Raw genomic sequence first — 82095 nt, 5'->3', positions numbered from 1 at the left:
ATTTACCAATGTATCGAATCTGCCAAGGATTGTCAACCCTTTCAGGAAAGTTTTTTTTCGAGGGAGTGAAAAGCTCTCCACGTATGGCTTTCAAGCTTTTAAGGGCGGTCGTGGCGGGGGATTTCCCGAAAAAATTTTGGAAAAAGTTTTTTTCGATCGATGGAAACGCTCTCTCTGTAAGGATTTTAGAGATCGATCTTTTTTTAGCCCGTTTGGAAATACTCTCGGACTCGATCGAGCGCCCGACCGGAGCGATCGAACGTCAGGGACGAGGAATCGGTCAGCACCCGATCGAACGGTACGATCTCGACAACGCTGTTACTGTAGGCGAGGACGGATAATCCCGCGATGAAGTCGGGAGTCCAGAGGTTTTCGCGTACCGGGATCGAGTGTTCGTGTAACCGGTGGAGGAGTTTGGCGCGGGCGATTCCGGGGAGAATCCCGGACTCTAGGGCCGGAGTGTACCAACAATCTTCTTTCCATCCCCAGAGATTGCCAGTGGCGGTTTCTAGCCAGTTCCCAGAGCGATCGACGAGAATGGCTTCTCGCGCGCCTTTTTGTCGAGCTTCCTGTCCAGCTAACCAAGCGGGGAGATAATTCCCGGTTTTGTTATCGGCGATCGCGCGGGTGTACCGGGGACTATCGGCTACCCAGCCGAGGATTCCTTGCTGTTGGATCTGTTGTAAATCGGCGGGTAAAGATCGCCCGACGATCCATTCTCTCGCATCGGGAAATAGGGTGATTCTGAGGACGGGGAAGGAAAGCGCGAGGGTTTCCGCTCCGTTTCGGAGTCTCTTCCAGTCGGGAAGGGGCCAATCGAAGGCTTGTAAGCTCGATCGCAGGCGTTCTAGGTGATCTTGCCAATGGGTTAGGGGGTGATCGAGCGAGCGAGCGTAGACGCGGACGGTAGTGAACACGGTTGCCCCGTAGAGTAAACCGGGGTCGTGAATGTCTAGGAAAATTCGGTTATCTCCGATGAGCGCGCCGTTATACCAGTACATAAGACCTGTTGCGGAATTCAAAAATTTTCGTGTGGTTAGGGAGATAGGAGTCAGGAGTCAGGAGTCAGGAGTCAAAAGCCACAAGGAATAATAAAGAACTTTACGGATAAAATCGCAATAAATACCTATTTATCTTGTAAAATTCCAGTTTTTGAAGTTTCTATACCCCCGAGAACGAATTGTGCAAGAGGTCTATAAAGTGCGGAATAAAAAAAGAAGAGGCTAGTTTTCAATCGGATTTCGAGAAATAAACGGGGAGAAATCGGAACAGAAGGAGTTTTCCAGTTATACGATGAGGTTGGCGTGACGGGAGAGACGATCGCGAACGCGTTCGATGAGGGTTAAGACCGATCGATAATTTTCCCGATGTCCTTGGTGATGGAAATAATCGGCGCCCCGATGTAAATCTTCTAAAGCCGAGCGTGGATAACCGAGTCGATCGAGGAGTAAACCGCGTTGGATGTACGCGTCGGCCAGTCGCGGATCGAGGGCTAACGCGCGGTTGAAGTCGTCGATCGCTTCGGGAAAACGGTGTAACCGCCGGGATAAACAGGCGCGATGGTAATAGGTGGGAGGATAGTTTTTATCGAGATGTAGGGACCGATCGAGATCGGCGCGAGCGGCGTTAAGATTGCCGAGGGCGAGATAGGAGGCGGCCCGATCGGTGTAGATAGAGGCGAGGGAAACGGGATCGGGCGCGGTCATCTGTCGTAGGGATTGATTGAAATCGGTGATGGCGAGGGAATGATTTTTTCGGGCGGAGTGGACGAGTCCGCGATTGTAATACGCGGGGTAGTAGGTGGGTTGGAGGGCGATCGAGCGATTATAGTCGTCGAGGGCCCGATCGTGTTCTCCGAGACGATAGAAGGCTAAACCGCGGTGGAAATAGACGGTGGCGCTCGATCGATGTTGGAGGGAACGGGTGCAATCTTGCCAGGCGTTGATGTAATCCTGGAGATGAATTCGGGTGAGACAGCGATTTCCGTAGGCGGCGCCGGGATTGATCCCGCGTTCGATCGCCCCGGTAAAGTGTTCTAGCGCTTCGGAATAGTTGCCCTGTTGGAGTTGAACGATCCCGGCGTTGAATCGATCGGGGAGGTTCGTTGTCGCGAGAGATCGATCGGGAAAGGCGAGGAGGAGAGAAAACCCGAGAATGCAAGTGGCTAGGTAGGGAAGGGAGCGAGAGAGAAATTGAATCCGCACGGTTGACAATAGAGGATAGATGTGCATTTACCTCTATTGTAAAAAACTATCCCGATCCGTCAAAAGACGGGCTGTAAAACTCGCGCGGGTTAATTCGCCGACGATTCGGGAGGGGGGATGACTTCTAGGGGAACGCTTTCGGGGGAGGGGGAGACTTCTGGGGAAGGTTCGAGGGGAGGGGTTTTTTCGATCGCTTTGGTTTCGACGGTATTTTCCAGAGGGGTGTCCGGCGGGGTGGTATTTTCGGGAGGGGTTTCTTGGGGTTCCGCGGGGGGATCTACGGGGGATTTAGCGGGTTTCGGTTCTTCGGTTCGCTTGGTTTCCGGGACGGGGGAGGAGTTCTTTACCTCTCGTACTTCTCGCGGGGATTCGGTTGCGGGGGAGGGGTTGTTAGAAGATTCGATCGATTCGGGTTTCGTTTCGGGGGTGGTGGCTTTCGGACAGGCCGCGGATTCTAGACCGATGTAGCATCTCACTTCCTCTCGTCCCAAGGATACGGCGATTCCCGACACCGAGATTAACAAGGCGAAGATCGGTAGGATATTTTTCATGGTTACGGTTTTTTTTCACTCCTGACACACGCTATCGATCTTATCAAATCGATATTCGACCTTTCCGCGAAAACAAGAGTTCTCGGGGAGATAGGAACTGGTAAATTGTCGAGATCGCATTTTTTCTTGATCGAGAGGAAGCGTTCAAGAAATTAACTCGATTAGTTTCTGTTTGAGGGTTTCCAATCCCACGCGACCTGCCGCGGAGATGAAGACCGCATTCGGGTATTTCTCTTTGGCGATCGCTAAAGTTTCACTCTCGACCCGATCGAGTTTATTGAATACCATGAGCGCGGGGCCGGTCTCGATCGGCATTTCCGAGAGAATTTTCAGTACCGATCGAATTTGTCCCTCCCAAGCGGGATGAGAGAGATCGACGACGTGTAATAACGCGTCCGCTTCCGTAACTTCCTCTAACGTTGCCCGGAAAGCGTCCACCAGAGACGGGGGTAATTCGTGAATGAAACCCACCGTATCGGTTAATAGGAGCGCGCGCGAATCTCCGGTCTCGGGATCGGCCACGATCAATCGTCGCGTCGTCGGATCGAGGGTGGCGAATAGTTGATCCGCGGTGTACACTTCCGCGTCGGTGAGCGCGTTAATTAGGGTCGATTTGCCCGCGTTGGTGTAGCCGACGATCGCCACGCTGGGGACTTCCTGTTTCTGTCGTTGTTTGCGGAGTCTCGATCGATGGGCTTGTAGTTGATCGACTTCCTGCTGTAACCGTGAAAGCCTTTTCTGGATCGTGCGTCGTTCTGTTTCTAATTTCGTTTCCCCCGGCCCTCTGGTGCCGATTCCACCGCCTAATCTCGACATGGCTTGTCCGCGACCGGTCAGACGGGGTAGGGTGTATTCTAACTGCGCCAATTCTACCTGTAATTTTCCGGCTCTCGATCGAGCGCGTTGGGCGAAAATATCGAGGATCACCTCGGTTCGATCGACCACTCTCACCCCGATCTGATTCTCCAGGTTGCGAATCTGCGCGGGGGAGAGATCGCGATTGAAAACCACCAGATTCGCGCCGGATGTTTGTACCTGTAGGGCGATTTCCTCCACTTTTCCCGAACCGATCACCGTTTGCGGGTGGGGGTGCGATCGCTTCTGTCGCGTTACCTGTAACACGTCTCCCCCCGCGGTATCGACCAATCGCTCCAACTCGCTTAATCCGTCCTCGAAGCCGCGATCGTCCATGTCGTCGGTCATCAAGCCGACCAAAAGCACTCGATCGTGGTCGATATCTACCTGTTTGGCGGTGAATTCCCGCTGAAATTCCGCCTCTAAACCTTCTACAAGGGCGATAAAGTCCTGTTTACTCAGCGCGTCGAGACTGAGGGGCGGCGAGACCGTCCAGGGAGTTTCGCCATTGACATTTTCTCCCGTTTGTGGTAAGAGATGGGCGAGATAGACGGACTCGATATAACCGGTCGCGCCTCCCCCTTTGCGGATCATCCCCGATCCGGTCAGGGTCAACAGCACCAGCGCGTCCAATCTCTGCAAGGCCATCGCCGTCAGGCTGGATTCTTTGGGGGGGGCCGATTTCAGTTCCGTGGCGATGCACCGGATGCCGCAGAGACGTTCGGAACCGTAGCGGGGTAGTTCGAGAAGGGGGATCTGGGTTTGTCGGGGGGTTCCGATGCCCACCCGGATGATCTGGCCGCGACGGTTGAGGTAGGTGCAGACGGGTTGATGGATCTCGGTACTGATCGCCGCTAACCGTTGGGCGAATTCGGGAGTCGTCAGGGTATCGATCGGCAGGCGCTCGTGATACAGCCTCTGTAGCTGTTTCATCTGGCTCGCTTTCAGACCTTGGGTATTGCCGAAGATGGTATCGATAGGCTTTCCTCGCGGTAACGATATTTTCTCATTTTAGCGGGAGCGATCGGGGAAATGGGAGGTGGGGAGCGGAAATCCTCCCGGTAAGTCCAGATTTAATGGCCGGTAGAGGAATCTGCCGTAGGGATCGATTCTTTTTCAAAAGTAACGGGAATGTCCTGTAAGGTGCCGCTAATCTTTTTATCCCGCGCGATCGCTTCCATTACAATCTCGTCACCGCAGGATTTTCCTGGAGAGGAACGACCTTGTAGCCGAAAATTCTCCCCCCGAAAACGGCCGTCGAGGGGAACTTGTTGTCCCTCGATCGATAGAGTCCCGAGTAGATAGATTCCCGACTGCTCGATCGCTAACCGAGGGTTGTTCCCGAGGCAGGGAGAGTTTTTCGAGGGGAGGAGACGGTAGGTTCCGGCGATCGGGGGGGCGGCGGAAAGACGCGTTTCCCCGTAAACCGTGACCGCTTTAAAAATCAGCAGGACGAAACCGATCGTCGTCCCGTAAAAGATCAGGGATTTAAGCTTGAAGTGATTCATAGTTATCTCGCGATACCGAGGTCTCCCGTAAATCGATCAGGGATTGAAGGTGGCTACTGACGGGGGAGTAACGACGGGTGATCAATAAAGAAGAGTGACAATCTTGGGCGAGTTTATCGGTATAGGAACCGAGGGTCTGGCGCTCGATCCCCCAGGTTCGACTCGTGCCGGCGATCGTCAGATCTACCGTTTTCGAGGCTTCGATCACCCGATCGATCGGGCGATCGTTTTCCAGATAAACCGTATTCACCCGCTCTTGAACTTCCGGCGGTAAGAGATTCAGTAAATTTTTCACCTCGAAACCGATCTCGTGTTCGTCGAGATCTTCGTGGGGAAAACGTAGGAGGGTTAGGGTTCGATCGGGATCGTTCATCAGTAAACGGAGGGCGATCGAGAGGGCGAGATCGTCGTGGATATTCTCCGCGTGGGCGACCAAGAGAGAGGAAATTCGATCGATCCCTTTATTGACGAATACGGCCACGTCCACCGGCGAACTATTGAGGATTTTTCCCACCCGACCCCCGAGACGGTTATCGCTAAACGCGGGCCGATGCCAACCGACGAGAACCAGATTCGCGTGATAGGTGGCCGCGAGCTCGGTCGTGGCTTTGGGGACATCGTTGGAGATCCGCGCGAGGGGACGGACGATCGATCGCAATCGCGCGGGTTCGAGGGTATCGATAATTTTATAGAGATAGTTTTCCTGTCTCTCTAGTAAACGCTCCGCCTCTTGCGGGGTACTTTCAAAGAGATAATCTTCCTCTAACTCGATAATTCGCAGGGGATACACGATCGAGTCCAGATTTCCCGCCACGGCCAGCGCTAGATTTAACAATCCCTCCCGGCTGTTGGGGTTGGCCACGGGAACGAGAACGCGATAGTTCACCGTTTCGGGAATCGTTTCGGTCGCTCTCGGGGCGATCGTGTCCTCGCGGATCGCCTCTTTCGGGTACGTCCATTCCAGTAAAGGCGAGGTCATGATTGTCGTCACCAGCGCCATGATCACCAACATCGTGAAGAGTAACGGCGAGATCACCCCGAAACTTAAACCGATATTTAAAACGATCAACTCGGTTAGACCGCGGGTGTTCATCAACCATCCCAGCGCCGAGGCTTCCCGGTTGCCGATACCGCTCACCCGCGCCGCGACGTAGGTTCCCACGTACTTGCCGGCGATCGCCACGAACACCACCAGCGCGCACAACAGCCAGAGTTCGGGTTTATTTAAAAGACCGATCTGGGTTTTCAGACCGCTGTAGGCGAAGAAAACGGGAAGGAGAAAAATTAAGACGAAATCCTCGGTTTTTTCCGCCAGTTCCCGCACTAATCCGGGATGTTTCGGCATGGCCGCGCCCAACAGGAACGCGCCGAAGATCAGATGGATACCGATCGCTTCGGTGATGAGCGAGGAAACAACCACGGCTATATAGATGACGGCCAGTAAGAATTGGTTTAAGCGATTACTGCGTTGGTAGTGAAGGGCTAGTTTTTGCAGGAACCAACGCCCCACCGTCATCATGAAAACGATGTAGAGAATCGACTCGATAATCGTCGGGAAAGCGCCGGTGATGCTATTGGTACGGGTCACGGCGATCGCCAGTGCCAATAAGCACCAGGCGGTCACGTCATCCACCGCGGCGCAGGTGAGGGCGAGGGTTCCCAGTTTCGTGCGTTGTAGGTTATTCTCGGTGATAATCCGGGCGAGAACGGGAAAGGCGGTAATCGAGAGCGCCGCCCCTAAAAATAACGCGAAAGCGGTAAAGGAAACCGCGTTATTAGAAACGAGGGGATAGAGAAGTAACGCCAGGATACTGCCCAGCGAGAAGGGGACTAAAATACTAACGTGAGAGGTTAAAATCGCGACATTTAAATTTCCTTTTAAATAACCGGGATTGAGTTCCAATCCGATTAAAAACATAAAGAAAATCAGACCGATTTGAGAGAGAAGATTTAAATAGGGTAGGGTTTCCGCGGGGAATAAAACGCTAGAAAACTCGGGAGCGATCGAGCCGAGCAGGGATGGGCCGAGCATAATCCCCGCGATAATCTCTCCGATCACGAGGGGTTGTTTGATGGATCGGCAGGCCAAACCCATCACCCGCGATAAGCCGATTACGATTAAAACTTGAATTAAAACGAGAACGATCGTGTGCATGAGGGGAGCGCGAATAAAGCCATAGGTACGAATGACTCGATCGTTAGTGTACCCGCTCTTTTTCCCGAGCGCGATTTTTCTAGGGATTTTTTTTAGATTTCTTTAAGATTTACAGGGCGATCGTTCGGTATATCGAGATACGAAAATAGATTCGCGGGGGAGGGCGCTCCGTTCTCGAAGTCGGGGTACAGTATGCCTACTCGAAAAATTCACGATTTCCCGCTCGTCGATCGGGGGTCGGGAGACGTAGAGACGTTACATTTAGCGATTCTACGGGAGTTTGGAGAAAGAATCAAGAATACGATACCGAAAAATTCCATAAAAAATCGAAATCATTGGATAAATCTTGATTTTTTTGATTTTTTATAGAACTGAAAATGAATTCTACCAAAAATCAACTATCTAAAAAAAGACAATAAAATTCACCCGCGCGGGGGAAGACGCGCGGGGGATCGTGAAACATCCACGAGAAGTCCACGGCTTAGAAGAAAGAAAATGAATTTAACTCGCGCGGGGGGTGACTCGCGGGGGAAAGTGAAATAGGTGATTTTCCCGATCTTGGCTGGTCTCGATCAGGTAATCGAGGAAGGTTCGGGCGATCACCGAGAGTTTTTTGCTCGATGGATAGGTGGCGTACCACTGTCGTCGGATCGGGAAGTGTCGCACGTCGAGGATAGTGAATTCCCCGTCGCTTCTCTCCAGATTGAGAACGTGTCGCGAGAGAACGGATATTCCCAATCCCCCGGCGATCGCCTGTTTGATCGCCTCGTTATTGCCGATCTCCAGGCGAACCGGAACCGAGATCCCGTGTTGGTGAAAGAATTGTTGGATCGTCTCGCGCGTTCCCGATCCCGGCTCGCGCATGATAAACGGTTCGTTCTCGATCGCCTCGATCGGGATGTTTTTCTGTCCCGCTAACAGATGATCCCGCCGGGCGATGACCACGAGCGGATTTTCGAGAAACGGCTCGACTTCTAGGGGAATATCCGTCGGCACGTCGCTCAAAATATAGAGATCGTCCTCGTTATCGAGCATTCGCTCTTCTATCTCTTGATGGTTGGTGATCTCTAGGGCGATCTCCACGTCCGGATAGGACTCGCAGAAACGACCGAGAATCTTCGGGATAAAATACTGGGCCGTGGTGACGGTAGCCAGTCGCAGTTTACCGCGCTTCATGCCCTGTAATTCGGCCACGGCCATCTCGAACACGTCCAATCGCTCGAAAACCTGTTGACAGACCGTTAATAACTCTCTCCCGGCTTCCGTGAGATAGATCCGTTTCCCGATCTGCTCGAATAGCGGCAGACCGACGGCTTTCGTCAACTGTTTGATCTGGGTGGAGACGGTGGGTTGGGTAATGTCCAGTTCCGCGGCCGCGTGGGTAAAACTGCCGTGACGCGCGGTGGCCTCGAAGACGACTAATTGATGTAACGTTGCTGACAACACGATCGAATCCTCGCTTTTCTCGCTCTAGTTATCGTTTTCCAGCGTTCGTCGCTTGACTTGGCAACGGATGTAACGAGTTGTTTCTATAATAGATTATAATCTATGATTTTAAAAATACCATAGATTTTTATTATAGATACTACCGAAAACTCTGATGGATTCTAGGGCGGGAAACGCGGCGATCGAGAGATTTCTCTAGGCAGATTATCGCTTTCTGTCTATGGAGGGGAGCGATCGGTTCGGGCCGTGCCTAAAGCGATCGCGCCGGAAAGAGCGATCGAATTCCCGTCTCCGCGGAAGCCGATCGGGAGCGATCGTCTTTCCGGTGAAAAGAATTCCCTCAATTTTAATTCTCTAGTCACTGTAGGGGTTTTACGGCTTACAAGCCGTAAAACCAAACGATTAGCGTCGGGGTGAGAATGGTTAGGATTAAATTTAAGGGCGCGCCGACTCGCGTGAAATCGAGGAATTTATAACCTCCCGGCGCGTAGACCATTGTATTCGTCTGATAACCGATCGGGGTTAAATAACTATTCGACGCGGCGAACGTTACCGCGTACATGAAAGCGAGGGGATTTAACCCTAATGTTTTCGCCACTTCTACGGCCACGGGAATCATTAAAACCGCGGCCGCGTTATTCGAGAGAATTTCCGTCAGAACGGAAGTGATCAGGTAGAAAAAGACCAGAATCCAGAATCCCGATAGATGACCGCCGATCGCCACCAGATTATCCGCTAACCATTCCGTGGTTCCCGAATTATCCATCGCCGTCCCCAAGGGGATCAATCCCGCGAGGAGAAAGATAATATCCCACCGGATCGACCCGTACACTTCCCCCGGTTTCAGACAGCCGGTGATCACCATCAAAACCACCCCGACTAAAGCGGTCACGAGAATGGGCAAAACATTGAAAGCGGCGACGATAATGACCGCTAGAGTGATCCCTAGGGCGATCCATCCTTTATTTTGTCGTAGGGTCTCGATATTTTTCTCCTCTAACACCAACAGTTCCCGCGTGGTCTGAAGACCGACGAAACTTTGTCGGGGGCCTTGGACGAGCAGGAGATCGCCGAATTTTAACGGGATTTTACCCAAACGTCCCTGGAGTAGTTCCGAACCGCGACGGATGGCGAGGACGGTAACGTTATAGCGTTGGCGGAATTTTAAATCTTTGAGGGTCGTGCCGATGAGACGGGAATTAGAGAGGATCAGCACCTCGGCGACTTTTTCCTCCCCGGTGGTCAGGGTTTCCTCGATCGATTCGCCCTGGAATTTCACGTCGGCGAGAATTTCTAAACCCCGTTCGTCTTTAATTTTTAACAATTCCTCGCGACTACTGCGAACGATGAGAATATCACCCGCGTTGAGAATTTTATCGGCGAGAGGTTGGGGGAGATGGACTTTATCGCGGATCAGTTCGAGAACGTCGAAATCGAATTTTCGCTGGAGTCCGCTTTGAGAGAGAGTCTGACCGATCAGGTTCGATCGAACGCCGATGACCACCTCGCTCAAGTACACCCGCGATCCGTAGCCGTCATCGAGGAAATCGCCATTCGGAGAAACTCGATCGGGTAATAACCGCGGCGCGGCGATCGCCAGATACGCCAACCCCACGAAAAACGTCACCAAACCTAACGCGGTGAACTGAAACAGACTAAACTCGCCGTAGCCCAATTTTTTCGAGATACCGCTGGCGAGAATGTTCGTCGAAGTTCCCACCACCGTGATCATCCCGGCGAGTACCGTGGAGTAGGATAAGGGAATCAACAATCTAGAGGGAGATATTTTCTGTTTTTTACACCAATCCTCGACGATCGGCAGAAATATGGCCACCACCGCCGTGTTATTGATAAAAGCGCTGATCGGCCCGATCAAGGCTCCCAAGACAAACACCTGACGGCTCGGTTTCCTTCCCCCCCACCGGATCAGCAGATCCCGCATCGCCTGGATCACGCCGGTTTTCGTGATGCCCGCGCTGAGAACGAACATGGCCATCACCGTCACCGTGGCCGAGTTACTGAACCCGGCGATTCCCTCCTCTGGAGTGACTAAACCGAATAAAATCAGGACGATCGCCACCGAGAGCGCGGTCAGATCCACCGGTAGCCACTCGGCCACGAAAGCGACGAGCGCGACAACCAAGACAACGAGCATTAAGGCGATCTTCGGCATTCTGGGAACCTCTCGCGATAATTGGGGGGCCGAAACGAGATTCTTTCGGGGTAAAGCGAATTCAGGATTTAGAAGGTAAAATCTAACATCTCGATCAATTTACAGGAATTTAGGATCGATCGCTCGATCGATCGATCAAAACGGAAAAAGTCAGGAGACCGTAACCCGTTCGAGATCAATTCCCCCGTACCGAGTTTTGACTCCTGACTCCCGACTCCCGAAAAATTATTTTTTCGTTAGGAACCAGCGAATGAATAATTTTTCTAACTCGATCCAGAGGAACATTAAAGCGCTAAACCCGACACAGACGAGCAATTCCTGTCCGCTCAGGATATGAGTCCCGAAGAAGTTTCGCAGGTGCGGCACGTAGATCAGCATTAGCTGGAGAATGGTGGTGAGAATGACCGCCCCGAGAATATAGGGGTTGGAAAAAGGATTCATTTGAACGGTTAACTGTGTGTGGGAGCGCACCGCGAGCGCGTGACCCATCTGGGCGAGACAGAGGGTGGTGAAAACCATCGTTTTCCAGCGTTCCCGTACCAGATCCCCCCCTTGAACCGCCTCGGTATGGAAATAAGCCCACTCCATGAGGATAATCGTCAAAATCGCGAAGACCACGCCGATACGGATCATGTACCATCCCAGACCGCGGGCGAAAATGCTCTCTCTCGGACTGAAGGGGGGACGTTTCATCACGTTCGGTTCCGCGGGTTCCATCGCCAGCGCCAACGCGGGTAAACCGTCGGTGACGAGGTTCATCCAGAGGATCTGGAGGGGAGAGAGGGGAACCCCTCCCAAACCGAGTAACGGCGCGGCGGCGATCGTCAGTACCTCGCCGATGTTACTGCCGAGAATGTATTTGATAAAGCGGCGGATATTACTGTACACCACCCGTCCCTCCTCGGTGGCGGCGACGATCGTGGCGAAGTTGTCATCGAGGAGGATCATGTCGCTGGCTTCTTTGCTCACGTCGGTTCCCGTGATGCCCATCGCGATCCCGATATCCGCCTGTTTCAGCGCGGGCGCGTCGTTCACCCCGTCCCCGGTCATGGCAACGAATTTCCCTCTTTTCTGGAGTGCTTGGACGATTCTCAGCTTATGTTCGGGGGAAACGCGGGCGTACACGCTCACGTCATCGACCTCGTTCTCTAGGTCTTCCTGGCTCATTTTTTCCAGTTCCCGACCCGTGACCGCCCGATCGCCCGCGTCGGCGATCCCCAATTCGGCGGCGATCGCTCGCGCCGTTAACTGGTGATCCCCGGTGATCATGATCGGTCGGATACCGGCTTCCCGACAGCGCGCCACGGCTCCTTTGACCTCTTTTCGGGGCGCGTCCAGCATTCCCACCAATCCCAACCAGGTTAGCCCCTGTTCCTCGCTATCCTCGGTTTCCGCGGGCGGTATTTCCATCAGTGGTTTATAGGCGAAACCGAGTACCCGTAAACCGTTTCCCGCCATTTCGTCATTTTTGGCCAAGATCCGGCCTCTCTGTTCGCCGGTCAGCGGTTGATTGTCCGCCCCGATCCGAACCCGCGAGCAACGTTCGAGGATCAATTCCGGCGATCCCTTGGTAAACATCAGATAGGGAGCGTCGCCCAGTTCTAAAGCCTCGTTATTCTCGCAGATGACCGACATCCTCTTCCGTTCCGAGGAAAAGGGAAATTCGCCCATCCGGGGACTTTTCGGGTCTAGCGCTTCCCGGTAGAGTCCCCCTTTGCCCGCGAGCGTCAGTAACGCGCCCTCGGTGGGATCGCCTAAAATGACCCATTCTCCCGATTTTTCCTGTAAGAGCGCGTCGTTACAGAGAACGCAGGCGGTCAGTACCCCCTGGAGTTCGGGATCGCTTTCCGGCGCGCCGTCGAACTCGCCGATCGGGGCGTAGCCCTCTCCCGTGACGGCGATCGAGCGATCGGCCGTGTTCACTTTCTGCACGACCATTTTATTCTGGGTCAGCGTTCCCGTTTTATCGGAACAGATCGTCGTCACGCTCCCCAGGGTTTCTACCGCCGGGAGTTTGCGGATTAAAGCCTGGCGGCGTACCATGCGCTGGGTTCCGATCGCCAGCGTCACCGTCACCACCGCGGGTAAACCTTCCGGAACCACCGCCACCGCCATACTCAGGGAAACTTCTAACAATTCCTCGAAATACTGCCAGCCCGATCGGATCACGCCGCCGAGTACCACCAGCGCCACCAGACCGAGGGAACTCATCACCAACACGTTCCCCAGTTGGGACATCCGTTGTTGCAGGGGGGTGGGTTCCGTTTCCACCGACTGTAACATCGCGGCGATCTTGCCGATCTCGGTGTCCATACCGGTTTTGGTGATCGCGACCTTGCCCCGTCCCTGAACCACTTCCGTTCCCTGATAGACGAGGTTAACGCGATCGCCCAACGAGGCATCTTCCGGTAAGGTGGCCCCGGCCTGTTTAATCACCGCCTCCGCTTCTCCCGTCAGCGCGGCCTCTCGGATCTGGAGGTTTTGCGCTTCCAGTAAACGACCGTCGGCGGCGATCTGTACCCCGGCTTCTAATAGGGCAATATCCCCCGGAACCAGTTCTTTCGCGTCCACCTCGAACGTTGTCCCGTTGCGAATGACTCTAACTTTCGGCGAGGAGAGCTTTTTCAGGGCGGCGAGGGCTTGTTCGGCCCGACTTTCCTGTAAATAGCCTAAAATCCCGTTGAGAATGACGATCGTGAAGATAGCGATCGCGTCTTTGGGAAAATCACCTTTCTTGAGATCCAGAACGGCGGAAACGATCGCCACGGCGATCAGCATCACCAGCATGATGTTGGTGAACTGTTCCCATAAAATCACGAGCGGGCTACGTCCCCCCATCTCTTTGAGTTCGTTCGGCCCGAAAACTTCCTGCCTCCGGCGGATCTCCGCCTCCGATAATCCTCTATCCTCGTCGGTTCCCAGGGATTCGAGGGTTTGTGTTACCGTCAGATGATGCCAGGGAAGATCGTTCTTTATATCGGGAACTGGGTTAGAAGTCGTGGGGAAGGTCATAGCTGTCGAGTCAGGTTATAATTAGGAAAGTCTACAGACGGACGGGAGGTTTGGATAATTACCTTCACGATACGAGGATCGCGCCCCTTTCGTCCAGAACCCGCGGGGCGAGAAAGCCATCGGCGATCGGGAACGTTTCCTATTGTCCGATAAATCTGAAAACAATATAACGAATCGGCGAGATCGATCGCGAGAGTGGTAGAGGAGGGAAGCGGAAAAATTTTGGTTAGGAACAAGAGACCTCGCTCGTTACCCGATCGCTCCCGCGAAGTGGCTCGGTTTCCCCGTTATCGCGCCGCGAGGTCGGGTGAAAACAATTCCGAGAGCGGGAAACCGACTCACGGCTTACTTTTGCCGATCGCCTTCCGTCTAGCGCGTGGCACCAGATCGCGAAGAAGCCGATCGGGTACAGGTCTCCCGTTTCAGAGGGAAAAATGGGGGGCGGGAGTCCGAATCTTCCCTCCTGTCTCCCGCTTCTTGCCTCCCGCCTTGTCCGATCGCTAAAAGCTCTCCCGTGAAAATTTCCCCACTTCCGCGAAACCTAAAAAAAATGTAACGAATTGCAAAGTATAATAACGGGAAGTGATAGAGACCAGACTTTAGTAAGTGGATAGGAAACGATGCGAGTCGCGATCGCTGGTGCTGGACTAGCCGGATTATCCTGCGCGAAATACCTCGTCGATGCGGGACACACCCCGATCGTCCTGGAACGTCGGGACGTGCTGGGCGGTAAAATCGCCGCCTGGAAAGACGAGGACGGAGATTGGTACGAGACCGGGTTACATATTTTCTTCGGCGCGTACCCGAATATGCTTCAACTGTTCAAGGAACTCGGCATTGAAGATCGCCTTCAGTGGAAGGAACACTCCATGATCTTCAATCAGCCGGACGCTCCCGGAACCTATTCCCGGTTCGATTTTCCCGATATTCCCGCTCCCGTGAACGGTGTGGTGGCGATTCTCCGCAATAACGATATGTTGACGTGGGAGGAGAAAATCAAGTTCGGGATCGGACTGATTCCCGCCATGCTCCGGGGACAGAGTTACGTCGAGGAGATGGATAAATATTCCTGGTCGGAGTGGCTGAAAAAGCAGAATATCCCTCCGCGGGTAGAGAAGGAAGTATTTATCGCTATGTCCAAAGCGTTAAATTTTATCGATCCCGATGAAATTTCCGCTACAATCCTCCTGACCGCGTTAAATCGCTTCCTACAGGAGAAAAACGGCTCGAAAATGGCTTTTCTCGACGGTTCACCCACGGAACGCCTCTGCCAGCCCCTCGTGGATTACATCACGGAAAGAGGCGGCGAGGTTCGTCTAAACGCGCCGTTAAAAGAGATTTTGCTGAACGAGGACGGAACGGTGAAGGGTTTCCTCCTGCGGGGACTCGATGGCGCGGAGGATTACCTGTTTAACGCGGATCTCTACGTGTCCGCCATGCCGGTCGATCCCCTGAAGGTGATGTTACCCGCTCCCTGGCGCGAGAATCCGTTTTTCCAGAAATTAGACGGATTGGAAGGCGTTCCGGTGATTAACCTGCATCTGTGGTTCGATCGCAAACTCACGGACATCGATCATCTGTTGTTCTCCCGCTCTCCCCTGCTCAGTGTCTACGCCGACATGAGCAACACCTGTAAGGAGTACGCCGATCCCGATCGATCGATGCTGGAACTCGTCCTCGCGCCGGCGAAAGATTGGATCACCAAATCCGACGAGGAAATTATCGCCGCCACGATGGCCGAGATAGAAAAACTCTTCCCCGACCACTTTACCGGGGAAAATCCCGCCAAATTGCTCAAATATCATGTGGTGAAAACCCCCCGATCGGTGTATAAAGCGACACCGGGCCGACAGGCTTACCGTCCCTCGCAAAAAACGCCGATCGAGAATTTCTATCTCGCGGGGTGCTATACCATGCAAAGATATTTAGGCAGTATGGAAGGAGCGGTCTTATCGGGCAAATTGGCCGCGCGGGCGATCGCCGAAGATCATCCCGTCACCGTCGAATCCTCCCCGACGACGGTATCCGAACCCGTCTCCCTCGGCCGTTAATCTTTCGGCTTTAGGTTAATGACGAAAATGGCCTTGAATGAGACAATGCTATATCATTAACCGCGATTCTCCCCCGCACTCAGTAAATCATTCCGCTCCCGCAGAATGCTCCAATTGCCTAAACCGACCACCCACCCCAAACCCCTCGTCTCCCTCGCGGAGTCTTACGAACTCTGTCGCCAGATTACAGAGAAGTATTCCAAGACGTTTTACCTCGGCACCCTCCTGATGCCGCGGGCGAAGCGTCAAGCGATCTGGGCGATCTACCTCTGGTGTCGCCGTACCGATGAACTGGTAGACGGCCCCCAGGCCCGATCGACCACTCCCGAAACCCTCGACAACTGGGAAAGACAGCTAGAATCGGTCTTCGCGGGAAACCCGATCGAGCCGGCCGATGTCGCGCTCGTCGATACCCTCGAAAAATTCCCGATGGATATCCAGCCTTTCCGGGACATGATCGCCGGCCAGCGGATGGATCTCTATCGCAGTCGCTACGAGACGTTTGAAGACCTGAAACTCTACTGTTATCGGGTCGCGGGAACGGTGGGGCTAATGTCGAGCGCGGTGTTAGGCTACGATCGGGGCGATCGATCGGCCCCCTGGTGTAAAAATCAGAGCGTTTATATTCCCCGCGAGGAGGCGATCGATCTCGGTATCGCCAACCAATTAACCAATATTCTGCGGGATGTGGGGGAAGATACCCATCGAGGCCGGATTTACCTACCGATCGAGGATTTAGAACGGTTTAACTACACGACCGACGATCTCTTTAAAGGGGTTAACGACGATCGCTGGAAAGCTTTAATGAAATTCCAGATCGATCGGGCCCGGGAATACTACGAATCCGCCGAACGCGGTATCCGCGCCCTCAATCCCGATTCTCGCTGGCCGGTCTGGTCCGCGCTACTCCTCTATCAAGGCATTCTCGACGTGATCGAGGCCAACGATTACGACGTTTTCGGTCGCCGCGCCTACGTCCCCCTCCCGCGGAAGTTACTCTATCTCCCGGTGGCGTGGTTGCGATCGCAAGCTTTGTAGGAGTCAGGAGTCAGGAGTCAGGAGGCAGGAGGCAGGAGGCAGGAGGCAGGAGTCAGGAGTCAGAATTATAATTGGTTCTCTCCCGATCTCCCTCACCTCCCCATCTCCCCACGCCCCCTCTACCTACGCGAGATCGAACAGGAGAATTTCCGCGTCGTCCAGGGATTCGATCGCCACTTTCCCCTCCTCGCTAATCGCGGCGCCGTCCCCCGCGCGTAACGTCTCTCCATTGACCGTTATCGCGCCTCTAGCGACCTGTATCCAGGCGTGACGACCGGTAGCGAGTTCCTGAACCAGAGACGTTCTAGAGGGCAAAATTCCCGCGTATAGGTTCACGTCCTGATGGATTTTTACCGCGTTGCCTTCCCCGGTCGGTGAGACGATTAACTGGAGAGTACCGGGATTTTTTTCCAGACCGATCGATTTCTGTTCGTAACTCGGTTCGATGCCGGTTCGATCGGGGACGATCCAGATCTGGAGGAGATGGATGGGATTTTGGGGAGAATGGTTAAACTCGCTGTGAAAAATGCCCGTTCCCGCGCTCATGCGTTGAATTTCCCCGTGTCGGATAATCGAACCCGTCCCGAGACTATCTTTATGTTCTAGCTCTCCGTCGAGGACATAGGTTACAATCTCCATGTCCCGGTGTCCGTGGGTATCGAATCCCGCGCCACCCGCGATGCGATCCTCGTTGATCACCCGGAGGCTTCTAAAGTTCATGTGTTGGCGATCGAAGTAACCCGCGAAGGAGAAGGTATGATAACTATCTAACCAGCCGTGATTCGCGTGGCCTCGATCGTTCGATTTCCGAAGGGTAATCATCTTTTTTTCCTCGTTCTCGATTCCTATATTTATAGTCTATAAAATCTTTTTAAAATTGATAAGTACGCACTTCAAAGTAAGATAGTTACTTATCGGTAAGTGAGGAACCATGTTACCGGAATTTGAAACTCCCGATCCCTCTACCTGTCCCGCGGAATTCGCCTTGAAAGCGATCGGCGGCCGCTGGAAACTGTTGATCCTGCGGTTATTATTCGAGGGGGTGAAACGGTTCGGGGAATTGCAAAAAGAATTACCCGGCATCAGTCAGAAAGTTTTAACCCAGCAGTTACGGGAACTGGAGATCGACGGCATCATCCATCGGGAAGTGTACCCGCAGATCCCGCCGAAAGTCGAGTATTCCCTCACCCAGATCGGGGAATCCTTACAACCGATTATCTGGCAGTTACACCGGTGGGGACAAGAGCGCGAAACTCCCCGCGAGACGGTATGATGAAAGACTGTCCGAGGTTAGGCGAAGCGATCGGTAAACACCCGTAAAACTCTCGATCGACGCGCGGGGATTTTCTTTTCCCATCCCTCTCCTGACTCCTGTATTCGGACTCCTGAATTCTTTCCGAACTAAAGATTTATGCCGAAAATTCACTTTTTAATTCCCGCGGCCGGGATGGGGAAACGGATGGGGAGCGATCGTAATAAACTTTTACTCACCCTCCACGGTAAACCCTTACTCGCGTGGACATTGCTGGCCGCGGAGGCATCGGGATCGATCGATTGGATCGGGATCATGGGACAGCCGGAGGACTTCGAGGCGATCGAGGAAATTATCGCCTCGGTAAACCCCGCTAAACCCGTCCGATTGATTCAAGGGGGCAAAACACGCCAAGAATCGGTTTACAACGGCTTACAAGCCCTTCCCGACAACGCGGAGAGGGTATTAATTCACGATGGGGCGCGCTGTCTCGCCACTCCCGCGCTGTTCGATCGCTGTGCCGACGCTTTAGCGAACTGTACCGGATTGATCGCCGCCATTCCCGTCAAGGACACGATTAAAATTGTCGATGACGGGGGTTGGATTCGCGATACGCCCGATCGAGCTTATCTATGGGCGGCGCAAACCCCCCAGGGTTTCCACGTCCCTACCCTCAAAGAATGCCACGAGAAAGGCCGTCTCTCCGGCTGGGAAGTGACCGACGATGCCGCGCTGTTCGAGAAATGCGGTTTTCCGGTGAAAATCGTCGAGGGAGAGGAAACGAACCTAAAAATTACCACTCCCGTCGATCTAGCGATCGCCGAATACATTATCGCGCGACGTTCCGAGGAGGGGATTGTCAAAATCGGGGATTAACGGTATTAAATGAGGTGTCGATTCTCCCGGAACCCCGATGGATTTTCCCCCGATTTCGGTTATCGTCCCGATCTATAACGGCGAGACGGATCTGCCCGATTTACTCGAATGTTTAGAAAAACAGACCTACCCGCGCGATCGGGTGGAATATTTGCTCGTCAATAATAACAGTAGCGATCGAACCGCGGAACTTTTAGAAAAGGCGGCGATCGATCTCGCGGCGCGAGGTTTTCCCCTCATTCCCCTCGCGGAAAATCAGATTCAGAGTTCCTACGCCGCACGGAATACGGGTATTAGAAAAGCCCGTCACGATCTGTTAATTTTTACCGACGCGGATTGTCGTCCCGATCCCGGTTGGCTGGAAGAAATGGTTAAACCTTTTGAAGATCCGGATGTCGGTCTGGTCGCGGGAGAAATTATCGCGCTCACCGGCGATTCTCTGGTGGAAAAATATACCGCCCGTCGGGAAATTCTCTCGCAGAAGTTTTTATTACAACATCCTTTCTGTCCCTACGGACAAACGGCGAATCTCGGCATTAGAAAAAGCGCGCTGGAAAAAGTCGGGTTATTCCGTCCCTATTTAACGACCGGCGGCGACGCGGATATCTGTTGGCGTATTCAAAAACAGACGGGGTGGAAATTGGCGAGCGCGCCGAAAGCGATCGTATCGCACCGACATCGATCGACCATTCAAGATTTTCAAAAACAATTCCGGCGATACGGTCGATCGAATCGCTACCTTCACGAACTTCACGGTTGTGATTTACAGAGAAATTTTACCACTTCGGAAATGTTTTATCGGCTCGGTCGCTGGATTTTTAAAGAAGTGCCGAAAAATAGTTTAAAAATTCTCCTCGGAAAAGCGGACACCGTAGATCTTTTCGGAACCCCACTCGATTTAATCGGTTTTCACGCTCGAAGTCAGGGACAGGCAACCGCGCAACTATCGGATAACGCGCGCGAGATCGAGTGGTTGTAAGCGGTTTCGCGTCGATCGGGAGACGGAAAGTGAATCGGTAGTGTAAACGCGTGACAGTTTATAGAAATCACGAGGGGGTTATGCGTAATAAACGGCTATCCAAGTCTCGAAAAACCGCCAAAACTTCTAGAGCGAAAACCCGTCTTTACGACTATCACTATAACGCGCCCGGTACGATGCCGGGGCTGATCGAGATCGATCAGAACGCTCACCCGACGGAAATTTTCTTAATTAACTACAACTCTCAACAGGCCGCGAGAGTCAATAACATTTTACCGCCAGATTGTCAGCAATATTTATCGCCCGATTCGGTTACTTGGATCGATATCGTCGGGTTGGGGAACGAGGATAAATTACAATCTCTCGCCGAAATCTTCCATCTACACCCGCTCTCGATCGAGGATATTATCAATATTCCCCAACGACCGAAAATCGAAGAATACGATGACTATCTTCTCCTGATTATTCAAATGGCCGTGTTAACCGACAATGACGGCTTTCTCTTGGAGCAAGTCAGTGTGGTTATCGGAAAAAATTACGTGATCACGGTGCAGGAAGAGGGTCAATACGATTCTCTAGAAGCGGTTCGAGAGCGGATTCGATTAAACAAAGGCTCGATCCGCAAACAGAAAGCTGGATATCTCGCTTACGCGATCTGGGACGCGATTATCGACGGTTATTTCCCCGTGCTAGAAGCCTACGGGGAAAAAATCGAGCATTTAGAAAATGAAATTATCCTCCATCCCACCGAACAAACCCTCGCCAGAATTTACGAGGTACGTCAAGAGTTACTATCGCTCCGACGCGCCATCTGGCCGCAGAGAGACACGATTAACGCGCTCCTACGGGATGAATATATTCTCATCGATAAAAGTATTAAACCCTACCTCCGCGATTGTTACGATCATGTCGTGCAGATTATCGACGTGATCGAGAACTATCGGGAGTTCGCGAACGGGTTGATGGATTTCTATCTCTCGTCGGTGAGTAATAAAATGAACGAGATCATGAAAACTCTCACCGTGATCTCGACGATTTTTATCCCGCTCACCTTTATCGCGGGGATTTACGGGATGAACTTTAAAACGGAAAAGTCCCCGTTTAATATGCCGGAATTAAACTGGTATTGGGGATATTTTTACTGTTTGGGGTTAATGTTAGTCATCGCCCTAGGACTGATCTATTTCTTCTGGCGCCGGGGATGGTTTAACAATACGAGTCGTTAGGCCCGATCGACCCTGGAGAAAGCGTTACTATAAATGAGAGAGAAATATTAAGAGATGTTACGAATATGGTACGGGCGATCGTTATCGGCGCGGGGATCGGTGGATTGACGGCCGGGGCGTTGTTGGCGCGCCGGGGGTATGATGTTACGGTGTTCGATCGGGCGATCGTTCCCGGTGGATGCGCGTCCACTTTCACCAGACGAGGCTTTATCTTCGATGTCGGCGCGACACAGGTAGCGGGATTAGAGGAAGGAGGCATTCACAAACGGATTTTCGACGAGTTGGAAATCGAACTTCCCCCCGCGACTCCCTGCGATCCCGCTTGCGCTGTATTCCTGCCGGGAGAAACCACCCCCGTTAACGTCTGGCGAGATCCCGACAAGTGGCGCGCCGAGAGACAGAGACAATTTCCCGGTAGTGAACCTTTTTGGCGGTTAATCGGCAAACTCTTTGAATCGGGTTGGCGTTTTCAAAGTCGCGATCCGGTTTTACCCCCGCGGAATCTTCGCGATCTCGGACATTTACTCGCCGCGTTCCGTCCGGATACCCTGCTGACGGTTCCCTTTACCCTGATGACGGTGGGGGACGCGTTACGGTTATACGGCTTAGACGGCGATAAACGATTGAAAACTTTCCTCGATATGCAGTTAAAGCTGTATTCTCAGGTTGGCGCCGATGAAACCGCGCTTCTCTACGCCGCGACCGCGTTATCCGTCTCTCAAGCGCCGCGGGGATTGTCCCATCTACAGGGTAGTATGCAGGGGTTGAGCGATCGACTGGTGGAGGCTTTAGAAAAATACGGCGGTTCCCTACAGACGCGCCACACCGTCGAAAAAATCCTCACCGAAAACGGGAAAGCGATCGGGGTAATCGTGAAAAATCAAAAAACGGGTGAAATCCGGACGGAAACCGCCGATCACATCGTCGCTAACGTCCCGATCCAGAATCTTCCCGGATTACTCGATAAAATGCCGCCTCTCTATCGCTACCGTATCGATAAACTGCCCCCCGCGTCCGGCGCTTTCGTGGTGTACCTGGGAGTCGATCGAGCCGCGATTCCCCCGGATTGTCCCCCCCATCTCCAATTTCTCTACGATTACGACGGCGTTATCGGCGAAAATAACTCCCTCTTCGTCTCCGTGAGTAAAGAGGGAGACGGCCGCGCTCCAGCCGGAAAAGCGACGATTATCGCCTCGTCTTTCACCGAACCGGCTCTCTGGTGGCGAGGAAACGGGGAAAGTTACCGACAGTTAAAGGAACGTTATACCGAGGAAGCGATCGCCCACCTGGGAAATTATTTTCATCTATCGCGGGGTAGAATTCTCCATAGTGAATCGGCAACCCCGCGCACTTTCGAGCGTTTCACCGGACGCGACCGGGGCATTGTCGGGGGAGTGGGACAGAGGGTTTCCACTTTCGGCCCTTTCGGGGTGGCGACGCGTACCCCGATTCCCCGTCTCTGGTTGGTGGGAGACTCTACCCATCCCGGAGAGGGAACCGCGGGGGTTAGTTATTCGGCGCGGACGGTGGTACAACAGATCGAGGAGGGATGAGCGATCGTGACGGATTATTCGGGGCTGGACAATTTACTCCCGCTCGCCCTGCCACAGTTATTCCTGCGTCTGGTTATGGCGTTATTCGTCGGCGCGGGGGTGGGTTTGGAACGGGAGATCCACCAGAAAGCGGCGGGGTTAAAAACGCACATGATCGTCAGTTTAGGGGCGGCTTTGTTCGTTTTGGTTCCCGTTCAGCTAGGATTGTTAGAAAATCAGCCCGACGCGCTCAGTCGCATCCTCCAGGGGGTTATTACCGGTATCGGTTTCGTCGGTGGGGGGGCGATCCTGCACGACTTACAACGGCCGCGAGGGGCGAAAATCCGGGGACTGACAACGGCCGCGACGATCTGGCTGTCCTGCGGGTTGGGAATCGCTATCGCCTGCGGACTGTGGGATCTGGCGATTCTCACCGCGTTTCTCGCGATTTTCACGCTGGGGGTGGTGAAATTTTTCGAGGAACGGTTTTTTCGCTGAGAGAAATGCGGAGGCAGGAGGCAGGAGACGTGAGGAAGAATCTTATAGAAAAGAATTGCAACAAATACCTAGTTTATCTTGTTAAAATCCAGTTTTGGAAGTTTTTAGACCTCCAAAAACGAATTGTGCGGGAGACGAGCATGAACTAGCGTTCACAACCGAGGATGAAAATAAATTTTCATGACAGGTCTCTGGACGTTTTAACCCGATCGACGTGTCCCGGTAAGATTTGATTAACGTCAGTTCGGTATAAGTCAGAATCGAGATCCTCTCATTCAAGTCATCCCGAAATCTTGTCAACTCGCAGTGATGTCGCGCGTGGCCTTGTGCAGGGGGTCCGGGGGAGGCACCCCTCCCCCGGTGGGGGGTTCGGGGGGCTAGTCCCCCGAATAAGACTCGGCTTCTCACCGAAAAATCGTCAACTTCCGATCCCCAACTGACGTTGATTAGCTCGCGACAGTAGAAGCATGAATATTTTAGGATTCGATCCGGGACGGGATAAGTGCGGGGTGGCGGTTCGATCGAAAGACGGGAAACTGTATCTTCACGAGGTCGTTCCTTCGGGGGAAGCGATCGAGCGTCTAGCCGATCTCTGCTTGAAATACTCGATCGAATTGCTGGTGATGGGCGATCAAACCACGGCGAAAACGTGGAAAGATAAATTAGAGGCGAGTTTATCCGTTCCTATCGAGATGGTAGACGAACGCAACAGTACCGTAGAGGCCGAGGAACGCTACCGCGATATGTATCCTCCCAAGGGACTCCAGAAATTGATCCCGAGGGGAATGCGCCTTCCCGACCGACCGATCGATGATATCGTTGCCATTCTACTGATCGAACGGTATTTACAACGGGAAGGTCGATCGACCTCGCCCGATTAATGGCACACTGACAGATAGGAAACAGCGAGGGGATTACCATGCTCTTAAGCAAGGGCTTTGAAGTCGAGATGTACACGGGAACCCGCGAGGGCGAGATTATCGGGCTATCCGATCGCATCGTTCAGGATCTCGATGGCTTCGTCCGCGAACCGGATAGCCGGAATGTCGAGTACACCACCGCGCCCATGTGTAATTACGATCGCCTCCTGTGCGCGACGCTGAAACCCCGTCGGAACCTGCGTCAGTACCTGCGACGCTCGGGAGATTACACCCTCATCCCCGGAAGTACCCTATCTCTCGGGGATAGTAGCCATTTCTATCGGAGCGACCCCGGCAATCCCTATCACGACTATATCGAGAAAACCTACGGCACGAATGTCGTGACCGCTAGTATTCACATGAATGTCGGGATCGGCGATCGGGATGAATTAATACGAGCCTGTCGCTTAATCCGTCTAGAAGCGCCGTTATTCCTCGCTTTAAGCGCGTCTTCCCCTTTTCTCGACGGGAAGATAACGGGATCGCACTCGCGACGCTGGCAGGTATTCCCGCAAACCCCCGCGCGCGTCCCGCTCTTCGAGAGCCATAAACATTTCGTCCGCTGGACGGAGGAACAGTTAAAACTGGGGACGATGCAGAATGTCCGTCATCTCTGGGTGTCGGTGCGTCCCAACGGTTCCAACCGTCCCTACAATCTGAATCGGCTAGAATTGCGAGTTTGTGACCTGATCGGCAACCCGATCGCTTTATTAGCGGTGATGGCTCTTTTAGAAGCGCGTTTAACGCAACTGTTAGCCGATCCGAGTCTCGATCCCCTCACGCTGAGTCAGTTACCGAGTAGCACCCGACACGAGGATTTACTCGCCATTACCGCGGAAAACGAACAGGCCGCCGCTCGTTTTAGCCTCGACGCGACGTTACGGCACTGGATGGACGGACGGGAAATTCTGGCGAGGGATTGGGTTAAAGATCTCTACGCGGAAGTACACCCGATTGCCAAGGAAAAAGGTTTCGCCTGTTTCCTCTCCCCGGTACAGAAAATTCTCCGCGAGGGCAATACCGCGCAACAGTGGTTAAAGCAGTACGAGAGCGGGATGGACGTGAAAAGTATTATTCAAGGAGCGATCGGAACCCTCGAACAACAGGAGCTAGAGTTAGAGGATAAATTGTGTCAGCATATCCTCGTGGCTTAGATTTTTTTCGTCGGGAGGATGATCGATCGATTTTCTTCCCGTATTGTTTTTAATTCGGATTTCATAATTCATCGAATCCCATCGCTCGGGTTTTACCATTAGCCGAATCCGATAGAGCTTTGGCGGCCAACTCCTCTAATTTCGCACTTTGGGGACGGGATAAAGTCTCTTGCCATTGCAGTTCGTTTTCGATATCGTCCATTAGTTGTTGTGCGAGTAATTCCTGTATTTCTGCTGGCAGATCTCGCGCTTTTTCAAAAGCGGTGGTTAATAAATCCGTCATAACTTTTTTCAATTTTTAGGTACTACTGTCTATTATACAACTCCTTTCACTACGGCACCGGATGGATAGCTGATTGACTGACAGGCCTTTTCGCGATTGTTAGGTTTCACTTCATTCAATCCGTGTTGGGTTTCGTTGCCCCGACCCGACCTACCAATTTTCTTCTTTTAGGGCTTCTCGCCGTTAGGATTATCATGACACAAAACCCGATCGTGTCCGGGGAAACTTTCGAGGAAATCGAGATCGAATAATCGCCTTTTCGATCGCTCGCTTTTCTAAATTCCGTTCAATATAAAATCAAGGCGGATTTAATCGGTCGTTTTACCGGCGCGCCATCTTTGTCGATCTGTCCGTACTCGCTAATTCCTTGATAGTAGAAAGACGAGGAACTTCCGCCGTCTAAATTTAACGCCTCGATCGCTCCCATTCCCTTGACAAAATTCGCTAATTCTGGTAGGGTAAAACCACCGTTGATCGATTTTTTCTCCACCATTACCCAGAGTAAATCGCCGTCTTTGGTAATACCGATCGCCGATCGAGCGTTCCGTTGATTTACCCCGATCGAGTCCCGGATTAATTTCCCCTTTTCATAGACGGTAAACGCTTCCTCCCGCGCGGTTAATTTCGGCAGAAGTACCGGACCCGCGCCGACGGAATTCAGGATCTCGCAACCGGACGGGATCGGGCTATTCCGCGAATCGATCGAGTATTGAAATTTATTACCACAACGGTACTGTCGCCATTCCCCGCGATTTAAAATCCGCGAGAGATAGGGCTGTAAATCGGGGTTTTTCATCAGGCGATCGTTCTTTCTCGGATCGGCTACCAATCGGCCGTTTCGGATAATAAACGAGGTGGTTTGTCCGTTTTTCGGGTCGAAATAACCCGCGTTCATCGCGGCGATCGCTTTATTCTTTTCCGCGATATTTTTGAGGGGTTCTAAATTTTCCGAAACCGCGATTCCCACGCGATAGCCACTATTCGCGGGGATGAGTAAGGTATGAATCCGCGTACCGGGTCGATCGAACGTTTTATATTCCAGGGAAGGATTGGCGCGGATCGATAGCGTTAACAAAACCAACCCCGTTAGCGAGGCGAAAAAGAGAAGGAACCAGCGAGAAAATCGATTCACGGTCAAAATCGAGGGTATCCATCGGGTTAGAGTATTCTTACTATATCAAAGTTCGCGCGGGAGACCCGTATCGACCCGACGCGAACCCCTCGATTACCATCGATCGAGCATCAATAGCGATCGGGTTTGAAAACCGAGTTTTTCGTAGAGAGAGAGAGCGTTTTGATTGGCGAGAAAAACCTGTAGGCCGATCTGTTTCTGCCCCCGACTTTTCGCGAGTTCCCGCGCTCGATCGATCAACGCGGTGGCGATTCCCTGTCGTCGGTGAGCGGGATCGACGTAGATTAAAAAAATATGCCCGTAACGTTCCCCGCTACTCTGATCGACCGCCGTTCCCATCCACAGACAGGCGATCGATCTCCCCTCTCTCTCGACGATCCAGAGACTCGTATCGGCGGAAAAATACTGTTTTACCGTGTCCGCGAGATGGGAGAGATCGGCTTGTTCGGGGAAGATTTCCCGATAGGTACGATCGAGAAAATCGCCCAGAAGATAGCGATCTCCGCCGGTTCCGAGACGGAGACGATAGCCGGACGGGAGATTACCCATAGAAAACGGGAAGTTCGATCGAGCCGATCGGTTCTTCGATCGGGGCGGGCGCGGCCAGATCCGAGGGCAGAAAGATACGGGCGCTAGTGGCGAAGAGGGCGACGAAAAACACGAGAATGGTGAGGAGAGGGATGATATATTGACGGAAAAATGCCATAGAAATTTCTAGATCTCGATCGTGGGTACATCTAGCATAAGATCGAAAGGTGTATTCTTATCCCTCTCGATCGGGAGAAGGACCGAATTCATGTTCGTCAAAAATTTGCTCGACTGTGAAGAATTTATCGCCGGCGATCGCACGCGACTGAGGGAATTACTCCATCCCGCCAAACAACCGCTAGATCTACGTTACAGCCTCGCGCACGCGATCGTCGAGGTCGGCGAAACCTCCACCCCTCACGCGCTGAAAACCTCGGAGGTGTACTATATCCTCCAGGGAACGGGGGAGATGCACATCGACGGGGAGACGCGAATTGTCACCGAGGGGGACGCTATTTATATTCCCCCGAACGCGCGGCAATATATCCACAATTGTGGCGATAAACCGTTGATTTTCCTGTGTATTGTCGATCCCGCGTGGCGGGTGGAAGACGAGATCGTTTTCGAGTGAAATCTATGAATATCGGGATCGTGGGGTTGGGATTAATCGGCGGATCGTTGGGTTTGGACGCTCGATCGCTCGGTTTTCGGGTTTTGGGGGTGTCGCGTCAGGAGAGTACCTGTCGGATCGCGCGCGAACGGGGAGCGGTGGACGAGGCCGGTACGGGGTTAGAAATCCTCGCGGACGCGGATCTGGTGTTTCTCTGTCCCCCGATCGATCTGATCGTTCCCACCCTCGAAAGGCTCGTCCCGTATTTGAAACCGAGCGCGATCGTGACGGATGTGGGTTCGGTAAAAAGCGCGATCGTCGCCCCCTGTTCCCGATTATGGCCGAATTTCGTCGGTAGTCACCCGATGGCGGGAACGGCGGAACAGGGCATCGCCTCAGCACAATTTAATCTATTTGTCAATGCACCGTATGTAATTACCTCGATCGAGTCTACCCCGGCATTCGCGGTGGAGATTCTGACGGAATTCGTTAAAAAATTGGGCTGTAGGGTCTATCATTGCACCCCGGAGGCGCACGATCGAGCGGTAGCCTGGATCTCCCATCTGCCGGTGATGGTGAGCGCGGGACTAATTAAAGCTTGCGCGGGGGAAAAGGAGGCGGATATTCTAGAATTGGCGAAAAATCTGGCGAGTTCTGGCTTTCGCGATACGAGTCGCGTCGGTGGGGGCAATCCCGAGTTAGGGTTAATGATGGCGCATCACAATCGGACGGCTTTACTCGCGTCTTTGCGGGAGTATCGGGAGAATTTAGACGGGATTATCTCCGCTATCGAGGGGGAAAATTGGACGGAATTAGAGGCGATCTTACAGTTTACCCGACAGGCTAGACCGGATTTTGTTAGGGCGATCGAGAGCTAAAGCTGTCCCGCGTTTTTCGTTCTCACCCGTTGATAGATTTCTTCCATGATCTCGATAAACGATCCGTCTTTATTCCAGAAAGCGGGATAATCCGTTCCTTTTTTGACGACGATCGCGGAAATTGTCGCTTCTTTCGCGGGTTCGAGATTTTGCGGGAAACGATGGGTAGCGTGCCAGAAATCTTTGGCATTCGGGGGATTTCCAGCCTCGATTTTTTCCGGTTCGCTATAGTAGGAAGTGACGGGAGCGAGGGGAATCTCTTCTTTTTCTAGGGAGGAAGAAAGGATCGATCCTAGCGGGGTTTTGGCTAATTTTTCCCGCAGTTTGTCGCGGGTTATCCCTCGTAGTTCAAAGAGTAATAGGGGATCTCGATCGAGTTCCGACGCGACGAGGTAATACACTCCCGCGATGTGTTTACAGGGATTTTCCCAATCGGGACAGGAACAATCCGTCTCGAAATCTTTCTGGCTACTCGGCAGTAAATGGAGGTTACATTCCGCGAAAGCCTCGTCGATATTATCGGGAACTTCATCGAGTAGCAGTTTAGAAACCATACTCGCGCGCGATCCGAGATAGGATAACGCTTTCGTCCAGTCTTTTTCCGAAATCGGTTCGATGTCGATACTGACGCGATAGGTAGGTTCTTTATAGACTCCGAAATAGGGATTGACGGAACCGCGAACTTTGGCGGTAATATGACCTTGATGGATCTTGTATTCTTTGACTCTCCCGTTTTTCGCGTAGGAACGTCCCCGACTCAATCGACTAGAATCGGTAAATCGTTCTAACGCTTCGATGAATCGCTGTCCCCACCATGTTTTACTGAATTTGACCATATTTTCACCTCAATAGTTTATAGAATGGTTTGTCGGTTGAGGGAGATTAACTTTTTGAAACTTTCGTTATCGAGTTCCGTTAACCAGGATTCATCGCTACCGACGATCGCTTCGGTTAACTTTTTCTTTTCCTCGATCATTTCATCGATCCGTTCCTCTAAGGTTCCCAAGGTGACGAATTTATGAACGAAGACGTTTTTCTGTTGGCCGATACGGAACGCTCGATCGGTGGCTTGGTTTTCTACCGCGGGATTCCACCAGCGATCGAAGTGAAAAACGTGATTCGCTTTAGTTAACGTAATCCCCACACCCCCCGCTTTTAACGAGAGGATAAACGCGGAAGGTTCCGTATCGGGATTTTGGAACTCATCGATCATCTGTTCCCGTTTCTGTCGCGCGGTTCCCCCGTGTAGGTAATAGGTATTGTAGTGTAACTCCCGTTTTAAATACTGCTGTAACGCTTCCCCGATCTCGGTGAACTGGGTGAAAATTAATAGACTCTCTCCCTCGGAAATCACTTCCTCGATCATCTCTCCCAGTCGCTCTAATTTATGCGATCGATCCGCGTTAAACTCGCTACTATCCTGTAAAAACTGACGGGGATGGTTACAGATCTGTTTCAGCTTCATTAGGGTAGAGAGGATCAATCCCTTCCGTTGAATCCCGTCCGCTTCTTCTAACTGCTTCTCGACATCTTTCACCACCGCTTCGTAGAGAGAAGCTTGCTCTTTAGTAAGATTACAATATTGTTTATGTTCGACTTTATCGGGCAGATCTTTGATAATATTTTTATCGGTTTTCACCCGACGGAGGATAAAGGGTTCGACTAGGTTTTTTAGGATCGTGGATTTGACTCGATCGCTCTCTTTCTGGATCGGCAGTTCAAACGCTTTACGGAATTGCGTTTCTTTCCCTAGATAACCAGGATTGAGGAAGTTCAAAATCGACCAGAGATCGAGGAGTCGGTTTTCGACGGGAGTTCCCGTTAACGCGAGACGGTGATTCGCTTCTAAACTGAGAATCGCTTTCGTGCGCGCGGCTTTGGGGTTCTTAATATTTTGGGCTTCATCGATGACGATTCTCCGCCATTGTTGCCCCTTAAATAGTTTAACATCCTTCTGGATTAATGTAAAAGAAGTGATAACGATATCCTGTCCCTGACAAGCGGGAGTAAATGCCTCTAGCTCTTGCGATCGGCCCGCGCCGTGATGGATAATAACGGTTAAATGGGGGGCGAATTTTTGAATCTCTTTGTACCAGTTGCCGATGACGGAAGTGGGGACGATTAATAAGGTCGGTAAATTTTCCTCGATCGCTTCCTTCTCCAATAATAAATGAGTGATCACCTGTAGGGTTTTTCCCAATCCCATATCATCGGCCAGACAACCATTTAAGCCCAACTTTTCCAGATATTGAATCCACGCTACCCCCCGCTTTTGGTACTCGCGCAAAGTTCCCTGGAGTCGCGGGGGATTCTCGATCGGAGCGAGTTGGCTAGGGTTCTGTAATTTCTCCATCATTTCGCCGAGAATTCCATCGGTTTCCACGATGATTTCTTCGGGGGATTCGCCCGCGGTTCTCAGCAGTTCCAAGAGAGTCATATCGGGGTTCTCTTGTTGTTGTTTCCGCCAGAAATCTAGCATCTGTTGCATTTTCGCGGGATCTAACTCCACCCACTGCCCGCGGAATCTCACGAGAGGAGTTTTCGCGTTAACTAACTGTTCCCATTCCCGAAGATCGATCGCCTCATTCCCGATCGCGATCTCGTATTGATAGTCAACGATTTTTTCGAGAGAGAAAAAGCCCTTACTTATATTGGAAACTTTCGCCGATTTAGCGCTCGCTTTCAGCCGAACCTTGGCGCGCTGTCTTCCTTGCGGTGTCCACCACGCGGGAATAATCACTTTATACCCCGCATCTTCGAGAATCCAGGCATTTTCTTTTAGAAACGCGAAAGCTTCCGCGAGAGTGAGGGAAAAACCGATCGGTCTCTCGCTTTCCAATCCCTTCCAGATTAACGGATATACCCGCGCCGCGGTTCCGAGATCGAGCAGTAAATTTTTCTCGAAATCCGCACCGAAATGGTTTAGAATTGTCTTTTTAGTTTTGCCGTCGAGAAACCAATAATCATCGAGTTCCAAGCGTAAAGAGGGGTCATTTTTAGCGGTGACGAGGAATTTTACCCGCCAATTATCCAGATCTTGTTCCGATGCTTCAATCAGTTTAAAACAGAGGTAGAAAGGCGAACCGTCTCCCGTACCGATTAGTTTCTGTTGCCAATCTTGCCACTGACGGTATTGTTCGATCGCTCGGGGAGAGGTTAACGGTTCTTTTTTCGACTGTAAACAGAGATTGAGAAAAGTATCGTGAATTTTTTTCTCGAAAGTGGCGGGAATTTGAGTCCGCGTGACGATCGAATCCAGCATACAATCGTCGAAATGCTGGAGAAGTCCGCGCGCGTCGTATAGCGTCGGGGAGGGATGGGGAATGTCGGAACCGGCGGTACAAATCGGCGGCATATAATCGAGATAGCGATCGATCTCCTGCCGATGGGTTTCCGAAAGAATGTCCCACCCCGGATAGATTTCAAACTTAGAATCTTTCTTCCCTGTTGCGGGGATTTCTCGGTATTTCAGAGCGGGAATGTAGCGATCCTTACGGATAATCTCGCTCAACAGACGGCTGTACTGATACCAGAATAATAAATCCGCCCCGAGTTGAATGTCCGCCGGGTTGTAGAGACAGAGAAAATGAATGTCGTTGAGGGCTTTTAAAACGGAATTAACGGGATAACAGTCAATTTCCCACGATTTCCACCCCGTAGGTTCCGGGATGTCTATTTCTAAATATCGCGCGAGTTCGATCGAGGGGTTCGGTCGATCTTCGGCTGTCGGTAGGAGAAAATAGGCCGGAACGACCATTCGATCAGGATAGGGCGATTCCGTAATCCCGAGGTCGGAAGAAACTATTTTCCCGAGTTCGAGGCGGGAGAGTTGAAAGGGATGACGATTTCCCGATGATTTCCCGCTTTTTTGCGGTTCGGTCGTTTCCGCCCAGAGATAAAACGTTCCCGTCCGGATAAAATCGTCGCTAGATTTCGGAATCCAAGTCCCGTGAAGGATTTTCATAGGTTTTTTAGCTATCGGCTATCGGCATTTTATTGTCAGACGACCGGAGCTAATCGGAAGACTTCCCGGCAGTCCTGGCGTTCCTCCTGCCTCCTGCCTCCTGCCTCCTGCCTTCTCTTCCTTGCATTTTACCTATCCGCACGGGGATCGATCGCTACATCTTACAAAATCGGCGCTCTTTATCGAGTTCGGGTTCCTGCCAGGAAAACGCGAAATGGCTGATACTGGAAACTTGCGGGATACCCACCCGAATCGCTTCCATCTGCGCTTCGAGCGAGGGGCGATTGTTGTAAGATTGTCCCCATAACCCCGCGAGGGCGGGAATCACGCGGGTTTGACCCCCGGAACTTTCTATCACTCGTTTAATCTGCTTCACGACACAGTTCGCGTCGTTACAGACCGCGTAGGACATGGGATGCCATTCCAGCGAGGGAGGAAAACTATCCCAAGCTTGCAGACGGGAATCGAAGCCACTCGCACCGACGAGTTGGTTTCCGTCCGGGAAAAATACCGCCCCCGCGGGGATGCCCTGACGCTCGACGATCGAGGAAAAATAAGCTAGATAATCGATCACCCCCTGCGCGGCGTGAGCGACCGCGAGAAACCAAAGTTCCTGTTGTAAACGCGCCAGACGGGTCTGGAAGGGAATTTTTATCTCGTTTTCGGGGGGAAAGCGACCTTGCCAGAGGGGGGAACCCTCGTCGGGAAAGAGTTTGTCCGCTTCCGCGAGATCGTTGGCACTGAAGAATCCGCGGGTAATATAGCGATCGATGATAAATTTTCCCTTATTATTCGTTCCCCGGTTAACCAACGCCTGACGGGAAGCCGGGCTAAAAATCCAGAGATCTTTTACCTTCGTCACCGCGGATTCGGTTCCCGTCCCGCGCGGGTAACGGATATAGTCGAATAACACCCCGTCGGGACGGCGTTTCAAAATCGCTTGCAGAAGGGTGTAATAATCCCCGCGCGCGGTTTCATTGTAGGGATCGACGAAAGCCTGAGACTGATCGTGAACGAAGGTGGTACTGTCCTGTCCCCTGCCGTTACGGGCTAACACGTCCTGTCGATCGCTTTTCTGGGCGTAAACGTAGCCGTAATTGAGGCTAAACAGCCACGCGTAAACTTTTAAACCCCGTTTATGTCCTTCTTGAATAACTTTCGCCAACAAATCGACATTTTCCGCCCCTCTAGCTTTAATCACGCTATCCCAAACCGTCGGGTTATCGTTGGGAGGGAGTAACACCTGTCCATCGCCGAACACGTCCACGTAGATCGTGTTATACCCTTTCGCTACAATTCGATCGAGCGCGGATTCGATCGATCCCGGACGGACATCGCAGGAGTAGAGACGCAACCAGATCCCCTGTTCCTGTAACCAGTGTCGGGAGCGACAATCGCGTAAACGGGCCGCGTTTTCCGCGACGAGGGTTTCGTAAGCTTTCCGCGCTTGTAAGTTCCCTTTGAGGGAATCCTGCCGTAGATTATCCTTGCGCGCGATCTCGTCGGGAGTTAGTTGACAGTATTCGTTAAGGGATTTCGCCTGCCCCCCGTTGAGGCTAGTAGCGAAAATCGAGGCGGCGAGAAAACCGGAAAGGAGTCGGGGATAACGGAGCGGGTGTGACATACGCGGGGAGTCTCGATCGTCTGAGGGTAAGCTTTCCGTCGGTAGCCGGGGAATGTCGATCCTTACTATACTCGATCCCGGTTTTCCGTCCGGGAAGCGCGTGGCCGGTTGATTACGTCGGCATTCGGCGCGAGGTCTCCCGCGGAAATCGCCGACGATGCCGGAGAGCGCGAGGATTCTATCTGGCCTTTTCCCTCTTCACCGAGTTTTCTAACCCGCTCGCGGGGTATTTTGTCGGGTATTCTGTTAAGATTGTTACGAAAATCTAAACTATATTTCTATCGGTAGCCATGACACAGAACGGAAGCCAGAAGTCGATCGTCGTCTCCCCGTCGATCCTCTCGGCGGATTTTAGCAGATTGGGCGCGGATATCGAGGCCGTGGATAAAGCCGGCGCGGATTGGATTCACGTTGACGTGATGGATGGTCGTTTCGTGCCGAATATCACCATCGGCCCGCTGATCGTTTCGGCAATCCGTCCCTATACCAAAAAACCTTTAGACGTGCATTTAATGATCGTCGAACCGGAAAAATACGTCGCCGATTTCGCCAAAGCCGGCGCGGATATCATCTCGGTTCACGCGGAACATAACGCCTCCCCCCACCTTCACCGCACCCTCGGCCAGATCCGCGAACTCGGGAAACAGGCCGGCGTGGTGTTAAATCCTTCCACCCCGCTCGATTTTATCGAGTACGTTTTGCACCTATGCGATCTCGTGCTGATCATGAGCGTTAACCCCGGTTTCGGCGGCCAGAGCTTTATTCCCGAAGTGGTACCGAAAATCCGTAAATTACGCCAGATGTGCGACGAAAAAGGCTTAGATCCCTGGATCGAGGTCGATGGCGGCTTGAAACCCTCGAATACCTGGCAGGTTCTCGAAGCGGGAGCCAACGCGATCGTCGCCGGTTCCGCGGTCTTCAACGCTCCCGACTACGCGGAAGCGATCGAGGGAATCCGCAACAGCAAACGCCCCCAACCCCAATTAGCGACCGTCTAGTTCGGATTTTTTAGGCGATATTTACGGAATTTACACCGTTTAAAGTTCATTTTTGTCAAATATCCTAAAGATGGGGACGCGATCTCGCGATCGCGTCCCTATTTTACCGACCCGATCGCCCGGATCACCCGATCGTGTAATCCCCGATTAGAAGAGGCCAGCACCTCGGTAGAAGTCGAGACGAGGGGATTTCCCGACCAATCGGTAATAATCGCGCCCGAACCCTCGATAATGGGAATTAACGCGCAGAAATCATAGAATTTCATATCTGACTCCAGGACGATCAGCGGCATCGCGCTCGTGCCGGTCGCCAGCATCATATAGTTATAACAATCGCCCCCGAAAGCGGTTCGCCGACAGAGATGTTGTAAATGAGCGGCGATCGAGCGTTGTCTCTCGGTAACGAACATTAACGGGGTGGTAGAGACTAAACAGGCGTTTTCTAGCTCGCTATCGCTATCTCTCGCGTGGGGGTTGTCGATCGCTTTCCCGTTATAGTAGCCCGGCCCCCCGGAAACGGCCCACCAGCGATCGCCGAGAATCGGTTGATCGACGACTCCCAAGACCGGGCGATCGTCCTCCACCAGACCGATCAACGTCCCGAAAATCGGCAGACCGCGAGCGAACGAGGAAGTACCGTCGATGGGATCGAGTACCCAGTATCGACCGTTACGCGAGGGAATATTTTCCCCTTCCTCGCGGATTATGCCGTCTTCCGGTGATTTTCGGCGGATAATGTCTACCATCGCCTCTTCCGCCACCCGATCGGCGATCGTCACGATCGAGGAAACTTCCCCGATTTTTGTTTCCGTAGATAGACGCGGTTGTCGGAAATAGCGACGGATCGCTTCCGCCGACGTGTCCGCGAGTTCATGGGCTAGTTGAAGATTTCGATCGAGATCCATAAAACGGCAGAAGACAGCGGAAGATTGATTTCTTTATTCTTGACTATCATATCTCTTTTCTCTCCCTTCTTTTTCACTGTTTTCCCGTTCGGGTAAGGAGGGATCGAATTAACCTGGCCAAATTCGGGGGAGGAGAGAAAAAAGTGAACTAGAAAAAAGAATTTTTTAGGAAAATTTGAATGAGTAAAATCGTGGCGATCGGACAATTGGCTTTACTTTGGGCGATCGGTGGCGTGTTTTCTCCCGCTCTCGCTCAATCGCCAACTCCATCGGGGCAACAACAACCGACCTCCGGACAGTATCAGATATCCGACGCGATGTTACAGGACTACGTGAGCGATCAGAATCAAAAATTACCGTCGGTAATCGATAATCAGATTCGCTGGGACTCGATCGCTCTCGGTACGGGAAGAACGTTAATTTACAACTATACTTTCCTCGATCCCTCCATCGCGGGCATTAACCCGAGCGAGACGGATCAGATTAAAGGCTCGATCGTGCAAACCGTGTGCGGGAACGATCAGATTCGCGCCTTGCTCGATGACGCGGTAAACTTCAATTTCAAGTATCACGGCTCGCGGGGGAATTTTCTAACCGAAATTCGGGTCAATCGGAACGATTGTCGGTGAAGCTAGAAAGGGGGGACAGATCGCGCTCTCTTTCGCGTTTTCAAGCTTGAGTGTCGAACCGCGAAACGGGAGAGCGCTAGAATCTCTCCCGCTCGATCGATGGATTACCCTCTCAACTTACGTCCGGCTACTCCCAGCGCGCCTAACCCCAGTAACGCCACCACGCTACCCGGTTCCGGGAGCGCGGCGGGATCGGTAAAGGTAGTCACCCCGGACGAGTTCCACGCGATCCCGTTAACGGAGTCCGCTAAACTAGGAGAAACATTCCCCCCGTCATTCCCGAAATTTAGGGTTTCCGTGCCACCGTTTCGGGTATAAACCGCGTCGAAAAGGGCGATCGTTTCTCCCGTCACGAAAAACCCGGCACCGCCAGAGAACGTCCAACCGCTACCGGTTAGTTCCCCGGTGGGGGTCGAGAGTACGGTGACGATTAAGGTATCACCCGGATTATCCCCCTCTTGTAAACCGTCGATCGTGCCGCTAATAGTTTGACCGCCACCTCCCGATGAAAGCCCACCGTCAATGACAAATGACCAGTTAAACTTTAGGGCGTTCGCGGGGGCCGCGCCGGAGAGGGCTAAAGCCGTACCCGCCACCGCGAGAGCGGAGGCGAAAATCGTATTTTTGTTCATAAATTCTGGGTAGAAGTCAGTAGAATCATCAATAAACTACTACAAACCTTTGATTTTGTCAAGAAAAAACCGAATTTCAGTGTATTTTCTGATTTTTTTGACTTCCCGCTCCTGTCTACTTAAGTGGTTCGATCGAGACGCTCCCGATCGAACCCTCCTTCCCCCGAATATTCCCGCGTTCCCCCCCTCTATCCCTCGCGCGCGAGAAGACTTGCCTTTGTCCGTAAAGTTTTGCCCGAGTTTTGCCGCGGTTCGATCGGGGTAGAATCCTCGTGGCGATTGTTTCGAGAAGTATCATAAGTCCAGTAGAGCGATCGATCCTCGAAGTGAAAACCGACAGTATTTTCTACCGACTATTTCAAACCTTTCCCCGTTGTTTCTTCGATCTGTTGGGTCTGGCCTCGGAGACCGCGGATCACTATCAGTTCACGTCGGTAGAGAGGGGAAACCTACCCGATTGTTTCGATGGAGTGTTTCTGAGTAGCGATCGGAACCGGCCGATTTATTTCCTGAAGGTACAATTGCAGATCGATCCGAAATTCTATACCGGTTTCTTAGCCGAAGTATTCCTATATCTACAGCGAACCCCCCTAAACAACGATTGGCGAGGGGTCGTCATTTATCCGAGATATTCCCTAGATACCGGCGGTAGTGTTCACGATGTCGAGTTCTTACAATCGGGAAGAATCTCCCGTTTCTATCTCGATGAGTTGGGCGATACGGGATCGGTAGGTATCGAGACACTAAAATGGATTATCCACTCGGAAGCGATCGATATAAAACGGGTAAAAGCCTTAATTCAACAAATACGGCGAGAATTCCCCGACCCGATTCTTCCGCGAGAGATTTTACAATTCCTAGAGACGATCTCGATCTACAAGTTACCGAACAGCAACCGTAGGGAGATAGAAGCGATGTTTAGTCTCGGCGATCTCAAGGAAACGAGAGTTTATCAAGAAGCTTTGGAAGAAGGCAGAGAGGAAGGACGGAGAGAAGAAAAGATCGATACGGTTCGCCGTTTGTCAGCTTTGGGATTGAGTGCGGAACAGATCGCTTTAGGGACGGGATTGAGTATAGAACGGGTTAGACAGATTCTATCGGTCTCGTGAAGGAATCAGCGATGTTCACTGACCGAGACGAGTACAATAGCCCCCGCGACGGGAAAGGGAGACAAAATCGCCCCCCTCCGTCCCGCGCGCGAGAATTATTTCCTCAACTTGCGGCCGGCGAGCGAGAGCGCGCCTAACCCCAGTAACGCCACCACGCTACCCGGTTCGGGAGTTCCCGTCGGGGTAGTGGCCGGGGTGAAAGTATTTGACAGGGAAGTAGTCCAGAAAGGCTGAGAATCGAACAAATCGTTTAATGTGGGAAAATACCCCCCGAAACCTCCGAACAATACTCTTTCATTGTCATTATTTCTGGTAAAGGCCGCGTCCGCAAAGGTGATAACCCCTCCCGTGACGGTAAAAGCGGGGCCACCGATGCTACTAGAGAGAAAAGACCAACCGCCGCCAATTAGTTCATTGGTAGGGGTCGAGTCCACGGTAACGGTTAATCCCGTACCCGGATTATTGCCCTCGACTAAACCGCTAATCGTACCGCTAACAGTTTCGCCTATGTTTCCCGTCGATCCGGGAGCGATCTCGAAAGACCAGTTAAAAGTCAGGGCGTTTGCGGGTATCGCGTTGGAGAGGGCTAAAACCGTACCCGTTAGTGTGAGCCTAGAAGCGAAAATGGGATTTGCAATCATTGATTTTTGTAAAAAATGGCAAAAACACTAAATTTAAGGGCTATCCTAAGCTCATCATAGGGATGTTGTCAAGTTAAGTTCGGAAAGCCATTATTTTTGTCACCTTTCGCTTTTTTTGTATTTTTGTACGCTCGATCGAAAGGATAGTTACTGAACTCGTCCGATCGAGAACGAACCGAACCCCCGCTACATCCGAACATTTCCTTAAGATCCACGATCGATCACCCCGCGACGTACCAAAATTTATATACCTAGTACGATGGCTTCTCGCTCTCTAGGACTATTCCCTACACGACCTCTTCAGCGCATAGTAAACATGGATAATCATCAACTGCCACGGAAACAGGGACTATACGATCCGCGATTCGAGCATGACGCTTGCGGTGTCGGCTTTATCGTTCACAAAACCGGGAAGAAGTCCCACGAGATCGTCGAGCAAGCGTTAACGATACTATTAAATCTCGATCACCGCGGCGCGTGCGGTGCGGAGAAAAATACCGGCGATGGCGCCGGGATTCTCTGCCAGATTCCCGATCGATTTTTACGGAAAGTGACCGCGCCTTTAGGTATCAGCTTACCTGCCGCGGGGCGATACGGCGTAGGGATGATCTATACCTCACCCGACCCCGAAATTCGCGCCAGAAGCCGTCAGGAACTCGAAAAAATCGTCAGCGAGGAAGGGCAACGGGTAATCGGTTGGCGCGATGTGCCGACGGATAATTCCAGTCTGGGCAATTCCGCGAAATCCACCGAACCCTCTTTCGATCAGGTTTTCATCGAGAGAAACGCGGATATCACCGACGATCTCGCGTTCGAGCGGAAATTATACGTCATCCGCAAGCGATCGCACGTTATCCGACAGACTTTCAACTCCCACTGGTATCCTTGCAGTCTATCGGGCCGCACGATCGTCTATAAAGGTCAATTAATGCCGGTGCAAGTGGGCGAATATTTCGCGGATCTGCGCGATCCGGACTTCGAGAGCGCGTTAGGATTGGTACACTCGCGCTTTAGTACCAATACCTTTCCCAGTTGGGAACGCGCGCACCCCTACCGCTTCATCGCGCACAACGGCGAGATCAACACCCTCCGCGGCAATATTAACTGGATGCACGCGCGACAATCCCTCTTCGAGTCGCCGTTTTTCGGGGAAGATATCAAAAAAATCAAACCCGTCATCAATATCGAGGGAAGTGACTCGTTAATTTTCGATAACGCGCTCGAATTGCTGGTTTTCGCGGGCTATTCTTTGCCCCACGCCGTCATGATGATGATTCCGGAACCCTGGGCCGCGCACGAGTCGATGAGTGACGAGAAAAAAGCCTTTTACGAGTACCATTCCTGTCTGATGGAACCCTGGGACGGCCCCGCCTCGATCGCCTTCACCGATGGTACGATGATGGGCGCGGTACTCGATCGCAACGGTTTACGTCCCTCGCGCTACTACGTCACGAAAGATGACCTTGTAATTATGGCATCGGAAGCGGGCGTTTTACCGATCGAACCGGAACGCGTCGCCTATAAAGGTCGTTTACAACCCGGCCGGATGTTCCTCGTCGATATGCAGGAGGGACGCATCATCGCGGACGAGGAGATTAAAAACGCCATCGCTACAGCGCGTCCATATCGCGAGTGGCTGAATGAATATCTCGTCAATATCGACGCGTTACCGACTCCCGAAACCGGTTCCGAATCGGTGACTTCGAGCGATTTCATCCCGTTAATCCAGCGTCAGACCGCGTTCGGTTACACCTTCGAGGAATTGCGCCTATTATTAACCCCGATGGCCCGCGATGGCGTGGAAGCCGTGGGTTCGATGGGTTCCGATACTCCCCTCGCGGTCTTGTCCGATCGCCCGAAACTGTTGTATGAATACTTCCAGCAGTTATTCGCGCAAGTCACCAACCCCCCGATCGATTCTATCCGCGAAGAGTTAGTAACGTCCCCGATCACTACCATCGGCGCGGAACACAACCTTCTCGAACCGACACCCGAAAGCTGTCATCTCATCAAGTTAAATACCCCCGTTTTAACCGACGCGGAACTCGCCAAATTACAGGCCAGTACCGAATTCCCCTCGCGGACGATTCCCATTCTGTTCGATCCGTCTCTCGGACTCGATGGACTCTATAGCAGAATCGAGGCGATTTGTCAAGAGGTAGACGGGGCGATTTCCGAGGGAACGAGTATTATTATTCTGAGCGATCGGGGAATTAATAAAGAAAACGCCCCGATACCCGCGCTTCTCGCCGTCGCGGGACTGCATCACCACCTGATCCGGCAGGGAACGCGTACCCGCGTCGGTATCGTTCTAGAGTCCGGCGAACCCCGCGAGGTGCATCATTACGCCGTCCTGCTCGGTTACGGTTGCGGCGCGATCAATCCCTATCTCGCGTTTGAAACCCTCGGCGATATGATCGAACAGGGTTTACTCGTCGGCGTGGATCACAAAACCGCGTGTAAGAACTACATTAAAGCGGCCACGAAAGGTGTGATTAAAGTCGCTTCTAAAATCGGCATCTCCACCCTACAAAGTTACCGCGGCGCGCAGATTTTCGAGGCGATCGGCTTAAATCGCTCCGTTATCGATCGATACTTCACCTGGACGGCCTCCCGGATCGAGGGCGCGGATCTGGAAGTGATCGCCAAGGAAACCCTATTACGTCACGCGCACGCGTTCCCGGATCGCGAGGTCAACGGTCACACCCTCGACATCGGTGGCGAGTATCAGTGGCGCAAGGACGGGGAAGCGCATTTATTCAGCCCGGAAACGATCCACACCCTGCAACAAGCGGTAAAAGTCGGCAATTACGACCTGTTTAAGAAATATTCCGCGCTGGTGAACGATCAGAATCAGAAATTCTTCACCCTGCGGGGATTATTGACCTTTAAAGAGCGCGAACCGGTTCCCATCGAGGAAGTCGAACCCGTGGAAGCGATCATGAAACGCTTTAAAACCGGGGCGATGAGTTACGGATCGATCTCTAAGGAGGCTCATGAGTCGTTAGCGATCGCCATGAACCGCATCGGTGGCAAATCCAACACCGGCGAGGGTGGCGAAGATCCGGAACGCTATACCTGGACGAACGAGCGCGGCGATTCTAAAAACAGCGCGATTAAACAGGTCGCGTCCGGTCGTTTCGGGGTGACGAGTCTGTATCTCTCCCAGGCGCGGGAATTGCAGATTAAAATGGCGCAGGGCGCGAAACCCGGCGAAGGCGGTCAATTACCGGGGAAAAAGGTCTATCCCTGGATCGCGAAAGTGCGTCACTCGACTCCGGGGGTGGGGTTAATTTCTCCCCCACCGCACCACGATATCTATTCCATTGAAGACCTCGCCGAGTTGATCCACGATCTGAAAAACGCCAACCGTCACGCGCGCGTTAGCGTGAAACTGGTTTCGGAAGTGGGAGTCGGAACGATCGCCGCCGGGGTCGCCAAGGCCCACGCGGATGTGGTTTTAATCTCCGGTTTCGACGGGGGAACCGGCGCTTCTCCCCAAACCTCGATTAAACACGCGGGTTTACCGTGGGAGTTGGGATTGGCGGAAACCCATCAAACACTGGTTTTAAATAACCTCCGCAGTCGGATCGCGGTGGAAACCGACGGACAGATGAAAACCGGTCGCGACGTTGCGATCGCCGCCTTACTCGGTGCGGAAGAGTTCGGCTTCTCCACGGCCCCGTTAGTGACCCTGGGATGTATTATGATGCGCGTTTGCCATCTGAATACCTGTCCCGCGGGAATCGCGACCCAAGATCCCCTATTACGGAAGAATTTCATCGGCGATCCCGAATATGCCGCGAATTTCATGAAGTTCATCGCCCAAGAAGTGCGGGAAATCATGGCACAATTGGGCTTCCGTACCCTTAACGAGATGGTCGGGCGGACGGATGTACTGGAGCCGAAACAAGCTGTAGAACATTGGAAGGCTAAAGGGATCGATCTCTCGCCGATTCTCTACCAGCCGGAAGTCAGTCCCGAAGTCGGTCGCTACTGTCAGATCCCGCAGGATCACGGGTTGGAAACCTCCCTCGATATGACGGTTTTACTGGATCTGTGTAAGGGTGCGATCGAAAACGGCGAGAAAGTCCAAGCGACGCTACCGATTAAAAACACCAACCGCGTCGTCGGGACGATTCTCGGCTACGAGATCAGCAAACGCCACTGGGAAGGACTCCCGGAAGATACGGTACATCTCCACTTCCAGGGAAGCGCGGGCCAAAGTTTCGGCGCGTTCGTTCCCAAGGGGGTGACGTTGGAACTCGAAGGCGACGCGAACGATTACGTCGGCAAGGGCCTAAGCGGTGGCAAGATCATCGTGTATCCTCCCGCGGGTTCCAGTTTCGTGGCCGAGGAAAATATCATCATCGGTAACGTGGCGTTATACGGCGCGACCGGTGGCGAGGTGTATATTTCCGGGGTCGCCGGGGAACGTTTCGGGGTACGAAACTCCGGAGTGACCGCGGTTGTCGAAGCCGTCGGGGATCACGCGTGCGAGTACATGACCGGCGGTAAAGTGGTCGTATTGGGTTCCACCGGTCGCAATTTCGCGGCGGGAATGAGTGGCGGTGTGGCCTACGTCCTCGACGAGTCGGCAGATTTCGCCACCCGTTGTAATCCCCAGATGGTCGCGTTAGAAACCCTAACCGGCGAGGAAGTAGAAGATCTCCGCGAGGTAATCGGGCGCCACGCCACCTACACCGGCAGTCAAAAAGCGGCGCGGGTATTAGAAAACTGGTCGGAAATGTCCGCGAAATTCGTCAAGGTAATGCCGAAGGATTACAAGCGGATGCTGGAATGTATCAAGCAAGCGCTCGATTCCGGTTTAACCGGCGATGACGCGCTTTCCGCGGCATTTGAAGCCAACGCGCGAGATGTCGCGAGAATCGGCGGAAGTTAGAAATGGATAAGGGGGCAGTGATGCCCCCTTTCTGAATAGACAAGCTACAATAGAGGAGAAATGCTGTCTATTGCCTTAACTTCTCTAACTCCAATGGATACACAAGACAATCTTCTCGTCTTTGAAATCTTCGCATTTGACACTTCTAATCAATCTCATTTCAAAACTCCTCATGAGTTACTCCATCTTCTCGCCTCGAATAATTCACTTTGGAAGGGAACGCCACAAATAGACGATAACAATCGCCAGATCAAAGATGATTGTATAGAAATTGGAATCAATCCAATTAAATTTGATCAAGACAGCGAAAATAAAGATATTAAAAGTTTTTCAATTGTTGTAAAAGGAAAATATGAATTTTTAGAATCTAAACGAATTTTGATTTTAAAATTTCTTAACGACCAAAAACTAAAAACACAGTATATCGTAAAAGACGAAATTTCCAAAGAGATTGCCATTCAAATTTATCCTTATATTTTTCGTGCGGAAAACTCTCTAAGAGCCTACATAACGAAATTCATGACAACCAAAATAGGAGTGAAGCGGTGGACTGAAGAAGCTGGCAAAGTTAACGGTAATAAAACAGCCTATAAAAATAATGGAAAAGAGTTCGCAACATATATTGACGATACACTGTATGAACGTAACTATGATGAATTGGATAAGTATATATACGGAATTTCATCTGGTTGTATGACCACAAAAGATTTGATAGAAAAAATCAATGAACTAGATGAAGAAAATCCCGAAGAAATTCGTAAATTAAAAGAAGCAATAAAAAGCAACTATTATAAGTTTTTTAAGGAATCATTTAAAGACAAAAAATTCCAACAGAATTGGGAAGATTCCTATAAAATTAGAAATAAAGTGGCTCACAATAAGCTCTTTACTCAAAAGGACTTGGAGGAAGCTAAAAAAATATACCAAGACTTAATTCAAACAATCGAGGGTGCGGAGCAGGAACTCGATCAACTTATACTAACTCCTGAAGAAGTAATATCGATACAAAAAGAAGTAAACTCTATAGAAGAAGTGATCGATAATAATCGAGCTCTAGAAGAATCGATCAATAATCAGCGAGAGAATTCTTTTAAATATTCTCGGTCAAAAGAGATACAATTTCTAGAAGACATATACGACACGGATCGAGCCTCGCCAAGAGATATGGGCTTGAAAGAGCCGCTACTATCCTCTCTTCGTTTTCAAGATGAGATAGATAAAATGGATAAAATCGCCGGCGACGATACCGAAAACCCTCTCCATTAGTCGATCGTGTTAAACTGAGTGATCATGCTAGTGTCTAGAAGCGACCTATGCCGAACTTAACCTTAAGCAACGAACAAGTTATCGAATTAGTCAAACAACTCCCCGAATCACAACAGCAGGAATTATTTAGATTCCTAATCCAACGTCAGTGGGGAAACATGGAATCGATAACCGACTACGGAAGCCAACAGGCAAAAATCGTAGTGGCAGAACGCGGCTATGATTGGGATACCATGAGCGAAGAGGAAAGAGAAGTCTTTATCGATGAACTCATCCACGAATCGTAATCCTATGACTCAAATCTCGATCGAAGTCAGTCCCGAAGCGGCCGAAATCTATCAATCCGCATCGATCGAAGAAAAAGAACGTATCGGTATTCTCGTCGATCTGTTGATTAGAAAGCCAGTGAACAACGATCTCGATTTCCTCGGTAAACTGATGGATGTAATCAGCGATCGGGCCGAAGCCAGAGGATTAACCCCCGAAATTTTAGAATATTTACTGAATGAGTCTTGAATATTATTTTGTGTTCGATCGAGAAATAAACTATGCCGAACATAAACTTAACCACCGAACAAGTTATCGACTTATTCAACCAACTCCCCGAAGACCAACAACGGGAGGTATATAAAATTCTAATTCTCCGTCAGTCGGAGCGATGGGAATCCCTGTCTAATTACGCGATCGATAAGGCACGAATCGTGGCTAAAGAACGCGGCTATGATTGGGATACTATGACCGAAGAGGAAAAAGAAACCTTTATCGATGAAATCGTTCACGAACCGTAATATAATGAGCAAAATTCCACAGGAGTATATTTTACCATGAATATTACCTTATCTCCCGAATTAGAACAATTAATTAATACTCAATTAGCGACGGGAAAATATAACAGCGTTGAAGATTTATTGAAAGACGCTTTAATAAATTTGGAGAAAAATCCAGACCGTCAATCTTTAAGCCAAAAAGTTAAAGAACTTTTCGATAAAACTCAATCCTTATCTGGCGTTCAGGATATTACAGAGGAAGAGATCGTCGAAGAAATTGAAGCGTATCGGAGAGAGGACATAAAAGAAAAATGGACTAAATGGTTTAAAGAAGTTGAAGAAATGGAACTTCCTACCTCTGAAATTAGCGAGAATGACTATGAAAATCTTCTAGTGGATAAATATAGACAACAGGGATTAATCTTATGATCCTGTGCGATACCGCCCCTTTATTTTGTTCGGTAGATAAATCTCAACCACGGCATCAATCGGTTAAAAGCTTTATCGAGAACGAGCCTTCTTCTCTAATAACAACTTGGGCTTGTTTTACCGAAGCCATGTATCTATGTTTGAGACGCGGCGGGTGGTCTATGCAGGCTAAACTCGGTCAATTACTGTTACAGAAAATAGTACGGATAGGATCGATCGAAGAAAAAGACTATCCTCGATTACTGGCACTCATGGAGAAATATAAAGATCGTCCGATGGACTTAGCCGACGCGACTTTAGTGGTTACGGCTGAAAACTTGAAAATCAAGCGAATTTTAACTTTTGATTCGGATTTTTTCTTTTATCGAATTAACGATTCCGAAGTTTTTGAAGTGATCGACCTCTATAATCCCTAATTTAAATCGATCGGGTTGATCCCGCGATACTCGATCGAACACCGAACCGGCGATCCCAGCCGAAGCGAACGTCGCTAGATACATAAACGATCCAGACTTTAAGCAGATCCCGATACAAATGTATACCCGATCGCCCAATTCTTAAGAAAGAGACAAGAAAAAAAACATTCCCCGAAAGCGATCGCCATAATGAAATGATTTGCCTCACCCGCGTCTACCGTGAACCCGCGAACCCACGTTAAACCCCTTTCCCCTGCCGAGCGGCCTCTCCTAGAAAAACCTCGACCGTTACCCCTCGCGGACGGAGGGAAATCGGACATCAATCACGGCAATTATTACCCCAACGCCGCCAGTCTCAACCTACCTTACGGGATCACCGTTGTTAACGATCGATTACCAGTCGCGGATACGGCCAATTCGCGCCTGTTAGGATGGCGGTATCGGGAGAATCTACCCGGTCAACCGGCGGACGGACTGGCCGGACAGATGGACTTTCCGAGTCAAGGGAAAAATCGTGACTACGGTTTGGCGGCGAGCGATAGTCTCTGCCAGCCCTATAGCGTGACGGCGACAGGAAACCCGATCGCTATCGCCGATTCCAGTAACAATCGCGTTCTCCTTTGGAAATAGCAAGAATCGTAAACTTCGGGACGGAAAAAATTATGTGTTTAGGAATCCCCGGACAGATTACCGAGATCGTCGATGAAACCAAAAAACTCGCCCTCGTGGACGTGGGAGGGGTGAAACGGGAGGTAAATATCGCCTGTATCGTCGATGAGGATCACCCCGCTCGATCGTGCGTCGGCGATTGGGTGCTAGTTCACGTCGGTTTCGCCATGAATCGCGTAGACGAGGAGGAAGCGGCGGAAACCCTACGATTATTAACGGAAATGGCGGAAATCGAGGAAGAATTAAGTTATAACTAGGGGGCGACACTTATGAAATACGTGGACGAATTTCGAGATCCAACGAAAGCCGAGGCGTTATTACAGAAAATCCGTCAATTAGCGACCCGAATTTCCGAACGTCGCGACAAAATCATCAAAATCATGGAAGTTTGCGGGGGACACACCCACGCGATTTTTAAATACGGCATCGAGTCCCTACTTCCGGACAGCATCGAACTGATCCACGGGCCGGGCTGTCCCGTCTGCGTGATGCCTAGAGGCCGCTTAGACGACGCGATCGCCCTAGCCGAAAACCCGAAAGTTATCCTCACCACTTTCGGCGATACGATGCGCGTACCGGGTTCGCGTACCAGCCTCCTGCAAGCGCGGGCTCGCGGGTGCGATATCCGGATGGTGTATTCTCCCCGCGACTCCCTAAAAATTGCCCGAGAGAATCCCGATAAAGAAATTATTTTCTTAGCCCTCGGCTTTGAAACGACGGTTCCGAGTACCGCTTTAACCGTTATCGAGGCGGAAAGCGATAATATCCCCAATTTCAGCCTATTTTCTAACCATGTCGTCATTATTCCCGCGCTCGAAGCGTTATTAAATAACCCCGATTTACAGTTAGAGGGATTCGTCGGGCCGGGTCATGTCAGCATGGTCATCGGTTCGGAACCCTATCAGATTATCGTCGATCGCTATCGTAAACCGGTCGTCGTCTCCGGTTTCGAGCCGTTGGACATTCTCCAATCGATTTGGATGGTGTTAAAACAGCTAGACGAGGGGCGTTGCGCGGTAGAAAATCAATACGATCGCCTCGTACAACCGTCGGGCAATAAAATCGCCCTAACCGCCATGAATCGGGTATTTGAACTCCGGGAGAAATTCGAGTGGCGCGGTTTGGGAGACATCCCGCGCGGGGGATTGAAACTCCGCGAGGAATACGCGGCCTTCGATGCCGAGAAAAAATTCCCCCTACCGAATAACCGCGTGAGCGACCATAAAGCCTGTCAATGCGGCGAAATCCTCAAAGGAGTCCTAAAACCGTGGCAATGTAAGGTATTCGGCACCGCTTGCACCCCCGAACACCCGATCGGAACCTGTATGGTTTCCAGCGAGGGCGCGTGCGCGGCCTATTACAAATACGGCAGACGGCAGGAAGAGATCGGCAAAAAACCGGAAACGATCGCCACGGGCCAAAAACCCTAGGGGCGCAAGGCTTGCGCCCTCTTAAGCCCCCACGCGCTCGAAAATCACGAATCAAAAGCTAAATTTAACAAACCATGACTATAACGCCATCCCGTCCCGTAAAAGCGAGAAAATCGCGAATAACCGACACCGAGATCACCCTATCCCACGGAAGCGGCGGCGCGGCCACGCGGGATCTCATCGACGAGATTTTCGTGGGGAATTTCGAGAATCCCTTTCTTTCCCCGCTAGAGGATCAGGCCCGTTTTAATCTAGCGGATCTCGCGAGAATGGGCGATCGATTAGCCTTTACCACCGATTCCTATGTAGTTTCGCCGTTATTCTTCGCGGGGGGCGATATCGGGTCGCTGGCGGTTAACGGGACGGTGAACGATCTCGCGGTGGGGGGCGCGATCCCGCTCTATCTCAGTTGTGGTTTTATTCTAGAGGAAGGTCTGGCGATCGATACCCTCCGGCAAGTGGTCGCCAGTATGAAAAAAGCGGCGGACTCGGCGGGAGTTCGTATCGTCACCGGCGATACCAAGGTCGTCCATCGCGGTTCGGCGGACAAACTGTTTATCAATACCGCGGGCGTGGGAATCATTCGATCGAACGTCAATCCCGCCGCCAATCGTCTCCAAACCGGCGATAAAGTCCTAATTAACGGCTTTTTGGGCGATCACGGGACAGCGATCCTGATCGCGAGGGGCGAACTCGATCTGCTATGCACGATCGAGAGTGATTGTCAACCTCTAAATTCATTAATTAATGAGATTCTCGAAGTCTGTCCGGAAGTTCGGGCGATGCGGGACGCGACACGGGGCGGATTGGCGACCGTTTTGAACGAATTCGCCGAAAGTTCCGGGGTGGGGATACGGGTCGAGGAAACCGCGATCCCGGTGCGCGAGGAAGTGCGGGGAACCTGCGAATTATTGGGCTTAGACCCGCTTTATCTCGCGAACGAGGGAAAACTGGTTCTCGTCGTACCACCGGAGGCGGAAAAGCGGGTTTTAGGGGTAATGCGCTCCCATCCCTTCGGCGAGAACAGCACCTGTATCGGGGAAGTGGTCGGGTCTCCGAGCGGGGTCGTCTTTTTACAAACCGCGTTCGGTGCCGGGAGAATTCTCGATCGATTAGTCGGGGAACAGTTACCGCGTATTTGTTAAAAATTTTACCGCCATGCACGAATTAGGAATCACGCAAAATATTGTCGCGATCGCGTTGGAACACTCGCGGGGAATGAAGGTTCGGCGCGTGGTTTTGGAAATCGGGAAACTTTCGGCGATACTGCCGGACTCGATCGCTTTCTGTTTCGATAGTTGTTGTCAGGGGACGGCGCTAGAGGGAGCGGAGTTAGAGATTATCGAGATCGAGGGGATCGGCGCGTGTCGCGATTGCGGCAATACGATCGAGTTAGAATATCCTTTCGGGATCTGCGATCGATGCGGTAGTCGAAATATCACCGTTCTACAAGGTCAAGAATTAAACCTTAAATCGTTGGAGACAGAATCGATATGTGTGTAACTTGCGGCTGTTCCGATGGCGCGGAAATCACGGTAACGAATTTACAGACAGGGAAGGTAGAAAGTATGGCTCACGAACACGTTTTACCCGATGGAACGGTGATCCTTCACGCTCACGACGCTCACGAACATCCCGATCGCGAACATCACCACATTCACGATTATCACCATCATTCGACCGCGGAAGTTCACGCGCGGGTTCACCATACAACGGTATCGGTCGAACAGAATTTACTAGCGAAAAATGACCTACTCGCGGCGGGAAATCGCGGCTGGTTACGGGGACGGAAATCGATCGCCCTCAATCTCGTCTCTTCCCCCGGTTCTGGAAAAACCACTTTACTTACCCGCACCATTCAAGACTTAAAAGATCGCCTTCCTATCAGTGTTATCGAGGGAGATCAAGCCACCGCGAACGACGCGAAACGTATCGAGGAAACCGGCTGTAAAGTTGTGCAGATTAACACGGGAACCGGTTGTCACCTAGAGGCGGCGATGGTGGAAAAAGGTTTACAAGAACTCGATCCGCCGATGAATTCGATTATTATGATCGAGAACGTGGGAAATTTAGTTTGCCCCGCGTTATTCGACCTCGGAGAAAATGCCAAAGTGGTTATTCTCTCGGTCACGGAAGGGGAAGATAAACCGATAAAATATCCCCATATGTTCCGCGCTTCAACGGTGATGATCCTGACGAAAACCGATTTACTTCCTTACGTGAATTTTTCGGTCGATCGATGTATCGAGTACGCGCGTCAGGTTAACCCCGATATCGAGATTTTCCAAGTCTCCGCCACCACGGGAGAGAGGTTAGAAAATTGGTACGATTGGTTGATGAACTCTGTATAAAGTCAATGAAAAGAAACTGGAAATAATAAAAGGGAGAGCGAAAACTCTCCCTTTATCTAGCTTAATTGATGGCTAGTTTATTTCTGGTTCTCGGCCTTCTTTCTATAGGAACTAGAAACGGTACCGAGTAAACCGACGGTTAATAAACCGAGAACCGTCGCGGGTTCGGGAGTAGGAACGACGGGAGCGGTATTGATCGCGAAGTTATTAAACAGGACACTATCCTCGAAAAAGGGATTTCCTAACTCACTAAAGAGATAGCGATCGAAAGTAGCCAGACCCGTGGGAGTAACATTGCTTAAAGAGTCTCTCAGCCAGTTGAACGCGCCGGCATCCGCCGCTACAATTAGGGTGTATTGGGTGTTAGGAAGGAAGGTATAAGACGCGGGGGAAAAAGCCGTGTACTCGTAAACGGTATTGACACCAGCTTGCGGGTCGGTATTCGGTAACGGTGCGGGGTTGGGAGGAGCGAGCAAGGTGACGGTGGTTCCCGCCACGGAAGCGTTAGCGGTTCCTTGGAAAATAGTGATAACGGGAGTATCGGCCGTATCGTAACCAGCCAGATACAGTTGAACGGAGGTGAGCGTTTGAGCGGTTCCCCCGGTGGTAAATTCAACGGCTTTTCTCTGATCGTTGTTACCCGAACCGGCCGCGGTAATCGAGGTGGTAGAAAAATTTAACGAGCTAGGAACACCGGCGATATTACCGATGAGAAGGGCGGCTTGAGCGGAACCGGCGACAACCGATAACAATCCGGTCGCCAGAGAGACGGAGGTAAGAACGGACAAAATTTTAGGCATCTTAAAAATCCCTATCAAAAAAAACAGATGTATTAAATGATTGCCGAAATTATAGAAAACCTATATTCGGTGAGGCATTTAATTACATTTCTTCTAAAATAGCGCGACTTGTAATTTTTTGGTACTTTTTGTTACACAAAAAAACGGGCTAACCTTCAAGCCATTGATTGACAAGAGTTCTACGGCTCGGGCATCCGCAAGCGCCCGATTTCCCCCCGTTCCAAGCGACCTACGAGAAGAGCGTTTATCGATCGATCGACTTACCAATCTTCATCATCGTTATCGATATTCTGTAAACTTTGATTCTCGTAACGCTCTCGCGCTTGATGTTGTCCCCGACGGGAATGGCGACGATATTTTTTACTTTCTAACTTCGGTTCGTAGGTCGCCACACCCGCGCCGCGGATTTTTAGTTTCAGACTCGATTCTTCTTCCGGGGTTCTCTGACGGGTACTCTCGCGCTCGATCGATTCTTCGAGAAATTCTAAATAATGCTCGTACCGTTCCCAATCGCCCCGAACGACACAATTCGGCTCGTTCCGATGGGTGCAGTCGTTAAATTGACAGTTTCCCCCCTCCAGACGCTCCCTCGCTTCGGGAAAATACCACGCCAATCGATCGGGCCCGTCATCGAGATCCGGCTGGTTAAAACCGGGAGTATCCGCGAGAAATCCAGAATCTTCCGCTAGGGCGAATAATTCGACGTGACGGGTGGTGTGGCGGCCTTTTTGCAGTTTTCCGGAAACCTCGCCCACTCTTTGACTGACATCCGGGATCAGACGATTGATCAGACTCGATTTTCCCACCCCGGAAGGGCCGGCGAGTAGGGTAATTTTGGCATTTAAGCGAGCTAATAATTCCGAAATTCCCCGATCTTCGGCGACACTAACGAAAAACGGCTCGTATCCCCAATCCCGTAACCGTTTCCGCCACTCCTCGATCGCCTCTGAACTGACGAGATCGATTTTATTCAAAGCGAGAATAATATCGAGACCGGTGGATTCCGCTTTGACGAGAAAACGACTTAACTGCCACGCGTCGAGACTCGGTTCCTCGATGGCGAACACCAGTAATACCTGTTCCGCGTTGGCTACCGGGGGTCGATCGATCTCCGTTTTCCGCGGGCAAACCTCGACGATCGCCCCCTGTTTATCGACAAAATCGGCCTCTTCCACCCGCACCCGATCGCCCACCATCACCGTTTGACCGATCTTTTTCAAGCGGGCGCGACGGGTACAGAGCAGGATCTCCCGATCGGAACCGAGATCGATCCCCACCCGGTAGAAATTCGCCTGTACGGCCAGAACCGTTCCGTACAAGTCGGCAGAATCAGAATACATATTCAATCATTTTTGTCAAGTAATTTTCTATAATTTTAATCGATCGAGTAACCAATTTGTCACGCGAGAAATTCATTCTATCTCCTGCCGACCGTCTCTTGCCGAAAAGCGATCGGCGAACGCCACCGGGCGCGCTTCTCCCCCCTCGAAACCTATCTCTTTCCCGAAAGACATTCTCTCTCTAGAGCGATCGCCACCGTGAATAATACCGAATTTTCAAAAATCGGACAGACTTGCCACTTAATCGGGAAATGGTGAAAGCAAAAAGATCGATCGAAAAAAAGAGCGAGGAATCGATCCTCGCCCTGTCAGCTTATCGTAACCGGATGACCAACCTGCGATCGGGTTCCTGTCCCCGGCTTTCCGTCGCCAAGTCCGTTTCTCCCTGAAAAAAGGTATGAACCTGACGGCGTTCCGCGGAAGATAACTCGCGCATTTCCACCTCTTGACCGGTTTGCCGCACCTGTTCGGCTACCCGATTCGCCCAGCCAAATAATTCCTCCTGACGTTTGAGACGGTAATTATCCAGTTCCACGGTGTAGGATTGCTGATCCTCCGCTTCCCGACCGATATTCAGGATGGTGTTGGCGAGGTACTGGATCGCGTCGATTCCCTCCCCCCCGCGACCGATTAACCGTTCCACCTGTTCGCGAGAGAGGGTCGAGTCATCGATCGTCAACCAACAAGAGGAGTCCGCTTCACTTACGGCGATCTGAACTTTCGCCGGAACCCCCATCAATTGCAATAACGTTTCTAACCATTCGCGGGCGCTCTCGCCCAATTGTTCCCGGGTGGTCATTAGGATGTTTTTTCCTTTTTCTTATTAGAACGCTTTTCAAACGGCAGGGCATCGCGATTGGCCGCCTCTTCCACTTTTTCCTGTTGCGCTACCAGCTTTTGCAGGTTTTCCGGCAGGGGTTCGCGCATGAGGATCACCGTTTGAATGGTTTGGAAAATATTCGCCACGAGGATATACATCAACACCCCCGCGGGTAAGGGGAAAAACAGGAACATCATGCTGAAAATAATCGGCGTGAGTTTGTTCACCGTCTGCTGTTGTTGGGCCGCTCCCGAGGCCGGCGCGCCCGCTCCCGAAAGCTCCTGGTTAATATAGATACTGATGCCGAAGAAAATCACCATCGCCAGGATATCCCAGTGAATCTCTCCGTTCGGGCCGGTGGCTCCGATCCGTCCCAGCGCCTCGATAAACAGGAACCCGGTATTGGCCGCGATCCCCGGTACGGTAACTTTCACACTCGCGTCACCGGGAGCGATCGCCTCGATCGAACCGTCCTCGTTCACTTTTAGCCGTTCCTGCCCTTTTACCACCTCGAAAGTCGGTTGCAGACTATTTTCGGGGGCTTCCGTCGCCATCAAATTCTCTAACGATTTCCCGTCCGCGGTCTGTAAATCGACCTTGATTTTCTGTCCCTCGGCGATTTTATTGCCCCCGGGAAGGAAAGCGGTGATCGGGTGGTGATGGGCCTCGTCGATGTAGACGTTTTGGGGTTTGGTGGCGTAGGGTTGCGGTTGTACTAGGGCGATCTGGTCTTTGGGGAGAATCTGTAGATCTACCGTGTAGTTAATATCCGAGAAAGGAGATCCCCGCAGGGTAGCGAAGAGAGCCAGCAGGATAGGCATCTGTAACAGCAGGGGCAAACAACCGGCTAACGGGTTGCCGAACTCCTGCATCAGTTTGGCCATTTCTTCCTGCTGTTTTTGCGGGTCGTTCTTGTATTTTTTTTGAATTTCTTCCTGACGCTCTTTCATTAACGGCTGGGTGATCCGCATCTTCCGCATATTGCGGATCTGTCCGGCGCTCAGGGGGAAAACGGCCAGTCTTACCACCAGCGTCAGCGCGATGATGGCGAAACCGTAACTATGCACGATCCGGAAGAAAAAATCCAGGATCGGCAACATGATATTCGTGGAAATAAATCCGACTCCAAAGTCCATGAGTTTCTCTTTTACCTTGCCGCTTGTAAGGGTCTACATCTAACAGGAACCATTCGGGGAAACCGCGCCCTCGATCGCCTATCGGTTCACGATCGACTCTAACGGACGACCCGTTTTTTCGGCGACCCGATCGGCGATATAGTCGTGTATTTCTCGGAATTTGGGCAGGGAGCGCATTTCTAGACGGCTTTTATCCTTGAGGATCACGACCACATCCCCCCAGAGGCCGATCCCGCGGGGCATTTTCGCCACTTTAACGATCTCGGAATAGATAATGTCGGTGCGATCGCGGCCCATCCATCCCCCCGTCACCGAGATGCGGCGATCGGTAATTTTAAACCGGAGCCAGATCGCCCGTACTACCGCCCCGATGGTCAGGGGTAAACAGATCACGGTAAAGCCTAGCAAGATATTTATAATTAAATCCCCGATATGGGGGCCACCCTCGTAGAAAGTGTTTTCTTTAATGCCCATGAATTATATTGGCCTTGACTAACAACTGCTCTAATTCTCGCAAAAAATGTTCGGAATTGCACCCGACCGCGCTCGGACGAACGACGACGATCGCCCGCCATCCCGCCGTGATTTCCGGCAATAACTCGCGGATAACCGCTCTAAGCTGTCGTTTGAGGCGATTGCGAACGACGGCTTTCTTACTAACTTTCACACTGACGGACAGGCCGAAACGAGAGGGAAGGGGGGGATCGATCGGGGGGTCTTGTCGGGCGATCACGGTGAGGTCGGAACCGTGATAGCGTTTCCCTCCCTCGTAAACCGCTTGAAAGTCGCGTCGGTGTCGTAATCGGTGAACCCGCGGTAATCCCACTCGCGGTTACACGCTCAAACGATAGCGACCTCTTTTCCGTCTCGCCTGAATAACCTTGCGACCGTTGACCGTCCGCATTCTCGCTCTAAACCCGGACGTGCGTTTCTGCTTGCGATTCGTTCCTTCTAAAGTACGTCGAGACACGATCGATTTCCTCCTTTCCTTGATTTCTTATAAAGACACAATTTATTATCATAACAAAATTTTTTAGAAATCGGAACCTCCATGATGATGATTCGCTACGGCCGGGATCTCTGCAACCATCTCCCCACCGCTGAACGACGAGAATGGTTAGTGACCAACGGGATCGGCGGTTTCGCGTCGGGGACTGTGGCGGGATTGTTGAGCCGATGTTACCACGGGCTATTGATCGCCGCCCTCGCCCCGCCGGCCAAGCGAACGCTACTCGTCACGAAACTCGATGAAACGGTGCAATATGGCGAGAAAATCTATCCCCTCGCCACGAATCGCTGGATCGGGCAGGGAAAAGACCCCCTCGTCATCGAACCGCGGGGGTATATTCAGATCGAGAGTTTCCATCTCGAAGGCACGATTCCCGTCTGGCGGTACACCTGCGCGGATGCCCTGCTGGAAAAGCGGATCTGGATGCGACAGGGGGAAAATACGACCTATACCCGTTATACCTACCGCCGGGGAACGTCGCCGCTCACCCTGAATTTGACCGCGTTCGTCAACTATCGCGATTTTCACGGGAGTACGCAAAGTTTAAACTGGCAGATGGATATCCGGGAGATCGATCGGGGAATCAAAGTTACCGCCTACCCGAACGCGGTTCCTTTTTATTTAACAATTAGTTCCGGACAGGTGCTTCCCGCTCATATCTGGTACTATCGTTTCGATCTGTCGATCGAGCGCTATCGGGGATTGATCGAGCGCGAGAATCATCTCCACGCCGCTAGTTTTTCCGTCACGCTTAACCCCGGAGAATCGGTAACATTCGCCGCCAGTACCGATCGGGATGTCAGTTTAGACGGGGATACGCTATTAGAGGAACGCTATCGTTACGAGAGAGAGTTAATCGACCCCGATCGCCCGGAATGGATACAACAACTCACCCTAGCCGCCGATCAGTTTATCGTCGATCGCCCTCTGGGATCGGAACCGGACGGCAAGACCATTATCGCGGGTTATCCCTGGTTCGGGGATTGGGGACGGGATACGATGATCGCCCTGCCGGGGTTGACCCTGGTGACGGGGCGGCCGGCGATCGCGCGTCAGATTTTACTCACGTTTTCCCGTTACCTCGATCGGGGTATGCTCCCGAATATGTTCACCAACGCGGGAGAAACGCCCGAATATAACACGGTAGATGCGATTTTATGGTATTTCGAGGCGATCCGGGCGTACTTCGAGAAAACGGGCGATCGGGAATTTCTGGAAACGATTTTTCCCGCACTAGAAGAGGTGATCGCCTGGCACCGAAGGGGAACCCGCTACAATATCCATATCGATCGCTCGGACGGATTGCTCTACGCGGGGGAAGCCGGGGTACAGTTAACCTGGATGGACGCGAAGGTGAACGATCTCGTCATCACTCCACGGATAGGGAAACCCGTGGAGATTAACGCCCTCTGGTTCAACGCCCTGAAGATAACCGGGGAATTCGCGCGCTATCTCGGTAAATCCGGGACCGAATACGAGCGGATGGCCGGCCATACCCGGTCAGGGTTCGCCCGTTTCTGGAACCCGGCGCGCGGCTATTGTTACGACGTGCTAGATACTCCCGACGGGAACGATGATAGTTTGCGTCCCAACCAGATTTTCGCTGTTTCCCTGCCGATCGAGGAATTATTAACCCCTAGTCAGAGAAAAGCGATCGTGGACACCTGCGCCACGAGATTACTAACTAGCTACGGATTGCGATCGCTCGATCGAGATCACCCGGACTATCGGGGAACCCACGGGGGCGATCGACTCCAACGCGATTCGGCCTACCATCAGGGTACGGCGTGGGGATGGCTGATCGGTGCTTTCGTACAGGCTCATCTACGAGTGTACGGCGATCGATCGATCGCCCGCGGTTTCCTAGAACCGATGGAAAATCACCTTACCGAAGCCTGCGCGGGCAGTTTAAGCGAAATTTTCGACGGCGACCCTCCTTTCACCCCCCGCGGCGCGTTCGCGCAAGCCTGGACAGTCGCGGAAGTCCTGCGCGCCTGGTCATTAGTGGAAGAGTAGGGAGTGGGGGGATGGGGGGATGGGGATGGAAAAGTTTTTCGGGAAAAGACTACTTTTAATTTTTTCACCTTTACCCTTTACCCTTTACCCTATTCTCCTCCTCCTGCCTCCTGCCTCCTGCCTCCTGACTCCTGCCTCCTGCCTCCTGCCTCCTGCCTCCTGCCTCCTGACTCCTGCCTCCTGACTCCTGCCTCCTGCCTCCTGCCTCCTGACTCCTAACTCCTGACTCCTGCCTCCTAATCCCTACCTCAACGGTGTCCCCTCAAGCGCTATGATCGACTCGTAAAGTTATGTAACAGCAGTATCCTTCTTTGGAAAGCTGAATACTGCCGCGAAGTCATTCACACTGAGTTACACAAGCCATTCCTAGAGGATAGAACACCTATGGCATACGAACTTCCCCCTTTACCCTACGGTTACACGGATCTAGAGCCTTCCATTAGCAAAAGCACCCTAGAGTTCCATCACGACAAGCACCACGCCGCCTACGTTAATAACTTTAACGCGGCCGTCAAGGATACCGAGCTCGACGCGTTACCGATCGAAGAAGTGATCGTCAAAGTCGCGGGCGATGCTTCCAAAACGGGGATCTTCAACAATGCCGCCCAAGCTTGGAATCATAGCTTTTACTGGAACTGCATGAAACCCGGCGGTGGCGGCACTCCCACGGGCGCGTTAGCCGAGAAAATCAACGCCGATTTCGGTAGCTTCGAGAAGTTTGTCGAAGCTTTCAAAACCGCGGGCGCGACCCAGTTCGGTAGCGGTTGGGCGTGGCTGGTTCTCGACAACGGAACCCTGAAAGTGACCAAAACCGGTAACGCCGACAACCCGATGACCGCGGGACAGACTCCCCTGTTAACGATGGATGTCTGGGAACACGCTTACTATCTCGATTACCAAAATCGCCGTCCCGATTACATCAATGACTTTTTAACCAAATTGGTGAATTGGGACTTCGTGGCGGCGAATCTAGCCAAAGCCTAGGGAGTTTTTAGAAAGGGGTGGAGCCATCTCCGCCCCTTTTTCGATCGCCAGCGCTCTCCGGGTATCGATTTTTCTCCAATCGAATCGAAACCAAGATCCGTCTCTCCCGTCGAAGAAAGTAGCGATCGGGCGACCGGGAAAAGGAACCGTGAAAAATCGGATGTCTGAAACCGTTTTTCCGGTTATCTTAGTAAAACAAGAACGGTTAATCTCCCCGAGGCGATCCGTCCTCAAAGATTTCATCAACGTGTGAGGGAATTCGTGATCAGTAAGCGCCCATCGAAGTCTAAATCGGAACGCTCGCCTATAGCACCATCTAAATCCGGCAAAAATAACCGAAGTCCCGTTCGCTCTTTAGTGATAGGTTTTGGATTAACGGCGATCGCCCTAGTCTCGGCATCGGTGGGCGCGCTTCTCGCGGTTTCCCTCTCCTCGGCCCCCCTGCGGCAAAGTAACCTCAGCCCGGAAGAAGCCAAGGTTTTCGATACCCGACAGACGATCGCTTACCGAAACCTACAATTTCCCGCCCTCAGTCGTCCGGTCAATATTTTAGTCGTCGGCACGAAGGTTTTAACTTCCGATGTTCCCGAGGCGAAAACGGAAGATGTAGGCTATCACGCTCTCGTCGATTCTTTTGACGGGTTGACGGATACCATGTTGTTACTCCGCTTCGATCCCGCGAGTAAAAAACTGACGATGCTCTCGATCCCGCGGGACACGCGTACCAACATCGAGGGTTACGGGGAAAGAAAGATTAACGAGGCGAATTCCCTCGGCGGCCCGGCGCTAACCGCGGAAACGGTGAGCGAACTGCTGGGAGGGGTAGCGATCGATCGCTACGTCCGCGTCAACGTGCAGGGATTGGAGAAGTTGATCGACGCGCTGGGTGGCGTGACGATCGATGTTCCCAAGGACATGAAATACAACGATTTCAGCCAGCATTTCTACATCGACCTCAAAAAAGGCAAACAGCACCTCGACGGTGCGAAAGCGGTACAATTCTCGCGATTCCGTCACGATGCCTACGGCGATATCGGCCGGGTACAACGGCAACAGCAACTCATGCGCGCCGTGATGGAACAGGCTCTACAACCCGGCGCGCTCCTGAAAATTCCCGATATTTTAAAAGTAATTCAAACCCATATCGATACGAATCTGACGCTCGAAGAACTGCTGGCGCTGGCCGGGTTCGCCACCGAGGTCGATCGATCGAACCTACAGATGGTTCTCCTCCCCGGCGATTTTAGCGGGGACGGACATAAATCCGTTAGTTACTGGCTACCGAACGAGGAGAAAATTCAAGATATCGCGGCGCGCTATTTCGATCACGGACAGGTGAATATTTCCGACAACGCGACGGAAAATCTCCGGATTACGGTACAGGATAGTCTCGACGATCCCGACGCGGTTCGATCGATGGTACGGTCCCTGGAAACCGCCGGCTATCACAATATCATCGTCGCCCGTAGCAAGGTAGATCCGCCCGAAACCACCAAGATTATCGCCCAGAACGGGGACGATCGGGCGGCGGCCACCCTCCGCGGTTCGATCGGGATCGGCGAGGTTCTCGTCGAGAGTACCGGGAATCTCGCCTCCGACGTGACGATTCAACTCGGTCGCGACTGGCAGAATCAATCCGGTAGGAGTCCGGATTCGGGAACCGCGAGCGATCGCTAAAACGGCGCTATCGTATAGCTTGGAGATTTTCCCACTCACTTTTTCCAACGAAAAAAACGCTGTAATAATTTCTAGATACTACCGATCGAGATGAAAAAACGGCATTCTTATTTACTTCCCCTACTTTTGCTTGTATTAACGGCTTGCGAGGGGGAAAAACCCAACGCGTCCACTTCACCGGCCGCGACGGGGGGCGGTCGTCTAGAAACGGTCAAAAGTCGCGGGAAGGTGATCTGCGGGATTAACGGGGAAGTCCCCGGATTTAGTTTCGTGACAGAAAAGGGCGAGTATTCGGGGATAGACGTGGATATCTGTCGCGCGATCGCCGCCGCGCTCTTCGACGATCCAAGTAAGGTAGAATATCGCAAACTGAGCGCGCAGGAACGTTTTACCGCTGTGCAGACGGGAGAGGTGGATATTCTCAGCCGTAATACCACGTTAACCGCCGGCCGGGATACCTCGATCGGGATTCAGTTTATCGAGCCGATCTTCTACGACGGACAGGGAATCATGGTTTCCAAAGCCAGCGGGATTAATAAACTCGCCGATTTACAGGGAAAATCGATCTGCGTCCTCTCCGGAACCACCACCGAACAGAACTTGACCGACGCGATGCGAAAAATCGGCGTGAGAAATTATAACCCGATCGTCTCCGATGACGTGGACGCGCTCTATACCGCCTATCAAGCGGGCCGGTGCGCGGCCGTCACGTCCGATCGATCGCAACTGGTCGCCCGACGTTCCGTTTTCCCCAAACCGGGCGATCATCGGGTGCTAGACGAGGTATTTTCTAAAGAACCCCTCGCGCCGGCCGTGGCGAAGGGAGAACCTGCCTGGACGGACGCGGTGCGCTGGATCGTCTACAGTCTCGTGCAGGGGGAAGAATTCGGCATTACCTCGAAAAATATCGCCACTTTCGCCAATTCCACCGATCCGAGTATCCGACGCTTTCTCGGAACCGAGGAGAAAATCGGCGAGGGAATGGGCCTACCGAACGATTTCGCAACGAGAGCGCTAAAACACGTCGGTAATTACGGCGAGATCTACGATCGCAATATCGCCAAACCCCTCGGCCTCGATCGCGGCCTGAACAATCTCTGGACGAAGGGCGGTTTACTCTATTCCCCCCCCTTCCGATAGATCGCGAGAATTACCGATTGACCTCTAATAACCGCGATTTCACGAAGCGATTCATCCAGCCTTCCAGATAAACGCGGTTAGCTTCGATCTCTTCGGGTTTTTCGCTGGTTAAGGGATAGGGCGCAAGTCCCTGAATCGCCGCCGAGGTGACGCAGAACATCGATTTTTGAAAACTCTCGCAGATCTGCACGAGAAGATCTTCCTCTTGGCGGAAGTTTTTCTTATAGATATCGTGTAAATAATTCGGGAGGAAATGCCGCATATCCTGCATCAACAGCGTCGGCGGAATGCCCGCACCGCCGATCGGGAGCGGGTCGGCGTACAATGCCCCGTAGGTGAACTGTCCCTGATCGTAGGGAATCTGATAGGCCTGCGCGTTATAGGAAACCGTGCCGGGGAAGGGAGTCCCGCGGAAGAAAACCGCCTCGACGTAAGGAATCGCGGTATCGACTAAAAAAGTCAGTCCCGCCGATTTCGGGATGAGATCGTAAACTTGTCCCTTGACTTTGACGGAATAGGTGATCGGTTTGGTGGCGTTATCGACGAGATAGCCCTTAATATGGGCTACTACCTCGGGAATCGAGCGGATTTCTCCGTTATCGTAGAGATCGGACAAACTTAAAAACGTATCCGCCATCACCCGCCAGAACTGACCCAATCCACTGTAATAGGCCATCATCCGCATTTGTTCGGGTAGAAATTCGGGAAAGGCTTTATGAACGGTGAGAATAAACGGATTTGTTTTAAATTTCGCCCGTATCACCTTTTCGGTCACGTCGCGGAACGCGGGACTATCCACGTAAGCGTCCAGTCCCCCCCCACCATGCCAGAACATGGCTTTCATACAGTATTCCGCGTACTCGAAGTTAATGCGATCGTGCCACCAGTGCTTGAAGAGTCCGCCGATCGACACCTCGCCGTTAAAGTATTTAAAGAACGGGAAGAAGACGAAGAATTGATTATCGGCGATATAAATTAAATTTTTAGAATAAGCGTCCAAAACCACGCCGTAGCTTTTCAGGATGCCCACGACCTCCACCAAATTCTGGGGCGTGTCCTGTAAGAGAGCGTCCCCCTGGAGGAGTCGATCGAAAAACGGGGCGAGGGGATGATTCGGGGTGGGTGTCCGGGTCGTGACCATGCTGGGGCTAGGGTATCGGGATCTTGTGAGGATATCTTACTCGATCGCGTCTCTCTCCCCGATCCCCGTCGGTGATTGTAACGAAATATTACAATAGTGCCATCATAACGGCTTACCGTCTTGACAGTCGCCGGGGGAGTCGTTACAGTAAGGGAACATACCCGGGTACATTCTTTTAGTGATATGCAAGACAAGCAAAAAGTCACAATCTATCTTCCCCCTGGAATCCATCGCCAACTAAAAATCCGCGCCGCTATCGATGAAGAATCGATGTCCGCCTTAGTGGAGAGAGCGATCGGCTTTTACTTGAAGTACCCTGAAAAGGTAGAAGAGATTGAAGCCGCCGCCTACGGCAAAACCTATCAGGTTCATGTCTGTCCCGAGTGCGACGCGGCCCTGGTCATGAAAAACGACCGGATGATCTCGATCGAACGCCAACCGGGTATCGTCGCCGACGAGTTCCCGATCGAGGTTCCCGAAACGACCCGTTCCGCGGGAAGTCAGGAGGGAGAGACGGAATTAGTCCCCTGTTAGAGCGAACATTTTCTAGCTCGATCGGGCGATAAAAATCAAAGATAAATAAACTGTGGATAAACCGTTATTCAAAGGGTCGATGTCATGAGAGAAGAGCTAGAAATTTTAGTCAAAGCTCAATATCCCTTGATCTACCTCGTCACTTCCGAGGAAGAGAGAGCGGAACAAGCGATTTCTAAAATCGCCCAACTGAATACCCAACATCGACGAGTGTATGTCTGGACGGTCACCCACGGGATAGTCGAATACGGTCAACCCCGGCAAGCCAACCAACACAATACAGTATCCCCCGAAGCGGCGATCGAGTGGGTCGTCCGGCAACGGGAAGCGGGAATTTATATCTTTAAAGATCTCCATCCCTTTATCACGTCGGCCCCGGTCACGCGCTGGCTGAGAGACGCGATCGCCTCCTTCAAAGGAACGGAAAAGATTATTGTCTTAATGTCCCCGGTACAGGACATCCCGATCGAGCTAGAAAAGGATGTCGTTCTCCTAGATTTTCCCTTACCCGACATGGGAGAACTGGATCTCGTTCTCTCGCAACATCTCGACAGAATTAAAAGCCGTCGCACCACGACCGAAGTTCGCGAGAAACTCCTCAAAGCCGCTCTCGGTTTAACCAAGGATGAAGCGGATAAAGTTTACCGGAAAGCGTATGTCAAAACGAATCGACTGACCGAAGAGGAAGTAGAGATCGTTCTCTCGGAGAAAAAACAATTAATTCGCCGCAACGGAATTTTAGAATTTATCGAAGAAGACGAGACGATCAACTCGGTCGGCGGTCTCGAAGAATTGAAAAAATGGTTGAAACAGCGTTCTAACGCCTTCACCGAACGGGCGCGAGCTTACGGACTACCCCAACCGAAAGGGATGTTAATCCTCGGGGTTCCGGGATGCGGAAAATCCCTCATCGCCAAAACGACCGCCCGGTTATGGAGTCTTCCCCTCCTACGCTTGGACATGGGACGGGTGTACGACGGTTCGATGGTGGGACGTTCCGAGGCTAATCTCCGCAACGCCTTGAAAACCGCGGAATCGATTTCCCCTGCCATCCTCTTCATCGACGAATTAGATAAAGCCTTCGCCGGAGGAACGGGTTCGGCCGACTCCGATGGTGGAACCTCTAGCCGGATTTTCGGTTCCTTCCTGACCTGGATGCAGGAAAAAACCTCGCCGGTGTTCGTGATGGCGACCGCCAACCGAATCGAGAGACTTCCGGGGGAATTCCTCCGCAAAGGGCGCTTCGATGAAATCTTCTTCGTGGACTTACCCACCTCGGAAGAACGACAAGATATTTTCAATATTCACCTGACCAAACGACGCTCGGACACGACCCGCTTCGATTTAGAGCAGTTGGCCAAGGTATCCGATGGATTTTCCGGTGCGGAAATCGAACAGGCGTTAATCGCCGCCATGTACGAGGCTTTCGCGCAAGATCGCGAGTTCACCCAGTTGGACATCATCGCCGCGATCAAAGCGACCCTGCCGCTTTCCCGCACCATGACCGAGCAGGTCACGGCTCTCCGTGACTGGGCCAGACAACGGGCCCGACCCGCCTCGGCCTCCGTCGCTGAATATCAGCGATTGGAGTTCTAACAGACTTTCTCCCGCTCCCAACGGGCTGAAAGGCTAGTTCACCGAACTAGCGCGACTCGCAAAAAGCCGCTTTACAGACGGCGCACGTTAACTCTCAGTTTGTTGTTGTTGATTCTGAAATCTACTGGAGGAAATCCCAATGTCTCATTTCAGCACCTTACGGACCAAAATCACCGATGCCGAAATCCTCAAAGCTTCCCTTCGCGATCTCGGTATCAGCGTGAAAACCGAAGCTGATGTTCGTGGCTACAACGGTCAACGCGTTCGCTCCGATATCGTTGCCGTTCTCGATGGCGAATACGATCTCGGCTGGTCTCGTAATAGTGACGGTACTTTCGATTTGATCGCCGACCTCTGGGGTGTTGCGAAAAAACACAACCAAACCGAGCTGATCAACTCGATCAATCAAAAATACGCGGTTAACAAAACCCTATCCGAAGTGAAACAGCGCGGTCTGCAAAACGCGAACGTGAAACTTGTCGTTCAAAGCTAAGATTTACAGCGCGTTCCCAAGCCTAGGGGTTGACCGGTTCGGTTGACCCTTTTTTCCGCGCGGATCTGTTATGTTAAAAATGATGAATTTTACTTGACAGAAATGCTCCGACCCGAAGAGAGAACCAAACTCGATCCGACCCGAGATAGCGATTTTTACGCGTTTCCCCGCTTCGTGACCCATGTGGACGGGGGGTTTCTCGATCGCCTCACCGAGTTATACCGCGAACGCTTGACCCCGAACACGCGGGTTCTCGATCTGATGAGTAGCTGGGTGTCCCACTTGCCGGACGATGTGGAATTCGCGCACGTCGAGGGCCACGGGATGAACGAGGAAGAACTCGCGAAAAATCCCCGATTGAATCACTATTTTATCCAAGATCTCAACGCGAATCCTAAATTGCCGTTAGAAGACGAGGATTTCGACGCGGTGTTAATTACGGTGTCGGTGCAGTATTTACAGTATCCGGAGGCGGTATTTTCCGAGTTGTGTCGGATTTTAAAACCGAACGGGATCGTTATCGTCAGTTTTTCCAATCGGATGTTTTACCAGAAAGCGATCGCAACGTGGCGCGATAATACCGATCTCGGACGGTTGGAGTTAGTGAAATCTTATTTTCGTTCCGTACCGGGATTCGGGGAACCGGAAGCGATCGTCCATACTTCTACTATTCCGAGTTTTCTAGCCATGTTAGGCATCGCGGGGGCCGATCCTTTTTACGTTGCGATCGGGCGGAAAAATGCCTCGTAAGATGGATGACGCTTGAATTATCGGCTTTTGGGGTGGGTCGATCCGTCCGGAATGATGCGGATGGAAAAAGCATCGAGGAAGTTAGGTCGCGATAACTTGGTGAATACTTTCAGCAAGTTGTTCGATAAAATCTACCGCGTCGTTAACCAGATTTTCATCGAGCTCCCAGCGCTCCCCGATGCCGAAAGTGGGGTCTATATCCGCTTCGTGAGCGATCTTGTTCCTGCGATCGACGAGATCGGTCAATTGTTGTTTAACCTCTCTCGCTGGCTTTTCTAGCTTGATACCTACTTCCTCCCACAGCCTTTTATCGGAAATCGATCGGATCGCCTCCGCTATTTTATCGGGTTGTTGAAAACTTTTATAACTCAGGTTCTCTCGAATTTCATCTTCTAACCAAGCGGTATCATTGAATCGATCGATCATTCCTCTCTCGATCGCGGGAAGTAACTCGGAAAGTAAACGGGGCTGTTCTAGAAAGGAAAAACCTTCATTATTTTGAATCTCGGTTTCTAGCCAATCAGCGATCGTTAAGGCGATCGCTCGTTCTTGTCGCGCGCCCCCTAATGATACCGGAAAACGAGCGAACGCAGAGCGAGAAGTATTCGCGGAAGGAGCGGGTTCGGGACGTTGACCCCGATAAATTTCCAACATTCCTAACGTTACTACCTCGTGAATATAGTAATCTAAGGCACTAACGCTCAGAACTAAAGTTGCTCTCAAAATATCGGATAAGTCTAATTCAGGAGTAGCTTGGGCTTTAACCGAAGTATGAATCGCTATCAGATCCCGAACTCGACTGATACTAATTCGGAATTGATCAAGTGCTGACTGCATACGCGGTGGAGGTTAATCCGATTACTTTATCGGCTAAATCAGAAAAAATTAGTTGAAATTCTTTTTGTTTTTCTTGCATTATTGCTAGATTATTACCTGCCAAGCTCATAGAAGATAATTGTTCAGGGGCTAGGGCGAAGATAGGCGTTTTTTTAATTTGAGAAATCATTACTAGATCATTAGAATCTGGTATGCGTGCCAAGGTATAAGAACTGGTAATTTGATTTTCAAAATAAAAATTTTTAGTAAACATCATATTATTTTTTTCTAAAGCGGCAACTAGCTTTTCCGTAACTATTGACTCGATCCGTTGAACCCATTTATCAAAATTTTCGAGCTGTATCATCCGTCGATCTTGCACGATAGTCCCTAAAAAATGTAATCTAACATCAGGGAATGGATAGTTCGCTTCTTTAAGAATTGTTAGTGAATTAGCTTTTTTTGCCCATTGATACCATTTCGGCAAAATTCTAGCTAGAGATTCAATCGCTAGGATAGAGAGAAAATCGGCCGTGGTAGGAACGATGAAAAAATCGCTGGTCATTAAAATATTTTGATTGAGTGATCCTAAACTTGAGCTTGTATCGATCAAGATATAATCCACGTTTAATTTTCGAGCCGTTTTCTCGAAAAAATCCGGGATAGCACCGGGTAAATTTCTAAGCGATCGAATCGATCCACTTAGCTCTTGAGCGATTCCTAAAGTTACTTCATATTCGGCTAACCCGACATGACCCGGTAATAAAAATAAGCCATCTCGTCCCTTGATCGGAATACAATCTACAGCCTCGATCGATCTAGGTTGTACTTCAAAAGCGGGTGCTAAACCAGTTTTAATATTAGAACGAGTCTTGTAAATTTCCTCTAGTCTCGCCTCATCCGCTTCGGTTTCTTCTCCTAATGTCATCCCCGTTAGGTTACATTGAGGATCGGCATCGACCAGGATAACCCGTTTTCCTTTTTCGGCGAGCATCCATCCTAGATTAAAAGTCGTGGTAGTTTTGCTCACCCCACCTTTGGGATTGAAAAAAGCGATTTTCTGTACCATCGCGTCCCACCTTAGTAAAACTCTAACGGGTCTCTGGATTGATTATAGTATAAGAATTACAACCGATACAGCAAAAAGCCAGATAGGTAAACCCATCTGGCTTGGAAAGGATCGATCGAACGATTAACTAACCGGAATTTCCGGGCCGCCGGCGAGAACGATCGGGAAATTATGGGTATTGGGAGAGTGCATGGCGCGCAAACCCAAATTCGCCCGATTTAAAATATCGGCATCGGTGGGAATGGGATGACCGTAACTATCGAGGATCGATTGATTGAAATTAAACCCGTTTAAATTAAAAGCCATCACACCGATCGCCAGCGTCGCGCACCACACTCCGACCACGGGAACCGCAACGATTAGAAAATGCAACGATCGACTATTTTCCACACCCAAACCGGGGATCAATAAACGGCCTAAATACCCCTGATGTCCCGCCAATAGATTATAGGTGGTTTCCTGTTGGCCGAACTTGTAACCCGCGTTAATCGACTCGTCTAGAGTGGTTTCTCGAACTAGGGAAGAAGTCACGAGAGAACCGTGGAGGGAAGCCAACAACGCACCGCCGAAAATTCCCGTCACCCCTAACATATGTAGGGGGTTCATGAGGATATTATGGGTCGCTTGGAAACCGAGCATGAAGTGAAATGTACCGCTAATTCCCAACGGCATCCCCTCGGAAAAACTGCCCTGACCGATCGGGTAAATTAAAAAGATAGCGGTCGCGGCACCGGCGGGAGCGGAAAAAGCGACGGAGATCCACGGACGCATCCCCAGACGGTAACTCAATTCCCAGAGACGGCCGAGATAGCACCAGACCCCGATTAAAAAGTGCAGGATGATGAATTGATAGGGGCCACCATTGTAGAGCCATTCATCGATCGAAGCCGCGTCCCATATCGGGTAAAAATGTAAACCGATCGCGGCCGATGTCGGGATTACCGCCGCGGTTAATAGATTATTCCCGTCGAGAAGCGCGCCGATAACGGGTTCGCGAATTCCCTCCATATCCACGGGAGGCGCGACGAGAAAAGCGATGAGAAAACAGGTAGCGGCAGAAAGAATCGTGGGAATCATCAAAACGCCGAACCAGCCGATATAAATGCGATTATCGGTGCTGGTTATCCAATCACAAAAATTCTCCCACTGATTCCCGAGATCTACTTCGCCACGACGTTGCAGAGTGTTAGTCATGGTCGATCGCTCCTAGATGAGAACTTCCCTTCCATCCTATCGATCGAGCCACGCTACCATCAATCAATTTTTTAATAAGTTTTATAATCGAATCTCTCAGAATTCTTAATCGCCGATCTCGCTTGTATCGGGGCGATCGAGCTTATCGGCTAATAGATAAAAGATTATTACTATTTTAGAATAACTATGTCCCAAACGAAAAGATCGCTTACAAAAATTCATCCGAACTCGGATGTAGTCAGTCTTACGGTGCATTAAGAAAAAATAACGAATCGCCAGAAAGCTAGAAATCTGGATAATGATCGAGATAGAGATAGGGAAAAAAACTCAAATGGGTGCTATCTCTCGCCGGTCACATCCACCGCTCTAGATAGTCAACAATTCTCGATCGATCCCCCAAAAAACGCGCGCGCTACCCTTAGTTTATGGCTAGACATTCTAACAGAATCTAACGATCCGATCCCGACACCGTAAACAAACTTTATATCCCTACAGATACCGTAAAAATTGAGGGAAAAATATGACCAGTAAAACCTACGCGACCATAGACGGGAACGAGGCCGTCGCCCGTGTCGCCTACCGTCTCAGTGAAGTGATCGCCATCTATCCCATCACTCCCTCGTCACCGATGGGGGAATGGTCGGACAGTTGGGCCGGAGAACGAAAAGCCAATCTGTGGGGAACTATCCCGTCGGTGATCGAATTGCAGAGCGAGGGAGGCGCGGCCGGAACCCTACACGGGGCCTTGCAAACGGGGTCTTTAACCACCACCTTCACCGCGTCGCAGGGCTTACTCTTAATGCTCCCGAACTTCTACAAGATCGCGGGGGAACTGACCTCGGCCGTGGTTCACGTCGCGGCGCGGTCGCTCGCGGCCCAGGGACTCTCCATCTTCGGCGATCATAGCGATGTAATGTCCGCGAGAAGTACCGGCTGGGCGATGCTGGCGGCCGATTCCGTACAGGAAGCCCAAGATATGGCGGCGATCGCCACGGCGGCCACCCTACGCGCGCGGATTCCCTTCCTCCATTTCTTCGACGGTTTCCGCACCTCCCACGAAGTCCAGAAGGTCGAGTTAATCGACGATGAAATCCTGCGGCAGTTGATCGACGAGGATCTGATTATCGCGCACCGTCAGCGCGCCATGACCCCCGATCGACCGGTTCTCCGCGGAACCGCCCAGAATCCCGATGTTTACTTCCAGGCGCGGGAAACGGTGAATCCTTTCTACGCCGAATGTCCCGACATCACCCAACAGGTCATGGATCGGTTCGCCGAACTGACCGGACGACAGTATTATCTCTACGAGTACCGCGGCGCGCCGGACGCGGAAAGAGTTCTCATCGCGATGGGTTCCGGCTGTGAGACCATCCAGGAAACCGTCGATGCTCTCAACGCGCGCGGGGAAAAAGTGGGATTGCTGAAAGTGCGTCTCTACCGTCCTTTCGACGCGGAACGACTGATCGCGGCCCTGCCGGAAACGGTGAAGAAAATCGCCGTTTTAGACCGTTGCAAAGAACCGGGCGCGGGCGGTGATCCTCTCTATCTCGACGTGGCGACGGCTTTTCTGGAACACGGCGCGGGAACCCTACCGAAGATCGTCGCGGGCCGCTACGGTCTCTCCTCGAAAGAATTCACCCCGGCGATGGTCAAGGGTATTTTCGAGAATTTAAGCCTGGATAAGCCGAAAAATCACTTCACGATCGGCATTAAAGACGATCTAAGTTTTACCAGCCTCGACTACGATCCCTTCTTCTCCACCGAACCGGACAACGTGGTGCGCGCCGTGTTCTACGGGTTGGGATCGGATGGAACCGTCGGCGCGAATAAAAACTCGATCAAGATTATCGGCGAGGATACCGATAACTACGCGCAGGGCTATTTTGTCTACGATTCCAAGAAATCCGGGTCGGTTACGGTGTCTCACCTGCGTTTCGGGCCGAATCCCATTCGATCGACCTATTTAATCACGCGGGCTAACTTTATCGCCTGTCATCAGTGGGAATTCGTCGATCAGTTCGACCTTCTCGAAACCGCGATGGACGGGGCGACTTTCCTCCTGAGCAGTCCCTACGAAGTCGGGGAAGTTTTCCACCACCTACCGCGAAACCTGCAACAGACCATCATCGACAAACACCTGAAAGTCTACACGATCAACGCCTTGCGGGTGGCGAAAGAGGCCGGGATGGGCGGACGGATCAATACCGTCATGCAGGTATGTTTCTTCGCGTTAGCCGGCGTGTTACCGCGGGACGCGGCGATCGAACAGATCAAGAAGAGTATCCGCAAGACCTACGGCAAGAAAGGCGAAGAGATCGTGCGGATGAACATTCAAGCCGTCGATTCCGCGCTCGAACACCTGTACGAAGTGCCGATTCCCGCAACGGTCGAGGAAAACGCCCCCGATCTGAGACCGGCGATCCCCGATACCGCCCCGGCTTTCGTGCGGGAGGTACTGGGCAAAATGAGCGAGCGCAAGGGGGATCAACTGCCCGTGAGCGCGTTACCCAACGACGGAACCTACCCGACGGGAACGACGAAATGGGAGAAACGCAATATCGCCCAAGAAGTCCCCGTTTGGGACCCGGACGTGTGCGTGCAGTGCGGGAAGTGCGTGTTAGTCTGTCCCCACGCGGTCATTCGATCGAAAGTGTACGAGGAAGGGGAACTCGCCGACGCGCCGGAAACCTTCAAGAGTACCAACGCCAAGGATCACGACTGGAAAGGGCTGAAATTCACCATCCAGGTCGCGGCGGAAGACTGTACCGGGTGCGGTATCTGCGTCGATGTCTGTCCCGCGAAAAATAAAGCCCAGCCGCGGCTGAAAGCGATTAACATGGCTCCCCAGTTACCGATACGGGAACAGGAGCGCGCGAATTGGGACTTTTTCCTCGATCTCCCCAATCCCGATCGCCAACACCTGAATCTGAACAAAATCAGTCACCAGCAGATGCAGGAGCCGCTTTTCGAGTTCTCCGGTGCTTGCGCGGGCTGTGGCGAGACTCCCTACGTGAAATTGGTCAGTCAGTTGTTCGGCGATCGCATGATCGTGGCCAACGCGACCGGATGTTCATCTATCTACGGGGGGAACTTACCCACCACGCCCTGGACGGTAAACGCGGAAGGCCGCGGCCCCACCTGGTCGAACTCCCTCTTTGAAGACAACGCCGAATTCGGGTTAGGATTCCGGGTTTCGATCGACAAACAAGCCGAATTCGCCCACGAACTCCTCCACTCTCTCGCCGGTGATGTCGGGGAAAGTCTCGCCACCGATATTCTCAACGCCAGCCAACGCGACGAGGCGGACATAACCGAACAACGCGAGCGGGTAGAAGTTCTCAAAGCCCGTTTACGGGAATTAGAACAGACTACTCCCGTTAAAATGTTGCTTTCCGTGGCCGATTATCTAGTCAAGAAAAGTGTCTGGATTGTCGGGGGAGACGGATGGGCTTACGACATCGGCTATGGCGGACTGGATCACGTTATCGCCAGCGGCCGCAACGTGAATATTCTCGTCATGGATACCGAAGTCTATTCCAACACGGGAGGACAGGCCTCGAAAGCCACCCCCCGCGCCGCGGTCGCCAAATTCGCCTCCGCCGGGAAACCGGGGCCGAAAAAAGATCTCGGTTTGATGGCGATGACCTACGGCAACGTGTACGTGGCCAGCGTGGCGATGGGCGCGAAAAACGAGCAGACGATCAAGGCGTTTCTAGAAGCGGAAGCTTACGAAGGCCCCTCGATCATCATCGCCTACTCGCACTGTATCGCCCACGGGATCAATATGGCCACGGCGATGACCCACCAGAAAGAGATCGTCGAGAGCGGACGCTGGTTACTGTACCGGTATAATCCCGAACTGACCAAAGAAGGGAAAAATCCCCTGCAATTGGACTGTCGATCGCCCAAACTCCCGTTATCGAACACGATCTACGCCGAGAACCGCTTCAAGATGCTCGCCGCCAGCAAACCCGAAGTCGCGAAACAGTTACTGAAAGAAGCGCAAGCGGACGTGAATACCCGTTGGCAGATGTACGAGTATCTCGCCTCGCGCCATCTGGAAAACCCGGCCGCGACCGGGGAAACTCCGACAACGGAAACTCCCGAAGGCAACGGTCACGGCACGAACGGCCACGGCAAGAAAGAAACCGTAACTCAGTAGGAAATCGGCGGGAGTGGAACGGGTTTTTCTAAAAAGTCTCTATCCGCTCCCCGATTCCCGGTTCGCGATGCACTGGATTACTTGGAAAAAAGGTGAAACGAGCATGACTTTACGAACGAATTATCTGGGATTGGAGTTGCGATCGCCCCTCGTCGTCGGTTCGGCGGCCCCTTTGAGCGAGGACATCGATAATATCAAACGCATGGAAGACGCGGGCGCGGCGGCGGTGGTTTTACACTCCTTTTTCGAGGAGCAGATCAAGCAGGAACAATTGGCTTTACACCATCATTTCACCCACGGGGCGGAGAGTTTCGCGGAGGCGTTGACCTATTTCCCGGAACCGGAAGTATTTCACGTCGGTTCGGAGGAATATCTCAACCATATCCGGAAAGCGAAGGAAATGGTCGAGATGCCGATTATCGCCAGCCTCAACGGGGAAACGTCCGGCGGATGGCTGGAGTACGCGATTCAAATCGAACAGGCCGGGGCGGACGCGCTGGAATTGAACGTCTACTACGTTCCCAATGACCTGGAGTTATCGGGCGCGGACGTGGAGCAGAATTACCTCGATATTCTCAAAATCGTCAAATCGGAAGTCTCGATCCCGGTGGCGATGAAACTGAGTCCCTATTTCAGCAATACGGCGAATATGGCCAAAAAATTGGCGGAAGCGGGGGCGAACGGGTTGGTATTATTCAACCGTTTCTATCAGCCGGATATCGATCTGGAAACCCTGGACGTGAAACCGAACGTGATTTTGAGTAATCCCCAGGCGATGCGTTTACCCCTGCGCTGGATCGCCATGCTCTACGGGCGGGTTCCGGTGGATCTCGCGGCCACGGGAGGGATTCACAATTCGATCGACGTGATCAAGATGACGATGGTGGGCGCGAAAGTGACCATGCTGGTGAGCGTGTTACTGCGTCACGGTTTCGAGGAAATCACCAAGATCGAGCGGGGTTTACTCCACTGGCTGGAGGAAAACGAGTACGAATCGATCGAACAGTTACAGGGCAGTATGAGTCAGTTAAATTGCCCCGATCCCAGCGCGTTCGAGCGGGCCCAGTACATGAAAGCTATCCAGAGTTACGAACCGGTCTGGAAGCGTTTCCCCTCCTGGGGACACCGGCAAACCGCCCAATAAAATAGTGGGGTGGGTTAGCACCGCGTAACCCACCAAAAAACAGAAGGCAGAATTTAAAAGAATTCTCCTACCGTCATAAATTCCGCCTTCCTACGAAAAATTCTCTAAAGCCAAGTATAATTGGCAAAAATTACGGGAATTCAAGGTGAAATAGTATGAGTATCACGACGAATCAGCAGTCAGCCCCTACCAAAAAAATCGGCATTCTCACCAGTGGCGGCGATTGTCCGGGATTAAACGCCGTCATTCGATCGGTCGTCAAAGCCTCGACACTGAAAGGCTGGGACGTGTACGGCATCCCCTACGGAACCGACGGCTTCATCGGTATCGCCGAGGGGAAATACCATCCCGAAGATCTACTCCTCGCGCGACACGGCTACAATCTGCCCGGAATCCTTAAAGGGATAGACGTTTTACAATTTCTCAGCGGTAGCGTGTTGGGATCTCTGAGCAAGGGACACCCGGAAGATTCGGAAATCGCCTCGAAAATTCTCAAAGGATACGAAATTCTCGGGCTAGACGCGCTGATCGTCGTCGGGGGCGATGGCAGTATCGATATCATCTACGAACTCGCCATCCGGGGAAACTGGAAGATGATCGCCATCCCCAAAACGATCGATAATGACGTTCCTTACACGGAATTGGCGGTCGGTTTTACCACCGCGGTCGAGATCGTTACTCAAGCACTATACGACCTGAGCTTTACCGCCGCCAGTCACGAACGCGTGATGATCGTGCAGGTGATGGGACGCGACGCGGGCCATCTCGCCCTTCACGCGGGTATCGCCGGGGGCGCGGACGCGATTTTCGTCCCCGAATTAACCCCGCACCTAACCCCGGAAATTCTCGAAGGTTGTTGTCGTCAACTGGCCCGATTACGCGCCGAGGGACGCAACTTCGCGCTGATCGTGGTGTCGGAAGGGGTAAAAAATCTAGAGGGAAATAAAGAGAAATATATCGCCGATTATCTAGAAAAGGTAATTGTCGAGAAAATGCACGTTCTATGCGATGCCGACCCGGCTTTCTGCGATCTCAAGGCGGTAGACGTGCGGGCGATGTCTTTGGGACACTTGCAAAGGAGCCGTCCCCCGTTAGCGATGGATCGTTTATTGGCGACGGTGTACGGGATTAAAGCGGTGGAATTGATCGAGCGCGAGAAATTCGATCGGGTGGTGGTCTGGCGCGGCGGAAAAGTGCGCGGTCTACCCCTCAAACCGATCATCAAAATTATCCAACAATGTCACCACGAAAATCGCTGTGCTTACCCGGTCGAAGCGGATAGTTTCATGGTTAAAACGGCTCGATCGCTGGGCATTTATCTAGGGGAAAGTGAGATAAGTGAGGGTTCGATCGATCCGGAATCCTTGGCGATATTAGTCTAGGTTGTTGTCTGTCAGTCCCCGCCACTTTGTTTATAATGGTGGGGATTGTCTATTCGGTTTATCAAGCTCGCGAGCGTATATTTTGTACGATTATCGAAGCTGTAATCTTTCTTTTAAATTAGCGGGAGAGAGATAAGCGATCGCTTTCCCTCGGCTAGATTTTTCTCTGACTAATAATTGTTTGTCAACCAAAGTATTCAGATAGCTTCTCGCCGTATTTTCAGCCACCTCTAGATCGCTAGAAACTTGTTTGACGGTAAATTCTCTACCGGGCGTTTTCAATGCCTCTTTTACAATTTCTATTTGCCCCTGAATTAAGGTTTTTGCCACTGGACTTTTAGCCAGCCAATCCGTGAAATCATAAAACTCTCTTTTTTTTCTATCTATGTAATCTTGAAGTGATTTCACGGCTTTTTCAACAACATCGACTTGATTATAGAGAAAATAAGTTATATCGAAATCATCGGTTTCTGTATAGATAAAAGCCTTGTCATAATCTCCTCTACTTTCTTGGATAAATTTACTAATCGAAACATATTCAAATAGCCAGTAACCCGATCGAAGAATACTCCAATAAAAAATCGCTCTCGCCGTTCTACCGTTCCCATCGGCGAAAGGATGTATATACGCGATCATGAAATGTAGGATAATCGCCTTGATAATCGGATGAATGAAATTACTCGGATCGTTATGCTCCAGGTTCGCGAAATCACAGAGTTCGATCAGTCTCGATGGTATGCTTTCCCAGTCCGGTGGTTCAAAGCGATTATTATTGTACAGATCCGTAACAACAATATCATTGTTTTTTCTAATCTCTCCAGGCTCCGCTTGATTTTCGATCGCCTTGTAGATAGCGATTTCGTGTAACTCTAAGATAAAATCAATGGATAATTCCCGATTTTTATTTTCTACGGCTTTTTTCATCAATCGATAATTGTTGAGAATCATCTGTTGGGATTTATCTTTGGGGGGAAGATTTTTTTCCAGCATTTCCTTGGCGACTTTTCGAGTCGTCGAAGCTCCTTCTAGCTGGGAGGAAGTAATGGCTTCCTCTTGCATGAGACTCTTAACGAGATAACGATCTTTCTCGCGGGATGAAACCAAAGTACCCTCATCGATTTCCCGACCCCCACCGGTCATCTTATCGATACGGTGTAATCTGGCGAAAAGGGAATCGGGTACGCAATAACTAAAGCATCGATCGTCTTCCGCTTGTAGGGGTAGTTTCTTGGTTATACTTATCCTAGCGAATTTAGTCGCTGTCCATGCCTTTAACTTGTCGTCACCCTTTTCCACTCTCCATTGGAACTCGTGCCAATGAAAATATCTACCTTGAGCGTCCGTAGCACGGTATTTCCTCATCAGAGGTACCAATTCTTCGGGTGTCACATCTTGGATTAGCTCGTTCAAAGGTTTAGGCTCTCTAATTCTCGCCATAGAAAATATGATTGAACTCGACCTGATTTCTAGTGTACACGCTGGCGAACCTATATAAACGAGATTTTGCGATTTTGCGTTTTTTCTCTCTAAAGGAGGAGCGTTCCGCTCCAAAAACCCCGATCTATAGTGAACTGGAGCAATTAAACACGAGTTCGGATTGCTACGGTACTAGCGATCCCGTTGACACAAAATTTTATGAAGGAGCGCGGGCCGATCGAATGTTCATAGTGGACAATAGCTCTATGCCGTCGCGCCCCGGAGCAGTATGCAAAGTCTTTTCCCCCGTTTCACCTTCGATCGAGAACCCGCGGAAGAGGATACCCGCGGGCGGATACTACAGGCCGCCCTGCGTTTGTTCGCGTCGAGGGGTTACGAGGGAACAACCACGAAAGACCTAGCCGCCACGGCAGGAGTAGCGGAAGGAACCTTATTCCGCTATTTCTCCAATAAAAAAGCGATTTTAATCGAGGTGGCGACCGCCGGATGGGTGGATATTCTCACCGATCTACTTACCGAACTCAGCGAGATGGGAAGTTACAAGGCGATCGCCCAGGTGATGCGACGACGGATGCTGAGAATGCGCGAGAATAGCGATCTCCTGCGGGTTTGTTTCATCGAGGCGCAATTTCACCCCGAACTGCGCGAGCGCATTCAATCGGAAGTGATCGAGAAAATGACCGACGTGGCCGAAGCCTTCTTTCAAACGGCGATCGATCGGGGCATCTACCGGCCGATGAACCCGAAAATCGTCGCGCGGGTTTTCCTGGGAATGTTCGCCATCGCCGGATTCTCCAGCGAGACGATCCTCGACCTCGACGCGTCCCCGAAAGCCCTCCAAGAAATGGCCGAGGGCATCGCCGAGATTTTTTTAAACGGGGTCTTGGTCAAAGAAACCTGAACGACGGGAACCATCCTAGAAACCGCCGACCAATTCCGCGAATAATTTCTCGTATCTATCTAGAGCGCTCTCGAACGAGTAATTTTCCACCGCGTACTGTCGTCCGTTCTCTCCCAAAATCCGCAAACGCTCCGGATCGTTGTACAGTTCGAGAATCGCCCGCGCCAACGCGTCCGGATCTTCCGGGGGAACCACGAGTCCGCCCCCGCTCCGTTCGATCGCCCTGGCCGCCGTCCCGGTCGCCGGAACCGAGGCGATGATCGGCCGGCCGCTGGCGAGTAGAACCTGAATTTTCGACGGCATATTAAACGAGATCACGTTATGTTTTTGCATGACCATCGCCACATCCGCCGCCGCCAACATTTCCGCCAGTTTCTCTCTCGGTTGAAAGGGACGCAATAACACGTTATCCGCGCCTTGTTGTTGACGGTAGTTTTCCAACCGGTCTAGCGCTTCTTTTTTGCCGACGATGACTATCCGGATATCGGGAATAGAAACTAATCGGGCGGCCGCGTCGATCAGGGTTTCCAACGGTTGCGTGAGGGCGATATTTCCCGAATATAAAACGACAAATTTGCCTACGAGTTCGTTTTCCCGAAGAAAATAATTGTCGGTTTTCTCTAGAGGTTTAATAAAATTAATATCAACCCAGTTGGATATCTCGACGATTTTCTCGCCCGGAACCTCTTTTTCTAATAAATTTTTCGTGAAACCGTCCGCGATCACGCTAATTTTCTCCGCCGTTCGGTAGGCGAACCGTTCCAACCCCTGAAAAACACGGATCATTTTCTCGTTGGTTAATAAACCGACATGAACCGCCGCGTCGGGAAGGATATCTTGAAGATTCAGGACGATCGGAACCCCGTACAATCTTTTTAAGAGGGCGGCCGGAACACAGACCGGTAAACCCGGAACGGTCAGGAAAATTACATCGGGCCGCCAGCCGTTAATCGCTTGAAAGAAACTTAAAAAAACGAAACTTAACTCGAAAAGAACGCGATTTTTTAAACTTCTCCGCTGACGCGCCCAAACATAAGAGCGTTGGATTTTTACCCCGTTCCGCTCCTCGCTCGCGTAGAGTTTCCCGGCGTATTCCGGCGGGATCTCGCTATTCGGATACCAGGGAAAAGCCGTCACCACTCTTACCTGATGGCCTCTTTTGACCAGTCCCTCCGCTAGTTCGGTCATGAGCGGGGCGATACCGATCGGTTCGGGATGATAATTATAGGAGTAAAGCAAGATCCGCATGGCACCGTTATTTGGTTAGAGAATTAATGGTATCGATCGGGAAGGGTTCTCATAGTGTAAGGGTTCTCGGGCGCTCGGTCTAGCTTTTTCGAGACACCTACCCAAAGAGTTAATTTATTATGTCACGCTTTTTTCTTTTTACCGATTTTTCCTTCCCCCGATCGCCCTCGCCCGGCCCCGACCCGCTCCCTAGAAAAACTTAACACTATCGGGCGATAGCCGAGGGCTATACTACAGGAAAACCTTAGTCAACCTATAGATCGAGGGAACCATGAGCTTTCGATTCCGAAAAATCTTGGTCACGGGATTACTAGCCGTTCTCCTGCTGGTCACTTCCTGTACTACTCAAGCGCCCTCCCAGTTTAGCGGGGCCCAAAAGGATAGCACCTCTAGGGGAGCGACGGCCGTGGTCAAAGACTCGGCCTCCGGGGGCAGTTTTAACCGATTTTTCCCCCCCTCCGGCGGTGGTTACGATCGGGTCTACACCCAGGAGAAAAAAGGATTCGCCGAGGCCAAACTGAAAAAAGACGGTAAGGATCTGGCCATGTTGGCGATCTCCGATATCCGCAATAACCCGACCGCGGCGACCAAGTTTCAAAATAGTAGCAAAAAGATTCAAGGTTTTCCGGCGATCGAGCAGGGAGCCACGGCCACGGCGGTTTTGGTGGACGATCGCTATCAGGTGAAGGTACTATCGCGCGATCCCTCGTTTACCGCGAGCGATCGAGAGGCTTGGCTCGCCAAGTTCGATTTAAATGGTCTAGCAAAATTAAAGTAAGGAGAAATCCGTGAGTAAGCCGATTTTTGAACTGGTCGATGAACTCCCGACCAATAATCTGACCGTCAAGGTTCTCCAGGCTCTCGATTTCGTCGTTCCCGGCCAGTGGGAAAATCTTGTCGGGTTCAAGAACACGATCACCAAGGTGACGGGGGAAACCGACGAGACAATGATCCAACAGATCGGCGATCGCGCGGTCTGGTTGTTTAACGATAAATCCCAGGGCTATCAACGCGCGCTATGGCTCTACCAAACGATCGATACCGCCGATAACGCCCTCGCCACGGCCTCGCTCGCCAACGCGGTCGGCGGCAAAATCCCCCTCGTGGGCGGTTTACTGGCGGGAATTACCCCCACCCCCGAAAAAGCGCAAACCCTCGATCTCTCGCTCAAATTAGTGACGGAAGTGGTCGCTTTCTGCCAGATTAACGGCATCCCCGGCGATAGTATCGGCGATTTTGTCGCCTCGCTCGCGGACTACGGTGGCGAATCCCTGATGCGGATGGCGGCGCTCGTCTGTCTCGACGGTTTGATCCCTCTCGGCGGTGAATTTATTCAGAAAGTCGAATCCACTCTCGGCGGCATGAGTCCCAAAGAATTAGAGCAGAATAGCACCTTTAAGAGCGTGAAAGATCTGATTCCGGGAGGGAACCCGGCCGGCCAGTTAGACTTTATCGGCCAGAGTTTCGAGGCGACGAAAGGCTGGATGAGCGGTTTCGTGGCCGATCGAGGTTTGACCCAGCAGGGTATTTTGAGCCACATTCAAGGGTTTATCGATTTCTCGGCGGATAAATTGGTCTACGTCGGGACTTTCCTCGATATGACTACCAATTACTACGAGCATACGGGGATTCAAACCCTCGCCCGTCGTCTCATCGAGAGAGCCGTCGCCGAGATTTAGGGAGATGGGGGGATGGGGGGATGGGGGGATGGG

The 82095-nt window shown here is 51.7% G+C and carries 75 protein-coding genes; 42 read left to right on the top strand and 33 right to left on the bottom strand.

Features of this window, described 5'->3' with window-relative positions:
* Positions 1–203 precede the first annotated feature (203 nt).
* The 9 genes from V0288_RS13340 to V0288_RS13300 form a co-directional block, all read right to left on the bottom strand.
* On the bottom strand, positions 204–1001 hold the full coding sequence (locus V0288_RS13340; RefSeq protein WP_422661970.1) for an aminotransferase class IV: 798 nt from the start codon (positions 999–1001) through the stop codon (positions 204–206).
* Positions 1002–1286: 285 nt separating this feature from the next.
* Positions 1287–2231: a tetratricopeptide repeat protein gene (locus V0288_RS13335; protein ID WP_332865600.1), complete on the bottom strand. Its 945-nt coding sequence runs from the start codon at positions 2229–2231 to the stop codon at positions 1287–1289.
* A gap of 62 nt (positions 2232–2293) precedes the next feature.
* Positions 2294–2755: a hypothetical protein gene (locus V0288_RS13330; protein WP_332865599.1), complete on the bottom strand. Its 462-nt coding sequence runs from the start codon at positions 2753–2755 to the stop codon at positions 2294–2296.
* A 144-nt stretch (positions 2756–2899) separates the two neighbouring features.
* Entirely contained in the window at positions 2900–4543 is a 1644-nt protein-coding gene (hflX, locus tag V0288_RS13325) for a GTPase HflX (protein ID WP_332865598.1), read from the bottom strand.
* A gap of 140 nt (positions 4544–4683) precedes the next feature.
* Positions 4684–5118, bottom strand: a complete 435-nt coding sequence (locus V0288_RS13320) for a hypothetical protein (RefSeq protein ID WP_332865597.1) — start codon at positions 5116–5118, stop codon at positions 4684–4686.
* Positions 5099–7273, bottom strand: a complete 2175-nt coding sequence (locus tag V0288_RS13315) for a cation:proton antiporter (RefSeq protein ID WP_332865596.1) — start codon at positions 7271–7273, stop codon at positions 5099–5101. The genes V0288_RS13320 and V0288_RS13315 overlap by 20 nt, the downstream gene beginning before the upstream one ends.
* A 501-nt stretch (positions 7274–7774) precedes the next feature.
* On the bottom strand, positions 7775–8719 hold the full coding sequence (locus V0288_RS13310) for a LysR family transcriptional regulator (RefSeq protein WP_422661969.1): 945 nt from the start codon (positions 8717–8719) through the stop codon (positions 7775–7777).
* Positions 8720–9098: 379 nt separating this feature from the next.
* A complete protein-coding gene (locus V0288_RS13305; protein WP_332865595.1) occupies positions 9099–10892 on the bottom strand; it encodes an SLC13 family permease in 1794 nt (597 codons plus the stop codon).
* A gap of 225 nt (positions 10893–11117) precedes the next feature.
* Entirely contained in the window at positions 11118–13904 is a 2787-nt protein-coding gene (locus tag V0288_RS13300; protein ID WP_332865594.1) for a cation-translocating P-type ATPase, read from the bottom strand.
* 620 nt (positions 13905–14524) lie between these two features.
* On the opposite strand from V0288_RS13300, the gene pds reads away from it, so the two are divergent.
* Together pds and crtB are read left to right on the top strand one after the other, a co-directional pair.
* Positions 14525–15955 (top strand): 15-cis-phytoene desaturase, encoded by a 1431-nt coding sequence (gene pds, locus V0288_RS13295; RefSeq protein ID WP_332865593.1) that lies wholly within the window; start codon positions 14525–14527, stop codon positions 15953–15955.
* Between the two features lie 105 nt (positions 15956–16060).
* Positions 16061–16993: a 15-cis-phytoene synthase CrtB gene (gene crtB / locus V0288_RS13290; RefSeq protein ID WP_332865592.1), complete on the top strand. Its 933-nt coding sequence runs from the start codon at positions 16061–16063 to the stop codon at positions 16991–16993.
* A gap of 123 nt (positions 16994–17116) precedes the next feature.
* Here crtB and V0288_RS13285 read toward each other — a convergent pair whose 3' ends face one another.
* Positions 17117–17815 carry a pirin family protein gene (locus V0288_RS13285; protein ID WP_332865591.1) on the bottom strand — a complete coding sequence of 233 codons (699 nt, stop codon included), beginning with the start codon at positions 17813–17815 and terminating at the stop codon, positions 17117–17119.
* A gap of 109 nt (positions 17816–17924) precedes the next feature.
* Between V0288_RS13285 and V0288_RS13280 the strand changes: the two genes are divergently transcribed.
* The 8 genes from V0288_RS13280 to gshA all read left to right on the top strand — a co-directional run bounded on the left by V0288_RS13280 (position 17925) and on the right by gshA (position 25430).
* Positions 17925–18266 (top strand): winged helix-turn-helix transcriptional regulator, encoded by a 342-nt coding sequence (locus tag V0288_RS13280; protein WP_332865590.1) that lies wholly within the window; start codon positions 17925–17927, stop codon positions 18264–18266.
* Positions 18267–18413: 147 nt separating this feature from the next.
* Positions 18414–19121: a 2-C-methyl-D-erythritol 4-phosphate cytidylyltransferase gene (gene ispD, locus V0288_RS13275; RefSeq protein WP_332865602.1), complete on the top strand. Its 708-nt coding sequence runs from the start codon at positions 18414–18416 to the stop codon at positions 19119–19121.
* 37 nt (positions 19122–19158) lie between these two features.
* The gene (locus tag V0288_RS13270; RefSeq protein WP_332865589.1) at positions 19159–20100 is read left to right on the top strand and encodes a glycosyltransferase family 2 protein; all 942 of its coding nucleotides are present in this window, start codon (positions 19159–19161) and stop codon (positions 20098–20100) included.
* 80 nt (positions 20101–20180) lie between these two features.
* Entirely contained in the window at positions 20181–21326 is a 1146-nt protein-coding gene (gene corA / locus V0288_RS13265; RefSeq protein ID WP_332865588.1) for a magnesium/cobalt transporter CorA, read from the top strand.
* A gap of 65 nt (positions 21327–21391) precedes the next feature.
* Complete coding sequence (crtD, locus tag V0288_RS13260) at positions 21392–22879, top strand: C-3',4' desaturase CrtD (protein ID WP_332865587.1); 1488 nt, start codon at positions 21392–21394, stop codon at positions 22877–22879.
* A 6-nt stretch (positions 22880–22885) separates the two neighbouring features.
* A complete protein-coding gene (locus V0288_RS13255) occupies positions 22886–23356 on the top strand; it encodes an MgtC/SapB family protein (protein ID WP_332865586.1) in 471 nt (156 codons plus the stop codon).
* Between the two features lie 467 nt (positions 23357–23823).
* Positions 23824–24237, top strand: a complete 414-nt coding sequence (locus V0288_RS13250) for a pre-16S rRNA-processing nuclease YqgF (RefSeq protein ID WP_332865585.1) — start codon at positions 23824–23826, stop codon at positions 24235–24237.
* Between the two features lie 38 nt (positions 24238–24275).
* Positions 24276–25430 (top strand): glutamate--cysteine ligase, encoded by a 1155-nt coding sequence (gene gshA, locus V0288_RS13245; RefSeq protein WP_332865584.1) that lies wholly within the window; start codon positions 24276–24278, stop codon positions 25428–25430.
* 61 nt (positions 25431–25491) lie between these two features.
* Here the strand turns inward: gshA and V0288_RS13240 are convergent, their stop codons facing one another.
* The 4 genes from V0288_RS13240 to V0288_RS13225 all read right to left on the bottom strand — a co-directional run bounded on the left by V0288_RS13240 (position 25492) and on the right by V0288_RS13225 (position 27551).
* Positions 25492–25713 (bottom strand): hypothetical protein, encoded by a 222-nt coding sequence (locus V0288_RS13240; protein WP_332865583.1) that lies wholly within the window; start codon positions 25711–25713, stop codon positions 25492–25494.
* Between the two features lie 286 nt (positions 25714–25999).
* On the bottom strand, positions 26000–26845 hold the full coding sequence (locus tag V0288_RS13235) for a phosphodiester glycosidase family protein (protein ID WP_332865582.1): 846 nt from the start codon (positions 26843–26845) through the stop codon (positions 26000–26002).
* A 93-nt stretch (positions 26846–26938) separates the two neighbouring features.
* Positions 26939–27394, bottom strand: a complete 456-nt coding sequence (locus V0288_RS13230) for a GNAT family N-acetyltransferase (RefSeq protein ID WP_332865581.1) — start codon at positions 27392–27394, stop codon at positions 26939–26941.
* Positions 27387–27551: a hypothetical protein gene (locus V0288_RS13225; RefSeq protein WP_332865580.1), complete on the bottom strand. Its 165-nt coding sequence runs from the start codon at positions 27549–27551 to the stop codon at positions 27387–27389. The genes V0288_RS13230 and V0288_RS13225 overlap by 8 nt, the downstream gene beginning before the upstream one ends.
* A 90-nt stretch (positions 27552–27641) precedes the next feature.
* On the opposite strand from V0288_RS13225, the gene V0288_RS13220 reads away from it, so the two are divergent.
* Both V0288_RS13220 and V0288_RS13215 read left to right on the top strand, forming a co-directional pair.
* A complete protein-coding gene (locus V0288_RS13220; RefSeq protein ID WP_332865579.1) occupies positions 27642–28004 on the top strand; it encodes a cupin domain-containing protein in 363 nt (120 codons plus the stop codon).
* Positions 28005–28009: 5 nt separating this feature from the next.
* A complete protein-coding gene (locus tag V0288_RS13215) occupies positions 28010–28861 on the top strand; it encodes a prephenate/arogenate dehydrogenase (RefSeq protein ID WP_332865578.1) in 852 nt (283 codons plus the stop codon).
* On the opposite strand, the gene V0288_RS13210 is transcribed toward V0288_RS13215, so the two are convergent.
* From V0288_RS13210 to V0288_RS13200, 3 genes are all read right to left on the bottom strand, one after another.
* Positions 28858–29697: an SWIM zinc finger family protein gene (locus V0288_RS13210; protein WP_332865577.1), complete on the bottom strand. Its 840-nt coding sequence runs from the start codon at positions 29695–29697 to the stop codon at positions 28858–28860. The two genes, V0288_RS13215 and V0288_RS13210, sit on opposite strands and share 4 nt — an antisense overlap.
* A 17-nt stretch (positions 29698–29714) precedes the next feature.
* Entirely contained in the window at positions 29715–32825 is a 3111-nt protein-coding gene (locus tag V0288_RS13205) for a DEAD/DEAH box helicase (RefSeq protein ID WP_332865576.1), read from the bottom strand.
* Between the two features lie 154 nt (positions 32826–32979).
* On the bottom strand, positions 32980–34449 hold the full coding sequence (locus V0288_RS13200; protein WP_332865575.1) for a family 10 glycosylhydrolase: 1470 nt from the start codon (positions 34447–34449) through the stop codon (positions 32980–32982).
* 290 nt (positions 34450–34739) lie between these two features.
* Here V0288_RS13200 and rpe point away from each other — a divergent pair, with 290 nt between their 5' ends.
* Positions 34740–35447 (top strand): ribulose-phosphate 3-epimerase, encoded by a 708-nt coding sequence (gene rpe / locus V0288_RS13195; protein WP_332865574.1) that lies wholly within the window; start codon positions 34740–34742, stop codon positions 35445–35447.
* 98 nt (positions 35448–35545) lie between these two features.
* On the opposite strand, the gene V0288_RS13190 is transcribed toward rpe, so the two are convergent.
* Complete coding sequence (locus V0288_RS13190; RefSeq protein WP_332865573.1) at positions 35546–36352, bottom strand: inositol monophosphatase family protein; 807 nt, start codon at positions 36350–36352, stop codon at positions 35546–35548.
* 179 nt (positions 36353–36531) lie between these two features.
* On the opposite strand from V0288_RS13190, the gene V0288_RS13185 reads away from it, so the two are divergent.
* Positions 36532–36981, top strand: a complete 450-nt coding sequence (locus V0288_RS13185; protein WP_332865572.1) for a hypothetical protein — start codon at positions 36532–36534, stop codon at positions 36979–36981.
* Positions 36982–37085: 104 nt separating this feature from the next.
* On the opposite strand, the gene V0288_RS13180 is transcribed toward V0288_RS13185, so the two are convergent.
* Positions 37086–37613: a PEP-CTERM sorting domain-containing protein gene (locus tag V0288_RS13180; RefSeq protein ID WP_332865571.1), complete on the bottom strand. Its 528-nt coding sequence runs from the start codon at positions 37611–37613 to the stop codon at positions 37086–37088.
* A gap of 326 nt (positions 37614–37939) precedes the next feature.
* Between V0288_RS13180 and V0288_RS13175 the strand changes: the two genes are divergently transcribed.
* Positions 37940–38722, top strand: a complete 783-nt coding sequence (locus V0288_RS13175; RefSeq protein WP_332865570.1) for an Rpn family recombination-promoting nuclease/putative transposase — start codon at positions 37940–37942, stop codon at positions 38720–38722.
* Between the two features lie 95 nt (positions 38723–38817).
* Here the strand turns inward: V0288_RS13175 and V0288_RS13170 are convergent, their stop codons facing one another.
* Positions 38818–39363 carry a PEP-CTERM sorting domain-containing protein gene (locus tag V0288_RS13170; protein ID WP_332865569.1) on the bottom strand — a complete coding sequence of 182 codons (546 nt, stop codon included), beginning with the start codon at positions 39361–39363 and terminating at the stop codon, positions 38818–38820.
* A gap of 316 nt (positions 39364–39679) precedes the next feature.
* On the opposite strand from V0288_RS13170, the gene gltB reads away from it, so the two are divergent.
* From gltB to hypB, 13 genes are all read left to right on the top strand, one after another.
* Entirely contained in the window at positions 39680–44266 is a 4587-nt protein-coding gene (gltB, locus tag V0288_RS13165; protein ID WP_332865568.1) for a glutamate synthase large subunit, read from the top strand.
* 60 nt (positions 44267–44326) lie between these two features.
* Positions 44327–45532 (top strand): Swt1 family HEPN domain-containing protein, encoded by a 1206-nt coding sequence (locus tag V0288_RS13160; RefSeq protein WP_332865567.1) that lies wholly within the window; start codon positions 44327–44329, stop codon positions 45530–45532.
* 47 nt (positions 45533–45579) lie between these two features.
* Complete coding sequence (locus V0288_RS13155; RefSeq protein ID WP_332865566.1) at positions 45580–45819, top strand: hypothetical protein; 240 nt, start codon at positions 45580–45582, stop codon at positions 45817–45819.
* A 4-nt stretch (positions 45820–45823) separates the two neighbouring features.
* Entirely contained in the window at positions 45824–46048 is a 225-nt protein-coding gene (locus tag V0288_RS13150; RefSeq protein ID WP_332865565.1) for a hypothetical protein, read from the top strand.
* Between the two features lie 32 nt (positions 46049–46080).
* Positions 46081–46320 (top strand): hypothetical protein, encoded by a 240-nt coding sequence (locus V0288_RS13145; protein WP_332865564.1) that lies wholly within the window; start codon positions 46081–46083, stop codon positions 46318–46320.
* Between the two features lie 36 nt (positions 46321–46356).
* Positions 46357–46728, top strand: coding sequence for a ribbon-helix-helix domain-containing protein (locus V0288_RS13140; RefSeq protein ID WP_332865563.1), 372 nt, complete (start codon positions 46357–46359; stop codon positions 46726–46728).
* Positions 46725–47144: a type II toxin-antitoxin system VapC family toxin gene (locus V0288_RS13135; RefSeq protein ID WP_332865562.1), complete on the top strand. Its 420-nt coding sequence runs from the start codon at positions 46725–46727 to the stop codon at positions 47142–47144. Before V0288_RS13140 ends, V0288_RS13135 begins: the two co-directional genes overlap by 4 nt.
* Positions 47145–47363: 219 nt before the next feature.
* Complete coding sequence (locus V0288_RS13130) at positions 47364–47774, top strand: NHL repeat-containing protein (protein ID WP_332865561.1); 411 nt, start codon at positions 47364–47366, stop codon at positions 47772–47774.
* Between the two features lie 32 nt (positions 47775–47806).
* A complete protein-coding gene (locus V0288_RS13125; RefSeq protein WP_332865560.1) occupies positions 47807–48070 on the top strand; it encodes a HypC/HybG/HupF family hydrogenase formation chaperone in 264 nt (87 codons plus the stop codon).
* Positions 48071–48082: 12 nt separating this feature from the next.
* Positions 48083–49243, top strand: coding sequence for a hydrogenase formation protein HypD (hypD, locus tag V0288_RS13120; RefSeq protein ID WP_332865559.1), 1161 nt, complete (start codon positions 48083–48085; stop codon positions 49241–49243).
* Between the two features lie 74 nt (positions 49244–49317).
* The gene (hypE, locus tag V0288_RS13115) at positions 49318–50388 is read left to right on the top strand and encodes a hydrogenase expression/formation protein HypE (RefSeq protein WP_332865558.1); all 1071 of its coding nucleotides are present in this window, start codon (positions 49318–49320) and stop codon (positions 50386–50388) included.
* 13 nt (positions 50389–50401) lie between these two features.
* Positions 50402–50746, top strand: coding sequence for a hydrogenase maturation nickel metallochaperone HypA/HybF (locus V0288_RS13110; RefSeq protein ID WP_332865557.1), 345 nt, complete (start codon positions 50402–50404; stop codon positions 50744–50746).
* Positions 50737–51594, top strand: a complete 858-nt coding sequence (hypB, locus tag V0288_RS13105) for a hydrogenase nickel incorporation protein HypB (protein WP_332865556.1) — start codon at positions 50737–50739, stop codon at positions 51592–51594. The genes V0288_RS13110 and hypB overlap by 10 nt, the downstream gene beginning before the upstream one ends.
* 77 nt (positions 51595–51671) lie before the next feature.
* Here hypB and V0288_RS13100 read toward each other — a convergent pair whose 3' ends face one another.
* The 7 genes from V0288_RS13100 to rpmH form a co-directional block, all read right to left on the bottom strand.
* Positions 51672–52394, bottom strand: coding sequence for a choice-of-anchor R domain-containing protein (locus V0288_RS13100; protein WP_332865555.1), 723 nt, complete (start codon positions 52392–52394; stop codon positions 51672–51674).
* 260 nt (positions 52395–52654) lie between these two features.
* Positions 52655–53734: a small ribosomal subunit biogenesis GTPase RsgA gene (gene rsgA, locus V0288_RS13095; protein ID WP_332865554.1), complete on the bottom strand. Its 1080-nt coding sequence runs from the start codon at positions 53732–53734 to the stop codon at positions 52655–52657.
* A 313-nt stretch (positions 53735–54047) separates the two neighbouring features.
* Positions 54048–54533, bottom strand: a complete 486-nt coding sequence (locus V0288_RS13090; RefSeq protein ID WP_332865553.1) for a Jag family protein — start codon at positions 54531–54533, stop codon at positions 54048–54050.
* Positions 54533–55690: a membrane protein insertase YidC gene (gene yidC, locus V0288_RS13085; protein ID WP_332865552.1), complete on the bottom strand. Its 1158-nt coding sequence runs from the start codon at positions 55688–55690 to the stop codon at positions 54533–54535. The genes V0288_RS13090 and yidC overlap by 1 nt, the downstream gene beginning before the upstream one ends.
* Positions 55691–55768: 78 nt before the next feature.
* The gene (locus V0288_RS13080) at positions 55769–56164 is read right to left on the bottom strand and encodes a PH domain-containing protein (protein WP_332865551.1); all 396 of its coding nucleotides are present in this window, start codon (positions 56162–56164) and stop codon (positions 55769–55771) included.
* Positions 56154–56516, bottom strand: coding sequence for a ribonuclease P protein component (gene rnpA / locus V0288_RS13075; RefSeq protein ID WP_332865550.1), 363 nt, complete (start codon positions 56514–56516; stop codon positions 56154–56156). The genes V0288_RS13080 and rnpA overlap by 11 nt, the downstream gene beginning before the upstream one ends.
* A 6-nt stretch (positions 56517–56522) precedes the next feature.
* Entirely contained in the window at positions 56523–56660 is a 138-nt protein-coding gene (gene rpmH, locus V0288_RS13070; RefSeq protein WP_332865549.1) for a 50S ribosomal protein L34, read from the bottom strand.
* Between the two features lie 81 nt (positions 56661–56741).
* Between rpmH and V0288_RS13065 the strand changes: the two genes are divergently transcribed.
* The 4 genes from V0288_RS13065 (at position 56742) to V0288_RS13050 (ending at position 62516) form a co-directional block, all read left to right on the top strand.
* Positions 56742–58715: an amylo-alpha-1,6-glucosidase gene (locus V0288_RS13065; protein WP_332865548.1), complete on the top strand. Its 1974-nt coding sequence runs from the start codon at positions 56742–56744 to the stop codon at positions 58713–58715.
* Positions 58716–59099: 384 nt separating this feature from the next.
* A complete protein-coding gene (locus V0288_RS13060) occupies positions 59100–59699 on the top strand; it encodes a superoxide dismutase (protein ID WP_332865547.1) in 600 nt (199 codons plus the stop codon).
* 261 nt (positions 59700–59960) lie between these two features.
* Complete coding sequence (locus V0288_RS13055; protein WP_422661968.1) at positions 59961–61376, top strand: LCP family protein; 1416 nt, start codon at positions 59961–59963, stop codon at positions 61374–61376.
* Positions 61377–61466: 90 nt separating this feature from the next.
* Positions 61467–62516 (top strand): amino acid ABC transporter substrate-binding protein, encoded by a 1050-nt coding sequence (locus V0288_RS13050; RefSeq protein WP_332865545.1) that lies wholly within the window; start codon positions 61467–61469, stop codon positions 62514–62516.
* 10 nt (positions 62517–62526) lie between these two features.
* Here the strand turns inward: V0288_RS13050 and V0288_RS13045 are convergent, their stop codons facing one another.
* Positions 62527–63657, bottom strand: a complete 1131-nt coding sequence (locus V0288_RS13045) for a CO2 hydration protein (protein WP_332865544.1) — start codon at positions 63655–63657, stop codon at positions 62527–62529.
* A 183-nt stretch (positions 63658–63840) separates the two neighbouring features.
* Here V0288_RS13045 and V0288_RS13040 point away from each other — a divergent pair, with 183 nt between their 5' ends.
* The 4 genes from V0288_RS13040 (at position 63841) to V0288_RS13025 (ending at position 67030) form a co-directional block, all read left to right on the top strand.
* Positions 63841–64191, top strand: a complete 351-nt coding sequence (locus tag V0288_RS13040; RefSeq protein ID WP_332865543.1) for a slr0373 family blue light stress response protein — start codon at positions 63841–63843, stop codon at positions 64189–64191.
* A gap of 84 nt (positions 64192–64275) precedes the next feature.
* Positions 64276–65787, top strand: a complete 1512-nt coding sequence (gene ycf46 / locus V0288_RS13035) for a stress-responsive protein Ycf46 (protein WP_332865542.1) — start codon at positions 64276–64278, stop codon at positions 65785–65787.
* 139 nt (positions 65788–65926) lie between these two features.
* Positions 65927–66280, top strand: a complete 354-nt coding sequence (locus V0288_RS13030) for a DUF1257 domain-containing protein (protein ID WP_332865541.1) — start codon at positions 65927–65929, stop codon at positions 66278–66280.
* A gap of 102 nt (positions 66281–66382) precedes the next feature.
* Positions 66383–67030: a class I SAM-dependent methyltransferase gene (locus tag V0288_RS13025; RefSeq protein WP_332865540.1), complete on the top strand. Its 648-nt coding sequence runs from the start codon at positions 66383–66385 to the stop codon at positions 67028–67030.
* Between the two features lie 81 nt (positions 67031–67111).
* Here V0288_RS13025 and V0288_RS13020 read toward each other — a convergent pair whose 3' ends face one another.
* The 3 genes from V0288_RS13020 to V0288_RS13010 all read right to left on the bottom strand — a co-directional run bounded on the left by V0288_RS13020 (position 67112) and on the right by V0288_RS13010 (position 70109).
* Entirely contained in the window at positions 67112–67753 is a 642-nt protein-coding gene (locus V0288_RS13020; RefSeq protein WP_422661967.1) for a HEPN domain-containing protein, read from the bottom strand.
* 97 nt (positions 67754–67850) lie between these two features.
* Positions 67851–68915: a ParA family protein gene (locus V0288_RS13015; RefSeq protein WP_332865538.1), complete on the bottom strand. Its 1065-nt coding sequence runs from the start codon at positions 68913–68915 to the stop codon at positions 67851–67853.
* A gap of 123 nt (positions 68916–69038) precedes the next feature.
* Positions 69039–70109, bottom strand: coding sequence for a Photosystem Q(B) protein 1 (locus V0288_RS13010; protein ID WP_332865537.1), 1071 nt, complete (start codon positions 70107–70109; stop codon positions 69039–69041).
* A gap of 520 nt (positions 70110–70629) precedes the next feature.
* Between V0288_RS13010 and nifJ the strand changes: the two genes are divergently transcribed.
* The 3 genes from nifJ to V0288_RS12995 all read left to right on the top strand — a co-directional run bounded on the left by nifJ (position 70630) and on the right by V0288_RS12995 (position 76797).
* Positions 70630–74271: a pyruvate:ferredoxin (flavodoxin) oxidoreductase gene (nifJ, locus tag V0288_RS13005; RefSeq protein ID WP_332865536.1), complete on the top strand. Its 3642-nt coding sequence runs from the start codon at positions 70630–70632 to the stop codon at positions 74269–74271.
* A 103-nt stretch (positions 74272–74374) separates the two neighbouring features.
* Positions 74375–75415: a dihydroorotate dehydrogenase-like protein gene (locus V0288_RS13000; protein WP_332865535.1), complete on the top strand. Its 1041-nt coding sequence runs from the start codon at positions 74375–74377 to the stop codon at positions 75413–75415.
* A 155-nt stretch (positions 75416–75570) separates the two neighbouring features.
* Complete coding sequence (locus V0288_RS12995) at positions 75571–76797, top strand: ATP-dependent 6-phosphofructokinase (RefSeq protein WP_332865534.1); 1227 nt, start codon at positions 75571–75573, stop codon at positions 76795–76797.
* 90 nt (positions 76798–76887) lie between these two features.
* Here V0288_RS12995 and V0288_RS12990 read toward each other — a convergent pair whose 3' ends face one another.
* The gene (locus tag V0288_RS12990; protein WP_332865533.1) at positions 76888–78348 is read right to left on the bottom strand and encodes a Fic family protein; all 1461 of its coding nucleotides are present in this window, start codon (positions 78346–78348) and stop codon (positions 76888–76890) included.
* A gap of 154 nt (positions 78349–78502) precedes the next feature.
* Here V0288_RS12990 and V0288_RS12985 point away from each other — a divergent pair, with 154 nt between their 5' ends.
* On the top strand, positions 78503–79135 hold the full coding sequence (locus V0288_RS12985; protein ID WP_332865532.1) for a TetR/AcrR family transcriptional regulator: 633 nt from the start codon (positions 78503–78505) through the stop codon (positions 79133–79135).
* A 15-nt stretch (positions 79136–79150) separates the two neighbouring features.
* Here V0288_RS12985 and V0288_RS12980 read toward each other — a convergent pair whose 3' ends face one another.
* Positions 79151–80383: a glycosyltransferase family 4 protein gene (locus V0288_RS12980; RefSeq protein WP_332865531.1), complete on the bottom strand. Its 1233-nt coding sequence runs from the start codon at positions 80381–80383 to the stop codon at positions 79151–79153.
* Positions 80384–80654: 271 nt separating this feature from the next.
* Here V0288_RS12980 and V0288_RS12975 point away from each other — a divergent pair, with 271 nt between their 5' ends.
* Both V0288_RS12975 and V0288_RS12970 read left to right on the top strand, forming a co-directional pair.
* Positions 80655–81161 carry a hypothetical protein gene (locus tag V0288_RS12975; RefSeq protein WP_332865530.1) on the top strand — a complete coding sequence of 169 codons (507 nt, stop codon included), beginning with the start codon at positions 80655–80657 and terminating at the stop codon, positions 81159–81161.
* A 10-nt stretch (positions 81162–81171) separates the two neighbouring features.
* Positions 81172–82062: a hypothetical protein gene (locus V0288_RS12970; protein ID WP_332865529.1), complete on the top strand. Its 891-nt coding sequence runs from the start codon at positions 81172–81174 to the stop codon at positions 82060–82062.
* Positions 82063–82095 lie beyond the last annotated feature (33 nt).

Origin of the sequence: Pannus brasiliensis CCIBt3594 (genome assembly GCF_036688125.1) — a bacterium.
GTDB lineage: Bacteria > Cyanobacteriota > Cyanobacteriia > Cyanobacteriales > Microcystaceae > Pannus > Pannus brasiliensis.
The sequence above is the reverse complement of the archived record's forward strand: the minus strand, read 5'-3'. Positions and strand labels throughout refer to the sequence as shown.

Coding starts and splice junctions, on each gene's coding strand:
- V0288_RS13205 (WP_332865576.1), bottom strand. CDS start 32,825: ATGAAAATCCTTCACGGGACTTGGATTCCGAAATCTAGCGACGATTTT.
- hypB (WP_332865556.1), top strand. CDS start 50,737: ATGTGTGTAACTTGCGGCTGTTCCGATGGCGCGGAAATCACGGTAACG.
- V0288_RS13320 (WP_332865597.1), bottom strand. CDS start 5,118: ATGAATCACTTCAAGCTTAAATCCCTGATCTTTTACGGGACGACGATC.
- V0288_RS13100 (WP_332865555.1), bottom strand. CDS start 52,394: ATGCCTAAAATTTTGTCCGTTCTTACCTCCGTCTCTCTGGCGACCGGA.
- V0288_RS13185 (WP_332865572.1), top strand. CDS start 36,532: ATGAGTAAAATCGTGGCGATCGGACAATTGGCTTTACTTTGGGCGATC.
- V0288_RS13230 (WP_332865581.1), bottom strand. CDS start 27,394: ATGGGTAATCTCCCGTCCGGCTATCGTCTCCGTCTCGGAACCGGCGGA.
- V0288_RS13060 (WP_332865547.1), top strand. CDS start 59,100: ATGGCATACGAACTTCCCCCTTTACCCTACGGTTACACGGATCTAGAG.
- V0288_RS13150 (WP_332865565.1), top strand. CDS start 45,824: ATGACTCAAATCTCGATCGAAGTCAGTCCCGAAGCGGCCGAAATCTAT.
- V0288_RS13015 (WP_332865538.1), bottom strand. CDS start 68,915: ATGGTACAGAAAATCGCTTTTTTCAATCCCAAAGGTGGGGTGAGCAAA.
- rpe (WP_332865574.1), top strand. CDS start 34,740: ATGACACAGAACGGAAGCCAGAAGTCGATCGTCGTCTCCCCGTCGATC.
- V0288_RS13025 (WP_332865540.1), top strand. CDS start 66,383: ATGCTCCGACCCGAAGAGAGAACCAAACTCGATCCGACCCGAGATAGC.
- V0288_RS13280 (WP_332865590.1), top strand. CDS start 17,925: ATGTTACCGGAATTTGAAACTCCCGATCCCTCTACCTGTCCCGCGGAA.
- V0288_RS13200 (WP_332865575.1), bottom strand. CDS start 34,449: ATGTCACACCCGCTCCGTTATCCCCGACTCCTTTCCGGTTTTCTCGCC.
- V0288_RS13210 (WP_332865577.1), bottom strand. CDS start 29,697: ATGGTCAAATTCAGTAAAACATGGTGGGGACAGCGATTCATCGAAGCG.
- gltB (WP_332865568.1), top strand. CDS start 39,680: ATGGATAATCATCAACTGCCACGGAAACAGGGACTATACGATCCGCGA.
- V0288_RS13010 (WP_332865537.1), bottom strand. CDS start 70,109: ATGACTAACACTCTGCAACGTCGTGGCGAAGTAGATCTCGGGAATCAG.
- V0288_RS13110 (WP_332865557.1), top strand. CDS start 50,402: ATGCACGAATTAGGAATCACGCAAAATATTGTCGCGATCGCGTTGGAA.
- V0288_RS13170 (WP_332865569.1), bottom strand. CDS start 39,363: ATGATTGCAAATCCCATTTTCGCTTCTAGGCTCACACTAACGGGTACG.
- V0288_RS12985 (WP_332865532.1), top strand. CDS start 78,503: ATGCAAAGTCTTTTCCCCCGTTTCACCTTCGATCGAGAACCCGCGGAA.
- pds (WP_332865593.1), top strand. CDS start 14,525: ATGCGAGTCGCGATCGCTGGTGCTGGACTAGCCGGATTATCCTGCGCG.
- V0288_RS13140 (WP_332865563.1), top strand. CDS start 46,357: ATGAATATTACCTTATCTCCCGAATTAGAACAATTAATTAATACTCAA.
- crtB (WP_332865592.1), top strand. CDS start 16,061: ATGCTCCAATTGCCTAAACCGACCACCCACCCCAAACCCCTCGTCTCC.
- V0288_RS13340 (WP_422661970.1), bottom strand. CDS start 1,001: ATGTACTGGTATAACGGCGCGCTCATCGGAGATAACCGAATTTTCCTA.
- yidC (WP_332865552.1), bottom strand. CDS start 55,690: ATGGACTTTGGAGTCGGATTTATTTCCACGAATATCATGTTGCCGATC.
- V0288_RS12980 (WP_332865531.1), bottom strand. CDS start 80,383: ATGCGGATCTTGCTTTACTCCTATAATTATCATCCCGAACCGATCGGT.
- V0288_RS13190 (WP_332865573.1), bottom strand. CDS start 36,352: ATGGATCTCGATCGAAATCTTCAACTAGCCCATGAACTCGCGGACACG.
- V0288_RS13145 (WP_332865564.1), top strand. CDS start 46,081: ATGCCGAACATAAACTTAACCACCGAACAAGTTATCGACTTATTCAAC.
- V0288_RS13315 (WP_332865596.1), bottom strand. CDS start 7,273: ATGCACACGATCGTTCTCGTTTTAATTCAAGTTTTAATCGTAATCGGC.
- V0288_RS13220 (WP_332865579.1), top strand. CDS start 27,642: ATGTTCGTCAAAAATTTGCTCGACTGTGAAGAATTTATCGCCGGCGAT.
- hypD (WP_332865559.1), top strand. CDS start 48,083: ATGAAATACGTGGACGAATTTCGAGATCCAACGAAAGCCGAGGCGTTA.
- V0288_RS13160 (WP_332865567.1), top strand. CDS start 44,327: ATGCTGTCTATTGCCTTAACTTCTCTAACTCCAATGGATACACAAGAC.
- ycf46 (WP_332865542.1), top strand. CDS start 64,276: ATGAGAGAAGAGCTAGAAATTTTAGTCAAAGCTCAATATCCCTTGATC.
- V0288_RS13090 (WP_332865553.1), bottom strand. CDS start 54,533: ATGACCACCCGGGAACAATTGGGCGAGAGCGCCCGCGAATGGTTAGAA.
- V0288_RS13300 (WP_332865594.1), bottom strand. CDS start 13,904: ATGACCTTCCCCACGACTTCTAACCCAGTTCCCGATATAAAGAACGAT.
- V0288_RS13335 (WP_332865600.1), bottom strand. CDS start 2,231: ATGCACATCTATCCTCTATTGTCAACCGTGCGGATTCAATTTCTCTCT.
- hflX (WP_332865598.1), bottom strand. CDS start 4,543: ATGAAACAGCTACAGAGGCTGTATCACGAGCGCCTGCCGATCGATACC.
- V0288_RS13040 (WP_332865543.1), top strand. CDS start 63,841: ATGCAAGACAAGCAAAAAGTCACAATCTATCTTCCCCCTGGAATCCAT.
- V0288_RS13270 (WP_332865589.1), top strand. CDS start 19,159: ATGGATTTTCCCCCGATTTCGGTTATCGTCCCGATCTATAACGGCGAG.
- hypE (WP_332865558.1), top strand. CDS start 49,318: ATGACTATAACGCCATCCCGTCCCGTAAAAGCGAGAAAATCGCGAATA.
- crtD (WP_332865587.1), top strand. CDS start 21,392: ATGGTACGGGCGATCGTTATCGGCGCGGGGATCGGTGGATTGACGGCC.
- V0288_RS13250 (WP_332865585.1), top strand. CDS start 23,824: ATGAATATTTTAGGATTCGATCCGGGACGGGATAAGTGCGGGGTGGCG.
- V0288_RS13065 (WP_332865548.1), top strand. CDS start 56,742: ATGATGATGATTCGCTACGGCCGGGATCTCTGCAACCATCTCCCCACC.
- V0288_RS13030 (WP_332865541.1), top strand. CDS start 65,927: ATGTCTCATTTCAGCACCTTACGGACCAAAATCACCGATGCCGAAATC.
- V0288_RS13180 (WP_332865571.1), bottom strand. CDS start 37,613: ATGAACAAAAATACGATTTTCGCCTCCGCTCTCGCGGTGGCGGGTACG.
- V0288_RS13215 (WP_332865578.1), top strand. CDS start 28,010: ATGAATATCGGGATCGTGGGGTTGGGATTAATCGGCGGATCGTTGGGT.
- V0288_RS13305 (WP_332865595.1), bottom strand. CDS start 10,892: ATGCCGAAGATCGCCTTAATGCTCGTTGTCTTGGTTGTCGCGCTCGTC.
- V0288_RS13045 (WP_332865544.1), bottom strand. CDS start 63,657: ATGGTCACGACCCGGACACCCACCCCGAATCATCCCCTCGCCCCGTTT.
- V0288_RS12975 (WP_332865530.1), top strand. CDS start 80,655: ATGAGCTTTCGATTCCGAAAAATCTTGGTCACGGGATTACTAGCCGTT.
- corA (WP_332865588.1), top strand. CDS start 20,181: ATGCGTAATAAACGGCTATCCAAGTCTCGAAAAACCGCCAAAACTTCT.
- V0288_RS13240 (WP_332865583.1), bottom strand. CDS start 25,713: ATGACGGATTTATTAACCACCGCTTTTGAAAAAGCGCGAGATCTGCCA.
- nifJ (WP_332865536.1), top strand. CDS start 70,630: ATGACCAGTAAAACCTACGCGACCATAGACGGGAACGAGGCCGTCGCC.
- V0288_RS13330 (WP_332865599.1), bottom strand. CDS start 2,755: ATGAAAAATATCCTACCGATCTTCGCCTTGTTAATCTCGGTGTCGGGA.
- V0288_RS12995 (WP_332865534.1), top strand. CDS start 75,571: ATGAGTATCACGACGAATCAGCAGTCAGCCCCTACCAAAAAAATCGGC.
- gshA (WP_332865584.1), top strand. CDS start 24,276: ATGCTCTTAAGCAAGGGCTTTGAAGTCGAGATGTACACGGGAACCCGC.
- V0288_RS13125 (WP_332865560.1), top strand. CDS start 47,807: ATGTGTTTAGGAATCCCCGGACAGATTACCGAGATCGTCGATGAAACC.
- V0288_RS13080 (WP_332865551.1), bottom strand. CDS start 56,164: ATGGGCATTAAAGAAAACACTTTCTACGAGGGTGGCCCCCATATCGGG.
- V0288_RS13050 (WP_332865545.1), top strand. CDS start 61,467: ATGAAAAAACGGCATTCTTATTTACTTCCCCTACTTTTGCTTGTATTA.
- V0288_RS13225 (WP_332865580.1), bottom strand. CDS start 27,551: ATGGCATTTTTCCGTCAATATATCATCCCTCTCCTCACCATTCTCGTG.
- rsgA (WP_332865554.1), bottom strand. CDS start 53,734: ATGTATTCTGATTCTGCCGACTTGTACGGAACGGTTCTGGCCGTACAG.
- V0288_RS13135 (WP_332865562.1), top strand. CDS start 46,725: ATGATCCTGTGCGATACCGCCCCTTTATTTTGTTCGGTAGATAAATCT.
- V0288_RS13155 (WP_332865566.1), top strand. CDS start 45,580: ATGCCGAACTTAACCTTAAGCAACGAACAAGTTATCGAATTAGTCAAA.
- V0288_RS13000 (WP_332865535.1), top strand. CDS start 74,375: ATGACTTTACGAACGAATTATCTGGGATTGGAGTTGCGATCGCCCCTC.
- V0288_RS13285 (WP_332865591.1), bottom strand. CDS start 17,815: ATGATTACCCTTCGGAAATCGAACGATCGAGGCCACGCGAATCACGGC.